The organism is Mitsuaria sp. WAJ17 (assembly GCF_014174515.1).
Taxonomy (GTDB): Bacteria; Pseudomonadota; Gammaproteobacteria; order Burkholderiales; family Burkholderiaceae_C; genus Roseateles_B.
The window spans coordinates 1-90,917 of sequence record NZ_JACJUG010000024.1; the positions used below are offsets into that span (position 1 = coordinate 1).

Annotated in this window: 77 protein-coding genes; 28 read left to right on the forward strand and 49 right to left on the reverse strand. The window is 68.9% G+C overall.

Features of this window, described 5'->3' with window-relative positions; genetic code table 11:
• The 4 genes from H5407_RS17795 to H5407_RS17810 form a co-directional block, all read right to left on the reverse strand.
• Window positions 1-386, reverse strand: a 386-nt coding sequence (locus tag H5407_RS17795; RefSeq protein WP_220800669.1) for a hypothetical protein, incomplete at its 3' end; no start/stop codon positions are given.
• Window positions 383-4,531 carry a GMC family oxidoreductase N-terminal domain-containing protein gene (locus H5407_RS17800; RefSeq protein ID WP_183105830.1) on the reverse strand — a complete coding sequence of 1,383 codons (4,149 nt, stop codon included), beginning with the start codon at window positions 4,529-4,531 and terminating at the stop codon, window positions 383-385. The genes H5407_RS17795 and H5407_RS17800, both read right to left, overlap by 4 nt.
• Window positions 4,509-6,356 (reverse strand): hybrid sensor histidine kinase/response regulator, encoded by a 1,848-nt coding sequence (locus H5407_RS17805; RefSeq protein ID WP_183105831.1) that lies wholly within the window; start codon window positions 6,354-6,356, stop codon window positions 4,509-4,511. The genes H5407_RS17800 and H5407_RS17805 overlap by 23 nt, the downstream gene beginning before the upstream one ends.
• A gap of 388 nt (window positions 6,357-6,744) precedes the next feature.
• Window positions 6,745-7,320, reverse strand: a complete 576-nt coding sequence (locus H5407_RS17810; RefSeq protein ID WP_183105832.1) for an HD domain-containing protein — start codon at window positions 7,318-7,320, stop codon at window positions 6,745-6,747.
• Window positions 7,321-7,502: 182 nt separating this feature from the next.
• On the opposite strand from H5407_RS17810, the gene H5407_RS17815 reads away from it, so the two are divergent.
• From H5407_RS17815 to H5407_RS17825, 3 genes are read left to right on the forward strand one after another with little or no spacing between them, the layout of a single operon-like run.
• Window positions 7,503-8,048, forward strand: coding sequence for a cytochrome b (locus H5407_RS17815; RefSeq protein WP_183105833.1), 546 nt, complete (start codon window positions 7,503-7,505; stop codon window positions 8,046-8,048).
• Between the two features lie 33 nt (window positions 8,049-8,081).
• Window positions 8,082-8,687: a YceI family protein gene (locus tag H5407_RS17820; RefSeq protein ID WP_183105834.1), complete on the forward strand. Its 606-nt coding sequence runs from the start codon at window positions 8,082-8,084 to the stop codon at window positions 8,685-8,687.
• Between the two features lie 42 nt (window positions 8,688-8,729).
• Window positions 8,730-9,299 carry a YceI family protein gene (locus H5407_RS17825; RefSeq protein WP_183105835.1) on the forward strand — a complete coding sequence of 190 codons (570 nt, stop codon included), beginning with the start codon at window positions 8,730-8,732 and terminating at the stop codon, window positions 9,297-9,299.
• Here H5407_RS17825 and H5407_RS17830 read toward each other — a convergent pair.
• Together H5407_RS17830 and H5407_RS17835 are read right to left on the reverse strand one after the other, a co-directional pair.
• The gene (locus tag H5407_RS17830) at window positions 9,293-9,496 is read right to left on the reverse strand and encodes a hypothetical protein (RefSeq protein ID WP_183105836.1); all 204 of its coding nucleotides are present in this window, start codon (window positions 9,494-9,496) and stop codon (window positions 9,293-9,295) included. The genes H5407_RS17825 and H5407_RS17830 overlap by 7 nt on opposite strands.
• Window positions 9,493-11,334, reverse strand: a complete 1,842-nt coding sequence (locus H5407_RS17835) for a methyl-accepting chemotaxis protein (protein WP_183105837.1) — start codon at window positions 11,332-11,334, stop codon at window positions 9,493-9,495. The genes H5407_RS17830 and H5407_RS17835 overlap by 4 nt, the downstream gene beginning before the upstream one ends.
• Before the next feature lie 282 nt (window positions 11,335-11,616).
• Here H5407_RS17835 and H5407_RS17840 point away from each other — a divergent pair, with 282 nt between their 5' ends.
• From H5407_RS17840 to H5407_RS17850, 3 genes are all read left to right on the forward strand, one after another.
• Window positions 11,617-13,149, forward strand: a complete 1,533-nt coding sequence (locus tag H5407_RS17840; protein ID WP_183105838.1) for a sensor histidine kinase — start codon at window positions 11,617-11,619, stop codon at window positions 13,147-13,149.
• Window positions 13,146-13,547, forward strand: a complete 402-nt coding sequence (locus H5407_RS17845; RefSeq protein ID WP_183105839.1) for a hypothetical protein — start codon at window positions 13,146-13,148, stop codon at window positions 13,545-13,547. Before H5407_RS17840 ends, H5407_RS17845 begins: the two co-directional genes overlap by 4 nt.
• A 74-nt stretch (window positions 13,548-13,621) precedes the next feature.
• The gene (locus H5407_RS17850) at window positions 13,622-14,467 is read left to right on the forward strand and encodes a LytTR family DNA-binding domain-containing protein (protein WP_183105840.1); all 846 of its coding nucleotides are present in this window, start codon (window positions 13,622-13,624) and stop codon (window positions 14,465-14,467) included.
• Here the strand turns inward: H5407_RS17850 and H5407_RS17855 are convergent, their stop codons facing one another.
• Complete coding sequence (locus tag H5407_RS17855) at window positions 14,468-15,157, reverse strand: lysoplasmalogenase (protein ID WP_183105841.1); 690 nt, start codon at window positions 15,155-15,157, stop codon at window positions 14,468-14,470. It abuts the gene before it with no gap.
• 263 nt (window positions 15,158-15,420) lie between these two features.
• Here H5407_RS17855 and H5407_RS17860 point away from each other — a divergent pair, with 263 nt between their 5' ends.
• Window positions 15,421-16,932: an OmpP1/FadL family transporter gene (locus H5407_RS17860; protein ID WP_183105842.1), complete on the forward strand. Its 1,512-nt coding sequence runs from the start codon at window positions 15,421-15,423 to the stop codon at window positions 16,930-16,932.
• A gap of 77 nt (window positions 16,933-17,009) precedes the next feature.
• Entirely contained in the window at window positions 17,010-19,334 is a 2,325-nt protein-coding gene (locus H5407_RS17865) for an alkaline phosphatase (RefSeq protein ID WP_183105843.1), read from the forward strand.
• Between the two features lie 104 nt (window positions 19,335-19,438).
• On the opposite strand, the gene H5407_RS17870 is transcribed toward H5407_RS17865, so the two are convergent.
• Window positions 19,439-21,418: a PEP/pyruvate-binding domain-containing protein gene (locus tag H5407_RS17870; protein WP_183105844.1), complete on the reverse strand. Its 1,980-nt coding sequence runs from the start codon at window positions 21,416-21,418 to the stop codon at window positions 19,439-19,441.
• A 554-nt stretch (window positions 21,419-21,972) separates the two neighbouring features.
• On the opposite strand from H5407_RS17870, the gene H5407_RS17875 reads away from it, so the two are divergent.
• The 3 genes from H5407_RS17875 (at window position 21,973) to H5407_RS17885 (ending at window position 24,551) form a co-directional block, all read left to right on the forward strand.
• Window positions 21,973-22,611, forward strand: a complete 639-nt coding sequence (locus H5407_RS17875; protein ID WP_183105845.1) for a hypothetical protein — start codon at window positions 21,973-21,975, stop codon at window positions 22,609-22,611.
• A gap of 359 nt (window positions 22,612-22,970) precedes the next feature.
• Entirely contained in the window at window positions 22,971-23,543 is a 573-nt protein-coding gene (locus H5407_RS17880) for a hypothetical protein (protein WP_183105846.1), read from the forward strand.
• 102 nt (window positions 23,544-23,645) lie between these two features.
• The gene (locus tag H5407_RS17885; RefSeq protein ID WP_183105847.1) at window positions 23,646-24,551 is read left to right on the forward strand and encodes a hypothetical protein; all 906 of its coding nucleotides are present in this window, start codon (window positions 23,646-23,648) and stop codon (window positions 24,549-24,551) included.
• 51 nt (window positions 24,552-24,602) lie between these two features.
• On the opposite strand, the gene H5407_RS17890 is transcribed toward H5407_RS17885, so the two are convergent.
• Window positions 24,603-26,672 (reverse strand): UvrD-helicase domain-containing protein, encoded by a 2,070-nt coding sequence (locus H5407_RS17890; RefSeq protein ID WP_183105848.1) that lies wholly within the window; start codon window positions 26,670-26,672, stop codon window positions 24,603-24,605.
• A 145-nt stretch (window positions 26,673-26,817) separates the two neighbouring features.
• Between H5407_RS17890 and H5407_RS17895 the strand changes: the two genes are divergently transcribed.
• Window positions 26,818-27,633 carry an ABC transporter substrate-binding protein gene (locus tag H5407_RS17895; RefSeq protein ID WP_183105849.1) on the forward strand — a complete coding sequence of 272 codons (816 nt, stop codon included), beginning with the start codon at window positions 26,818-26,820 and terminating at the stop codon, window positions 27,631-27,633.
• 15 nt (window positions 27,634-27,648) lie between these two features.
• Here H5407_RS17895 and H5407_RS17900 read toward each other — a convergent pair whose 3' ends face one another.
• A complete protein-coding gene (locus H5407_RS17900) occupies window positions 27,649-28,701 on the reverse strand; it encodes a hypothetical protein (protein WP_183105850.1) in 1,053 nt (350 codons plus the stop codon).
• Between the two features lie 92 nt (window positions 28,702-28,793).
• Between H5407_RS17900 and H5407_RS17905 the strand changes: the two genes are divergently transcribed.
• Together H5407_RS17905 and H5407_RS24715 are read left to right on the forward strand one after the other, a co-directional pair.
• On the forward strand, window positions 28,794-29,756 hold the full coding sequence (locus H5407_RS17905; protein ID WP_183105851.1) for an AEC family transporter: 963 nt from the start codon (window positions 28,794-28,796) through the stop codon (window positions 29,754-29,756).
• Window positions 29,753-32,275: a S9 family peptidase gene (locus H5407_RS24715; protein WP_183105852.1), complete on the forward strand. Its 2,523-nt coding sequence runs from the start codon at window positions 29,753-29,755 to the stop codon at window positions 32,273-32,275. The genes H5407_RS17905 and H5407_RS24715 overlap by 4 nt, the downstream gene beginning before the upstream one ends.
• Window positions 32,276-32,293: 18 nt before the next feature.
• Here H5407_RS24715 and H5407_RS17915 read toward each other — a convergent pair whose 3' ends face one another.
• The 15 genes from H5407_RS17915 to H5407_RS17985 form a co-directional block, all read right to left on the reverse strand.
• Complete coding sequence (locus tag H5407_RS17915; RefSeq protein WP_183105853.1) at window positions 32,294-34,414, reverse strand: primosomal protein N'; 2,121 nt, start codon at window positions 34,412-34,414, stop codon at window positions 32,294-32,296.
• A gap of 555 nt (window positions 34,415-34,969) precedes the next feature.
• The gene (hemE, locus tag H5407_RS17920; RefSeq protein ID WP_183105854.1) at window positions 34,970-36,058 is read right to left on the reverse strand and encodes a uroporphyrinogen decarboxylase; all 1,089 of its coding nucleotides are present in this window, start codon (window positions 36,056-36,058) and stop codon (window positions 34,970-34,972) included.
• Between the two features lie 84 nt (window positions 36,059-36,142).
• Entirely contained in the window at window positions 36,143-37,012 is an 870-nt protein-coding gene (locus tag H5407_RS17925) for a D-hexose-6-phosphate mutarotase (RefSeq protein ID WP_183105855.1), read from the reverse strand.
• Window positions 37,013-37,180: 168 nt separating this feature from the next.
• The gene (locus H5407_RS17930; protein WP_183105856.1) at window positions 37,181-37,597 is read right to left on the reverse strand and encodes a F0F1 ATP synthase subunit epsilon; all 417 of its coding nucleotides are present in this window, start codon (window positions 37,595-37,597) and stop codon (window positions 37,181-37,183) included.
• A gap of 167 nt (window positions 37,598-37,764) precedes the next feature.
• Entirely contained in the window at window positions 37,765-39,177 is a 1,413-nt protein-coding gene (gene atpD / locus H5407_RS17935; protein ID WP_183105857.1) for a F0F1 ATP synthase subunit beta, read from the reverse strand.
• A gap of 48 nt (window positions 39,178-39,225) precedes the next feature.
• The gene (gene atpG, locus H5407_RS17940) at window positions 39,226-40,098 is read right to left on the reverse strand and encodes a F0F1 ATP synthase subunit gamma (RefSeq protein ID WP_183105858.1); all 873 of its coding nucleotides are present in this window, start codon (window positions 40,096-40,098) and stop codon (window positions 39,226-39,228) included.
• Window positions 40,099-40,153: 55 nt separating this feature from the next.
• A complete protein-coding gene (gene atpA, locus H5407_RS17945; RefSeq protein WP_183105859.1) occupies window positions 40,154-41,707 on the reverse strand; it encodes a F0F1 ATP synthase subunit alpha in 1,554 nt (517 codons plus the stop codon).
• 85 nt (window positions 41,708-41,792) lie between these two features.
• Window positions 41,793-42,326, reverse strand: coding sequence for a F0F1 ATP synthase subunit delta (locus H5407_RS17950; RefSeq protein ID WP_183105860.1), 534 nt, complete (start codon window positions 42,324-42,326; stop codon window positions 41,793-41,795).
• A gap of 2 nt (window positions 42,327-42,328) precedes the next feature.
• Window positions 42,329-42,799: a F0F1 ATP synthase subunit B gene (locus tag H5407_RS17955; RefSeq protein ID WP_183105861.1), complete on the reverse strand. Its 471-nt coding sequence runs from the start codon at window positions 42,797-42,799 to the stop codon at window positions 42,329-42,331.
• Window positions 42,800-42,836: 37 nt separating this feature from the next.
• On the reverse strand, window positions 42,837-43,085 hold the full coding sequence (gene atpE, locus H5407_RS17960) for a F0F1 ATP synthase subunit C (protein WP_058933479.1): 249 nt from the start codon (window positions 43,083-43,085) through the stop codon (window positions 42,837-42,839).
• A 78-nt stretch (window positions 43,086-43,163) separates the two neighbouring features.
• Window positions 43,164-44,042 carry a F0F1 ATP synthase subunit A gene (gene atpB, locus H5407_RS17965; protein ID WP_183105862.1) on the reverse strand — a complete coding sequence of 293 codons (879 nt, stop codon included), beginning with the start codon at window positions 44,040-44,042 and terminating at the stop codon, window positions 43,164-43,166.
• 14 nt (window positions 44,043-44,056) lie between these two features.
• The gene (locus tag H5407_RS17970) at window positions 44,057-44,395 is read right to left on the reverse strand and encodes an ATP synthase subunit I (protein WP_255501308.1); all 339 of its coding nucleotides are present in this window, start codon (window positions 44,393-44,395) and stop codon (window positions 44,057-44,059) included.
• A 482-nt stretch (window positions 44,396-44,877) separates the two neighbouring features.
• On the reverse strand, window positions 44,878-45,780 hold the full coding sequence (locus H5407_RS17975; RefSeq protein ID WP_183105863.1) for an SMP-30/gluconolactonase/LRE family protein: 903 nt from the start codon (window positions 45,778-45,780) through the stop codon (window positions 44,878-44,880).
• A 92-nt stretch (window positions 45,781-45,872) separates the two neighbouring features.
• Window positions 45,873-46,367 carry a GNAT family N-acetyltransferase gene (locus H5407_RS17980; protein ID WP_183105864.1) on the reverse strand — a complete coding sequence of 165 codons (495 nt, stop codon included), beginning with the start codon at window positions 46,365-46,367 and terminating at the stop codon, window positions 45,873-45,875.
• A 78-nt stretch (window positions 46,368-46,445) separates the two neighbouring features.
• On the reverse strand, window positions 46,446-47,138 hold the full coding sequence (locus H5407_RS17985; RefSeq protein WP_183105865.1) for a cytochrome b/b6 domain-containing protein: 693 nt from the start codon (window positions 47,136-47,138) through the stop codon (window positions 46,446-46,448).
• Between the two features lie 186 nt (window positions 47,139-47,324).
• On the opposite strand from H5407_RS17985, the gene H5407_RS17990 reads away from it, so the two are divergent.
• Entirely contained in the window at window positions 47,325-47,807 is a 483-nt protein-coding gene (locus H5407_RS17990) for a cytochrome c (RefSeq protein ID WP_183105866.1), read from the forward strand.
• A 253-nt stretch (window positions 47,808-48,060) separates the two neighbouring features.
• On the opposite strand, the gene H5407_RS17995 is transcribed toward H5407_RS17990, so the two are convergent.
• The 6 genes from H5407_RS17995 to H5407_RS18020 are packed head-to-tail and all read right to left on the reverse strand — an operon-like array spanning window position 48,061 to window position 52,775.
• Window positions 48,061-48,783 (reverse strand): alanyl-tRNA editing protein, encoded by a 723-nt coding sequence (locus tag H5407_RS17995; RefSeq protein ID WP_183105867.1) that lies wholly within the window; start codon window positions 48,781-48,783, stop codon window positions 48,061-48,063.
• Complete coding sequence (locus tag H5407_RS18000; protein WP_183105868.1) at window positions 48,780-49,358, reverse strand: VOC family protein; 579 nt, start codon at window positions 49,356-49,358, stop codon at window positions 48,780-48,782. The genes H5407_RS17995 and H5407_RS18000 overlap by 4 nt, the downstream gene beginning before the upstream one ends.
• Before the next feature lie 42 nt (window positions 49,359-49,400).
• Complete coding sequence (locus H5407_RS18005) at window positions 49,401-50,246, reverse strand: PhzF family phenazine biosynthesis protein (protein WP_183105869.1); 846 nt, start codon at window positions 50,244-50,246, stop codon at window positions 49,401-49,403.
• 39 nt (window positions 50,247-50,285) lie between these two features.
• The gene (locus H5407_RS24720) at window positions 50,286-50,777 is read right to left on the reverse strand and encodes a GNAT family N-acetyltransferase (protein WP_220800670.1); all 492 of its coding nucleotides are present in this window, start codon (window positions 50,775-50,777) and stop codon (window positions 50,286-50,288) included.
• Window positions 50,778-50,786: 9 nt separating this feature from the next.
• Window positions 50,787-51,998 carry a PLP-dependent aminotransferase family protein gene (locus tag H5407_RS18015; RefSeq protein WP_183105870.1) on the reverse strand — a complete coding sequence of 404 codons (1,212 nt, stop codon included), beginning with the start codon at window positions 51,996-51,998 and terminating at the stop codon, window positions 50,787-50,789.
• A gap of 60 nt (window positions 51,999-52,058) precedes the next feature.
• Window positions 52,059-52,775 carry an aspartate/glutamate racemase family protein gene (locus H5407_RS18020; RefSeq protein ID WP_183105871.1) on the reverse strand — a complete coding sequence of 239 codons (717 nt, stop codon included), beginning with the start codon at window positions 52,773-52,775 and terminating at the stop codon, window positions 52,059-52,061.
• 72 nt (window positions 52,776-52,847) lie between these two features.
• Between H5407_RS18020 and H5407_RS18025 the strand changes: the two genes are divergently transcribed.
• The gene (locus H5407_RS18025) at window positions 52,848-54,287 is read left to right on the forward strand and encodes a PLP-dependent aminotransferase family protein (protein WP_183105872.1); all 1,440 of its coding nucleotides are present in this window, start codon (window positions 52,848-52,850) and stop codon (window positions 54,285-54,287) included.
• A 22-nt stretch (window positions 54,288-54,309) separates the two neighbouring features.
• Here H5407_RS18025 and H5407_RS18030 read toward each other — a convergent pair whose 3' ends face one another.
• Complete coding sequence (locus H5407_RS18030; RefSeq protein WP_183105873.1) at window positions 54,310-55,872, reverse strand: diguanylate cyclase domain-containing protein; 1,563 nt, start codon at window positions 55,870-55,872, stop codon at window positions 54,310-54,312.
• Window positions 55,873-56,100: 228 nt separating this feature from the next.
• Between H5407_RS18030 and H5407_RS18035 the strand changes: the two genes are divergently transcribed.
• Complete coding sequence (locus tag H5407_RS18035) at window positions 56,101-56,748, forward strand: response regulator (RefSeq protein ID WP_183105874.1); 648 nt, start codon at window positions 56,101-56,103, stop codon at window positions 56,746-56,748.
• 21 nt (window positions 56,749-56,769) lie between these two features.
• Here the strand turns inward: H5407_RS18035 and H5407_RS18040 are convergent, their stop codons facing one another.
• The gene (locus H5407_RS18040; RefSeq protein WP_183105875.1) at window positions 56,770-58,635 is read right to left on the reverse strand and encodes an ATP-binding cassette domain-containing protein; all 1,866 of its coding nucleotides are present in this window, start codon (window positions 58,633-58,635) and stop codon (window positions 56,770-56,772) included.
• A 46-nt stretch (window positions 58,636-58,681) separates the two neighbouring features.
• Window positions 58,682-59,542 carry an AraC family transcriptional regulator gene (locus H5407_RS18045; RefSeq protein ID WP_183105876.1) on the reverse strand — a complete coding sequence of 287 codons (861 nt, stop codon included), beginning with the start codon at window positions 59,540-59,542 and terminating at the stop codon, window positions 58,682-58,684.
• Window positions 59,543-59,653: 111 nt separating this feature from the next.
• Here H5407_RS18045 and H5407_RS18050 point away from each other — a divergent pair, with 111 nt between their 5' ends.
• Window positions 59,654-61,030, forward strand: coding sequence for a cytochrome P450 (locus H5407_RS18050; RefSeq protein ID WP_183105877.1), 1,377 nt, complete (start codon window positions 59,654-59,656; stop codon window positions 61,028-61,030).
• Window positions 61,031-61,093: 63 nt separating this feature from the next.
• Here the strand turns inward: H5407_RS18050 and H5407_RS18055 are convergent, their stop codons facing one another.
• The 3 genes from H5407_RS18055 to H5407_RS18065 form a co-directional block, all read right to left on the reverse strand.
• Window positions 61,094-62,437 carry a chitinase gene (locus tag H5407_RS18055; protein WP_183105878.1) on the reverse strand — a complete coding sequence of 448 codons (1,344 nt, stop codon included), beginning with the start codon at window positions 62,435-62,437 and terminating at the stop codon, window positions 61,094-61,096.
• Between the two features lie 241 nt (window positions 62,438-62,678).
• Window positions 62,679-63,665, reverse strand: coding sequence for a glutathione synthase (gene gshB, locus H5407_RS18060; protein WP_183105879.1), 987 nt, complete (start codon window positions 63,663-63,665; stop codon window positions 62,679-62,681).
• Between the two features lie 49 nt (window positions 63,666-63,714).
• Complete coding sequence (locus tag H5407_RS18065; protein WP_310737668.1) at window positions 63,715-64,869, reverse strand: benzoate/H(+) symporter BenE family transporter; 1,155 nt, start codon at window positions 64,867-64,869, stop codon at window positions 63,715-63,717.
• 140 nt (window positions 64,870-65,009) lie between these two features.
• Between H5407_RS18065 and H5407_RS18070 the strand changes: the two genes are divergently transcribed.
• Entirely contained in the window at window positions 65,010-67,364 is a 2,355-nt protein-coding gene (locus H5407_RS18070) for an ATP-binding protein (RefSeq protein ID WP_183105881.1), read from the forward strand.
• A 17-nt stretch (window positions 67,365-67,381) separates the two neighbouring features.
• Here H5407_RS18070 and H5407_RS18075 read toward each other — a convergent pair whose 3' ends face one another.
• Window positions 67,382-69,220, reverse strand: coding sequence for a potassium transporter Kup (locus H5407_RS18075; protein ID WP_183105905.1), 1,839 nt, complete (start codon window positions 69,218-69,220; stop codon window positions 67,382-67,384).
• Window positions 69,221-69,411: 191 nt separating this feature from the next.
• A complete protein-coding gene (gene gshA / locus H5407_RS18080) occupies window positions 69,412-70,707 on the reverse strand; it encodes a glutamate--cysteine ligase (RefSeq protein ID WP_183105882.1) in 1,296 nt (431 codons plus the stop codon).
• A 160-nt stretch (window positions 70,708-70,867) separates the two neighbouring features.
• Here gshA and H5407_RS18085 point away from each other — a divergent pair, with 160 nt between their 5' ends.
• The 3 genes from H5407_RS18085 to H5407_RS18095 all read left to right on the forward strand — a co-directional run bounded on the left by H5407_RS18085 (window position 70,868) and on the right by H5407_RS18095 (window position 73,031).
• Window positions 70,868-71,251: a response regulator transcription factor gene (locus H5407_RS18085; RefSeq protein ID WP_183105883.1), complete on the forward strand. Its 384-nt coding sequence runs from the start codon at window positions 70,868-70,870 to the stop codon at window positions 71,249-71,251.
• 99 nt (window positions 71,252-71,350) lie between these two features.
• On the forward strand, window positions 71,351-71,701 hold the full coding sequence (locus H5407_RS18090; protein WP_183105884.1) for a hypothetical protein: 351 nt from the start codon (window positions 71,351-71,353) through the stop codon (window positions 71,699-71,701).
• Window positions 71,691-73,031 carry a YCF48-related protein gene (locus tag H5407_RS18095; RefSeq protein WP_183105885.1) on the forward strand — a complete coding sequence of 447 codons (1,341 nt, stop codon included), beginning with the start codon at window positions 71,691-71,693 and terminating at the stop codon, window positions 73,029-73,031. Before H5407_RS18090 ends, H5407_RS18095 begins: the two co-directional genes overlap by 11 nt.
• A gap of 95 nt (window positions 73,032-73,126) precedes the next feature.
• Here H5407_RS18095 and H5407_RS18100 read toward each other — a convergent pair whose 3' ends face one another.
• From H5407_RS18100 to H5407_RS18110, 3 genes are read right to left on the reverse strand one after another with little or no spacing between them, the layout of a single operon-like run.
• Window positions 73,127-74,662 (reverse strand): ammonium transporter, encoded by a 1,536-nt coding sequence (locus H5407_RS18100; RefSeq protein ID WP_183105886.1) that lies wholly within the window; start codon window positions 74,660-74,662, stop codon window positions 73,127-73,129.
• A gap of 32 nt (window positions 74,663-74,694) precedes the next feature.
• Window positions 74,695-75,033, reverse strand: a complete 339-nt coding sequence (glnK, locus tag H5407_RS18105) for a P-II family nitrogen regulator (RefSeq protein ID WP_183105887.1) — start codon at window positions 75,031-75,033, stop codon at window positions 74,695-74,697.
• A 23-nt stretch (window positions 75,034-75,056) separates the two neighbouring features.
• A complete protein-coding gene (locus H5407_RS18110) occupies window positions 75,057-75,773 on the reverse strand; it encodes a TorF family putative porin (RefSeq protein WP_183105888.1) in 717 nt (238 codons plus the stop codon).
• 293 nt (window positions 75,774-76,066) lie between these two features.
• Between H5407_RS18110 and H5407_RS18115 the strand changes: the two genes are divergently transcribed.
• From H5407_RS18115 to H5407_RS18130, 4 genes are all read left to right on the forward strand, one after another.
• Window positions 76,067-77,587 (forward strand): YifB family Mg chelatase-like AAA ATPase, encoded by a 1,521-nt coding sequence (locus H5407_RS18115; RefSeq protein WP_183105889.1) that lies wholly within the window; start codon window positions 76,067-76,069, stop codon window positions 77,585-77,587.
• A 208-nt stretch (window positions 77,588-77,795) separates the two neighbouring features.
• On the forward strand, window positions 77,796-78,839 hold the full coding sequence (locus tag H5407_RS18120; protein ID WP_183105890.1) for a Gfo/Idh/MocA family protein: 1,044 nt from the start codon (window positions 77,796-77,798) through the stop codon (window positions 78,837-78,839).
• Window positions 78,840-78,959: 120 nt separating this feature from the next.
• Entirely contained in the window at window positions 78,960-79,142 is a 183-nt protein-coding gene (locus H5407_RS18125) for a hypothetical protein (RefSeq protein ID WP_183105891.1), read from the forward strand.
• Between the two features lie 9 nt (window positions 79,143-79,151).
• The gene (locus H5407_RS18130; protein WP_183105892.1) at window positions 79,152-79,991 is read left to right on the forward strand and encodes an SPFH domain-containing protein; all 840 of its coding nucleotides are present in this window, start codon (window positions 79,152-79,154) and stop codon (window positions 79,989-79,991) included.
• A 113-nt stretch (window positions 79,992-80,104) separates the two neighbouring features.
• On the opposite strand, the gene H5407_RS24725 is transcribed toward H5407_RS18130, so the two are convergent.
• Together H5407_RS24725 and metH are read right to left on the reverse strand one after the other, a co-directional pair.
• Window positions 80,105-80,713, reverse strand: a complete 609-nt coding sequence (locus tag H5407_RS24725; protein WP_183105893.1) for a glycine zipper 2TM domain-containing protein — start codon at window positions 80,711-80,713, stop codon at window positions 80,105-80,107.
• 121 nt (window positions 80,714-80,834) lie between these two features.
• On the reverse strand, window positions 80,835-83,570 hold the full coding sequence (gene metH, locus H5407_RS18140) for a methionine synthase (RefSeq protein WP_183105894.1): 2,736 nt from the start codon (window positions 83,568-83,570) through the stop codon (window positions 80,835-80,837).
• A 278-nt stretch (window positions 83,571-83,848) separates the two neighbouring features.
• On the opposite strand from metH, the gene H5407_RS18145 reads away from it, so the two are divergent.
• Window positions 83,849-85,048 (forward strand): HD-GYP domain-containing protein, encoded by a 1,200-nt coding sequence (locus tag H5407_RS18145; RefSeq protein ID WP_183105895.1) that lies wholly within the window; start codon window positions 83,849-83,851, stop codon window positions 85,046-85,048.
• 28 nt (window positions 85,049-85,076) lie between these two features.
• Here H5407_RS18145 and H5407_RS18150 read toward each other — a convergent pair whose 3' ends face one another.
• Both H5407_RS18150 and H5407_RS18155 read right to left on the reverse strand, forming a co-directional pair.
• The gene (locus H5407_RS18150; protein WP_183105896.1) at window positions 85,077-85,382 is read right to left on the reverse strand and encodes a hypothetical protein; all 306 of its coding nucleotides are present in this window, start codon (window positions 85,380-85,382) and stop codon (window positions 85,077-85,079) included.
• Window positions 85,379-86,437, reverse strand: a complete 1,059-nt coding sequence (locus H5407_RS18155) for a homocysteine S-methyltransferase family protein (RefSeq protein WP_183105897.1) — start codon at window positions 86,435-86,437, stop codon at window positions 85,379-85,381. The genes H5407_RS18150 and H5407_RS18155 overlap by 4 nt, the downstream gene beginning before the upstream one ends.
• Before the next feature lie 194 nt (window positions 86,438-86,631).
• On the opposite strand from H5407_RS18155, the gene H5407_RS18160 reads away from it, so the two are divergent.
• A complete protein-coding gene (locus H5407_RS18160) occupies window positions 86,632-87,960 on the forward strand; it encodes a hypothetical protein (RefSeq protein WP_183105898.1) in 1,329 nt (442 codons plus the stop codon).
• A 108-nt stretch (window positions 87,961-88,068) separates the two neighbouring features.
• On the opposite strand, the gene H5407_RS18165 is transcribed toward H5407_RS18160, so the two are convergent.
• From H5407_RS18165 to H5407_RS18175, 3 genes are read right to left on the reverse strand one after another with little or no spacing between them, the layout of a single operon-like run.
• Window positions 88,069-88,713: a pyridoxamine 5'-phosphate oxidase family protein gene (locus tag H5407_RS18165; protein ID WP_183105899.1), complete on the reverse strand. Its 645-nt coding sequence runs from the start codon at window positions 88,711-88,713 to the stop codon at window positions 88,069-88,071.
• On the reverse strand, window positions 88,710-89,678 hold the full coding sequence (locus H5407_RS18170) for a nucleoside hydrolase (protein ID WP_183105900.1): 969 nt from the start codon (window positions 89,676-89,678) through the stop codon (window positions 88,710-88,712). The genes H5407_RS18165 and H5407_RS18170 overlap by 4 nt, the downstream gene beginning before the upstream one ends.
• Complete coding sequence (locus tag H5407_RS18175; protein ID WP_183105901.1) at window positions 89,675-90,742, reverse strand: fumarylacetoacetate hydrolase family protein; 1,068 nt, start codon at window positions 90,740-90,742, stop codon at window positions 89,675-89,677. Before H5407_RS18175 ends, H5407_RS18170 begins: the two co-directional genes overlap by 4 nt.
• Between the last annotated feature and the right edge of the window lie 175 nt (window positions 90,743-90,917).

Sequence of the window (90,917 nt, forward strand, 5' to 3'; positions counted from 1 at the left end):
CGGGCCGCCGCGACCCACTGGGCGCGCAGGTCCGCGTACAGCAGCAGGCACAGCAGGCCGGTGCCAGGCTCGGCGGGCACCTCGTCCAGCGGCAGGCGGCAGCGCAGGGCCTCGCCGGGATGGGACTGCCCGGCCAGCTCGAAGTCGCGCAGGCGCACCTGCTCGCGCAAGGGGCGCGCGGGCTGCAGAGGTTCGTAGCCCGAGGGCGTCTCGCGCACGGGCAGCCACGCCCATTGGCGCGGCCAGCCGAGCTCCGGGCGCAATGCAGTCAGCAGGGCCAGTTCATCCCCTTCCTGACGCCGCTCGACGCGGTGCAAAGGCGGCCAGGCGCAGCGAGGCTCCACGGGCGGCAGGGCGTGTGCCCAGGGCGTCATGCCTTGGCTCATGGCATCTCCCGGCGCAGGAATTCGATGACGTGGCGGAAGACCGTGTGCTCGATGTCATGCCCGATCAGGCAGTCCTGGTGGCCGTGACCCGCGATGACGCGGAACTCGTGCCGCCCTGGCGCGCCCTGAGCGTAGAGGTCGTGCAGCAGCTCGCCGCTCTCGGGCTCGCACAGGCCGTTGAGCTCGCCATGCAGGGACAGCACGGGGAACTTCGCCAGCTGCGCGAAGGCCTTTCGCAAGTCGTCCAGATAGAGGCTGGCGCCGCGCCAGTCCGTCAGCTCCCTGCTGCGCGAGAAGTGGATGGCCTGGGCGACGGTGTCCATGTTCAGCGGTCCGAAGTGGTCGTCGATGAAATCGAAGACGGGCGGCGCCACGTTGGCGATGGCGAAGTCCCGTCCGTAGAGCAGGTCCATGCGATGGCGGGTGCGCGTCCAGGGCGTGCGGCGCAGGCTGGGAAAGGGCGGGCTCTCGAGGTCAAACTCCTCGTCCGGATAGGGCAGGCTGGCCAGCAGGCGGTCGATGAGCTCGTCCATCAGCCCCGGCCGCTCGGGACGGAAGCTGAAGTCGCTCAGGGGCAGGTAGGGCCGCAGGTGCTGCATCAGCAGGGCTCGGGCCGCATTGGTGGGCGAAAACACCATGCGTGGTGTGACCTGCGAGATCACGAGCCGGCGTATCCATCCCTCGTCCATCAAGGCACGGCGCAGCGGGAAGAAATGCTCCTCGGGCTGGCGCTGCGGCTGCAGCAGGGCCATGTGCAGCATCACCGATCCCATGCAGTGGGCCAGCACGTCCATGGGAACGGCGCCGGTGGCGCGCCGCACGGCGTCCATGGCCACGGGGATGTCGTTGAGCGCGCATTCCTCGAAGGTCCAGGGCAGGCGGGCCGTGGGCATGCCGGCGCTGGTGCGCATGTCCAGGATCCACACATCCCAGCCGGCCTCGTGCATGAGTCGGGCGGGGCCGGGCTGCACCGAATGATGAGCGAAGGTGGTGCCGCTGGCGCTGTAGCCATGGATCATCAGCAGGGGGCGACCGCCCTCGCGGCGGTAGCGGGTGAGGCGGATCATCACCGGCCCGCGCGCCTCAAGGGCATGGCGCGCCGTGCCGCGCGAGAGGCCTGCCTCCTCGCAGCGGCCCACCGCGATCTCCTGGATCTCGGGCAGGGGCAGGCCCGGAACGGCGCCCGGCAGGCGATGGATCTCGCGCGGCGGCGCGGCATCGGGCTTGCGGAAGGTCCAGGCATGCACACCCATCACCAGGCGGCTCGTGTAGGCCAGCAGGCTGCCCACGTCGCGCAGCGCGCTGCTGAGGTCCTCGGCCTGTACCAGGCGCAGCAGGGGCTGGCGCTGGCGGGCCAGCTCGTCGAGGTCCAGCTCCAGCACCGGCGGCCCGGAACCGTCCGGTGACCGGAAGGGGCCCTGCTCCAGCGTGGCGCGGGTCAGCTGCTTCCAGGGATTGGCGCGACGGCTGTAGCGGATGCGCTTGTGCAGCAGCAGGGTCTGGCCCAGCAGAGGCCGGGCCCAGTCCGGCGCATCGGGCAGCGCGGCGGGGATGCGCAGCTCGTAGCGCATCAGCCGCTCCTGCCCGCCGTGGCTGGCCAGGGCCAGGGCGTTGGCCCAGCGCTCGCGCAGCGAGGTCCAGGCGCTGATCGGGCGGGCCCGGGGCGCTGCCCCTTGCGCCAGGAGGTCCTGCAGGGCTTGCGCCGCATCGCGCCAGCCACGGTTGAGCCACCAGGCCCACAGGCCGCGCCACAGGCGTTGCCGGTAGCTGCTCGGCGCGCGATGGAAAACGCGCAGGCTCACCTGCTCCAGCGGGGCGATCCAGCGCGCCGCGGCGTCCGGGTGCTCGGCATGCTTCCAGAGCTTGTGCCCCGCATCGGGCCCCTGGGCGCTGACGGCCATGCGCTGCAAAGGCCGCTGCGGATCTCGCCGGGTGTCGAAAAGCCTCAGCCGGCAGGCCGGCGTGCCATGCAGCACGCGGTCCGGGCCCGGCTCGACCAGGCGCTGCACCGTCGTGGGTTCGAACTCGAAGCTCAGCTCCAACTGTTTGGTCTCGCCTCCCTGCGCACCGGGCACCCGCACCAGTCCCACCAGCTGCTCGCGCAACTCCAGCAGGGTGGGCTGCTCCGGTGGTGGTGGGCCGCGGCGGTCGCGGTAGAGGGGGCGGCGCAGCCAGGCGGGGTCCTGCGAGGCGGTCTCCGCACCGGGCTGCAGGCCCCAGCGCTGGCACAGCTCCGGCAGTGCTCGCAGCACCAGGGCGGAGATGCTCAGGGCCGGATTGATGCCCAGGGCACCGGGCACGATGGCGCCATCCAGCACCGCCAGGTCGGGGTGGACGCGATCGGCGGGGTTCAGCGCCTCACCGCTCACCAGCGTCGGGCGCAAGACCTGACCCCACTCGTTCACCACGCCGTCCTCGATGCGGTCGGCCATCGCGCAGCCGCCCAGGGGGTGCACCGTCAGCAACGGGCCCTTGCGGTCCTCGATGAGAAAGCCCATGGCCTCGGGCAGGATCTCCCACAGTGGATTGGCCAGCAGGCGCTGCCCCTGCGCCGCCAGGTGCTGGCGCAGCCAGCGGTGGCGGGACAGCACCTGCGGGTCGCTGCCGAGCTCCGGCCAGCGGATCTGCAGGCTGCCCGGATCTCCCTCCTCACCCTCCGCGCCGTTCTGCAGGCTCATGCGCCCCTGGGCGGCGTCCATGCCGATGAGGGCCACGGGCAGGGTGCGGGCGCTGGCGGCCCGGGTGATGGCATAGGGATCGGGGAAGTCGAAGCCCGCGCCATGCTCACTGCGGTCGGGCCGCGACAGGCCGTCCAGGGTCTCGCCCAGCGCAAAGATCTGTTCGAAGGCCCAGCGCATGGGGCCGGGAATGGCCAGGTCCTGCAGCACGCAGCCCAGCAGGGGCTCCTGGCCGGACCGGGGAAGCGGACGCTCAGGATCGGGATCGCGCAGTTGCCGCGCGTCCAGCATGGCGGTGATGGTGGGGCCGGCCTGGCGCGCGGCGGGGTCCTGCGCCTCGTCGGCCAGGGCGTTCAGCGGCGGGGTGTCGCGGATGGCGGCCAGCAGGTCGCCGTTGGCGCTGACGCCCTCGCCCAGCCGGTCCGACAGCGCCAGGCCGCGGTGCCGCGAGCGCAGCAGGATCTCGGTGGAGCCCAGGCTGCCCGCGGCCAGCACGACGCGCCGGGCGCGCAGCAGGAAGGGCTCGGCCTCCTGGCGGGCCTGGTTCTCGTCGGTTGGCAGCACCGCCACCTGCCAGCCAGCGGCTTCGCCATCGGGCGCATCCGGGCCCAGGGGCAGCACGTGCAGCACCGTGGCGCCCGTCAGCATCTGTACGCCGCGGCGGCGCGCCAGCCACAGCAGATTGGTGTCCAGCGACTCCTTGGCGCCATGGTTGCAGCCCGTGGCGCAGTCGCCGCAGGCCACACAGCGGTCCAGGGGCAGGCCGGCGGCGGACCGCGGGTCTGCACGCAGGGCCACGGTGATGGGCACCTCGCGCGCGGGCAGGCCGGGCATGGCCAGGCTGCGCAGGTAGTCCGCCCGGCGCGGCGCATGCGTGGAAAGGCCGGCGATGGTGTTGGGCTCGCCCCGTTCGCCCTGCGGCGCGGCGGCCTCTGCGCCCAGCAGCTGCGCGGCTTTCGCGTACCAGGGGTTCATGCTGGCGGGATCGCTACGCAGCCGTGCCGGCCAGCGCGGGCCGCGGAAGACGCTCTCTTCGGCCTCCAGCATCACGCCGGCATTGATCAGCGAACCGCCGCCCAGGCCGTTGGCCAGCACCACGGCAAGGTCCGGCCCCAGGCGGAAGTCGAAGAGCGCCTCGCGGTAGCCCTTCACCTGCCCGCGCCGGCCCTCGTCGGCCATCGAGAAGCGCACATGCCCCGGCAATTCGGCCATGCGGGCCGGAAAGCGGCCGGGCAGGTATTCCAGGCCGCGCTCCAGCAGCAGAATGCGCAGCGGCGCGCCCCGGGCGTCGGTGCAGCGGGACAGATGCTCCACCGCCGCGGCCGCGCCGTAGCCGCTGCCGACGACGATCACATCGGCATCGAGGGCACCGCCCCCGTCGCGGGGATGCGCCAGCAGCCAGTCACTCAGCGGGCGGGAAAGCCAGTGATGGCGGCGTCTGTCCTCATGCCGGGGTTCCTCGTACATCTTCAGCCTCCCTGGCCGACCGTGGAGCATGCGCCGCACCGGCCAGCACCCGTTGCATGGCGCTCATAAGCTGGTCGGCGCGCACGGGCTTGTGCAGGAGCTCCAGGCCGGCGGCCTGCGCGTCGCGCAGGCGCTGCGGCGCCGTGTCGCCGCTGATCAGGAGGGCCGGGAGTTCGGGGATCAGGTTGCGCAACGAGCGCACGGCGGAGAGGCCGTCATCGCTGCCGCGTAGGCGGTAATCGATCAGCAGCAGGTCCGGCGCCTGCTGCATGCACAGCAGCACGGCCTCGCGGGTGGTGCCGGCGCAGCGGGCCTGGCAGCCCAGCTCGAGCAGCAAGGTGCACATGGCCTGTCGCACGAGCTCCTCGTCGTCCACCACCAGTACCCTGAGCCCGCGCAGGGAGCAGCCGTCGCCAGTATCGTCCAGTTGGCTGTCCGGCCCCTCCTCGGCGGCCTCGATGCCCAGGGTGAAGCAAGACCCGACCCCCGGGGTGGATTCCAGCTTCAGGTGCAGATCCAGCAAATCCACCAAGCGGCTGACGATGGAGAGTCCCAGGCCCAGGCCCTTGGCGCGGTCGCGCTCCTTGTTGCCGATCTGGTAGAACTCGTCGAAGACCTTCTGCTGCTCCTGCTCGTCGATGCCGCAGCCGGTGTCCCGCACCGAGACCTGCCACAGCTCGCCGCGCCGCTCGGCCACGATGCTGATCTGGCCGGCCTGCGTGTACTTGATCGCGTTGTCGATCAGGTTGCGCACCACCCGCTCCAGCAGCATGGCGTCGGTCTCCACATAGGCGTTCATGGGGCAGATCAGGGTCAGCTCCAAACGCTTGCGGTGGGCGCTGGGCAGGAACTCCTGCTGCAGCCGACCCAGCCAGTGGCCCAGATTGAAGACCCGGGGATGCACGGGCACGACCTCGGCATCGAGCTTGGAGATGTCCAGCAGCGCATCCATCTGGCCCGAGAGCGCATCGATGGCGAGATTCATGTTGCGCACCACGCCCAGGGTGTCGTCATCCAGCTTGCGCCGCAGCAGGGCGGAGCCGAACAGGGACAGGGTGTGCATGGGCTGGCGCAGGTCGTGGCTGGCCGAGGCGAGGAAGCGCGTCTTGGCCTGCATGGCCTGCTCGGTCTGCTTCAGCGCCGCACGCAGCTGCTGGTTGCTCTTGACCTGCTGCTGCCGGATCAGCACGGAATCACAAAAAACGCGGTAGTTGTCCCGAGCCAGATTGCGCAGCATGAAACCGAACAGAAGGATCAGGCTGCCCATCACCGCGTCCTGCCAGACCGTGGCATGCGCACCGGCGCCGCCGGTCAGCCAGGCCAGGCCGTTGGCCAGGGTCACGGGCCCGGAGAAGGCCATGAACACGGGCAAGTAGCCCGCGGTGCTGGCCACGGCGCCTGCGCACAGGCCCAGCAGCAGGATGGTCTGCACCATGCGCTCGTAGTCGCTGATGCCCGCCGAAAAGACCAGCACCATCGAGAACACCAGCCCGTTGAGCAGGCTCAGCATCACGGCCCAGCGCATGCGCTGCGAGACGGGGTATTGCTCCAGCTGCGGCAGCCGCCCCAGCACATGACGCCGCAGCAGCAGGGTGCCCAGCACGGCCAGCATCCACAGCACCGGCCAGGGTGAACGCGAAGGCAACGCGGCCATCAGGGCCATGAAGAAGGCACTGAGCCCCACGGGATAAGGCATGCGCCGGCTCTGCTGGGCCAGCAGACGCAAGAGCTCCACGCTGATGAGGCCCTGTGGGTCGTCGCGCGTCTCGAGGGGCGGCGCGGCGCGCCAGCCTGTCCAGATCGCCAGGCGCTCCTTGAGGCTCATGGGGCGCACTCCCGGGCGCAGCCGCGGGCCTCGCGGTCCGGCGTTGCGCGAGCGCCCCTCGGCGGTACTGCCAGAAAGCGCAGGGACAAGGAGCAAAAGAGCATGAACGTACCTGGGCGCAAAGTGCGCTGACCAAAGTGCGCTGACTATACCGCCGGGTACGCTGCCCGAACTCGAATCGGGGCTTGCGCCCGATGAGCTCCAAATGACTATGCCGACCACCGCCACCCCAATGGGCTTTGGTGAGTCGGCATAGCACTCCTCCCCTCGATCAACACGCTGAGGTCCAGGCAGCGCTTGATCCGGTGTTGAGTATCTGGGGCGGCGGGGTGCGAACCTATCCCCCTCAAGTGGGAATCGCAGGCATCAAGTGCTCTTCAAACGGTCTTCAAGCGATTGCAAGCCGCGGCGGTGTGCGCATCTCGCGCATGAGATCGCTCAGCAGGTCCAGGTAGTAGGCCAGAGGCGGCGTGCGCTTGCCGGGCTGGCGGGCGAGGTCGTCCCAGCGGCGCAGTTGCAGGGCCTCGCGGGCATAGGGCTGGGCCAGGAAGAGCAGTCGCTCCTCCGCATTCATGCGGCCGCCCTGGTGCTCCAGACTCTGGCGCGAGGACAGGCTCAGGCCGGCCTCGTAGCCCGCCTCGGTCGAGACCAGATAGCGCTTGGCCTGCACATGCAGGCGGATGGGCTCCAGCACGCCGGGCCCGAAGCCCTGGGCCAGCAGGGGGAGGGCCGCGCTCTCGTGGGCCACGACGCGAAGCGGCGCCCGGGCCTCGGCGTCGATCAACTGGCCCAGGTCATGCAGCAGCGAGGCGGCCACCAGCTCGTGGTCGGCATGGGCCCACTCCGCCAGTTGCGCGCATTGCAAGGCATGGGCCAGCACGGGCACGGCCTGCGGGGCCTCGCTTTCGTAGGTGGCGCGGCCTCGGCGCAGAAACAGGGCCTCGATGCGATCGATCAGGTCCATGGGGCTCTCCAGAGGAAGACAGCAAGAGCCCGCCAGTCTGCGAGCCCCGCGTGACAGGCCCATGACCTCCGGCAGGGTGAGGCTTTCCTCCATTCAAATGCACTGAACCTTGACCTCAAGCAAGCTGAAGCTGGCTGCGGCAGACGGCCGCGACACTCACGCCCATTCACCGAGGAAACGCCATGAACCTGCCCACCCGGACGCCCCGCTACACCGCCACCGCCATGGCTCTGCACTGGCTGCTGGCCGTCGCCATCGTGGGCGCTTTCGGCATGGGCCTTTACATGTCGGACCTGCCGCTGTCGCCGACGCGGCTCAAACTCTTCAACTGGCACAAATGGGCAGGCATGACCATCCTGGCCCTGTCCACCCTGCGGCTGCTGTGGCGCCTCGGACATCGCCCGCCGGCAGACCTGCCCATGCCGGCCTGGCAGGCCCGCGCCGCCCATGCGGTGCACTTCCTGCTGTACCTGACCTTCTTTGCCGTGCCGCTGAGCGGCTGGGCCTACAGCTCGGCGGCTGGTTTCCCCATCGTGTGGTTCGGTGTGCTGCCGCTGCCCGACTTCGTGCCGATCGACAAGGCCCTCGCGCATCAGCTGAAGGAGCTGCACGAACTGCTGGCGTGGGGCCTGGCCCTGCTGGTGCTGGCCCACGTGGCCGCCGCCCTCAAGCACCACTTGATCGACAAGGACGGCCTGCTGCTGCGCATGATCCCGGCCCGCCGCTGAAGCCCTCGAACGCATGCCCCCTGGAGCCCCCGAATGAACACCACCGTCACCGCCACCCTGCTGCTGAGCCTGGGTCTGATCACTGCCCCCGCCCTGGCCCAGAAGGCCAATCCCGCGCCCGCTGCCGCCCCGGCCGCCACGCCCGCCCTGGTCGCCGCCCAGAGCGAGCTGAGCTTCGTCAGCAAGCAGATGGGCGTGCCGGTGGATGGCAAGTTCAAGCGATTTGAAGCTCAGCTGGTCTTCGATCCCAAGAAGGCCGAGACCGGCAGGGTGCAGTTCAGCATCGATCTCTCCAGCGTCAGCCTGGGCGACCCTATGTTTGACGCCGAGCTGGCCAAACCCGCCTGGTTCGACAGCAAGAAGCTCGGCCAGGCCGTCTTCACCAGCGGCGCCATCAAGCCCCTGGGCGACAAGCGCTTCGAGGTGACCGGCAAGCTCAGCCTCAAGGGCTTGCAGAAGGAGCTCAGCGTGCCCGTCGCCCTGGCGCAGGACAAGGGCCTGACCACGGCCACCGGCAGCTTCGTGCTCAAGCGCCTGGATTTCAAGGTCGGCGACGGCGAATGGAGCGACACCTCCATGGTCGCCAACGAAGTGACCGTCAAGCTCAAGCTCGTGTTCTCCGGCGTGGCCCCGCTCTGAGGCCCGCTCAGATTTCTCCCCCTCCCAACCCACAGGAACCCCATGAAGAAGACCCTCATTGCCTCCGCCTTGCTGGCCGCCAGCGCGTTCGCCCAGGCTGAGACCGCCAAGTACCAGATCGAGCCGACCCACACTTTCGTGACCTACGAGATCCAGCACTTCGGCACCTCGACCAACCGCGGCCGCTTCGACAAGAAGGAAGGCATGGTGGAGATCGACCGCGCCGCCAAGACCGGCAAGGTGCAGATCAGCTTCGACATCGCCTCGGTCAACACCGGCGTGGACGGCATGAACAAGCACCTGCAGAGCGATGAGTTCTTCAACAGCGCCAAGTGGCCCCAGGCCAGGTTCGTGGGCGACAAGTTCGGCTTCGACGGCGACAAGGTCACGACCGTCAGCGGCCAGCTGACGCTGAAGGACAAGACCGCCCCCGTCACTCTGACGGCCAAGCACTTCAACTGCTACCAGAACCCCATGCTCAAGCGCGAAGTCTGCGGCGGCGACTTCGAGGCCACCATCGACCGCACGCAGTGGGGCATCGACTACGGCCTGGCCTGGGGCTTCCCCAAGGAAGTCAAGCTGATCATCCAGGTCGAAGCTGTCCGTCAGTAAGCACGGGCCGCGGCCTCGCGCGCAACCAGCGCCGCGAAACCGGGCGAAAGGCACCAGCCCACGGGCCAGCGCCGGGCCGCCCCAAGCCGGCCCACCTGGCCCTGCAGGCGGCTCGAGGCCGCATGCAGGGCAGTCCCCTCGGGGGACCGCCCGGCCTCGCGCGCGTCCAGCGCCGCGAAACCGGGCGAGGGGCTCAAGTCTGGAATTGCGCAATCTGCCCCACCAGCTCGCCCGCCTGCTCGCGCAGCGCGGCGGCAGCGGCGCGAGACTGATCGACCAGCACCGCGTTCTGCTGGGTCAGCAGGTCCACACTCTGCACCGCCTGGGTCAGCTCGCCGATGTCCCGCCGCTGGTGCGAGGATTTGCCCTCGATCTGCGCGACCACGCCACAGACCTCGCGGGCGCTGGCCAGCATCTGCTGCATCATGCCGCCGGCCCCACGCGCCAGCTGGGTGCCCTGGCTCATGCGCTCGACCGAACTGCGGGTGAGCTGCTGGATCTCCGCCGCAGCCCCCGAGCAGCGCTGGGCCAGGGCCCGCACCTCGGCTGCGACGACCGAAAAGCCCCGGCCCTGCTCGCCCGCACGCGCCGCCTCCACCGCGGCATTGAGGGCCAGCAGATTGGTCTGAAAGGCAATGCCGCCGATCAGCTCGCTGATGCTGCCGATCTGGCCCGAGACCTGGTGCAGGGCCTGCATGTTGAGGATCACCTCCTGCACGGCTGCGTCGCCCCGGACGGCCACGGCACTGGCCGCGCGCGCCACCTCCGTCGCCTGCTCGGCCAAGCCGGCGGTGCCGCTGACGGCCTCGGACAGCGTTTCCATCGAGGCGCTGGTCTGCTGCAGGCTGGACGAGGCCTGCTCGGTGCGTTCGCCCAGGTCCTCGTTACCCTGCGCGATGTCGCTGGCCGCTTCCTGGATGCGGACCGCCACCTGGCCCATGCCGTGCACCATCATCTGCAGGCGCTGACGCATGGCCTCGATGCCGGCCAGCAGCCGGGCCAGCTCCAACGGCCGGTCCTGCGGCACCTGCACGGAGAGGTCGCCCTGGGCGATGCGCTGGGCCACATGCACGGCCTCGCCCAGGCCCTGCAGCACGCTGCGCAGAGTCCAGACCATCAGCGCCACTGCTGCGCCCAGCAGCAACACGGTCAGCCCCAACTGCTCCCAGCGGGCCTCGCGCCGCTGCGCCTCCTGGCGCTGCAGCGTGGCCTGCACCTGGGCCAGCAGCTGCTGGCTCAGCGAGAGCTGCTGGCCGCGCGCGGCTTCCAACTGGCTCACCAGCTGATCCAGGGGGAAGGACGGATCCGCCGCCGCCTGCTGCAGTGTGGCCAGCAGGGCCAGGCGCTGCTGGCGCAGGGCCTGGGCCAGCGCCGCGCCCTGGGGCAGGCGCAGCAGCAGGGTCTCCATGGCCTCGCCGTGCAGGGCATAGCGGGTCTGAGCCGCCGCCATCGCGGCCACGTCATCGACCAGGGCGGCCCGGCTGAGATCGCGCAGCTGGCTCAGCGCCTCGACGGCGCGCGGCGCCTCCAGTAGAGCGGCCAGGCTGCCGAAATGCACGGCCGGGTCTGGCTCCTGCCACAGACCGGACAGCAGATGGAGCCGGTCCACCTCGCGCTGCAGGGCCTGCTGCCAGCGGTCGAAGGCCTGCAGCCGCGCCTGGGGTGTGGCCGCGGCGGCGGCTAGGCCTTGCGCGCCCCATTCCTGCGCCAGGACCACGGCCGCTGGAGCCAGCTCGGCCAGGCCGGGCGCCGCGGCCAGATCGGCCTGCTGGCGCTGCAGGGCCTGGCGGAGCTTGTCGTCCGAGGCCTGGGCCACGCCGGAGTCCGGCGTGAGGGCCGCCTGCCGCTGCTGCTGGGCCAGTTCCATGACCGTCCACCAGCCTTTGCCCAGGCGCAGGGCCAGAGACTGCCGCTCGGCCCGCTCCAGCGCCTGAGCCGCCTCGCGCCCGCCCTGCACCAGGGGCAGGGCGCCCATTGCCAGGCACAGCAGGGCCGCCATCAACAACCGGGTCCTCAGGCTTTGCCAGTACTTCATTTCGTTCATCCCATCCGAAGAGAACCGCTCCCCTGGCGGTCCGTGCCGGCACGGTAGGCAGGGGCTGTGATGGCTCGATGACGGCGCTGCGGCAGGGGCCGGCTGGCGTGACCTGCGTCACGAAACAGCCGATCGCCCCCTGCGGCGCCCCGCACAGGACGGCCGCGCCCATCCGGATGGCGTGCAGATGGGGCCCTGGTCCGTGCAGCCTGTCGCCTGCGTCTGGGGCGGCCGGTGCGGCTTGCGTACAGTCCACCCCAACAGCAAAAGCAGGTCCATTCCATGAACGCCCACCCCTCCCCCACCTGGTACGAGCACTGGCAGCGGTTTGCCCGGGCCAGCGTGCGTGGATTCCACGTCTATGCCAGCTGGCTGGTGAGCATCAGCTGGCGGCGTTTCATCCTGCTGTCCATCCTGCTGATCATTGGCGCCAACATCCTCAGCAACATGCCGCCCTTCACATGGCGCATCACCGAGCAATACGAGGGCGCGCCGCCCGTCAAGAGCAGCCCGCGTAGCAAGCACACGCCCAAGCCGCCCACCCCCAAGGTCATGCAGAAGGACGAGGAGTCCCTGGAGGAGTCCGCCCGCAAGATCGCCGAGAAGCTGAGCAAGGGCGAGGACGGCGTGCACCTAGACGTGGCTATCGACAAGCACGGCATCCGCATCGAGCAGCGCCCCAAGCCGGCCGCCGGCGCCAGCGCTCCGGCCTCCGCCGACAAGGCGGTGGAAGAAGGCGTGCACATCAACCTGCCCAATCTGGTGGTGCGGGTGCCTGTGGACAAAGCGGACAAGGCCGTGAAGTCCAGCAAGCCCGCCAAGGTCGAAGTGAGCGAGGACGAGCTGCGCAGCCAGCTGGAGGAAGCGCTGAAGCAGTCCCATGAGTCGGCCCGTCAGCAGCTGGAGGAGGCCCGCGCCGCCCGCGAGGAGGCCGAGGACGCCCGCCGCAGGGTCCAGGAGGAGCTGGACAAGGCGCAGTCGGAGTTGGAGAAGATCCAGGAGGAGGCGAGCGCCGGCTGGCACTCCCGCGTGCGGGTGATCCACTGGGGCGAATTTCTGATCGACTTCTCGGTGCTCTTCGTGCTGGCATCGGCCCTGGTCAAGGCCACCTACAAGGGCCGCATCCAGGCCGAGGTCAAGGCCGCGCAGGCCACGGAGACGGCCGAGGCCGAGTCGCTCAAGCGCCAGGTCGTCGAGGCCCGCATGGCCGCCATGCAGGCCCAGGTGGAGCCGCACTTCCTCTTCAACACCTTGGCCTCCATCGACCATCTGATCGAGACCGACCCGCCCCGTGCCTCGCAGATGCAGCGCAATCTGATCGCCCTGCTGCGTGCCTCCATGCCCACCATGCGCGAGGCCAATGCCGCCGGTGTGCGGGACCTGGGCCGCGAGCTGGCGGTGATCCGCCCCTACCTGGAGATCCTCAAGGTGCGCATGGAGGACCGGCTGCAGACCGAGATCGATGTGCCCGAAGGCCTGCTCTCCGCCGAGTTCCCGCCCATGATGATCCAGAGCCTGGTCGAGAACGCCATCAAGCACGGCCTGGAGCCCAAGGCCGAGGGCGGCAGCCTCAAGGTTCGCGCCGAGGTGCTGCACGGCAAGCTGGCCATCACCGTGGCCGACACCGGCCTGGGCTTCGGCCGCGCTGCCACCGCCGGCACCGGCGTGGGCCTGGCCAATATCCGCGAACGACTCTCCCTGCTGTATGGCGGCCGCGCCAGCGTGACCATTGCCGCCAACCAGCCTTCCGGCACCGTGGTGACCATCACTGTGCCCTACCGCAGCCGCACTGACGAACAAGGAGCTTCCGCATGAGAACCCTCTTCAAGGCCTTCTTCATCCTCGCCGTGGGCGTGGTGCTGCTGAGCGTCATCGGCGGATTCAGCCTGGCGCACCATGTCTTCTCGGAGCCCGGCCTGCACATCGTCGTCAACGGCGACGAATGGACCGACCCCGACGTGGGCGACTTCATTGGCGTCATGATCGGCCTGGGCGTCACCGGGCTGGTCCTCTTCATCGTCCTGCCCCTGGTCCTGCTCTTCGCGGTCGGCTTGCCTTTGCTGATCGTGGGCGGCGTGATCGGCTTCCTGATGCTGCTCTTCTGTGGCGTGGGCGCGGTGGTGTTCTCGCCGGCTTTCCTGGTGATCCTGGTACTGTGGCTGCTGCTGAGGCGCCCCAAGGCCCGGGCGACGGCGCCGGCCCCCCGTCCCTGAACGGCTTCCCCGGGGAGGCACCCCGGGTCAACCCGTAGCCCCGCTCGCCCCGCGCCGCGCTTAGCATCCCGCCCATGAACGACACCACCCAAGACAGCGCCAACGGCCGCATCCGCGCCGTGCTGGCCGACGATGAACGCCTGATGCGGGAGCAGCTGCGCAGCCGGCTGATGGAAGTCTGGCCCGAGCTGGACATCGTGGCCGAGGCCAAGAACGGTCTTGAGGCCGTGGAGCTGTGCCGCGAGCACCGTCCGGACCTGGTTTTCCTGGACATCCGCATGCCAGGCCTGACCGGCGTGGACGCCGCCCGCCAGATCGTCCAGCTACCCGATGACGACAGCTGGCTGGTGCCCGAGATCGTCTTCATCACCGCCTACGACCAGTACGCCGTCGAGGCCTTCGAGCAGGGCGTGGCCGATTACGTGCTCAAGCCTGCCGAGCGCGAGCGCCTGGCCATCACCGTGGCGCGGGTCAAGAAGCGCCTGGCCCAGCGCGACGAGGCCGACGGCGACGACGCCCCGGCGCCGGCCGGCCAGCCCATGCAGCAGCTGCTGCACAAGCTCTCGGCCCAGCTCAACCCGGGCGGCGCGCCCAAGTACCTGCAATGGATCCAGGCCACCGTGGGCCAGACCATCCAGATGATCCCGGTCGAGGATGTGCTCTTCTTCATCTCCGACGAGAAGTACACCCGCGTGCAGACCGCCAGCATCGAGGCCCTGATCCGCAAGCCCATCAAGGAGCTGGTGGACGAGCTGGACCCGCAGCTGTTCTGGCAGATCCACCGCTCCACCCTGGTCAGTGTGAAGGCCATCGCCGGCATCAGCCGGGACTTCCGCGGCCGCCAGTTGGTGGCCGTCAAGGGCCTCAACGAGAAGCTCGAGGTGAGCCGCAGCTACACCCACCTCTTCAAGGGCATGTGATCAGGCTGGCGCCTCGTCCGGCGCCGCCGGGCGCAGGCTGGCCACGAAGCAGCACTGCGCCAGCCAGTAGGTGCTGAGGATCAGCAGCGTGGCATGGGGCAGTTGCCCCGCGAAGGCGAACTTGTTGATCGCGATCATCGCGTCCGAGAACAGGAACAGCGTGCCGCCCCAGGCCGCGCGCCGAGCCAGGGCCTCGTCAGGCCCGCCCATGCTGCTGCGCCACCAGGCCCAGGCCTGCGAGGCCATGCTGGCCAGGCAGGCCACATAGACCAGCACCGGGATCCGCAGATCGCCCGGAATGCCCGGCCACAAGCGGTGCAGCACCGCGCCTGCCACCAGGGCATAGAGCGCGAACGGCCACCAGGGCTTCCCGAAGCGCGAGCGCTGGCAGTAGCCCACGATGTAGCAGAGGTGGGCGAGCAGGAAGCTCACCAGGCCCGGCAGGAAGCCCGCCTCGGGCCACAGCAGGGCCACATCGCCCCCCAGGGAGAACAGCAGGCCCCAGCGCAGCCAGCGGGCCGCCTTGGGGCTGTCCGCTCCGCGCGGCCAGGCCCACAGCAAGATGAGGATGGTGGTGAGCGGCTTGGCCGCGAAGCCCAGTTCAGGGCTCAAGCCCAGCCCGCCCAGGGAGGCGATGGCGATGCAGGCGGACACCAGGATGAGCAGAGGCAGCAGAAAGGGAGATCGCATGGCCGGCATTCTGGCCGCGGCCCGTGCCATGCGGCGCCGGGGTTAGCCCGCAAGCGCCGCCGGGGGCAGCGGCAGCTGGCGCAGTCCCAGCACATTGTCGTACTGGAGACAAGTCTCTAATCCGCGCCGATTCGTCGGTCGCGAACGACAGCCCAGGCATTTTCCCTCGTCCCCTCGCAACAAAGCCTTCGCAGAATCGGTCTCCCATGTGATCCCGGACAGCGATCCGTCGCTCTCCCGCACGAAGACAAGAGGAGACCTCCATGCACCGCATCCCGCAGGCTGGCGCGCGCACGCACGCCGACCGCCCCCAACGCTCCGCCCCCCGCCTGCGCCTGCTGGCGCTCGCCGGCCTGGCCCTGTGCGCCAGCCAGGCCCTGGCCTCGGGCTACCGCTTCGGCACCCAGAGCGCCGCCGCCGAAGGCACGGCCAACTCCAACGGCGCGGAGGCCGCCGATGCCAGCACCATCTTCACCAACCCCGCAGGTCTGACCCGCCTGGGCAAGGGCTGGCATGTCAGTGGCGTGCTGGACTACGTGGACCCCAAGGTGAAGTTCACCGATGCCGGTTCCTACATCAGCCTGCCGGGCTCCGGCTTCCAGCCCAAGGCCACCTCGGTGGCCGGCGACGTGGTCGAGCCCACCAAGGCCACCTTCGTGCCGCACCTCTACGGCGCCTACAAGGCCTCGGACGAGCTGGCCTACGGCCTGGGCATCTTCGTGCCCTCCGGCGCCAAGCTGGACTACCGCCCCGACTGGGGCGGCCGCTACAACGTCAACTTCGTCGAGCTGAAGTCCCTGGCCTTCAACCCCAACGTGGCCTGGAAGCCTGCCAAGCAGTTCTCGGTGTCCGCCGGCCTGACGCTGGAGTACATGCACGGTGACATCAAGCGCGCCGTGCCCTATGGCAACGCCTATGCCGCCGGCCTGCTGTCCGCAGCCCAACAGGCCGCCGCCGCGGGCGCGTCCGGCATCGCCGTGCAACTGCAGCAGCAGGCCGCCCAGGTCTATGCCAACCCCATGTTCGATGGCGGCGTGCACGTCAAGGGACATGACTGGGGTCTGGGCATGAACCTGGCCCTGCTGTGGGAGCTGGACGAGCAGACCCGCGTGGGCGTGGCCTGGCGCTCGGGCATCCGGCACAAGCTCAAGGGCAGCGCCGACTGGACCCAGCCGGCCACCCTGCCCGCCAACGTGCTGGCCGCCGCCACCGGCGCGCCCTATGACGGCAAAGGCAAGCTGGACCACAACGACTCCGGCGCCAGCCTGGAGGTGAAGACGCCGGACTCCCTGTCCTTCCACATCTTTCACCAGCTCAACAAGCGCTGGGCCCTGATGGCCGACACCACCTGGCACCGCCAGTCCGCGCTGGAGGAGCTGCGCATCAAGTTCGACAGCACCACGCCGCCGTCCATCACGCCCGAGCACTGGAAGAACGTCTGGCGCGCCTCCTTCGGTGCCCAGTACCAGTTCAATGACCAGCTGACCCTGCGTGCCGGCGCCGCCCGTGACAAGTCACCCGTGCAGGGCCAGTACCGTGGCGCCGCGCTGCCGGACTCCGATCGCGACTGGCTGGCCTTCGGCCTGAACTGGAAGTTCAGCGCCCAGACCAGCATTGACCTGGCCCTGGGCCATGTGAAGCTGAAGGACGCCCCCATGTCCATCACCGACGACGCCGAAGGCGAGAAGCCCTGCAACTGCAGCAATGCCACCGTGCGCGGCAACTACCAGAGCAAGGCCACCAGCATCGGCCTGCAGCTGAACCACAGCTTCTGAACGCGCCCGACACCCGGACAAGACCTGACCCCGCGGGAGCCCTGCGGCTCCCGCCCTCATCCTGATTGGAGTCCCTCATGGACCGTCGCAATTTCCTGCGCCGCTCGGTCGTGCAGACCGGCGCCCTGATCACCGCTTCCTCCGCCCTGGGCGGCCTCGCCGGCTGCATGGGCGGCGGCGACAACGGCAGCACCGTGCTGCCCCTGCCCGAGACCTTCCCCGGCAGCAGCACCCCGCTGCCCGAGACCGCGTCCGCCAGCGGTGCCTACAAGTTCCCGCAGAGCGTGGCTTCGGGCGATCCCCGCAGCGACGGCGTGCTGCTGTGGGCCCGCGTGGTGCCGGCCGGCGCCGATGACATCACGCCCGGCAACGTTGATGCCAACTTCAAGGTCCGCCTGCGCATCACCGCCGCCGACAACAGCGCCCTGCTGGGCAGCAACACCGCCCTGGCCGGCAGCTTCGACGCCGACCTGGAGGTGCCCGTCTACGCCTTCTACGACAACACCCTGCGCCACCGCATCAGTGGCCTGAAGGCGGCGACCACCTACTTCTACCAGTTCCAAGCCGGAGACAGCCGCTCCAAGGTGGGCCGCTTCAAGACTGCCCCCGCGACCGACGCAGACATCGACAGCCTCAAGTTCGCCTTCACCACCTGCCAGGACTGGAGCGTGAACCACTGGGCCGGCATGGTCGAGCTGGCCAAGGAGCCGGTGGACTTCGTCGTGCACCTGGGCGACTACATCTACGAAGCCGTGGGGGCGGACTACCAGGCCGGTGCCGTCGAGCCCGCCCACACCGCCCTGCTGCTGCCCAACGGCGCCGACCTGCCCGGCAAGGGCAAGTACGCCAATACCCTGGCCGACTACCGCTACCTCTACAAGCGCTACCGCAGCGACCCGCGCCTGCAGGCCGTGCACGAGCGCTTCGCCTTCGTGCCCATCTGGGACGACCACGAGTTCTCCGACGACTGCTGGCAGGACCGCGAGACCTACGACAACGGCACGTTCAACGCCGCCACCTCGGTGGGAGACAACACCGCCCAGACCTCGCGCCGCCGCTCGGCCAGCCAGGCCTGGTTCGAGTTCATGCCCGCCGATGTCAGCTTCACGCTGGACCCGGGCTACGGCATCAGCAACATCCGCATCTACCGCGAGCTGAAGTTCGGCAAGCTGATGCACCTGGTGATGACGGACCAGCGCCTCTACCGCGCCGACCACCTCATCCCCGAGGCCGCCCCCAGCCCGCTGACCGGCCAGGCCATCGGCTCCATCGGCGCCCGCTACATGGTGCCGGAGACCACGCTGAACGCCGTCGAGGCCGCCAAGCTGGCCGCCGGCAAGCAGCTGCCCGACCCGCTGGGCCTGGTGAGCGTGCTGGGCGCCGCCCAGCGCCAGTGGTTCCTGCAGACCCTGACGGCCTCGACCGCGCAGTGGAAGATCTGGGGCAACGAGACCTCGCTGCTGAAGATGAGCGTGGACGGCGCCGCCCTGCCCACCGCCCCCGCGGCCTTCAAGCAGCGCTTCATCCTCAACGCCGACCAGTGGGACGGCTACAACGCCGAACGCCAGGCGCTGATGAAGCACATCGTGGACAACAAGATCGCCAATGTGGTGGCCGTCACCGGTGACATCCACGCCTTCTACGCCGGCCAGGTGATGGTCGACTACAAGGCCGCGACGCCCGTGCCCGCCATGGTGGACCTGGTCACCGCCGGCATGTCCTCCAATAGCTTCTTCAGCTACTTCCTGGGCGCCGCCAGTCTGCCGGGCTTCAGCGACCTCAAGCCGCTGGTCGCCACCAGCGAGGCCGAGGCCGAGGGCATCGCGATCAAGATGCTGTCCGCCGGCATCGCACAGGCCGCGGGCGTGACCGACCTCAGCAACACGGCCGCCATCCAGGCTGCGGTGATGGGCGCCATCCAGGCGGGCAAGCTGCCGGCCGCCGCCGTGCAGCCGACGCCGGGCCTGTCCACGGCCATCATCAACACCTTCGACGAGACCCTGACGGGCGGCATGGGCGGCGTGATCGCCGGCACCATTGCCATGCTGGCCGCGACCGGCCGCTCGGCAGCGGCGATGACGCTCTACGGCCTGATCCAGCAGAAGCTGGCCGCGGCCCTGGGCATCCCGCCTGCGTCCGTGCCCTCCGGCGAGATCGTCAAGCGCCTGAACCCCCTGGCCAATGCCACGACCGGCGCCGCCCCCGCCCTCAACAACCCCTGGATCAAGCATGCCGACACGGATGCCCAGGGCTATGCGGTGGTGAGCCTGTCCAAGACCGAGCTGGTGTGCCAGTTCAAGAAGGTCAAGCGCCTGGCCGGCGGTGCCGCACCGACGGACGCCATTGCCAGCGTCAAGACCGTGCGCGTGCCCAGCGGCAGCGCCACGCTGACGGTGAGCTGAGTCCCAGCGACCCGCTCATGCAAAGGGCTGCCTTCGGGCAGCCCTTTTTCATGGCGCCGGTGGTGCGCCGGCTCCGCTAGGCAAGACCTGACCCCGTCAGGCACTCAATAGACCTTGCGCTCCACGAAGGGCCGTGCCTGCAGCATCACCAGCCGGCCTTCTGCGTCGATGGCCCACTCGATGTCCTGCTCGACGCCGCCGAGCTCGCGGCGGATGGCCAGGGCCAGGCGCGAGAGGGCCAATACCTGCGCATCCTGCAGCACCGGGCCCGAGGCCACCGCCACCTCCTTCAGGCCGCCCGCCTCGTCCAGGCGCAGCTCGGTGCTTTCCGCCGAGCTGGACAGGCGCTCGATGGCGCCGCTGCGCTCATCGAAAAGCGCCTGCTCGGCGATGCGCTTGCCCTCCACCACCTTGATGCCGATGCCCCGCTTGGCCGAGACATAGACCACGCCGCTGCGCGTGGCGTCGAAGGGGTCGCGGGTGATCATCACGCCGGACATGCGCGAGTCCACTGCCTTCTGCACGAGGACGGCCATCTGCACCTGCTCATGGCGCAGGCCGGCCTGGCGCCTCGCCTCGAAGGCCTCGGCATTCCAGACCGAAGCCCAGACTGTCTTGACGGCACGGGCCAGCTCCGCGCGCACATTGGGCACCGTGCTGTAGAGCCCGGCACCGCTGAAGTTGGCCAGGTCCTCCGCGTTGGAGGAACTGCGCACGAAGACACCGGCCCGGCCCAGCTGCCGTTCCCATTGCTGCTCCCACTGCGCCTCCAGGCCTGCGGGCAGGGGCAGGGCCAGCAGGTCCTCGCGCAGGCGGGCCAGCGCGGCACGACGCTGGCCGGGGCTGCCCTCGAAACCGCCCTCCGACAGGGTCGCGGCCACGCGCGCCTTCACCACAGGCTGGGCCATGAAGGCCGCGAAGGCGCCGTAGGGAATGCAGAAGCCGTCCGGCACCGGCGCCGTGGCCGGCAGCCGGCCCTGCGACTGCAGCCATTGCAGCTCGCCCAGGCGCGCGGCCTTGCCGCCGCAGGCGCTCATGTCCTTGAGCCGCATCTGGGCCAGCGGCAGGGGCTGCTGGCGGCGCAGGTCGGGCGCGCTCAGCAGGCGCGCCTTGGCCTGGCGCGCCACCGGGCGCCAGCCGGCTGGTGCCTCGGCGCGGGCCTCGATCACCTGGCTGCCGCGCCGCACCTCCAGCCACACGGTCTGACCGTCCAGGCCCTGCAGCTGCTGCCAGGCGTCCCTGAGGTAGAGATTGGGAATGCCCCACCCCTTGGCCAGCAGGTTGACGTGCGAAAGCGCCGTCGAGGGCGAGGCCAGAATGACGCCGGCCACGGGCGGCAAGGCCAGCGGGGCTTCGCGCAGCACGACGATGTCGCCCGGGTCCAGGTCATCCACCTGCCCGATGTCCTCCACCAGGCGCAGGCGGCCGAAGGCGCGGCCCGGGTTGTAGGCCAGGGCACTGCGACCGGCGATGAGCTGGGCCTGCGTCACCGCCTCGATGCCGGCCTCCTGCGCGACCTGCTCGTGCTGCGCGGCATTGGCCTTGAAGCGCAGCGGCGCAAAGCTCAGCCCGCGCTCCAGCACAGCCTGCGCCGTACGCAGCAGCTCGGGCGTCTGACGGTCTCCCTCCCAGAATTCATAGACGAAGCCCTGGAGCTGCGGCTGCCAGCTGACCATGCCCAGGATGAAGCGCCGCTGCGGCTGCTGGTAGAGCCGCGTGCGCACGCCGGGCTCCCAGCTGGTCACCAGGTGGCGGGCCTTGAGGAAGTCCTCATGCAGGGCGTAGCGCCGGGTGTTGACGAAGAAGGCCTGGCCGTCGCGGGCCTGCCGGTCGATCACGAAGAGCACATGCGGCTGCGCCTCGGGCGTGCCGGGGTCAAAGACGCGGGCCATGCGGTCGAAGCTGGCGCGGTCGGGCAACTGATCGAGGAAGGGGGCGGGATCCGGCGCCTGCGCAAGCTGCACGCGGTCCTGGCGCTTGGCGACCAGGGCGGAGGGTTTGGATTCGGTCTGGGCGTGGACGCTGCCCAGCGCGGCGATGGCGGCGAGCAGGGCCAGGGCGGCGTGATGAAGACGATGTGGCATGGAGCAGGAATGTGCAGTGCTTGCGAAAAGTGCGGGCAGGCCGCCGGTCAACGCCATGTTTACGTTGGCCGCTTGCCCAGTTAAGGGAAATAGATGATGGGCGTGGGCTCGAAGCTCTTGTGCTGGTAGCACGGCGTCCACTGGCCGGCGACGAAGGATCCGAATCTCATGCGGGGTGCGCTCCTGCCGCAGGGCGGGATAGATCATGCGACGGCCCAAGGCCGACCTGCAGCCTCGTCCATGGTGGCGGCATTGTCTGCGCAAAGCGGGGGCACCCGTTTTCGTCGGCGGGTGCCGCCACGCCCCGTCAGCCCCTGGCGGGCACGCGCCTTGCCCAGGCTCGCGAGCGCAGGGAGGATATCCCGCCCCAGGAGGCAGGGGGAACTTTCAGGGAAGAATTTGCCCGCCAAGTGTAAGAGTTATTAATTGTTGAAGGCCACGGCCACTTTCAGAATTCCGCCCGCTCCATTCGAGCCCTGTATCTACGACAAACAGGGAGAACCCAATTCATCTCCACCGCTACCAACAGGGCGCGTTCAGTCGCGCTGACCGGCTTGCTTGCCTTCTTTGCCGCGGCCGCCAACGCCCAGAACACCCCCAGTCCTGCACCCGGTCGCGACTTGCAGGCGCTGTCGTGCACCAACACCATTCCCACCGCAACGCCCAAGGATCCTCGGCAGCCGCTCATCAATTGCACGGGTGACTTCTTTACGCCGCTTGACGCCGTGCTGATGAATTTCAATATCAGCAAGTTGGAGCGGGTCACCGTAACCGGCCGCTCCAACTCACAGTGGCGAACTTTGTGCATTGGCCAGGCTTGTGCAGCGTTGTTTGGTGATGAAGCTGTCGCCACCCGGATCAATGATGCCATGGGAGGGTGGGCCGAAGAGGCGATGGCCATTCTCCGAAAGCAAACGTTGAAAATGTCAGCTTGCACCAAGGGAGCAATAGTCCCCAAGGACGCCAGAACAGTAACAAGCAAAGACGACGCGGATGCGAGAACTCGCGCCGCCGGTCAGATCATTGTGGCATACATGAATGGTGGAAATATTCTTAGCGGCGGCAGAGTTGAGGTTCTAATAACCTTCTCCGACAACGGCACACAAACCTTTAAGTACAACACATGGGATCCAGCCGTACCGATTCCGAAGGACGATCTGAAAACCGGGGACGGAAAAAGCAAATGCCCATGATGCCGACACCTGAATAATCACCCGCCGCCTACATTATGAAACCGCTGCGAGCAGCCTTGATCTCCGCCACCCTGATTTGCGTCATCTGGGCATTTCTCGCGGCCTGGCGGAATCGAGCTGAAATCGACCGGATCCCAGTGGCGAGGGATCCTCATGCCGGATCAATTTCAGAATCAGGGACACGCACCACTTCAACTCCTTCTGCAGCGACTTCGCCCCCTGCCGAGAGAGCCACATCCAAGCCCCCATCCAATAACCAAGGCCACATCACTGATGACATCCAAAGAGGACTTCAGTCCTCAAATTACCGTCAGTATGTTCATCAAGTCCTAGCGACACCGACGCCGATCGGAGTCCGGGTGAGTTTCGAGTTGATTTCCCTTTGCATGATGCTCAACCAGACGATGATCGCGCAGGAGGTTTCAAGATTCAATCTTCCCGCCACCCTCAAGGCAAAGCTGAATCATCGCCAACAAGCCTGCAGTCAATCCAGCGGCATTGACTGGGATCAAATGAGAGCATTGACTGCAGCCAAAATGCGCTCCTTCGCGTCAGCCGACGAGTTTCTAATACATCAAGCTCTGAAGGGTGGAATGGACGAACTTGACACCTTCTATCGCCTTGGCGATGTGCAAGGAATGGCGGGATGGGGCCTGATGGCTGTCGATGAAAAGACCGCCTGGTTTACCGCAGGTGAACCTCTGCTCCTCATCCACGCGCAGGGAGCGACCGGGGTCGCCTGGCAGGCGGCCGTGTGCCAGCGCTTCACCTGCGATGACTTCAACGCTCGCCTGGTCCATTGCCGGGACGAGCAGTCCTGCCAGATGTCGCTCCAGGACATCCTCAAGGAGTCCTCCGGCGTCGATGACGCGACCTGGCAGCAGCTGTTGGCGGCGGCACGCCGGCGGCTGGATGCGCTGCTGCCTGGCTGAGGCCGGCGCGAGCATAGGCGAGGGGGCGGACATGGTCTTCTTGAAGTCTCAGCGAAAGCCAACGTCGAAACGACTCAGCACATCTCATTCGAATGGCCTTGAATGACGACCAAGCTCCGATTCACCCTTGCCACCGCCCTACTCATCGGCGCCACCTTGGCAATTCTGGCCAACCGGTCCTCGGTGATGAAGGAGGCTGACTCAAGCGCCCCGTCCATTGCCTCGGATGCCCCGCTGACGCCCACGTCCGCTGGGCCTGACGCCGACAGGCAGCCTACCGAATCAAGCCTGTCACTGCAGGACAAGGCCGCATCGCGGCCGGCGCCGACTGCTCCACAGACCGTGGCAGCAGTCATGCGGGATGCCTACCGGTCCTCGAACTATCGCCAGTACGTTCAGCAGGCCCTTGCCAGTCCCAGCCCGATGGCCATTCGCGTGGCCTATGACGTGGGAACGCTCTGCCGATTCATGGCCGGGACCGGCACGACCGAGCGGCTTGCCAAGCTCAAGCTGCCACCTGCCTTCGCCATGGAATTCAGGCATCGAAAGCAGGCCTGCGAACAATCGAGCGGCCCCGATTGGGATCAATTGAGAGCCTTGACGGCCACCAAGGTCAGACTCTTCAATGATGCGGACGAGTTTCTGATTCACCGTGTCCTCAAAGGCAGCCTGGATGAACTGGCCCGCTTCCATCGCCTGGGAGACGTACAGGGCATGGGGGGCTGGGGATTGATGGCCTCGGACGAGAACGTGGCAGGGTTTGCCGGCGAGGAGCCCCTCCTCGCCGCCTTTGCGCAGGGAGGCGCCAGTTCAGCCTGGCAGGCCGCCGTCTGCCAACGCTTCGGCTGCGACGACTTCGACGCCCGCATCGTCCGCTGCCGTGACGAGGCGTCCTGCCAGATGTCGCTCCAGGACATCCTCAAGGAGTCCTCCGGCGTCGACGACGCGACCTGGCAGCAGCTGTTGGCGGCGGCACGCCGGCGGCTGGATGCGCTGCTGCCTGGCTGAGCCTCGGGGTCAGGTCTTGCGGCGGCCGAGCCGGCGAGGCTCGCGCGCCGCTCAGCGCTCGTTCTGCTTCGCCGCCGCTGCGGCCGCCGCCGCCTTGGCCGCCAGCTCCTCGCGCATGCGCTTGAGCTTCTCGCGCGGGTCTTCCTTGATGCCGGACTCGTGCAGGCGCATCTCGGCAATGAAGCGGCTGGGGATGCCCATCACCATCTCGCGGGCCTTCTTGCGGCGGCGCAGGGTGCTCACGGCCAGCGTGGTGCGGGCGCGGGTGATGCCCACGTACATGAGGCGGCGCTCTTCCTCCAGACGCTGGGCGGTCATCTCCTCGTCGTCGGCCTTGAAGGGCAGCAGGCCCTCGTTGACGCCGGCCAGGAAGACGTGCGGCCACTCCAGGCCCTTGGAGGCGTGCAGGGTGGTCAGCACGACCTGGTCCTGCTCCTCGCCGCGCTCGGACAGCGAGAGGATCACGCTGATGGTCTGCGCCACCTGCAGCACTGTTTGCTTGGGTTCCTCGAAGGTCGCGCCGCCGTCCTGAGCCAGTTGGCCGCCGCAGCGCTTGGCGACCCAATCGACGAAGTCCAGGACATTGCTCCAGCGCGCAGCGGCCGCCTTCTCGTTCTCGTCGTTGTCGTAGAGGTGCTGCTCGTAGCCGATGTCCTTGAGCCACTCCAGCATCAGCGTCTTGGCGTCCTCGGCGCCCTCGGTGTGGCGGGCGCGGTACTCGAGGTCGTTGAGGTAGCGGCCGAACTCGTGCAGGGAGCCGATGGCCTTCTTGTTGAGCACGGTGGACAACGAGTCCGAGAACAGGGCCTCGTACATGCTGATCTTCCACTTGCCCGCGAACTGGCTCAGCGCGCCCAGCGTGGTGTGGCCGATGCCGCGCTTGGGCGTGGTGACGGCGCGCAGGAAGGCGGGATCGTCGTCCTGGTTGACCAGCAGGCGCAGCCAGGCGCAGAGGTCCTTGATCTCGCTCTTGTCGAAGAAGCTCTGGCCGCCGCTGACCTTGTAGGGGATCTCGGCGCGGCGCAGGGCCTGCTCGAAGATGCGGGCCTGGTGGTTGGCGCGGTAGAGGATGGCGAAGTCGGCGAACTTGACCTTGGCCCCCAGGCTGGCGCGGATGGCCTGGATGCGGGCCACGGCGCGCTCGGCCTCGTGCTCCTCGCCGTCGGCCTCGACCAGGGCGATGGGCTCGCCGTCGCCGTACTCGCTCCACAGCTTCTTCTGGAAGAGCTTGGGGTTGGTCTCGATGACGTTGTTGGCCGCACGCAGGATGGCGCCGGTGGAGCGGTAGTTCTGCTCCAGCGGGATGATCTTGAGATTGGGGTAATCGACCGGCAGGCGCTTGAGGTTCTCGATGGTGGCGCCGCGCCAGCCGTAGATGCTCTGGTCGTCGTCGCCCACGGCGGTGAACATGCCGCGCTCGCCCACAATTGCCTTGAGCAGCTCGTACTGCACAGAGTTGGTGTCCTGGTATTCGTCCACCAGCACGTAGCGCAGGGTGTCCTGCCACTTGCCGCGGGCCTCGGCGTCTTCGGTGAGCAGCTTCAGGGGCAGGCTGATGAGGTCGTCGAAGTCCACCGCCTGGTAGGCCGCCAGGCGCTCCTGATAGCGGCCCATCACGACGGCGGCCACGCGCTCCTGCTCGTCCTTGGCGGCCTTGAGCGCCATCTCGGCGTTCAGGCCCATGTTCTTCCAAAGCGAGATGGTCCACTGCCACTGCTTGGCCATGTTGGCGTCGGTGGTGCCGCCGGCGTCGCGCAGCACGCCCAGCACATCGTCGCTGTCCAGGATGGAGAACTGCTCCTTCAGGCCCACTCGCGTGCCCTCCTCGCGCAGCAGGCGCACGCCCAGGGAGTGGAAGGTGGAAATGGCCAGGTCCTTGGCCGCCCGCGCCCCCACCAGGCCCTTGGCCCGTTCGCGCATTTCCTGGGCGGCCTTGTTGGTGAAGGTGATGGCGGCGATGTTCTTCGCCTGGTAGCCGGCCTGCAGCAGGCGGGCGATCTTGGTGGTGATCACGCGCGTCTTGCCCGAGCCCGCGCCGGCCACGACCAGGCAGGGCCCGTGCAGGTGGTGCACGGCTTCAAGCTGGGCGGGATTCAGGGTGGAGGTGGGATCGGCGGACATGGCAGCAGGGGCAGATCCGGCGCCCAAGGCACCGGGCCGCGCATCATACAAGCCGCCCCTGACAGGCCTGCTGCCACCCGGGGCCAGGGCTGACAGCCGGCCCGCCCCTGCCTATCATCAAGCCACCTGAACGGGAAGGATGCTCATGAAGAGCTGCTGGCGGGGGTGGGTGGCGGGCCTATGCGTCGCCTGGACGGCGTCCGCGGCCTCGGCACAGGAGGTCCTGGCGGTGGGCACCAGCTTCCCCCGCCTGTTCATGCCGGTGCCAGGCAATCCGCCGGAAGGCCTGGCGGTGGAGCTGCTGCAGGCCGTCGCCCAGTTGCGGGGCTGGCAGCTGCGCCTGGCGCACTACCCCTGGCCGCGAGCCCAGGCCATGGTCGAGCATGGCCAGGCGCAGATCCTCGTCGGCCCCTACCGCACGCCGGAGCGCGAGCAGCGCTTCATCTTCGCGCCCTCGGCCTTCTACGAGGACCGGCTGGTGTTCTACGGCGGCCCCGCACCGCGCCCGCACTGGCAAGGGGACTATCGCGCCCTGGCCGGCCTGGAGATCGCCCAGGTGGCCGGCTGGGCCTATGGCGAAGCCTTCGAGCAGGCCCGTCCCCTGCTGCGCCTGACCACGGTGCGTGACGTGGAGACCGGCCTGCGCATGCTGCGCGCCGGCCGGGTCGCCCTGCTGGCCACCAATGAGCGCAACACCCAGCCGGTGCTGGCCAATCTGGGTCTGCTGCAGCAGCTGGGGCCGGTGGAAGGGCCGGCCATCGGCCAGCTTCGTGGGCACTTCGCGTGCTCCCGCCAGCCACCGGGACCCGCCCTTTGCGAGGCACTGGAGCAGACGCTGCAGCTGCTCAGGCGCAACGGCGACTGGCCCAGGCTCAACCAGAAATGGGGCGTGGGACTGCCCGATGTCGAGGGAGCCAGCAGCGCGCTGTGGCGCCTGCCGGCGCAGACCCATGGTCCTTGACGTCCTGTCGCGGGCTCAGCCGCGCAGGTGGCTCATCGCCCACAGGGCCAGGCCCAGCACCCCAAGGGCGCCGACCACGATGCCCGGCAGCAGCCACCGGCGCCAGGCCCGTCGCGGCGGCGCTGCCTGCCTGCGGCTGGGCTTGATGCGCGGCATGGACAGCGTGGGCGTGGGCGGCAGCGGCGAGGGCACCTCGCCGGCCAGCCAGGCGCGGATGTCGTCCGCCAGGGCCTTGGCCGTGGTGTAGCGCTCCATCATGCTGGCCGCGGTGGACTTGCTGAGCATGGCGTCCAGGGCCTGGCGCTCGCCCAGGCTCAGGCTCACCCAGGCGGCCAGCGAATGCACGGGGGCGCCCAGGTGCCCGACGATGAGGCTGTCACTGCCCGGCAGGCGGCCATTGACCAGCAGGCACATGAGCATGCCCACGGCATAGGCCTCGCTAGCCAGGTGCGGGGGCTGGCCGTCCAGCTGCTCAGGGGCCAGCAAGGGAATGGCAGCCGAGCTGTAGCCGAAGTCGCCCGGCCCCTCAGCGGCCAGCATGGGCGCCAGGCCCTGGCCCATCAGGCGCAGACGCTGCTCGGGCGAGAGCCACAGGGTGCCCGGGTCCAGCTCGCGCAGGACCTGGCCGTGCTCGTGCAGCACCTCCAGCAGATCGCAGAGGTCGCAGACCAGCTCCAGGCGCTTGCGCAAGGGCAGCTCCGCGGCTGCGGGCAGCAGGGGCTGGCCGTCCATCCAGCGCAGCACCACATAGGGCAGGCCGTCTGCGGTGAGGCCGCTGTCCTGGGGCAGGGCGATATCGACATGGTGCAGGCTCTGCAGGCCGGGCTGCTCCTCGGCGAAGCGCAGCAGCACCAGGGCGGCGTCGGCGGCCTGCTCGTAGACCAGCACCGCCACCTGCTGCTCCGCAGCCAGCGAATGCTCACCCCGGTACCAATGCCCGGAGGCGCAGACCTGGATGTCCTCGACGATGCGCCAGACGCCCAGGCGCTCGCCAACCGGCAGCACATGCAGGGGGGAATCGAGGTCGGGCGGCGCGGTGGCCGGCCCTTCGGGCAGCGGAGCGTTCATACGGATTGCAGGCGTAAATGTAAGCGCCAGCGCACAAAGAGGCCCCCCCCTTTTCAGCTGGATACAAGCCCGCATTGCGATACTCGCGCCTCATGCAAGCCGTCATCCCCGTCACGGTGCCCTTCTTCGCCCTGGTGCTCTGCGGCTACCTGGCCGCACGCCAGGGTTTGCTGGCGGAAAGCGCCATCCCGGGGCTCAACACCTTCGTGCTCTTCTTCGCCCTGCCCAGCATGCTGTTCCGCTTCGGCGCGAGCACGCCGCTGCTGGAGCTGCTGAGCCCGGCGGTGCTGGCGGTCTACCTGACCTCGGCCCTGCTGATCGTGGGCGTGACCCTGTTCCTGACGCTGGACGACGTCACCCATCTCAAGGACGCCGCCTTCGGCGCCCTGGTCGCCGCCTTCCCCAACACCGGCTTCATGGGCGTGCCCCTGCTGGTGGCGCTGATGGGGCAGGCCGCGGCGGCGCCGGTGATCTGCACCATCCTGGCCGATCTCATCGTGACCAGCTCCCTGTGCATCGCCCTGGCGCGCGCACACGACGCCGGCGGCAGCCACTGGCGCGTGGCCCTGGGGCAGGCACTCAAGGGGGCGCTGTCCAATCCCCTGCCCTGGGCGATCGCATTGGGCGCGCTGAGTTCGGTCAGCGGCTACACCCTGCCGCCGATGCTCATGACGGTGGTCCGGATGCTGGGGGACGCCGCCTCGCCCGTGGCGCTGTTCACGATAGGCGCGGTGCTCTGGCGCGCCGGCCAGCACGCCCACACGCGCACGCCGCCGGAGCGCTACCTGCCCGTGGCCCTCATCAAACTCTTCGGGCACCCGACCCTGGTGCTGCTGCTGGGCGCCACGGCCGTCCGGATGGGCCTTGACCTCAGCCCCTTTCAGCTGCATGTGCTGGTGCTGGCCGCGGCACTGCCCAGCGCCAGCAACGTCTCGCTACTGGCCGAGCGCTATGGAGCGGACAACGGCCGCATCGCCCGCATCATCATGGCCTCCACCGTGATCGCTTTCTTCAGCTTCAGCGGGCTGGCGAGCTGGCTGGTGCCGCAGCCGTGAGCATCGACACGGCGGCCCCCGTCAGCCGCATGCGCTATCGTGCGCGGCATCCGATCCCGCGCCTGCCTCAGGGCCTCGCCGTCATGCGCCTTCTCCATTCCGTCCTGCCGAGCCTGCTCCTGGCCAGCGCCCTGCTGCCCGGGGGCGTGATGGCCGTCGGCTACCAGCAGCCCTCGGCCGCCGTGCGCGAGCTGCTGGACACCGCGCCTCTGCCCCGCCTGCTGCCCTCGCCGGACCGCCAGCAACTGGCCCTGGTGGAGACGCGCCGCTTCTCGACCATCGAGGACCTGCAGCGCCCCACCCTGCACCTGGCCGGCACCCGCTTCGACGCCGGCAGCGGCGTGGCGCCGGGCCTGGCCGCCATCCAGCGACTGCGCCTGCGCGCCCTGCTGCAGCCGGACGCGCCCGAGCGGGTGGTCGAGCTGCCGGCCGGCGGTTTGTGGCACGACTTCGCCTGGGCACCGGACGGCCAGCGCTTCCTGATCGAGCGCCGCATGGAGCGCAGCAACGAGCTGTGGGTGGGCGACACCGCCAGCGGCGCCGTGCGCCCCATCCAGGGCCTGCGGCTCAACGAGGTGCTGGCCCAGGGCGAGAAGGCCTGGCTCAACCCGCGCGAACTGGTCGTGCTGAGCGTGCCCGACCACCGCGGCCCGCCGCCCCGGCTGCCGCCCCAGCCTGTCAGCGAGGAAAGCCGCGGCCTGGCCTCGCCCGAACGCACGCATCCGGACCTGCTGCACGGCCCGCAGGACGAGGCCTTGTTCGAGCACCACGCCCGCTCGGTGCTGACCTGGGTAGACCTCGCCAGCGGCGCCAGCCGTGACCTTGGCCCGCCCCAGCTCTACAGCAGCGTCAGCAGCGTGGGCGAGGGCCAGTACCTGCTCACCGAACGCATCGGCCGCCCCTTCAGCTACCGCCTGCCGTGGGATGATTTCCCGACCACCGTTGAAGTGCGCCAGCGCGACGGCAAGCTGATCCGCGAGCTGGCGCGCATGCCCCTCAAGAGCGGCGTGACCATCGACGGCGTGCTGTCAGGGCCGCGCGTGTTCTATGCCTCACCCACCAAGGACGCCGCCGTCTACTGGATCGAGGCCCTGGATGGCGGCAATCCCGCCAACCGCGTGGCCTTTCGCGACCGCGTGATGCGCCTGGACCCGCCCTTTACCGGCGAGCCCCAGGAGGTGCAGCGCATGCCGCACCGCTTCTCGCGCCTGCAGTTCCTGGACGATGGCCAGAACGCCCTGCTCACCGAGGTCGATCGCCAGCGCGCCTGGCAGCGCACCTACCTGCTGCCGCTCAAAGGCACGCAGAGCAAGCCCTTGTTCGAGTTCAGCCAGCGCGAGCGTTTCCGGCATCCCGGCAGCCCGCTGACGCGGCTATTGCCCAACGGCCACCTCGTGGTGCAGACCCTGGGCGGCGACCTGCTGCTGACCGGCCCCGGCGCCAGCCCCAAGGGCGACCGCCCCTTCCTGGACCGCTTCTCGCTGCGCGAGCTCAGCGCGCAGCGCCTGTTCCAGTCGCCCGAGGGCAGCTACGAGACGCCACTGGCCGTGATCGAGGGTGGCAAGCTGCTGTTGAGCCGCGAGAACGCCAGCGAGCCGCCCAACCTGGCCCTGCGCGAGCTGAGCTCCGGCAACAGCCTGCAGCCCCTGACACGGCTGAAGGACAACACGCCGCAGCTACGCAGGATCCGGCGCGAGTTCGTCAGCTTCAAGCGCTCGGACGGCGTGGACATGTCCTTCTGGATGTACCTGCCGCCCGACTACAAGGAGGGCGAGCGCCGCCCCACCCTGGTCTGGGCCTATCCGATGGAGTACAGCGATGCGTCCATTGCCAGCCAGGTCAGCGGCGCCAGCAACCGCTTCCTGAGCTTCAACGGCATCAGTCCCCTGGCCATGCTGCTGGACGGCTTCGTGGTGCTCTACGACGCCCACATGCCCATCGTGGGCGACCTCAAGACGGTCAATGACGGCTTCATCGAGCAGATCTCCATGAACGCCCGCGCCATCATCGACAAGGCCGAGGACCTGGGCGTGTCCGACCCGAAACGCATGGCCGTGGGCGGCCACAGCTACGGCGCCTTCATGGCCGTCAACCTGCTGGCGCACACCGACCTCTTCAGGGCCGGCATCGCACGCAGCGGGGCCTACAACCGCACGCTGACGCCCTTCGGCTTCCAGAGCGAGCGCCGCTCCATCTGGGACGCCAAGGAGGTCTACCTGAATCTCTCGCCCCTGCTCTACGCACCGCAGATCAAGGAGCCGCTGCTGCTGCTGCACGGCGAGCAGGACGGCAACGCGGGCACACCGCCGCTGCAAAGCGAGCGCCTGTACCACGCACTCTCCGGCCTGGGCGGCACGGTGCGGCTGACCTTGCTGCCGCTGGAGTCCCATGGCTACGGCGCGCGTGAGTCCGCCGGCCATGTGCAGTGGGAGATGAGCCGCTGGCTCAAGACCTGGCTGGGCGACCCGCGGGACAACGGCAGAGAGCCACGCGAAGGCAAGGCCTCGGCGCAGCGCTGAAGCGCCCGCGAGCGACGCTCAGATCGCCAGCGGATCGACGTCGATGGCCCAGCGCAACAGGCCGCGGTGCTCGCGCTTGAGGGCCTGCAGCAGGGGCAGCCAGTGCCACAGCAGGCGCTGCAGAGCCGAGCGCTGGCCGCATTCGATCAGCATCTGGAAGCGCTCCACATTGGCCACGCGGGCCACGCTCATGGGCACCGGCGGGTAGATCAGGGCCTGCTGCGCATCGGGCAGATCCTGTGCCAGCGCGGCGGCCGCATCGAGGAAGGCCTGCGCGCCCTCGGCCGTGCGCGCCTCGGCCCGCATCAGCGCCAAGTGCGAAAAGGGCGGCAGCGCGGCGGACTCGCGTTCCGCCAGCTGGCTGGCCGCGAAGAACTCGTAGTCATGCCGCTGCAGGGACTGGTAGAGCGCATGCTGGGGATGCCAGGTCTGTACCCACATCTCGCTGCGCGCGGCCACCTCGGCGTCCCGCCCCGCGCGGCCGGCGGCCTGCATCAGCAGCGCGAAGAGGCGCTCGGGCGCGCGGAAATCGCTGGAGAAGAGCGCACCGTCCGGGTTCACCGCGGCCACCAGCGTGATGCGGCGGAAGTCATGCCCCTTGGTGATCATCTGCGTGCCCACGAGGATGTCCACCTCGCCCGCGTGCACGGCGCCCAGCTGCTCCTCCAACTGCCCCTTGTGCTTGGTCGAATCGGCATCGATGCGGGCCACGCGGGCACCGGGCAGCGCCTGGGCCAGTTGCTCCTCCAGGCGCTCGGTGCCTCGGCCCAGGGGCGCGATGTCCAGGTTGCCGCAGGTCGGGCAGGCCATGGGCACGCGCTCAGCGAAGCCGCAATGGTGGCAGCGCAGGCTGCGATCGCCCTTGTGGAAGACGCGCCAGGCGCTGCAATGCGGGCAGTCGCTCTTCCAGTTGCATTCACCGCAATGCAGCACAGGCGCGTAGCCGCGGCGGTTGAGGAACACCAGGCTCTGCTCGCCGCGGGCCAGGCGCTGGCGCAGGGCGTCCAGCAGCGGCGCGGTGAGGGCCGTGGTCACGCCCTTTGTACGCGCCAGGGTGTTCATGTCGAAGATGCGCACTCGCGGCATGGCGCCACCACCGATGCGCTGCGGCATCACAAGGCGCTGGTAGCGCCCGGTGTTGGCGTGATGCCAGCTCTCCAGTGAAGGCGTGGCAGAGCCGAGGATCACGGGCACCTTCTCCAGCCTCGCGCGGTAGACCGCCAGGTCGCGTGCCGAGTAGCGCGCACCGTCCTGCTGCTTATAGCTGGGGTCGTGCTCCTCATCGACGGCGATCAGGCCCAGGCGCGGCAGCGAGGCGAAGACGGCCAGCCGCGTGCCCAGGATCAGCTCGGCCTGCCCCAGGTGGGCGGCCAGCCAGTTCTGCAGGCGCTGAGCAGGCGTCAGGCCGCTGTGCAGGGAGACGATGCGCCGCCCCGCGAAGCGCTCGGCGAACCGGGCCTCCAGCTGCGGCGTGAGGTTGATCTCTGGCACCAGCACCAGCACCTGCCGGCCCCGGGCCAGGGCCTGCTCGGCCGCGCGCAGGTAGACCTCGGTCTTGCCGCTGCCGGTCACGCCGTACAGCAGCACAGGCGCGGGCGCGGCAGCCTCGGGCGGTGCCTGCAGCATGCCATCCAGCTGGGCGAGCGCGAGCTGCTGCGCCTCGCTGAGCAGGGGCATGGCTGCCGGCGTCTCGGGAGCGGGCGGTGCGGGCAGCTTGGCCAGCTTCTTGAGCTTGGCCTGCAGCTGCTTCGCGGTGACCTCGCGCAACTGCGGCGGCAGCACGGACAGGGCCAGCTCGCCGATGGCGCGCTGGTAGTACTGCGCGGCGAACTCCACCAGGCGACGCCAGGAGGCCGACAGCGGCGGCAGGACGTCCAGCACCTCGCCCACCTCGCGCAGTTCCTCGTCAGGCAAGACCTGCCCCCGGGGGGCCAGGTCTTGCCCGGCTGGATCCCAGACCAGGCCCAGCAGCTCCCGCTTGCCCAGGGGCACCTGCAACAGCGTGCCGGGCGGCCAGGCCTGCGCGGCACGGTAGCTCAGGGGCTCGCTGAGCCCGCTGTGCTGCGGTGCGTCAACAGCCACCTGCAGGCGGTGCAGCGGCGCTGGCGCGGAGGCCACGGGCAGATCAGGGTCGCTCATGACGCCCCTCCACGGCCCTGGCAGACAGGCTGGCGCAGTCCGGGCCGCGGCCCGGGAAAGCCTGTCTCACTTGCCGCGTTTTCTGCATGTCTGCCCTCGAAATCCCCGCTAACTGCTTGATTCATCCAGGCTCCTGGGCGGAGGCCCTGCCAGCCTGTGGATAACTTTGTGCAAAAGAGGCGCGGAACAAAGCCCTTGCCGTCCCGTCACGCCTACGGGTATTCCGCGAGCGCCGGCAATGATTCGCGATGCGAACGGGTCGATATCAATAAAATCAAACACTTAGCCGGCAATCGTGGAAACCCCGAGATGCGCCGCAGCAATTGCCACAAGCTGAAACGCTCCTCCCCTTTTTGGGGATAAGTGTCTACTTACTGTGCAGACTTCACAGCCATTGGGCCGGCAATTCATGGGCATGGCACAGCGCTTTCACATGCCAAGGCCCGGTACTGAGCAGCGATGGGCAGGACCCATTGCCAGGTGATGGCGACCGGCCCCGCAAAAGGGGCGATCGGCGATCGACGGGCGCCCGCCATTCTGGCCCAGCGTATGGGCTCAAGCCTGGCGCAGGCGGCGCGAGTGCTGGTGGACCTCGTCGACCAGGTGCAGCACGTGCTCGGGCGGCGTGAACTGGCTGATGCCATGGCCGAGGTTGAAGACATGCCCGCCCCAGCCGCCATCGGCCCGCTGCGGACGGCCGAAGCAGTCCAGCACGCGCCGGGCCTGCTCGCGGATGGCCTCGGGCGGCGCGAACAGCACGTTCGGGTCGAGGTTGCCCTGCAGGGCCACGCGGTCCTGCACCTGGGCTCGAGCCTTGGCCAGATTGGCCGTCCAGTCCAGGCCGACGACATCGGCGCCGGCCTCGGCAATCTCGTCCAGCCACAGGGCCCCGCCCTTGGTGAAGAGGATGCGGGGGATGCGCTGACCGTCATGCTCGGTCTTCACCTGGGCCAGCACACGGCGCGAGTAGGCCAGGCTGAATTCCTGGAACATGCCGTCGGCCAGCACACCGCCCCAGGAGTCGAAGACCATCACGGCCTGCGCGCCGGCCTCGATCTGGGTGTTGAGGTACTGGGCCACGGCGTCCGCATTGACCTGAAGGATGCGGTGCATCAGGTCCGGTCGGCTGTACATGAGGGACTTGACCTGACGGTAGTCGTCCGAGCCGCCGCCCTCGACCATGTAGCAGGCCAGGGTCCAGGGGCTGCCCGAGAAACCGATCAGGGGCACGCGGCCGTTGAGCGCCTTGCGGATGGAGCTGACGGCATCGAAGACGTAGCGCAGCTTGTCCATGTCCGGCACGGCCAGCTCGGCCACGGCCGCTTCATCGCGCACGACCTTGGCGAACTTGGGTCCCTCGCCTTGCTGGAAGGACAGGCCCAGACCCATGGCGTCGGGCACGGTGAGGATGTCGCTGAAGAGGATGGCGGCATCCAGCGGATAGCGCTCCAGCGGCTGCAGCGTGACCTCGGTGGCGTAGTCCGTATTGGTGGCCAGGCCCATGAAGCTGCCGGCCTGGGCGCGGGTGTCGCGGTACTCGGGCAGGTAGCGGCCGGCCTGGCGCATCAGCCAGACGGGCGTGTAGTCGGTGGGCTGGCGCAGGCAGGCGCGCAGGAAGGTGTCGTTTTGCAGGGGAGCGCTCATGGGCCGCGATTATCGGCGTCTTGAGCCAGGTCATGCCGGGGCTGGATCAAGAAGACGCGCATCGCGCCCCGGGCGCCTTGAGCATCAGCCCAGGCGCAGGCTCTGCATCCCGCTCCACACCTCGCCCGGCTGCAGGGGCACGGGGCGCTCGATGGCGGCGGCTTCGACGCAGAGGAAGCGCTGATAGTCCTCGGCCGGCATGTCGGGCAGCTGCGCGCACTTGGCGGCGCCGGGGTTCCAGACCACGGTGTCCTCGAAGCCCTGCTGCAGGAGGTCCAGGGCACGGCGCTGCGGGCCGGATTCGTCGATCAGCTGCAGCGGGCTCTTCACCTGATAGTAGATGCGGTCCAGGTCCTCGCAGCCGGGGCTGCCAGGCAGAACCAGGTCGCTGCGCTGCAGCTGCTCGCCATTCTTCACCTGATCCCAGTAGTGCAGGCCGGCCAGGCCGCGCAGGCTGGTGGCGTCCAGGGCGCCGGTGCGCAGATAGGTGTGCAGGGCGGCGGTGAAGTCGAAGGGGCTGTCGCCGGTGTTCTCCACGGCCAGCTCGATGTCCAGGCTCTGACCGCTGACGCGCACCGACAGCTCGGCCGAGAAGGCGTGCGGCCACACCATGCGCGTGGCGGCGTCGTCGGTGAGCTGCAGCACGGCCAGGGCGTCATCGGCGCCCTGTTCGGCCTGCAGCAGCTGCCAGGGCTTGGTGCGGGCGAAGCCATGGCGCATCAGGGGACCGCGTGCGCTGAACTGCGGAAAGATCAGGGGCACGCCACCTCGGATGGCTTGCCCCGTGGCAAAGGCGCTCCTGGGCGAAAGGTACAGCTGCTCCTCGCCCCCGGCGGGGATCCAGGAGGTCAGGTGCGCGCCGTGCAGCAGCAGGACCGCGCGGGCGCCATCGGGCGCGACGAGTTCCAGGGCTTCGAGGCCGTGGTGGCGGGTCAGGGCGATGGGCGTGGGCATGGCGGGAACCTGTGGGGTGGCGGCTGATGCTGCCTGAATTCAAGGACCTCAGCTGAAATCGGCTGAAATCCGGAAAGGGAAAAGACAACGCCCGCCAGACTTGCGTCGGCGGGCGCCGTGGGAAGACCACCGCTCAGCGGCCCGGAGGCAGGCTGAGGGCGGCGGCCCTCACTTCTTGCGGAACTTGCGCAGGGCTGCGATCTGGGCAGCCATGGCGGCGAATTCGCCTTGCGCCTTGGCGAAGTCGATGTCGCTCTTGGCGTTCTTCATCGCTTCCTCGGCCAGCTTCTTGGCCTCGGTGGCCTTGGCTTCGTCCAGGTCCTTGCCGCGGATGGCGGTGTCGGCCAGCACGGTCACGCAGTTCGGCTGCACTTCCAGAATGCCGCCGGCCACGAACACGAACTCTTCCTGGCCGTTGTCAGCGCGCTGAATGCGCACCGCGCCCGGCTTGATGCGGGTGATCAGCGGCGTGTGCTGCGGCAGGATGCCCAGCTCACCACCTTCACCCGGCAACGCGACGAACTTGGCCTCGCCCGAGAAGATGCTCTCCTCGGCGGACACCACGTCAACATGAATGGTTGCCATGTTCAATCTTTCTAGCGTTGAAGTTGAAGTAAGTCTGCTTCCCGGTCTTCATCACGAGTAAGAAGCTGCAGGAAGCGAGCAGACGGCGCGCTGGCTAGGCGCCGCGCACAGCCGGACTACCTGTCCGGCGAGCACGGCAACGACGCCAGCGCGTCGTATGCGAAGTCTTACTGCAGCTTCTTCGCTTTTTCGAAGGCTTCGTCGATGGTGCCAACCATGTAGAACGCCTGCTCCGGCAGGTGATCGCACTCGCCAGCCACAATCATCTTGAAGCCGCGGATGGTTTCCTTCAGGGGCACGTACTTGCCGGGCGAGCCGGTGAACACTTCGGCCACGTGGAAGGGCTGCGACAGGAAACGCTGGATCTTGCGAGCGCGGGCCACGGCCAGCTTGTCTTCGGGAGACAGCTCGTCCATGCCCAGAATCGCGATGATGTCGCGCAGTTCCTTGTAGCGCTGCAGCACTTGCTGGACGGCGCGGGTGGTCGTGTAGTGCTCTTCGCCGACCACGTTCGGGTCCACCTGGCGCGAGGTGGAATCCAGCGGATCCACGGCGGGGTAGATACCCAGGGCGGCGATGTCACGCGACAGCACGACGGTGGCGTCCAAGTGGGCGAAGGTCGTGGCGGGCGACGGGTCGGTCAAGTCATCGGCAGGCACGTACACGGCCTGGATGGAGGTGATCGAACCGACCTTGGTCGAGGTGATGCGCTCTTGCAGACGGCCCATTTCCTCGGCCAGCGTCGGCTGGTAGCCCACGGCGGAGGGCATGCGGCCCAGCAGTGCGGACACTTCGGTACCGGCCAGGGTGTAGCGGTAGATGTTGTCCACGAAGAACAGCACGTCACGGCCTTCGTCACGGAAGGACTCGGCGATGGTCAGGCCGGTCAGGGCCACGCGCAGACGGTTGCCCGGGGGCTCGTTCATCTGGCCGTAAACCATGGACACCTTGGACTCGCCCAGGTTCTCCAGGTTCACGACGCCGGAATCGGCCATCTCGTGATAGAAGTCGTTGCCCTCACGGGTACGCTCGCCCACACCAGCGAACACCGACAGACCCGAGTGAGCCTTGGCGATGTTGTTGATGAGTTCCATCATGTTCACGGTCTTGCCCACGCCGGCGCCACCGAACAGACCCACCTTGCCGCCCTTGGCGAACGGGCAGATCAGGTCGATCACCTTGATGCCGGTTTCCAGCAGGTCCTGCGAGGGGCTCAGCTCGTCGTACGAGGGAGCGGCACGGTGGATCGAAGCGGTCAGCTCCGAGGACACCTCACCACGCTCGTCGATGGGGTTGCCCAGCACGTCCATGATGCGACCCAGGGTGGCCTTGCCCACCGGCACCTTGATGGTGTCGCCGGTGTTGAAGACCTCGGTGCCGCGGCGCAGGCCGTCGGACGAGCCCAGGGCGATGGTACGCACCACGCCGTCGCCCAGCTGCTGCTGAACTTCCAGCGTCAGGGCGGAACCTTCCATCTTCAAGGCGTCGTACACCTTGGGCATCTGGTCACGCGGGAATTCCACGTCCACCACGGCGCCGATGCACTGAACGATCTTGCCCACTGATTGAGTGTTAGCCATTTTTTCGTTCCTTCAATTCCAAAACTTTTGCTGCTGCGTCTGCTGCGATCAGCCCACGGCGGCGGCGCCGCTGACGATTTCGCTCAGCTCCTTGGTGATCGCGGCCTGGCGGGTCTTGTTGTAGACCAGCTTCAGCTCACCGATCAGGGTGCCTGCGTTGTCAGTGGCGGCCTTCATGGCCACCATGCGCGCCGATTGCTCGGACGCCATGTTCTCGGCGACGGCCTGGTAGACCAGGGCCTCGGTGTAGCGCACCAGCAGCTCGTCGATGACGGTGGCGGCGTCGGGCTCGTAGAGGTAGTCCCAGCTGTGCGAGGCCTTGTCCGTCTGCATGTCGTCAGCCGACAGGGGCAGCAATTGCTGCACCACCGGCTCCTGCTTCATCGTATTGATGAAGCGGGTGTAGCAGAGGTAGACGGCGGACAGCTCGCCAGCGGCGTACTTGTCCAGCAGCACCTTGACGGGGCCGATCAGCTTCTCGATGTGCGGCTGGTCGCCCAGCTGCGTGGCATGGGCCACGACCTTGGCGCCGATGCGGTTCATGAAGCCCAGGCCCTTGTTGCCGATGGCAACGACCTCGGCCTTCTGGCCCGCGGACTCGAGGTCCTTCAGCTTCGTGGTGACCGCACGCAACAGATTGGTGTTCAAGCCGCCGCACAGACCCTTGTCCGTCGTGACCACCACGAAACCGGCCGACTTCGCCTGGTCATTGCGGACCATGAAGGCGTGCTGGTACTCGGGATTGGCCTTGGACAGATTGGCAGCGATGTTGCCGATCTTGTCGCTGTAGGGACGGGCCGCACGCATCCGATCCTGCGCCTTGCGCATCTTGGATGCCGCGACCATCTCCATGGCCTTGGTGATCTTCTTGGTGTTCTCGACCGACTTGATCTTGCCGCGAATTTCCTTGCCTGCTGCCATGATTTCTCCTGTTAGGGCCGGGTGCTCACCGAGGTTTGCACCCGGTCATGGTTGCTTAGGCAAAAGACTTCTTGAACGTGGTGATCGCAGCGTTCAGCTCGGCTTCCGCGTCCTTGTCCATGGCCTTGTCGGCTTCCAGCTTGGCCAGCAGAGCGGCGTGGCTGGTCTTCAGGAACTGGTGCAGACCGTGTTCGAAGGCCAGGACCTTCTTCACTTCCAGGCTGTCCATGAAGCCCTTGTTCACCGCGTACAGCGTGGCAGCCATCAGGCTGATGCTCAGCGGCGAGTACTGGGCCTGCTTCAGCAGTTCGGTCACGCGGGCGCCGCGGTCCAGCTGCTTGCGGGTCGCTTCATCCAGGTCGGAGGCGAACTGCGCGAAGGCAGCCAGCTCACGGTACTGGGCCAGGTCGGTACGGATACCGCCGGACAGCGACTTGATCAGCTTGGTCTGGGCAGCACCACCCACGCGCGACACCGAGATACCGGCGTTGATGGCGGGGCGGATACCTGCGTTGAACAGGTTGGTTTCCAGGAAGATCTGACCGTCGGTGATCGAGATCACGTTGGTCGGAACGAAGGCGGACACGTCACCGGCCTGGGTTTCGATGATGGGGAGCGCGGTCAGCGAACCGGTCTTGCCCTTCACTTCACCCTTGGTGAACGCTTCCACGTAGTCAGCGTTCACGCGGGCGGCGCGCTCCAGCAGACGGCTATGGAGATAGAACACGTCGCCGGGGAAGGCTTCGCGGCCCGGGGGACGGCGCAGCAGCAGCGACACTTGGCGGTAGGCCACGGCCTGCTTGGACAGATCGTCATAAACGATCAGGGCGTCCTGGCCACGGTCACGGAAGTACTCGCCCATCGTGCAGCCGGAGTAGGCCGACACGTACTGCATGGCAGCGGATTCGGACGCCGAGGCAGCCACCACGATGGTGTATTCCATCGCGCCAGCCTGTTCCAGAGCGCGCACCACGTTCTTGATCGACGAAGCCTTCTGGCCGATCGCGACGTAGACGCAGGTCATGTTCTGACCCTTCTGGTTGATGATGGCGTCGATGGCCACGGCGGTCTTGCCGGTCTGGCGGTCGCCGATGATCAGCTCGCGCTGGCCACGGCCGACAGGCACCATCGAGTCGATGGACTTCAGGCCGGTCTGCACCGGTTGGTCCACGGACTTGCGGGCGATCACGCCGGGAGCGACCTTCTCGATCACGTCCGTCATCTTGGCGTTGATCGGGCCCTTGCCGTCGATGGGCTGGCCCAGGGCGTTCACCACGCGGCCGATCAGCTCGGGGCCCACGGGCACTTCCAGAATGCGGCCCGTGCACTTGACGGTGTCGCCTTCGGAGATGTGCTCGTAGCCACCCAGGATCACGGCGCCGACGGAGTCGCGCTCGAGGTTCAGGGCCAGGCCGAAGGAAGGTTGGCCGCTGGCGTCAGCCGGGAACTCCAGCATTTCGCCTTGCATCACGTCGGACAAGCCGTGGATGCGCACGATGCCGTCGGACACGGACACCACGGTGCCCTGGTTACGGACGTCCGTCGTGCTGCCCAGGCCCTCGATGCGGCTCTTGATCAGTTCGGAAATTTCAGCAGGATTCAGTTGCATTGCTTGCTCCCATCTGGTCGGGCGTCTGTTGCCAGAGCGCGGGTGACACAGGGATGAATCGGATAAGGTGTCTTCGCGCTGGTGCTTAAGCGGTGAGCGCCACTTTCATGCGGTCCAGGCGGGCCTTGACGGAGGTGTCGAGCACCTCATCGCCAACCACCACCCGGATACCGCCGATGAGAGCGGGCTCCAGCTGAACATGGGCTTCGAGCTTGCGACCGAAGCGCTTTTCCAGCGTCGCGACCACGTCCGCCAACTGGGCCGGCTCGATCGGATAGGCACTGAAGATCTGCGCATCGGCGACGCCGGCGGCTGCATTGGCAAGCGCGTGAAACTGCTCCACGACTGCCGGCAGGGCCGAGAGGCGGCCGTTGTCGATCACCGCGCGCAGAAAGTTCTGCAGCTCCGGTGCCAGGGTCTGCTTGGCGGCGGCCGTCATGATGACGAACACTTGCTCGGCGGTGACCTTGGGGTTGTCGGCAAACGAGCGCAGGTCAGCATCCTGTGCGACCAGGGCCAGCGCATCAAGCGCCTGGCCCCAGGCCTTCACATCGTGCTTCTTCGCGACCTGATAGAGCGCCTCAGCGTAGGGGCGTGCAATGGTGGCGAGCTCAGCCATGATTACAGCTCCGTCTTCAGACGGCCCAGCAACTCGGCGTGCACGCTGGCATTGACCTCGCGCTGCAGAATTTGCTCGGCGCCCTTCACGGCCAGCACGGCGACCTGCTCGCGCAGGGCCTCGCGGGCACGGGTGGCCTGCTGCTCGGCATCAGCCTTGGCAGCGGCCACGATCTTGGCGCCTTCTTCTTCAGCACGCTTCTTGGCCTCGTCCACGATGGCGGCGGCGCGCTTTTCAGCGTCAGCCAGCAGCTTGGTGGTCTCGTTGCGCGCAATGGCCCGTTGCTCATCGGCCGCCTTGTTGGCGGTGGCCAGCTCAGCCTTGGCCTTGTCGGCGGCAGCCAGACCCTCGCGGATCTTGCCTGCACGCTCGTCCAGGGCCTTGGTGATCGGCGGCCAGATGAAGCGCATCGTGACGAACACGAGCACTGCGAACGGGATCCACTGAATGAAAAGGCTTGCGTTGATATTCACGGCACGATCCTTTCAGTCGTGAAAGGTTTCGGGCGGATTAGCGCAGGACGAAGGGGTTTGCGAAGGCGAACAGCAGAGCGATAGCGACGCCGATCAGGAAGGCAGCATCGATCAGGCCGGCCAGAATGAACATCTTGGTTTGCAGTTCGTTCATCAGCTCGGGCTGGCGAGCGGAGGACTCCAGGAACTTGCCACCCATCAGCGCGATGCCGATGGAAGCGCCGATAGCGCCCAGACCAACGATGATGCCGCAAGCCAGTGCCACGAGGCCGAGGATGTTTTCCATTTTGTGCTCCTGAAGAGGTTAGAAAAGAAAGGAAAGAAACAAGTCAAACGAAAGGGGTGCCCGACTGAAGGTCTTCAATCAGTGCGCGTCATGGGCCTGGCCGATGTAGATCAGCGTCAGCATCATGAAGATGAAGGCCTGCAGCACGATCACGAGGATGTGGAACAGGGTCCAGACGGTACCGGCAATGATGTGGCCGATGGCCAGACCGATGCCCGTGCCCGTCAGCGCCCAGCCGCCACCCATCAGGGCGATCAGCATGAACACGAGTTCGCCGGCGAACATGTTCCCGAACAGACGCATGCCGTGGGACACGGTCTTGGCCAGGAACTCGATCATCTGCATGGCGAAGTTGAAGGGCCACAGCACGGGGTGCGCGCCGAAGGGTGCGGAGATCAGCTCGTGCCCCCAGCCGCCCAGGCCCTTGATCTTGATGTTGTAGAACAGGCAGAGCATGAGCACGAAGGTGGACATGCTCAGCGTGGTCGACAGGTCGGCCGTGGGCACGACGCGCATATAGGCGTGGTGCGGGTCATGGCCGGTGGAGGCGACGTAGTTGCCCCACAGCTTGGGCAGCCAGTCCACGGGCAGCATGTCCATGGCATTCATGAAGAAGATCCACACGAACACGGTCAGGGCGACGGGGCCCACGAGCTTGCGGCTCTTCTCGTTGTGGATCACGCCCTTGGCCTGGTTGTCCACCATCTCGACCAGGATCTCGACGGCAGCCTGGAAGCGGCCCGGCACGCCGGAGGTCGCCTTGCGGGCGGCACGCCACAGGAAGAAGACAGCCAGGAAGCCCAGCACGACGGAATAGATCAGCGAGTCCAGGTTGAAGACGCTGAAATCGACGATGCCATGCTGCTTCTGGTCCACCAGAGCAAAGTTCTTCTGCCAGTGCTGCAAGTGGTGAGTGATGTACTCACCTGCGGTCGGCGCGTGTCCTTCTGCTGCCATGTTCAGGGTTCCGTCTAATTTTTGTTTCGGCCCCACCGAAGCAGGACCAGCCAGTAAACCTTGAGGCACACGACCATCGTCAGCAGCAGAGCCGGCCAACGCAGGTCAGGCACCCCGTTGATCACCGCCAACAGGATGACGGCGACCAAGAGAATCTTGATCAGCTCCCAGACCATCAGGGAGAGCAATGCAGCTCCCGCCATCGTGGCCGGGCGCCGGGTCGTCCCCCATGCCATCAAGGCATTGGGACCGACCACGGCCAAGGCGCCGAACAGCGCCGACAGCCCGTGGCGAGCCGACCCAAAGAGGGTCCACAGCGCCACCATCAGCGCCGCAGCCACCGCCTGGAACAAGACCACACGCCAGGGCGACGTCGCTCGGTGCCGGGCCCGCCAGGCTGCCGCCTCTTCAGGCGTCAGGGGCTCACGGGCCTTGAAATCTTCCTCGCCGTCCTCATTCCATGGATCAGGGCGCACGCCGGTGGGCGTGCCGGGAACCTGCAGCGCGGGCTGCAGGGGTGCTGCAGCCGCTGGCGGAGCCGCTGCATGGGTCGCTTGGGCGTCATCGGCCGAGGCGGCGTCATGCGGTTCGGAGCTCACGGATCCTTGGGGGTCGATCGGCAAAACCCAAAGATTATATGTGGTTTCCCCTTACAGGCACTTAACAGACGCCCAACAGTGCATCAGGGCTTGCCCTTGACAAGGCCCGGCAAGTGTCTTTTGTCATCGGATGCCCCCGAACGACGCACAGGCGCCCAGTGCTGTGGCGGGGTGCTGCGGGGTGCTGCGGGGTGCTGCGGCACCGGAGCCCGGAGGGGCCGCCGCCCCTCCCCCTTCTACAGCACCACCGCCGGCACCGGCAGGCCGGGCACGTCCACCCGCAGCTGCAGGACGCAGCCCGCCCAGGGTTGCTCAGCCAGCTCGGGCTCGGGCCGCCCCTGGCGAGCCGTGGTGACAAAGAGGGTGCGCAGGTCCGCCCCGCCAAAGGCCGGCATGGTGGGGCAGCGCACGGGCAAGCGCAGCTCGGCGAGCACGGCGCCCTGCGGTGAGAGGCGCAGCAGCCGCTGCCCCTCGAACATCGCCACCCAGTAGGCGCCCTCGGCATCCATGGCGGCACCGTCCGGGCGTCCGCCATAGGAAGACAGCGGCTGCCCAGCCTCGCGCGGCTGGAAGCCTGCCAGCACGCGCGGCGCGCCGGGCAAGCCGGTGGTGGGGTCGTAGTCGCGGGCGTAGATCGTGTGCGCCTTAGTGTCCGAGCAGTAGAGCTGGCGGCCGTCTGGGCTGAAGGCCAGACCATTGCCTGTGCTCACGCCAGAGATCAGGGGCTGACAACTCTGAGCATCCAGGCGGTAGAAGAAGGCCTCCGGCGCCCGGGCGTCGTCGATGCCGCCTATCCACCAGCGCCCCCGCGGATCAGCCTTGCCATCGTTGAAGCGCTGGCGTGCGGGATCGTAGGGCGGGGCCAGCAGCAACTCGGAACGAGCCGTCGCAGGGTCGAAGGCATGGACACCATCACGGCGCGCCATCAGCAAGCCGCCGGTGGCCCGGACCGCGATGCAGCCCGGCTCGGCCGGCAGGGGCCAGCGGTCCAGGGTCTCGCCATCAGCCCGCAGGCGCAACAGCTCCTTGCCGGGGATGTCCACCCAGTACAGCGCCTGCTCCTGCGCATGCCACAGCGGGGATTCGCCCAGGCCGGCAGTGTGCGGGTGGGCGGGGCGGATGTCGATCGGGAGGCTCATGGCGGCGCTTCAGGCAGGGGAGGCGACCATGCTAGCGGCGTAATCGCTCGTAATCGCGGCCGGGATTGCGGCCGGGCCCCCGCCGGACGCTCTCAGTCCAGATCGACCTTGAGGTAGTGCGCGCCGGGGATGGGGTTGTAGTAGTAGGGCGGCACCGTCTCGAAGCCCAGGTTGCCATAGAGACCGCGCGCAGCTTCCATGTCGTCCAGGGTATCCAGCAGCATGGCCGAGTAGCCTGCCTGGGTGGCGCGCTCGATCAGCGTCTGTGCCACGATGCGGCCCAGCCCAAAACGGCGGAAGGCGGGTCGCACATAGAGCCGCTTCATCTCGCAGGCGTTGGCGTAGTCCACGTCAGGCAGGTTGCGGAAGGCGCCGGAGCCCGCCACCTGACCATCCACCAGGGCCAGCAGCAGCAGGCCCGAGGGCTGCGCGTATTCAACGGGCAGCTGCTGCAGCTCCTGCTCGAAGCCCTGGAAGCACAGGTCCACGTCGAGGCTCTGGGCGTATTCGCGCAGGATCTGCCGCGCTTCCTCCCACATCTGGGGGCTATCGGGGCTGATCAGTTGGATCTGGTTCGAAGCGTCCATAGGCGGGCCAGTTTACCCACGCTGCGGGCGATCGCGTTGTCCGGACGCGACTGGAGGCGGCGCACGCGGGCCCGCGCCTCAGCCGGGCGCCCCCAGAGTCACCAGCAGGTAGACCGCCGCCACGCAGGCCGTCAGCAGGGTCAGGGCGAAGAGCCGTGTGGCCGCGGAGTCGCGGCTGGCCTGGAGGTGGGCGGGAGCCAGCTTGTCGCCGCCCAGCATAGCGCCAATCAACTGGCGGCGCTTGAACCATTGATGGAAGAGCACCGCCCCCACGTGCAGGCCCAGCATGGCGTAGAGGCCCCACTGGCCCAGGTGCTGGTGGTAATCCGTCCATTCCAGGCTGGTCTCGCTGCTGACCCAGGCGGCCAGGGGGCCGGAGGTCGCCACCTCGTCATCGGAGATGAGGCCCGAACCCACCTGCACCGCCAGCCAGGCCAGCATGACCAGCACCGACAGCGCGCCCAGCGGGTTGTGGCCGACGTCGAAATGGTCGTCAGGCAAGGCCTGACCCCGCAGATAGCGCCAGGTGGCCGCCGGGCCGTAGAGCATCTGGCGCCAGCGGGACCAGTGCCCGCCGAACACGCCCCACAGCAGGCGGAACACCAGCAGGGCCATCACCGCATAGCCGAAGCGCAGGTGCCAGGCCATGGCATTGCCGCCCAGCTTGGCGCAGACCACCGCCCCGCCCACACAGAGCACCAGGCCCCAGTGGAAGAGCCGGGTGGGCAAGTCCCAGACGCGCAGGGCCTGGTGGGTGTCGAGGTCCTTCATGAGGCAACGATACCCGAGCCCCGGGGTGAACCCAAGCCGTACGGCGGGATCCGTGCCTGCCCGATGGTCCCACGCCACGGCTCACCGCCCGCAGGAGCGCCACCCCGGGGTGCTGGCCTACACTGCGCCGACCGGTCCCAGCCCCGCCGGGCAATGCACCGGGCAAACCATCACCACGGAGACCCCATGCCCTCGATTCTCGCCAAGAGCCGCTCCCCCCTTCTGGCGCTGCTGTGCCTGGCCGGTGCCCTGAGCGGCGCCCAGGCACAGGGCGCCTTCAAGCGCCCGTCCGATGCCGTCGAATACCGCCAGGCCGGTTTCGAGCTGATGGCCACGCATTTCAAGCGCCTCAACGACATGGCCCAGGGCAAAGTGCCCTATGACGCCAAGGCCGTGGAGGACAACATGGCTGTGATCGCCGTCGTGTCCAAGCTGCCCTTCACCGCCTTCGTGCCGGGTAGCGAAAAGGTCAAGGGCAGTGAAGCCCTGCCCGAGGTCTGGAGCCAGCCGGCCAAATTCCAGGAAGCGGCAGACAAGCTTCAGGCCGAGGTCGGCAAGCTGCAGGCGGCGGTCAAGTCCGGCAAGCAGGAAGACGTGAAGATCGCTGCAGGCGCCGTGGGCCAGAGCTGCAAGGCCTGCCACGACAACTTCAAGCAGAAGGGCCACTGAGCATTTCGATCCTCCTCAGGCTTCGCCTGGCTGGGCAAAGCCCAGCACGACCCGCCGGGTCTTGGTTACAGGGGCATTCTGGTGAGCCCTCACATCGGCTGCGCCGACATGAGGACTCCCCGAAGAAGTCCTCCTCAGGCTTCGCCTGGCTGGGCAAAGCCCAGCACGACCCTCCGGGTCTTGGTTACAGGGGCATTCTGGTGAGCCCTCACATCGGCTGCGCCGACATGAGGACTCCCCGAAGAAGTCCTCCTCAGGCTTCGCCTGGCTGGGCAAAGCCCAGCACGACCCGCCGGGTCTTGGCGGACTTCTTCTCGATCTTCGTGACGACCACGGCGCCGATGTCGGCGGTGTTGGCCACATGCGTCCCGCCGCAGGGCTGGAGGTCCACACCCTCGATCTCGACGAGGCGCACGCGGCCGCTGCCCCGCGGCGGCTGCACACTCATGCTGCGCACGAGGCCAGGGTTGGCATCCAGCTCGGCGTCGGTGATCCAGCGGAGCTGTACGGGCCGTGCCTCGGCCACCAAGCGGGCCAGGCCGGCCGTGAGGGCGTCCTTGTCCAGGGGCTCGCTCATGTGGAAATCCAGACGCGCATAGCCTGCGGTGATGGAGCAACCATCGACCGGCTGCGGCACCAGCGCGCACAACAGGTGCGTGGCCGTGTGGAAGCGCATGTGCGCCCGTCGCCGCTGGGCATCGATGCGCAGTTGCACCTCCTGCCCGGGCGCCAGGCCTTCCAGCGACTGCCCCGCCGCGGGCAGGTGCAGGATCTCCAGACCCTCGCCCTTGCGGGTGTCTGCTATGGCAAGCACGCGGCCGTCGGCCAGTACCATGTCGCCCGCATCGCCCGCCTGGCCACCTCCCTGGGGATAGAAGACCGTGCGGTCCACCAGCAGGCCGCGCTCGTCCGCGCGCAGCAGGTGGGCCGTGCATTCAAGCAGCCCGGCATCGTCCCGGAACAGGTCCTGCGTCATCCGATCACCTCCAGCATCGTCTCGCCCAGCGGGGTGTCCAGCCAGGCACGCGGGCCCTCGCGGGCCTCGAAGGCCTTGAGGCTGACGGGACTGTCGGGCAGGGCATCGCAGGGGTGTCTGTCCCCCCATTCGATCAGCACAGGCAGGCCTTCCCGGCGCAGGCGCCGACCGTCCTCACGCAGGGCGATCTGCCAGCTCAGCAGGCCGCGCGAGGCCGCCACCGCCTGGCCGCCGTCCACGCCCTCGCTGCGCCACTGCGCCAGCGTCGCCTCCAGGCTGGGCACACGTGCGACCCAGTGGATGAGGCCCGGCCCCTGGGCCAGGCGCTGGCGCAGTTCGGGCTGGTCCAGGTCGAACCAGCGGGCGCGCCCGGGCGGCGGCGCCTCGGGGTCGATGGCGATGATCTCCAGGTAGCAGCGCGGATGCGCCGCCGAACTGATGTTGAGCACGGCGTTGTGCGTGCCCATCAGCACATGCTTGCCGCCGGGCGCGGGGCGCACGCCCAGGACGCGCTCGCACCAGGCCACCCCATCCTCCAGCGCGGCCGCACCCACCACCAGATGATCCATGTCCATGCCGGTCTCCCTTGCTGCGTTCAGATTCGGGGAAGGCAGGTCTCAGAGACGGACCTGCCCTTCGATCAAGGGTACGACGTCGCCGCCGATCCAGCAGGTACCGCCCTCGCTGCGCACATGGATTCGCCCGTCACGGCCCAGCACGCGGCCCTGGCCGGCGGTGTAGGACGAAACCGCCAGGCCGCTGCCGATCAGCCACAGCGCCAGGCCGGCGTTGAGGCTGCCCGTCACCGGGTCCTCGGGCACCGACAGGTTCGGCACGAAGCCGCGCACCTCGAACTGCAGTTCGTGCCCCGGCGGATAGGCGCCGACCACGCCCAGGTCCAGGCCCTGCATGGCCAGGAAGTCCGGCTGCAGGGCCAGCACGGCCTCGGCCGTCTCCAGGCGCGCCGCCACCCAGGGCGGCCCGCCGTTGTCCACCCAGACCACGTCCAGCAACTGGGTGTCCGCCACGCGCAGGGCGCGGACCACCTGGGCGCGCACCTCGGCCGGCACCGGGCCGCTGCGCACCAGGGCCGGCGCCGCGAAGGCCAGGCGCTCGCCGTCCTGGCGCAGGGTGACCGCGCCAATGGCGCTTTCCTGCACGACGCGGCCCGGCGTCTTCGGCACGCCGCCGTGCTTCAGCCAGACGTGGGCTGAGCCCAGGGTCGGATGCCCCGCGAAGGGCAGCTCGCCGCCGGGTGTGAAGATGCGCACGCGGTAGTCCGCCTCGGGCATGGTGGGCGGCAGCAGGAAAGTTGTCTCACTGAGGTTGGTCCAGCAGGCAAAGGCCTGCATCTGGGTCTCGTCAAGACCGGTGCCATCCACCACCACGGCCAGCGCATTGCCCTTGAGCGGTACCGCCGTGAAGACATCGACCTGGGCAAAGGGACGCAAACGCGGGCTCATCAAGGCTCCTTCAGGCGGTGACGATGGAAAAGGAAACGTTCAGGGCGGCGACTTGGCGCCGTCGCGCAGGTACAGGCCGGGCCGGGCAATCTCCATGCCTCGCTCCGGATGGCCCAGAGGCTGGAAGCCGTGGCGGGCGTAGAGCGACTGCATGTCCCGCGTGACCAGCTGCAGCCGGCGCAGGCCCTGCAGGTCCGGATGCCGCAGCAGGGTCTGCATCATCCAGTCGGCCAGGCCCTGGCGGCGGTGCGCCTCCAGCACATAGACATCGCAGAGGTAGGCGTAGGTGGCCCGGTCCGTGACCATGCGGGCGAAACCCACCTGAACCTCAAGCCCCTCGCCTTCGGCACAGCGCAGCGCGATGCACAGGGAGTGCTCGATGGCGCGCTGCACCAGGGCCAGGGAGATGCCCTCGGACCAGTAGGCCCGGCTCAGGTAGGCATGGGCGGCCATGGCGTCGATGTCGGCCGGCGCGAAGCCCAGCCGGTAGCGGCGCTCACCAAGCTGGCGCTGCAGGCGCTCGTCCGCCACGGTGTCGCCTCAGGGCGTGGGCTGGGCGCCGGACTCCAGCGCCTCGCCCAGCACGCGGCCCAGGATGGCCACGCCTTCGGTGATCAGCTCCGGCGTCAGGGTCACGAAGGACAGGCGCAGGGCACGCGGATCGGGGTTGGCTGCATAGAAGGCCGCGCCGGGCACGTAGGCGATGTTGGCGTCCACAGCCTTGGGCAGTAGGGCCATGGCGTCCAGGCCTTCGGGTAGGCGGATCCAGAAGAACATGCCGCCCTTGGGCTTCTGCCACTCGCAGCCGGCCGGCAAGTACTTCTCCAGGGCCGCGGCCATGGCGTCGCGGTTGGCCTTGTAGCGGGCACGGATGCTGGGGATGTGCTGGTCCAGGAAGCCGTCCTTGATGACCTCGTAGACCACGCGCTGGTTGAAGCCCGGGGTGTGGAGGTCGGCAGCCTGCTTGGCCTGCAGCAGCTTGGGGTACAGGGCCTTGGGCGCGATGATGTAGCCCAGGCGGAAGCCAGGGGTCAGCACCTTGGAGAAGGAACCCAGGTAGATGGAGCCCTCAGGCCACAGCGAGCTCAGCGCGGCAGGCGGCTCCTCGTCAAACCAAAGGTCGCCGTAGGGGTTGTCTTCCACGACCGGCACGTTGGCGGCCTTGGCCGCGGCCATCACGGCCTGGCGACGCTCGGCGCTCATCACGCGGCCGGTGGGGTTCTGGTAGTTGGGCAGCAGGTAGGCGAAGCGAGTACCGGGCGCATCATGGGCCAGGCGGCCGAAGGCCTCGGGCAGCGGGCCTTCGTGATCGCTGGCCAGGCTCGTGAAGATGGGCTCGTAGGGCGTGAAGGCCTGCAGGGCACCCAGGTAGGTGGGCGTCTCGACGGCCACGGGGGCGCCGGCATCGCACAGGATCTTGCCGACCAGGTCCAGGCCCTGCTGCGAACCGCTGGTGATCAGCACCTGGTCCGCCGAACATTCCATCCCCAAGCGCGCCACGCGGGCGGCCACCCACTCGCGCAGCGGCGCGAAGCCCTCGCTGGCGGCGTACTGCAGGGATTCCTTGGCGTTGAGCGAGAGCACGCGGTCACAGGCGGTCTTGAGGGCCTCGACCGGAAAGGTGTCCGCCGAGGGCAGGCCGCCAGCCATGGACAGGATGCCCGGCTTCTCGGTGACCTTGAGGATCTCGCGGATGATGGACGGATTCATCCGTGCGGCGCGTTGGGCCAGGTTCCAGGGGGTGGTGCTCATCTTCTTGTCTCCAGCAAGTCGTCTGAAAAGCGTCGGGGGCCGGCGAAGGCCCCGGTAAAGTCACGGGGCCAGCAGCCAGTCTGCAGCCGCCTGCGCCTGCAGGCGGGTGCTGTCGATGAACGGCAGCGGGCAGTCTCGCTGGACCGCATCATCCAGCAAGAGTCCCAATTCGGTACAGCCCAGGATCAGGGCCTGGGCACCCTGCTCGGCCAGGCGGGCGGCCTGGGCCAGCAGCGCCTGACGTGAGTTGTCGCGCACATCGCCACGGCACAGCTCCTCGAAGATGATGCGGTGCACCTCCTCGGCGGCCTCGCCCTGCGGGCTCAGGAGCTCGATGCCCTGGGCGTTCATGCGTTCGGTGTAGAAGCCCGGCGCCATGGTGTAGCGCGTGCCCATGAGGGCCGCCCGGCGGATGCCCTGGCGCTTGAGCGCGGCCGCCGTCAGGTCCACCAGGTGCAGCAGGGGCAGTTCCCCGGCCGCCTCGATGGCCGGGGCCACGCGGTGCATGGTGTTGGTCGCCAGCATCAGGGCGCCGGCGCCGGCTCGGCGCAACCCGGCCGCCGCCTCGCCCAGCAGTTGCCCGGCCTCGTCCCAGTGGTCCTCGCGCTGCAGGGTGGCGATCTCGTCAAAATCCACGCTCCACAGCAGCAGGCGCGCGCTGTGCAGCCCGCCCTGCCGGGCGGCCACCTCGCGGTTGATCAGGGCGTACAGCTGCGCGCTGGACTCCCAGCTCATGCCGCCGAGCAGTCCCAGAACACGGGTTGAAGACTTCTGCATCGGCCCAGTCTACGGCCACAGCCAGTACAGAACCAATACACTTATCCAGACAGCACTAGAAACTGTACTGGCATGCACACCGACACAGCCTCCCTGCAGCGCGACGCCGGCCAGACCCTGGCCCAGCAGCTTGCCCAGCGCTTCTCGCAGCGCATCCAGCAGCGCCTGCTGCTGCCGGGCAGCCGCCTGCCCTCGGTGCGCGAGTGCGCCCGCCATCACAGCGTGAGCCCTTACACCGTGGTCGCAGCCTATGACCAGCTGCTGGCCGCCGGCCTGGTGGAGGCGCGCAAGCAGCGCGGCTTCTTCGTGCGGGACCTGCGCCCGCAGCCCGTGGCGCCCGGGCGCAGCGAGCCCGAGCGCCCGCCGGTGGGCATCCCGCAAGGCGTCCCCCTGGACGCCACCGCGCTGATCCGCGGCATGTTCCAGGCCGATGCCCGCCATGCGCCGGGTCTGGGCACGCTGCCCGGCGAGTGGCTGGACCTGCCCCTGCTGCAAAGCGCCATGCGCCGCGTGCTGGCCCAGACCGACGGCGGCGACCCCCTGGCCCTGCAGTACGGCGAACCCGGCGGCGACCTGCGCCTGCGCCAGGCCCTGGCCCGGCGCCTGGACGACCTGGGCATCAGCGCCCCGGCGGACCAGATCATCAGCACCGTCGGCGCCACCCACGCCCTGGACCTGATCACCCGCCGCCTGCTGCAGCCGGGCGACGCCGTGCTGGTGGACGACCCAGGCTGGTCCATCGAATACGCCCGGCTCTCCCAGGCCGGCATGCGCCTGCTGCCCGTGCCCCGCGGCGCCGACGGGCCGGACATGGCCGTCATGACCCAGCTCGCCCGGGAGCACCGGCCGCGCATGTACGTGACGGTCTCGGTGCTGCACAACCCCACGGGCGGCACGCTGTCGCTGGCGCGCGCCCACCAGATCCTGAAGCTGGCCGAGGCGCACGACTTCCAGATCGTCGAGGACGACACCTACGCCTCCATGGCCCCCAACCACGCGCCACGCCTCTCCGCCCTGGACGGGCTGCGGCGCACGCTTTACGTCTCGGGCTTCTCCAAGATCCTCACCCCCGCCTGGCGCGTCGGATTCGTGGCCGCGGCACCGGAGGTGGTGGCCCAGTTGACCGAGCAGAAGCTGCTGACCACGCTGACCACCAGCCCCCTGATGGACCGCGCCGTGGCCGTGTGCCTGGAGCAAGGCACGCTGCGCCGCCATGCCGAGCGCGTGATCGCCCGCCTGGACGCCGCCCGCCAGCGCGTCGTGCCCCTGGCCGAGGCCGCCGGCTGCCGCTTCGTCACACCGCCGGCCGGCCTCTTCGGCTGGCTGGAGGTGGGCATGGACACCGAGCGCCTGGCCCAGCGCATGCTGGACGAGGGCTGGCTGATCGCCCCGGGCGTGCTGTTCAGCGCCACCCGCCAGGCCGGCAGCCTCATGCGCATCAACTTCGCCACCTCGCAGGACGCCCGCTTCTGGCGCCGCTTGCAAGCGATGCGGGAGGAGCGGCAGCGCTGAGGGACTGGCGAGGATCGCGCACTCAGGCGCACTCGATGCGATCCCGGCCCGCGGCCTTGGCACGGTACAGGGCGGCGTCGGCGCGCTGGTAGAGCGTGTCGGGGCTGTCCGGCGTCGAGAACATCGCCAGGCCGATGCTGGCCGTAATGCAGCCGGACGCCGTGCCGTCAGGTTGGGCTTCGTGGGGAATGCCGGCACGCGCCAGCAGGTCACGGAACTCCGCGGCCTGGTGCAGAGCGCCCGGCGCGTCCGTATCCTGCAGCAGCAAGGCGAACTCCTCTCCGCCCAGGCGTGCAGGCAGGTCCGAGGGGCGGCGCGCCACCCGCTGCAGACAGCGCGCGACCTCCTGCAAGGCCCGATCGCCCGCGGCGTGGCCGTAGCGGTCGTTGTAGAGCTTGAAGTGGTCCACGTCGATCAGGATCAGGCACAGCGAGGCGCCGTTGCGGTGCTGCTGACGCAGGGCCAGGGCCAGACGCTGGCTGAAGCTGCGCCGGTTGGGCAGGCCGGTCAGGGCGTCGGTCAGCGAGAGCTTCTCCAGCTCGTAGACCTGGCGATCGATGACAGACAGCAGGTGGTTGACGCCGGCACCCAGCTCGTTGATCTCGTCAGCGCCCTGCAGGGTCACCGCGGCATGCCACTGCCGCTGCTCGCGGATGGCGGCCAGCTCGCGCCGCATGCGCACCACGCGCGAAATCACCTGGCGGTCCAGCAGCCAGGCGAGGGCCACGCCCAGCACCAGGGCCAGCACCGCCATGGACAGGCGGCGATCGCGGGCCTCGCGGGCGCCGCGCTGGACGATGCCACGCCCGTGCTGGACCTCCAGCGCCACTACCTGCAGGGGCTCGCCGGCCAGGGGCAGGAGCCAGTGCATCAGCAGGCGCTCGTCAAGGCGGCGCAGGCTCCAGGGGCCGGCGCCAGGCAGCTCGGCGCTGCCCATGGCCTGCACCAGGTCGCCGACCAGCGGCAAGGCCTGGGAGGCCGGCACGATGCGCACGGGCAGGCCCACCCGGCGCTGGAGCTGGCGAAGGAAGCGGCTGTCCAGGCGTTCGGCCATCACCAGCACGCCGCGCGAGCCATCGCTCATCCCCGGCTCCTCCAGCTGGCGCCGGCAAAGCAGCACGAGGTAGTCCGGCGAACCCGCCAGACCGCAGGCCGGGCTGTCGGCGGCCGGCGTACCCAGCCAGCGGCGCGTGCCGGCCGGCAACGAATCCAGCCAGCGCTCCCCATCCACCGCCGCCCAGGCCTGCAGCACCACCGCGCCCTGCTCGTCCAGCAGCAGCAGGCCGTCCAGGCCAACCTGTCCCAGGTAGGCGGGGCTGAAACTGCGCTGGATGAAGTCGGGATCGGGCCGCGTCAGGTGTCGGCGCAAGTCCGGCCACAGGCGCCACTCGCGCAGCATGAACTCGCGATGCTGGATCTCGCCATCCAGCACGGCCACCAGATGCTCGAAATCGTCGCGGGCATCCTCGAACTCCACATCCTGGTAGGCCTGGTCCAGGCCGCGCTGGATGGCCCAGACGCCCAGCAGGATGCAGCCCGCGGACAGTGCGATCACGTAGCCGATCATCTGGCGTCTGAGACCCATGCGATGGACTTCCTGCGGCTGGCCCGAACATCCCATGCTAGGGCCAAACCAGCCGCGCGGGCAGCGCCGCCGGGGCCATCGTCGCGGCGGCGTCACGCACTTTTTTCACGCTGCCGGTGCTTTGCGCGGCCGGGCTTTCCCGGGACGTCAGCGAGGCGCACGCGGGGCTCGCTAAGATCGTTTGCAAGCCCGACTGAAATCCCCGTCCAACCCCCTGGCTGCGCCGCCATGAACGCCCCCGCCCCGCTTCATTTCCTCGTCGTCGATCCGCTGGCCGGTGTCCAGAACTTCGCCCGCCAGCTGCTGGAGAGCTACGGATTCCCGGCGGACAGCATCCGCTGCTGCAGCCGGCCCGACGAAGCCCTGGCCCTGCTGCCGGGTTTCCGCCCCCAGTTCCTGATCTGCGACTGGTTTCCCAAGGAAGCACTCAGCGGCATCGCCCTGCACCGGCAGATCTGTCAGCAGGTGCCGGACTGCCGCCTTGCCCTGCTGAGCTTCGAGACCGGGCCCGAGCAACAGGCGCAGGCGCAGGCGGCTGGCGCACGCTTCCTGCTGAAGAAGCCCTTCACCGCCCAGGAGCTCAAGACCACCCTGCGCCAGGCCCTGGAGCGCCTGGCCCAGGAGCGGCCGGACCTGCACCAGCGCCTGCAACGGGTCATGGGATCGCCGCAGGTGATGCAACGGGTGTCGCCACCGATCGCCATGCCCGTCATCCCGTCCCTGCCCAAGGAGCCCCCGCTGAAGCCGGGCGACCGGGTCAGGCTGGGCGGCAGCACCGAGGTGGTGGACACCGTGGTCATCCGCCATGGCGAGCTGGTGGTGCAGCTGAAGAACAAGAGCGGCCTGATCCCCGCCGACAAGCTGCAGCGCGCCTGAGGCCGGCGCCAGGCTCCGTGCTCAGCGGGCGCCCAGGGTCTCCCAGCGCTCCAGCAGGCCCATCAGCTCGTCCTCGATGGCCGCGGCGCGGTTCGTGACCTCCTGGATGCGGCCGGCGCCCTGCGTATAGAGCTCGGTGCCGCCGATCAGGGCATTGAGTGCCGCCTGCTCGGCCTCCAGGGCCTCGATGCGGGCGGGCAGTTCGTCCAGCTCGCGCTGCTCCTTGTAGCTGAGTTTGCGCTTGGCCGCGGCGGGTGGTGCGGCGGCAGGCACCGGCGCCGGTGCGGCCTTGGGCGCCGCGGCGGCGGCGATGGCCTTGGCGCGCTGAGACTGCGTCAGCCAGTCCTGCACGCCCCCCTCGTACTCGCGCCAGACACCATCGCCCTCCGAGACCAGGGTCGAGCTGACCACGTTGTCCAGGAAGCGGCGGTCATGGCTGACCAGAAAGACGGTGCCGTCGTAGTCCTGCAGCAGCTCTTCCAGCAGCTCCAGAGTTTCGATGTCGAGGTCGTTGGTGGGCTCGTCCAGCACCAGCACATTGGCCGGGCGGGCGAAGAGCCGGGCCAGCAGCAGGCGGTTGCGCTCGCCCCCGGAGAGGCTCTTGACCGGTGAGTTGGCGCGCTGCGGGGCGAAGAGGAAGTCGCCCAGGTAGCTCATCACGTGCTTGCGCTGGTTGCCGATCTCGATCCACTCGCTGCCCGGGCTGATGGTGTCGGCCAGCGTGGCCTCCAGGTTGAGCCCGTCGCGCATCTGGTCGAAGTAGGCCACGGTGAGGCGGGTGCCCTGGCGCACGGTGCCGCTGTCCGGCGCCAGCTCGCCCAGGATCAGCTTCAGCAGCGTGGTCTTGCCAGCGCCATTGGGGCCGATGAGTCCGATCTTGTCGCCGCGCAGGATGGTGGTGCTGAAGTCGCGCACCACGGTGCGCTCGCCGAAGCGCTTGCTGACCTTGTCCAGCTCCGCAACGATCTTGCCGCTGGCGTCGCCGGTGGCGATGTCCAGGCGCACCTTGCCCTGCACGTCGCGCCGGGCGGCGTGGGCCTCGCGCATTTGCATCAGGCGCGCCACGCGGGCCACGCTGCGGGTGCGCCGGGCCTCGACGCCCTTGCGAATCCAGACTTCCTCCTGCGCCAGCACCTTGTCAAAGCGGGCATTGGCCAGGGCCTCGTTCTCCAGCTCGTACTGCTTGGCGGCCTGGAAGGCGGCAAAGTTGCCGGGATAGCCGCGCAACTGACCGCGGTCGAGTTCGACGATGCGGTTGCAGACGTTGTCCAGGAAGGCGCGGTCGTGGGTGATCAGCAGCAGGCTGCCCTTGAAGGCATTGAGCAGGCCCTCGAGCCAGGCGATGGCGTCCAGGTCCAGGTGGTTGGTGGGCTCGTCCAGCAGCAGCACATCGGGCTGGGCCACCAGGGCGCGGGCCAGGGCCACGCGCTTTTTCAGGCCGCCGGACAGCGCGCCGACCTGCCGGCTGCCGTCCAGGCCCAGGCGCTGCAGGGTCTCCTCGACCCGCTGCTCCCAGGTCCAGCCGCCCAACTGCTCCAGCCGGGTCTGCAGGGCGTCGAGGTCCTCGCCGGGCGCATGGGCCTCGAAGCGTTCACGCAGGGCGCGGGCCTCGGCCACGCCCTCGCTGACCACCTCGAAGATGCTGGCCTCGGCCCGCAACTCGGGCTCCTGAGGCACATAGACGCTGCGCAGGCCCAGCTGCAGCTGCAGCAGGCCGTCGTCGAGCTTGTCGATGCCGGCCAGGATCTTGAGCAGGGAGGACTTGCCCGTGCCGTTGCGGCCGATCAGGCCCACGCGTTCACCGGTTTCCAGCGCGAAATTGGCACCATCCAGCAGCGGCACATGGCCGTAGGCGAGATGGGCATTGGTCAGGGAGAGGACAGCCATGGGGGTGGATTGTCCCAGAGGCGGCGCCCACCTCCCGATCAAGGCATCAGACCCAGACCCGATACGCCCAGAAAGCCTCGTCGCTGTCGATGCGCCGGCGCAGCTCCTCGGGGCTGAAGCCGGTGACGCGGCGGGTCTCGCGGCACAGATGGGCCTGGTCGGCGTAGCCGGCGTCCTGGGCCAGGGCGCTCCACAGCACCTCACCGGCCTCCATCTCGCGGCGCACCCGGTGGAAGGTGGACTCGGCGCGGCTGACCCGGCGCAGGGCCTGCATGCTCTGGCCGCTCCAGCGCTTGATGCGGCGTTCGACCTGGCGCAGGCTGTCACCGTGCCCGCCAGCGACGGCCTTGAGCGCGAGGTTCTGCATCCAGTCCCGGTAGCGGCGCGGCGGCGCGGCCTGGCTCTGCGCCCAGGCCCGCCAGCGGGGCAGCAGGAAGTCCTCCAGCAGGGCCTGGCAGGCCTGTTCGTCTGGAGCGGCCAGCAGGGCATCGTTCAAGGCCTGCCAATCGGGGCCCAGGGCAGATTCAATGGGCTCGTAGCGGTCCAGCAGGCTCGCGAGATCCAGGCCGGTCAGGGCATGCAGCGCGTCCGGCAGGATGGCCACCATGAAGCAGCGCATGCCGGCGTCGGAGCGGAACTGGGCCGGCCGGCTGCGCGGTCCGCCGACCAGGCAGCGGCCGCCCAGGCGGCGCTCGCTGCCGTCGTCCAGCACTTGGCAGCCGTCGCCCTCCAGCACCCAGGTCATGCCGCAGAAGGGCGTGGCCGGGAAGTGGGAGCTGCGCTGCGCCGCGGTGAGCGGGGCGGCGGCGGTGGTGTCGCGCCAGAGCGAGGCATAGAGGCAGCCGCTGAGGGCCAGGCTGGGCGCTATCAGCCGGGCGACGGTATCGGGGTGGCGGTCGCTGTCCATGGCGGCAGTGTAGTCAGGCCGCGAAGCGCCGCCGCCCGCGGACGGACTTGCCCGGGCGGATGTCGATTTCGTTCAAGACCCGCCGCAGCCGCCCCGCCACCATGCGGGCCCATGAACACCCAGACCCTCGCACCCACAAAGACCGCCCTGCCCCCCGGCCCCGCCGGCCTGGGCTTCGACCGCCTGCGTGCTCTGAGCCGCGACTACCTCGGCCCGCTGCGCCAGTGGCATGCACAGTACGGCGACGTCGTCCGCCAGCGCTTCGTGCACCTGGTGGACTACAGCTTCCTGCACCCCGATCACATCCGGGAGGTGCTGGTGGCGTCGCACGATCAGTTGATCCGCTGGGAGCGCGGTACAGAGGTATTCGCCAGCGCCCACGGACACAGCGTGCTGGTGGCGGAAGGCGCCGACTGGCAGCGCCAGCGCCAGATGCTTCAGCCCGCCTTCGCGCCCCGGCGCGTCGAGAGCTTCGTGCCGCGCATGGTGGAGGCGGCCCGCGAGGGCCTGCAGCGCTGGCAGGGCCTGGCGGAGTTCAACTTCGAGTCGGCCATGACCCAGGTCACCATGGAGGTGATCATGCGCGCCCTCTTCTCCCGAGGGGACGAGCAACAGGGCCGCGCCATTGCCGCCGCCGTGCATGACCTGGGCGTCGAGGCCATGCAGGAGTTCTACTGGCCGGTCAGCGCCCCGCTGTGGATGCCCTGGAAGGCCCGCAAGCGACGCGCCCTGCAGCTGCTCAAGCGCTTCATCGAGGCGGAGGTCGATCATCGTCTGGCCAGGAACGAAACAGGCGAGGACCCCGGCGCCAGCACCGACCTGCTGGGCCTGATGCTGGCGGCCCAGGACGCGCAGGGGCAGGGCTTCGACGCCCATGCGCTGCGTGACGAGTGCATGACCACCTTTCTCGCGGGCCACGAGACCACCGCGGCCGCGCTCACCTGGTGGGGCTGGTGCATGGCCTCGCACCCCGAGGAGCAGCGCCGCGTCGCCGACGAGGTGCAGGCCGTGCTGGGCGAGCGCACGCCCACCGCCGCCGACCTGCCCTTGCTGCCCCGCCTGGCCCGCAGCTTCAAAGAGAGTCTGCGCCTGTATCCGCCAGCGGCCGCCCTGTTCTCGCGACGTACGACAGCCCCCGTCCAGGTGGCCGGCTACACGCTGCCGGCAGGCAGCATGGTGCGCATCACGCCCGCACTCACCCAGCGCGACCCGCGCTGGTTCCTGGAACCCGAGGCCTTCCGCCCCGATCGCTTCGACCCCACAGCCGGCCACCCCGAGATCCCGCGCGGCGCCTGGCTGCCCTTCGGCGCCGGCCCGCGCGTGTGCCTGGGCAGCCATTTCGCACTGACGGAGATGAGCGTGGTCGCCGCCCTGCTGCTGCAGCGCTACGAGCTGCAGGCCCTGCCCGGCCGGCGCGCACCGCAGCCGCGCCTGGACATCACGCTGCGCCCCGACCTCCCGCTGCACCTGGGCCTGAAGCGGCGCTGAACGCGGCAAGCCCCCCCTCGGGCGCCTTCACCATCGGGGTCAGGTCTTGCCTGCGTCCAGCGCTCAGGGCAGCGTCTTCAGCTGCGCCTTCACCGGCACCGAGAAGCTGTAGCCATCGGCCTTATCCCAGTTGACGGACCAGGTCATGGCGCCGCGGAAGCCCGGATAGGCCACTTTGGGCTTCACCGCGCCGCAGCCCTGCAGCAGGGTCAGACAGCGGAGTGCCTGGTTGATGACGCTCGGCGGCGCATAGCCCCGGCCGGCCGAGCGGGGCCCCGAAGGTACACCGAAGGCCACCTGGTCAGGGCGCAGGCCCTTGAACTCCCAGCCCGTGCCCTGGCTGACCTTGAAGCCCTCGATCAGCATCAGGCTGCCGCCCACCAGGCCGTCTACCGTGCCCTCGCTGAGCTGGCGCCCGTCGGAGTAGGTGAAGCCGCCGTTGTTGTAGTACTGCACGTGGATCATCGTCAGCTCGTCCCGAAGGCCGTCGATGATGGGCAGGTAGGCGCCCCAGATGCTGCCGTAGGCCACGTAGCCGCCCTGCACATACGGATGCTCGGGCGCCATCGAGAGGTAGAAGCCGGGCCCCACCTTGGCCTTGAGCTGCTTTACCGCCGTGATCAGGTTGTTGATGATGGGGGAGCCCAGGGAGACGCCGGCACCGCTCTCCAGGTCCAGGTCGATGCCGTCGAAGCCGTACCTCGCGATCAGCGCCGCCAGGGTGTTGACGAAGTTCGTGACCTGCGCGCTGGTGTTGAGCGTCATGCGCCCTTCCTGCCCGCCCAAGGACAGCACCACCTTCTTGCCCTTGGCGCGCTTGGCGGCGATGTCGGCAATGAAGTCGGCCTCCGAGCCCGCGCCGGGATCCAGCTGGAAGGCCACGCCGCCGTCGCCTGCGTCGCTGGCGAAGGAGATCATGATCACGTCCCAGTCATCCGAGACATCCTTCACCCGGATCGGCGCGCCCGCGCCATTGGCGAAGTTGTGCCAGTAGCCGATCAGGGCGTGCTTGGGCAGGCCGGGGGATGGCGTGGGCGTGGGCGTGGGCGTGGGCGTGGGCGTGGGCGTGGGCGTGGGCGTGGGCGTGGGGGTCGGTGTCGGTGTCGGTGTCGGTGTCGGGGTGGGGGTAGGTGTGGGCGTCGGGCTGGCCGTGCAGTCGGCCACGTAGCGCCACAGCGAGGGCGTGGACGCCGGGTTCCAATTGGCGCCCACGTAGGCGGTGTGGGTCACCAGAGCGCTGTAGTCCTTGCCCTGGTAGCTGGCCAGGGTGTTGGCGGTGTAGGTCTTGCCTTCGGCCCAGGCGGCCGAGCAGGGGGCGGCCAGCGCGGGCGAAGAGAGCTGGATGCCGGCGGCCAGCAGGGCCAGGCCGAGGGCATGGCGGGCCAGGGATGGGGCGGACAGGGTCATGCGAACCTCCAGGGGATCGGTGCAAGGCTGGACAGCAGCCCGCGGGCGGCACCGCCAGCAGCGGCGCCACGCTGGGCCGTTCGTGGACGAGCCCTCCTGCGCACCCATCTTCCCCGGCCCGCCAGAGCTGACCGTGCAAGCCCCGACGAGTGCCGTGCCCGACTCAGGGTCGAGCGTCATTGGTATTTTTTTGGTCTTGCTCTGGTATTTGACTACCCAGAACGCCCGTGCGGCATGCGGATCAACCCTGGGCCGCGCCCACCGCCTTTTCAAGGGCATCGACGAAGAGGGATGCGACGTCGAAGCCGGCCTGCGCGCCGATCTCCTGGAAGCAGGTGGGGCTGGTGACGTTGATCTCCGTGAGGCAGGGCCCGATCACGTCCAAGCCCACCAGCAACAGGCCGCGTGCGGCCAGAATGGGCGCCAGATGCTGGGCGATCTCGCGTTCCCGCTCGGTGAGCGGCATGGCCACGCCCTTGCCGCCGGCCGCCAAGTTGCCGCGCACCTCGCCGCCCTGGGGAATGCGGGCCAGGGCGAAGGGCACGACCTCGCCGCCGATCAGCAGGATGCGCTTGTCACCCTGCGAGATCTCGGGCAGGTAGCGCTGCACCATGACCGTCTGAGCGCCGTCCTTGTTGAGCGTCTCGATGATGGCGCCCAGGTTCATGCCGTCCGGCCCGACACGGAAGATGCCCATGCCGCCCATGCCGTCCAAGGGCTTGAGGATGATGTCGCGGTGCTCGGCGTGGAAAGCGCGAATGGCTGCGGCCGAGCGCGTCACCAGCGTCGGCGTGATGTGCTGCGGAAACTCCAGGATGGCCAGCTTCTCGGGATGCTCGCGCAGGGCCGAGGGCTTGTTGAAGACTCGGGCGCCCTCGCGCTCGGCCTGGCTCAGCAGCTGGGTGGTGTAGAAGAACTCGCTGTCAAAGGGCGGGTCCTTGCGCATCAGCACGGCATCGACCCCGGCGAGGGCCAGGTCTTGCCTGGCGCCCACCGCATGCCAGTCCGACGTGTCCGTGCCATAGGCGCTGGCCAGGGCCGCGGGCGAAAGCTGCAGCTGCTGCGCACCACGGGCCGTCACCAGGCCGCCGCGCTGCCAGACGAGGTCGGCGGGCTCGCAGGCCCAGAGCTCATGGCCGCGGCGGGCAGCCTCGCGCATCATCGCGAAGGTCGAGTCCTTGTAGGTCTTGAAGCTGGACAGCGGGTCGGCAACGAAAAGCAGTTTCATGGCGTAGGTCCGGATGTGAAGTCGAGGGATCTTGATGTCGGTGGCAAGTTCAAGGGCGGCGCAGGCGCTGCACCAGCAGGGCCAGTGCCCCGGCCACCACGCCCCAGAAGGCCGAGCCTATGCCCGCCAGCTTGAGGCCTGACAGCGTCACGAGAAAGGTCAGGATGGCGGCGTCGCGGTGGGCCTCGTCCTTCAGAGCCGCACTGAGGCCGCCGGCGATGGTGCCCAGCAGAGCCAGGCCGGCAATGGCCGCGACCAGCTCGCGCGGGAAGGCCGCCAGCAGGCCCACGACAGCGCCACCGGCCAGCCCCAGGGCGATGTAGAAGACGCCAGCCATCACGGCCGCGGTGTAGCGCCGCGCCGGGTCCTCGTGCGCCTCTCGGCCCATGCATATGGCCGCGGTGATGGCCGCCAGGTTCAGGGCATAGCCACCGAAGGGCGCGAGGACCAGGGAGGCCAGGCCGGTCACACCGATACTGGCCGAGATGGGCGTCTGGTAGCCTGAGGCCCGCTGCGCCGCCACGCCGGGCAGGTTCTGCGAGGCCATGGTCACGAGGAACAGCGGCAGCGCCACGCCCACCATGGCCGCCACGCTGAATCGCGGACTCACCCACTCCGGCCGGGCCCAGGCCCACTGGACGGCGTCCATGTGGAGCCGGCCCTGGAAGCCCGCCACGGCCACCCCCGTCAGCAGCACCACGGGAACGGCGTAGCGCGGCCAGAAGCGCCTGCCCAGCAGGAAGGCGGCCGCCATGCTCAGCACCAGGGCTGGAGCACTCTGTGTGGCCAGCATCGCGTCCAGGCCGAAGCGGGCCAGCACGCCAGCCAGCAGGGCCGAGGCAATGGCGATGGGGATGCGGTCCATCAGCCGTTCGAAGAGGCCGCTGAAGCCGGCGACGGCGATCAGCAGGGCGCAGACGATGAAGGCCCCCACGGCCTCGGGCATGGACACGCCCACCGCGCTGGCCAGCAGGGCGGCCCCTGGCGTGGACCAGGCCGTCAGAATGGGCTGGCGCGTCCACAGGGACAGGCCCAGGCTGGTCAGCCCCATGCCCAGGCCCAGGGCCCACATCCAGGAGGTGAGCTGTGCCGAGGTTGCCCCCAGAGCCTGTGCACCCTGGAAGACGATAACCACCGAGCTGGTGAAGCCCACCAGCACGGCCACGAAACCGGCGACGGCGCTGGGAAGGGACAGGTCTTGCATGAAGCGGCGCATGGGGGGCAGCATAGCCGTGCCGGGACCGGGCGGCAGGCGCAGGGATTTGAGCGTCGCACGGGCATTGGGTTCTGACAGGAAAGCTGAAATACTGCTGCCACCTCCATGGCCGCGATGCAGCGCCCCACATGAGCGACACCCTCACCACCCCGACGCCCCCGCCCGGCCGCACCGCCGACCTGCTGCTCGTGGGCCTGGCCCTGGGGCTCGGGCTGGCGGCCAGTGTCTGGGCCTACCAGGCCCTGGCGGAAGAGGAGCAGCTGCATGCGCTGAAGCAGGCGCAGGCCATGGCAGAGCCCGTCAGGCTGGAGGTCGAGCTGACGCTGTCGCGCGTCGTGGAGGCCAGCCGCAGCGCCGGCCTGCTGGTGAGCACCCACAGGCCCATGCGGCTGGCGGCCTTCCAGCACTTTGCCCGCGAGCTGTCGTCCTCCCTGCCGCCCCGCACCCTGATCGAATGGCAGCCCCAGGTGACGGGCCCTGCGCAACGCCGGCAGGTGGAGCGGGAGGCGCGGGCCGAAGGCCTGGTCGGCTTCGAGATCCGCGAGCCCAGGCCCGATGGCCGGGGCTGGCAGCCGGCCCCCGAGCGTGAGCACTATGTGCCCGTGCTGTACGGCTGGCCGGCGGGGCAGTCGCCCCTGGGCTACAACCTGGCGCCAGACCCGGTCCGCATGGCCTCCAAGCTGGCGGCGGCGGCGCAAAGACGCCCGGTGGCCTCCAACAGCTTCGCGGTGATCCATGACGACATCACCGGCCGCCGCTCCTGGGGCTTCGCCATCACCGCGCCCGTCTTCGATCCCACGCCGGAGGGCGGCACGCCCGCCCTGCGGGGCTACCTGGCAGCCGTCGTGGAACTGCCGCAGCTGCTGGGCCCAGCGGTGGAACGGGCGCGCCAGGGCGGCATGGCCTTGTGGGCGCTGGAGGGGCGCGACGAACAGGCCCCGGTGCGCTTCACGAGCCTGAGCTCTGCCAGCGGTTCCACCCTGCCTCCGTCTGACCGCGGACCGGCCCACGCCCTCCAGCAGCGCTTCGGCGTGGACATCGCAGGCCAGCCCTGGACCCTGCTGCTGCAGCCCCTGCCGGAGTTCCTTGACGACAGCCAGCGGACGCGCCCCCTGGCGGGCCTGCTGGCAGGCATGGCGGGCACCCTGCTGATCAGCGCCACTCTTTGGCGTGCCCTGGCGGAACGTCGCCGCACCGCGCTGGCCCACCTGCAGCTGGCCCAGGAGCGCGAGCGCCTGCAGCACGTGATCGACGGCACCCAGGCCGCCACCTGGGAGCACAACCTGTTCAGCGGCGAGACGCACGTCAACGAGCGCTGGCAGACGCTGCTGGGCTACGCCGTCGGCGAGTTCCAGCCGGGCCCGGGCTATGACTGGAAGGACGACTGCCATCCCGAGGACCTGCCCCGCGTCCGCGAGGCTCTGCGCCGCCACCTGCGAGGAGACACGCCCGCCTTCGATGTGGAATACCGCCACCGCCGCAAGCCCGGCGATTGGCGCTGGATCCACTCGCGGGGTCAGGTCATCCGCCGGGACGACCAGGGCCGCGCTCAGCTGATCGCAGGCACTATGGTCGATATCGCCGACCGCAAGGCCGCGGAGGCCCGCGTGCTGGAGCTCAACGCCACGCTGGAGGCCCGGGTGGTCGAGCGTGGCGAGGCGCTGGCCGAGGCCATGGAGTCACTGCGCGAATCGCGCGAGGCCCTGGCGCAGGCGCAGCAGCGCGCCACGCTGGACGCCCTGGTCACCGGCGTGGCCCATGAGCTTAGCTCGCCCATGAGCAACGCTCTGGTCTGCAGCGAGTCCCTGCGCACGGAGGCCCTGCAGTTCCAGGCCCGCATCGCCCAGGGCAACCTGCGCCGGACCGAGCTGGACAGCTTCCTGCAGCACAGTGCCGAGCATGCCGAGCTCATCAGCCGCAATGTGCGACGCGCGGTGGACCTGATCGGCGACGTCCGCCAGGTCGCGGCCGACCAGGTCAGCGCCCAGCGCCGCAGCTTCGACCTCAGCCAGATGGTGGGCGAGCTGATCGGCTCGCTGTCTCCCACCCTACGCCTGCAGCTCCACCAGGTCGTGCTGGACATCCCCGAGGGCATCCAGATGGACAGCTATCCCGGCCCCCTGGGCCAGGTGCTGATCAATCTGGTGAACAATGCCCTGCTCCATGCCTTCGAGGAAGGCCAGCCCGGCGAGGTGCGCATTCAGGCGGAGGTGGCGGGCGAGCTGGTGCAATGCCGTGTCAGTGACAACGGGCGCGGCATGGACCAGGCCACGCTGGAGCAGCTCTTCAAGCCCTTCTTCAGCACCCGGCTGAACGCGGGCGGCATGGGACTGGGCATGCTCATCGTCGATCGCATGGTGCACAAGGTGCTGGGCGGCCGGATGCAGGTGCACAGCCAGCCCGGCGCCGGCACCGTCTTCACGTTGAGCCTGCCCCGCGTGGCGCCGCCCCTCAAACCCGAGGAGCCGGCGCCGGGGCTTTGAGCCGGCGTGAAGCCGGATCAGATCTCGACCTTGGAACCCAGCTCCACGATGCGGTTGGTGGGCAGGTGCAGGAAGTCGGCTGCGGCCGCGGCATTGCGGTGCATGCTGGCGAAGAGTTTCTCGCGCCACAGGGCCATGCCCGAACCGATGGTGGGGATGACGATGTCTCTGGAGAGGAAGTAGCTCGTCTCCATCTCGTCCAGGTGCACACCGCGGGCCTCCAGCAGCTTCAGGGCCTCGGGCACGTCGGGCTCGTTCTTGAAGCCGAAGTGCACGATCACCTGCCAGCAGTCGTTGCCCAGGCTCTCCACCTCCACGCGCTTGTCGAAGCCGATCCAGGGCTTCTCGTGGTGCTTGACCGTCACGAAAAGGTTCTGCTCGTGCAGCACCTTGTTGTGCTTGAGGTTGTGCAGCAGCGCGTTAGGCGTGATGCCCTGCTCGGCCGAGAGGAACACTGCCGAGCCCGGCACCCGCAGCGGCGGGCTCAGGAACACGGCCTCGAGGAAGCCCTTGATGTCGATGGCATCCTCGCGGAGCTTGTCGGACAGCAGCTGGCGGCCCTGCTTCCAGGTCAGCATCAGCGTGAACATCCAGATGCCGATCATCAGCGGGAACCAGCCGCCCGCCGCGACCTTCAGCAGGTTGGAGGCCAGGAAGGTGGCGTCAATCAGGAAGAAGAAGCCGGTGGCCGCCACGCACAGGGCCAGCGGGTACTTCCAGCCGTAGCGGATCACGAAGAAGGTCATGACTGTGGTGATGGTCATGTCGATGGTGACCGCCACGCCGTACGCCCCGGCCAGCTTGCTGGACGAGCCGAACATCACCACGGCCACGACCACGAAGCCGAACAGCATCCAGTTGATGAAGGGCACGTAGATCTGGCCGATGTCGCGCACCGAGGTGTGGACGATGCGCATGCGCGGCAGGATGCCCAGTTGCACCGCCTGCTTGGTGACGGAGAAGGCCGCGGTGATCAGGGCCTGCGAAGCCACGATGGCAGCCAGCGTGGCCAGACCGAAGAGCGGCATCTCGGCCCAGGACGGCGCGATCAGGTAGAAGGGGTTCTTGATGGCGGCCGGGTCTTCCAGCAGCAGGGCGCCCTGGCCGAAGTAGTTGATCACGAGGGCCGGCATCACGATGGCATACCAGGCAATGCGGATGGGCTGCTTGCCGAAGTGGCCGAGGTCGGCGTAGAGCGCCTCGCCCCCCGTGACCACCAGCACCACCGCGCCCAGGGCCACGAAGGCCACCAAGCCGTAGTGCAGGCAGAACTCGATGGCATAGACCGGATTCACCGCCGCGAGCACCCGGGGGTTCTCCAGGATCTGGGGCAGGCCCAGCAGGGTGAGGCTGGCGAACCAGACCAGCATCACCGGCCCGAAGGCCTTGCCCACGCCGCCGGTGCCGAAGCGCTGCACCGCAAAGAGGCCGGCCAGCACGATCAGGGTGATGGGGACGATGAACTGGTGATACTGCGGGGCATAGACGTCGATGCCCTCGACGGCGCCCAGCACCGTCATGGCCGGCGTGATGACGGCATCCCCGAAGAAGATGGCCGTCCCGAACAGGCCCACGCCCATCAGCACCCGCCGCAGCGTGGGCTTCTCGCGCACGGCCTGGGTGGCCAAGGCCAGCATGGCGATCAGTCCGCCCTCGCCGTTGTTGTCGGCCCGCAGGATCAGCAGCACGTACTTGAAGGAGACCACGATCGTCATGGTCCAGAACAGCAGGGACAGCACGCCCAGGATGTTCTGCGCGTTCAACGGCACATGGCCGCCGTGGAAAACTTCCTTGAGGGCGTAAAGCGGGCTGGTGCCGATATCGCCATAGACCACCCCGAGGGCGCCCAGGGTCATGGCGGCGAGGATGCCGGGGCTGCGGTGTTGTTGTTCGTGGCTCGAGCTCACAGGCGCGACGGCCTGACGAAGGTCGGGCCGTGGAGTCAAAAGTGGCTATTGTGCGCTCGCCAGCCCTCTGGCCCCGGCCTGTCCCATGCAAGCTGGGCATGCCCCCCTGCTTTGGGGGCAGGAAATCCGGCCCTGGGACCTCAGGCGTAGACCTCGGCCTCGGGATCCGTGGCCTCCAGCTCGTAGCTGGCGGCCAGCATGCCCAGGCGGGCGATGACCCCGTACATGTAGAAGCGGTTGGGCGCGCTGGCGCCCGGGGTCTCGCCGGGGCGCGGCAGTTGGGTGGACTGGGCGAAGGCCAGGGGCACGTAGCTGGCGCCGGGGGCGTTGAGGTTCTCGTCCGCAGCGCGGTCGGCGTGCACGCGGTAGAAGCCGCCCACCACGTAGCGGTCCATCATGCAGACCACCGGCTCGGCCACGGCCTCGTTGACGCGCTCATGCGTCACCACACCCTCCTGCACGATGACCTCGTGCACGGGCTGGCCGTCCTTGATCACGCTCATCTTGTTCTTGCAGCGGCGGTTGAGCTCCTCCAGCTCCTTGGCGTCGCGCACGGTCATGATGCCCATGCCGTAGGTGCCGGCGTCGGGCTTGACGATGGCGAAGGGCTTCTCCTGGATGCCGTATTCCTTGTACTTGCGCCGCGTCTTGGTGAGGACCTGGTCGACCTGGTCCTTGAGGGCTTCCAGGCCCTGGCCCTCGGTGAAGTCCAGGCCCTGCACGCCCACCGTCAGGGGGTTGATCAGCCAGGGGTCCATGCCCAGCAGCTTGGCGAACTTCTTGGCCACCTCTTCATAGGCCTGGAAGTGGCGCGACTTGCGGCGCAGCGTCCAGCCGGCGTGCAGGGGAGGCAGCAGGTACTGCTCATGCAGACCCTCCAGAACGGCAGGGATGCCGGCGGAGAGGTCGTTGTTGAGCAAGATAGTGCAGGGGTCGAAGTCCTTCAGCCCGAGGCGGCCACGCTTGCGTACCAGGGGCTCCAGCGCCAGGCTGCCGCCGTCCGGCAGGGCCAGGGTGGTGGGCGCCGCGAGGCTTTCATCCAGGCTGCCCAGGCGAACGTTCAGGCCGGCCTGGGTGAAGATGCGCACCAGGGTCTGCAGGTGCTGCAGGTAGAAGCTGTTGCGGGTGTGGTTTTCGGGGATCAGCAACAGGTTCTTGGCCTCAGGGCAGATCTTCTCGATGGCTGCCATGGCCGCCTGCACCGACAGCGGCAACAGGTCAGGGTTGATGTTGTTGAAGCCGCCGGGGAAGAGGTTGGTGTCCACGGGCACCAGCTTGAAGCCGGCATTGCGCACGTCCACCGAGCTGTAGAAGGGCGGCGTGTGCTCCATCCACTCGAGGCGGAACCAGCGCTCGATGGCCGGCAGGGACTCCAGGATGCGCTGCTCCAGCTCCTTGATGGGGCCGTTCAGGGCGGTGACGAGATGTGGAACCATGGTGGCAAATCCTGGGCTGACGGGGCCTGAAGAGGGGGCAGTGAGATTCTAGGAGGCCGCAACTGAGGGCGTATTGCCCGAATGCAAGGCCTGCGGCGCGCCATTTTTGCGAGTGCCGGCGGTATGCTTGCCCGGTCGATGCTGAGCGGCCCTGCCCACCATGCCTGCCAAACTGCTGATCGTTGAAGACCAGGCCGACATCCGCCGCCTGATCCGTTGGGCGCTGGAGGAAGACGACTACGAGATCCGCGAGGCCGCCAACGGCTCCGTCGGCCTGGACCAGATTCTGAGCTGGCAGCCCGACATGGTCCTGCTGGACATGATGATGCCCGGTGGCATCGACGGCCTGGAGCTCTGCCGCCAGGTCCGCGCCTCGCCTGGCACGGGCAAGACCATCATCGTGATGCTCACGGCCAAGGCCGCCTCGGCTGACCAAGAGGCCGCCCGTGCGGCCGGCGCCGACTACTTCCTGCCCAAGCCCTTCAGCCCGGCCAAGCTCTCTGGGCTGCTGCACGCCTTGCTCAAGCACAGGCAGGACCGCTAGGGCGTCCTCCCCTCGCACAAGCACGGCCACAGTCTCGCGCGGGCCTTCCTAGAATGCCGCCACCGTCGCCCCGGGGCGACTTTCCATGGGCGACTTCGCATGCATCCGCCTGCACAGCGCTCTCCCGCGCGTCTCCTGGGCCAGGCGGCCCTGTTCCTGACCCCGCTGGGCTGCCTGGCCGCCAGCGAGGTGCCCGCCGACTCGGGCCTGTTCACCACCCGCATCCTGACCAATGCGTCCAGCACCAACCGCGGCAACTTCCTCTACTTCAACCAGTGGGAAACGCTGACCCTGGTCAACCAGGACAAGCGCGAGCTCGAGATCAAGGCCGAGAAAACCAGCGGCAACAACAGCAGCCAGGTCTTCGAGGCCGTGCTGCCCGCCGGCAAGTACCAGTTGGTGCAGATGCTCTCGCCGCGCCTGGCCGGCCGGGTGACGGGTGACGGGTGACCTCAAGGGTGTCATCGGCGAGTTCGAGATCAAGCCCCAGACGGTGACCAGCCTGGGCACCCTGATCTATCAGCCCACGGGCAGCCAGGGCTACACCATCCTCTGCGACGGCTTCGACGCCCCGCAGATCGAGCGCGTGCGTCTGACCTCCCCTGCCCTGCACCAGGCCATGGCCAGCCAGGCTCCCGTGCGCCCCTGCCTCAGCAACGAGGTCGCGGCCCGCAGCAACCAGGCCCAGCAGGGCCGGACCCTGGTGATGAGCAACTCCGGCATGACGGCGGTGGTGGGCACGCTCACCGTGGGCCTGATCCAGACACTGATCCAGAAGAACTCGGCCACCGAGGCCATCCAGGCCTGGAAGGACGAGCAGGACCCGCAGAAGCGCCTGGCCATGGCGCGCAGCAGCACCTACGCCTTCAACGCGGCGCGCATGCTGGAGAGCGGCGACGTGCTGGCTGGCAGCAATCTGGGGCAGGTCCTGGCCCGCGATTCCGAAGGCCGCTGGGAACGCCTGGACACCGGCGCCACCCGCGAGATCACCGCCATCATGGCCAACGACCGCCAGCGCTTCATGGTGGGCGGCGAGGAAGACCTGCTGATGCAGACCAGCGACGCCGGCAAGACCTGGCAGGCGCTCAGCGCCCCCACCCACGGCCTCATCGTCAACCTGGCGCGCCAGGGCCAGCGCGTCTATCTGCTGGCCATCGAGGGGCTGGACGCGGTGCTGTACGCCACGGACGACCTCAAGGCCGGCCCCTGGCAGGAACTGCGCCGTGAGGCCGGCAGCCGCTCGGACAAGCCCGAAGCCATGGGCTGGATCCGCACGGCCTCGATGGCGGCCAGCGGCTGGATCGTGGGCGAGCGCTATGTGATGGTCACGGCCAATGGCTTCGTGAACAGCATGAACCTGAAGGACGGCAGCTGGACCCGCGTCAAGACCCCCTTCGAAGAACCCCGCCAGGCCACGGCCCTGCGCGATGGCACGCTCTTCGCCTGCAGCCGCAACAAGGTCTACCTCAGCCGCGACCAGGGCGCCACCTGGACCAAGGACGAGCAAGGCTGCATGAAGATGATCACCGTCGCCTACGGGGCCAGGGGCCAGGCTTACAACGTCTGCGGCCAGGGCGCCTTTGTGTTCTCCACGGCCCTCATGCAGCGCGGCGGCGAGGGCGAACGCTGGACCACCCTCAGCGACGAGACCCCCACCCCGGCCTCCGCCCTCTTTGCCAGCGAGTACAACGACACCCTGCTGTTCATGAACCCCGAAGGCCTGATCTACGGCCGCTCGGCGGGCGCCAAGGAGTGGACCCTGGAGCGCAAGCCGCTCTGATCAACCGACTGCGCCCATGAAGAAAGCCGCCCTCGGGCGGCTTTTCTCTTGCGGCCCGCCGGCCCGGAGGCCGGCAGGCGAGGCTCAGGCGGCGATCACTTGTGATAGGCCGTCTCGCCGTGCGAGCTGATGTCCAGGCCCTCGCGCTCTTCCTCTTCGGACACGCGCAGGCCGATGGTCAGGTCCACGATCTTGTAGGCGATCACGGACACCACGGCCGACCAGACGACGGTCACGCCCACGGCCTTGGCCTGGGTCCAGACCTGGCCGGCGATGCTGTAGGCGTCCGGCGTGATCATGGAGGCCGTGACCCAGTCGCCTACGGCGCTGGGGCCGCCCAGGGCCGGCGAGTTGAACACGCCGGTCAGCAGAGCGCCGATGATGCCGCCCACGCCGTGCACGCCGAAGACGTCCAGCGAGTCGTCCGCGCCCAGCAGCTTCTTCAGGCCGGAAACGCCCCACAGGCAGGCGAAGCCGGCGACCACGCCGATCACCAGGGCGCCACCGACGCCCACATTGCCCGCAGCCGGGGTGATGGCCACCAGGCCGGCGACGGCACCGGAGGCCGCGCCCAGCATCGAGGCCTTGCCCTTGTGCAGGGCTTCACCCACGCTCCAGGCCAGCACGGCGGCGGCCGTTGCAACGAAGGTATTGATGAAGGCCAGGGCCGCAAAGCCGTTGGCTTCCAGCGCGGAGCCGGCGTTGAAGCCGAACCAGCCCACCCACAGCAGCGAGGCACCGACCATGGTCAGCGTCAGGCTGTGCGGGGTGAAGGCCTCGCGGCCGTAGCCGATGCGCTTGCCCACCATGAAGGCGCCCACCAGGCCGGCGACGGCGGCGTTGATGTGCACCACGGTGCCGCCGGCGAAGTCCAGCGCGCCCCACTGCCAGATCAGGCCGGCGGTGCTGTTGACCTTGTCGACGACGGCGGCGCTGGTGTAGGCGTCCGGGCCGGCCCAGAACCAGACCATGTGCGCGATGGGCAGGTAGCTGAAGGTGAACCAGATCGTCATGAAGGCCAGCACGGCCGAGAACTTGATGCGCTCGGCGAAGGCGCCCACGATCAGGCAGGCCGTGATGCCGGCGAAGGTGGCCTGGAAGGCAGCGAACACGATCTCCGGGATCACCACGCCCTTGCTGAAGGTGGCGGCGTTGGAGAAGGTGCCGGCGACGTTGTCCCAGATGCCCTTCATGAAGAGCCGGTCCGTGCCGCCGATGAAGGCATTGCCCTCGGTGAAGGCGAAGCTGTAGCCGTACAGCACCCACAGCACCACGATCAGCGAGAAGGTGACCATCACCTGCATCAGCACCGACAGCATGTTCTTGCTGCGGACCAGGCCGCCGTAGAACAGGGCAAGACCTGGCACCGTCATCATGATGACCAGCAGGGTGGACAGCATCATCCACGTCGTGTCGCCCTTGTTGGGCGTGGGGGCCGGCGCCGAAGCGGCTTCGGCGGGGGCCGGAGCGGCAGCGGCCGCGGGCGCTGCGGAGGCCGCCGCATCAGGGGCGGCGGCCACGGCCACGGCCACGGAGGCAGCGGCGGCGGGTGCCGAGGCGGCATCCTGGGCCCAGGCGCCGGGCGCGAAGACCGCCGCGGCGAGGGCCAGGGAGGCAAGCAGTTTCTTCATGGGATCACTCCAACGATGTCTTGTGGCGGTGCTCAGAGAGCATCCTTGCCGGTTTCGCCCGTGCGGATGCGCACGACCTGGTCCAGCGGCGAGACGAAGATCTTCCCGTCGCCGATCTTGCCGGTACGGGCCGAGCTCTCGATGGCCTCGATGACCTGGTCCACGACCGCGTCATCCACGGCCGCCTCGACCTTGACCTTGGGCAGGAAGTCGACGACATATTCGGCGCCGCGGTAGAGCTCGGTGTGGCCCTTCTGGCGGCCGAAGCCCTTGACCTCGGTGACGGTGAGGCCCTGCACGCCGATGGCGCTGAGCGCCTCGCGGACCTCGTCCAGCTTGAAGGGCTTGATGACGGCGGTGATCAGTTTCATGGTGTGCTTCCTTGCGCTCGGATTCAGAAGACCTTCTTGACCGCCAGCACCAGGGCGGTCTTGGCCAGGTTCTTGTCGCCAGGGCCCACGTAGGCATCGGTGCTGGCGCGGACCAGGGCGCCGCTCCAGGTGAAGCCGGCGTAGTCCTTGGTCAGGGTCAGGGCGTAGTCGGTGTAGGACGCACTGCCCAGGTTCTTCACACGCTGGTGGCCCACGTGCGGCGTCAGGGTGAAGCCATCGCCCAGGTCCATGGCGGCGCTGAGGTCCAGGTAGCCCGAGCCCTTGGAATCGGCGAAGCCGAAGAGGTTGCTGGTGCTGTGCGAGTACTTGGCAGTGAACACGCCATAGGTGAGCGCGCCGTAGACCTCCAGCGTGTTGGCGCTGGGGCTGAGCTTGTTACTGGGATAGACGTACTGCAGCAGGCCCACGTCCAGGGTCAGGCCCTTGGCAACCTCGGTCTTGTAGCCGCCGTAGACGTCGATTTCGACACTGGCGTCGCCGCCGCCGTCCTTGACCCACTTGATGGTGGAGGCCCAGGTGCCCAGGTAGAAACCGTTGCCGAAGTCGTAGTCGGCGCCACCTTGCAGGGCGGGCTTCAGGCGGGTCTGCGAGATGCCGCGGTAGCGGTAGTCGGTGGTCAGGCTGGCATTGAAGCTCAGCGGGCTGGCCGGCTGGTCAGCCCAGGCCGGCATGGCGGTGGCGGTGACGGAGAGGGCCAGCAGCGCAAACAGGGACTTCATCGCGGGGACTCCTGCAAAGTGGATGGTGGAATGACTTTCGACAGTCCCTCTTGCAGCTTCCGTGCCAGGCCCGCCCACCAGGGCTTGCAGGGCCCCAGGCCCGCCTCTGGGGCGCGGCGCTCCCGATTTCGTGCCTCAAGCGCGTCGTGCCCGGCGCCGGATGCACCGAAATATTCGGGATGCTTCCCTAATTGCACCAGTTTGGTGTGACGCACCATCGTGCACCTTATGGACTGCACCGGCGTGGCGAGCGCGGGTGCCGGCCCAGAATCCGGCGCCAGGAGATCCCCCCAATGACCCTGGCCCTGATCCACAGCCGCGCCCTGGACGGCCTGCGCGCCGAAGCGGTGACCGTCGAAGTCCATCTGGCCAACGGCCTGCCCAGCTTCACCCTGGTCGGCCTGGCCGACACGGAAGTGAAGGAAGCCCGCGAGCGCGTGCGGGCCGCCCTGCTCAGCAGCGGGCTGGAATTTCCCGCCAACAAGCGCATCACGGTGAACCTGGCCCCGGCCGACCTGCCCAAGGAGGGCGCGCGCTTCGACCTCCCCATCGCCCTGGGTCTGCTGGCCGCCAGCGGGCAGATCGAGGCCGGGCCGCTGGTGGGGCTGGAATGCGCTGGCGAGCTGTCCCTGGCCGGCGAGCTGCGGCCCGTGCGCGGCGCCCTGGCCATGGCCCTGGCGCTGCGTCAGCAGGCCTCGCCCCGTCAGCTGTTGCTGCCGCCGGCCAGCGCGGCCGAGGCGGCCCTGGTGGGCGGGGTGGACGTGCGCCAGGCCGGCCACCTGCTGGACGTGGTGCGGGCCCTGCTGCCGCAGTCGCAGGAACCCCTGCCCCGGGCCTGCGGGCCCGCCAGGGCCTGTATCACCGAGGAGCCTGGCCCCGACCTGCGGGACATCAAGGGCCAGGCCGTGCCCAAGCGGGCGCTGGAGATCGCCGCGGCCGGCGCCCACAGTCTGCTGCTGGTCGGGCCGCCGGGCTCGGGCAAGTCCATGCTGGCCCAGCGTCTGCCCGGCCTCCTGCCCGCCCTCGACGAAGACGCCGCCCTGGAAAGCGCCGCGACCCTGAGCCTGGCCGGCCAGTTCCGCCCCGCCGCCTGGGGCCGGCGGCCGCTGCGGGCGCCGCATCACAGTGCCTCGGCGGTGGCCCTGGTGGGAGGCGGCTCGCCCCCGCGCCCCGGAGAGATCTCGCTGGCCCACCAGGGGGTGCTCTTCCTGGACGAACTCCCCGAGTTCCAGCGCAGCGCCCTGGAGGCCCTGCGCGAACCGCTCGAGACCGGCCGCATCCTGATTGCCCGGGCCGCGCGCCAGGCGGAGTTCCCCGCCCGCTTCCATCTGGTGGCGGCCATGAACCCCTGCGCCTGTGGCTTTCACGGCCAGACCGGCGCGCGGCAGTGCCGCTGCACGCTGGATCAGGTCGCCCGCTACCAAGGCAGGCTCAGCGGCCCCTTGCTGGACCGCATCGACATGATGGTGGAGGTGCCGGGGCTGCCGCCCGAGCTGCTGGCCGTCGCCCCGGACGGCGACGACACCGCCACCGTGGCCCAACGGGTACAGCAGGCCCGGGAGCGTCAGCGCGCCCGCCAGGACTGCGTCAACGCCCAGCTGAGCCCACCCCAGCTGGACCGCCATGCCCGCGCCGATCCGGCCGCCCAGGCCCTGCTGGAGCGCAGCATCGCGGCCCTGGGATGGTCCGCACGAGCCCAGCACCGCCTGCTGCGGGTGGCGCGCAGTATCGCCGATCTGGCTGCCGAGGATCGCATCCAGAAGGCGCATGTGGCCGAGGCGGTACAGCTCAGGCGGGCGCTCGTGAAGCCATGAACCCGCTCCCGCAGAAGGCGCGTCGATCGCCCCCGGCCGCCCAGCCCGCCGCATGAAACCCTCTCGAAACCAGCTTGCAGCAAGCCGGGGCCACAATGCCCACGCTCACTGACTCGACGCCAGCTCATTCGACGCGGCCCGGCTCCGGGCGGCGCCCGCCCTTCGCCCCTGCCTCACCCGCCCGCCAGCCCGGCCCACGCCCCTGCTCATGGAGACTTTCAACTGGGCCCTCATCGGCCCCGGCAAGATCGCCCGACGCTTTGCCCACGCCCTCAGCGGCCTGCCCGGCAGCCGGCTGGCGGTCGTCCATGGTCGCGATGGGGCTCGCGCGGCGGCCTTTGCCGAGTCCTGCCAGACGCAATGGCCCGACCCGGCCGGCGCGCCCCGCGTCAGCACGGACCTCTCCGCCCTGTTGGCCGACCCGGCCATCGATGCGATCTACATCGCCACCCCGCATGCCCAGCACGGCGCACCACTGCGCCAGGCCCTGCTAGCCGACAAGCCGGTGCTGTGCGAGAAGCCCCTGGTGCCGAACCAGGCCGAGGGCGAGGCCCTGGTGGGGCTGGCACGCGAGCGCGGCGTCTTCCTGATGGAGGCGGTCTGGACGCGCTTCCTCCCCGCCTACGAGGTGCTGGGCGGCTGGCTGCGCGAGCAGGCCATCGGGCCTCTGCGCGCCATCGAGTCCACCTTCTGCTTCCCTGCGCCCCTTGACCCGCAGAGCCGCCTTTTCGACCCGGCCCTGGCCGGCGGCGCACTGCTGGACATCGGCATCTACAACCTCACCGCCACGCGCTGGGTGCTGGAGCAGGCCCTGGGCCATGTCCCCGAACTCCAGCGCCTGGACGTGCAAGGCCTGCTGGCGCCCATGGGTGTGGACCTGCGGGTGCAGGGCCTGCTGGGCTTCGAGAACGGCCTCATGGCGCAGTTCCTCTGCGGCCTGGACGCCAGCGCGCCCAATGCGCTGACCATCCTGGGCGAGCGGGGCTCGATCAGCCTGCCGCGCAATTTCTGGGAGAGCCAGCAGTTGGTCCTGCGACCCCATGGCCAGGCGCAGCAGCTCGTTGACGCGCCCTGGCGCATCAACGGCTTCGAGGGCGAGATCGAGGAGGCGCAGGCCTGCATCCGGGCCGGCCTTGTCGAGAGCCCGCGCATGAGGCATGCCGAGTCCCTGGCCATCCTCGGCTGGATGGACCGCATCCGTGCCCGGCTGGGCGTGCGCTACCCCTTCGAGCGGGACGCGCCCCAGCACTGAGTCCCGAGCATGGGCTGTGGCGGAGGCCCGACAGCCCCGGCGGCCCTCGGCCCCATGAAGTCCGGCCGCGTCACAGGCTTGTGGAATGATGCGCGCAGAAAGACCGCGAGGGACATCGCCATGAGCCTGCTGCGTGCGTGGCTGGTACTGCTGATGCTGTGGCTGGCCTGCCTGGGCCTGCTGATCTGGCTGCGATCGCTGAGCCGACGCCAGGCCATCGCCTGGCTGCAGTGGCTGCGCTGGGCGGCCGTCGGCGCGGTGCTGGCGGGCGTCCTGGCCGCCGCGATGATTCATTTCTTCTGAGAGGGACCCATGAGCGCACACAAGACCCACGAGACCCGCAAGACCCCCGTCCGCCCCGCCACCCTGGCCCTGCTGCTGGCCGCCATGGCCCTGGGCGCCTGCACCCGCATCGAGACCGGCGAGGTCGGCCTGCGCGTGGGCATCGACAAGCAGATCAGCGGCGCCGAGCTGATGCCCGGCAGCTTCAACCAGACCCTGTTCGGCGACGTGCTGACCTTCCCGGTGCGCGACATCGCCGTCGTGCTGGACAACAAAAACCCCCTGACCGCCGACAACAGCACGCTGAAGGACTTCGACCTGACCCTGGTCTACTCCATCAACCCCAGCAGCGTGTCCGACCTCTGGGGCACCAAGAGCCGCAGCTTCCACGCCTACAACAAGGAGGAACGCGACTGGATCCTCATGCACAGCTACATGACCACGGTGGCCAACAACGCCGCCTACAAGGCCGTGCGCGAGTACAAGGCGCTCTCGGTGGCGGACAACCGCCAAAAGATCGAGCAGGAGATCAAGCGCATCGTCACCGAGACCCTGGCCTCGGAGAAGCTGGACCAGGCGCTGACCGTGAGTCTGGTGCAGGTGCGCAATGTGATGCCTGCGGACGACATCATCGCCTCGGCCAATGCCGTGGTCACCGCGCAGAACGCGCTGCGGGCCAAGGAGATCGAGGTGGAGACGGCCAAGAAGGAGGCCGAGCGCATCGCGGCGCTCAATGCCAACAGCAAGGCCATCGAGTACATGAATGCCCAGGCCCAGCTGAAGATCGCCGAAGGCATCGCAGCGGGCAAGGTGAACACCATCGTCGTGCCCTATGACTTCAAGGGCATCGTGAACGCCAACAGCCGCTGAGGCGGACGCTGGCTCAGGGCATGAGCCAGCCAGGCGCCGATGCCGATGCCGGCGCAGGCAGCAAGACAAAGGCGGCCCGCAGGCCGCCTTTGCCGTTCATGCAAGGAAAGGGATCAACGCTCGCGGCGCTCGATGCGGCCGTCCCGCACCACCACGACGTCGCCGGCGCGCAGGCCGGGATCCTGGCCCTGCTCCAGGCGCTGCGTGCTGCCGTCGGCGTGGTTCAGGCGCACGATCCACACGCGGTGCGACTTCTGGCGCTTCTCGATTTCGTTGCCGGCATAACCGCCCGCCACCGCACCGCCGATGGTGGCGATCTTCTTGCCGGTCCCGCCGCCCACCTGGTTGCCCAGCAGGCCGCCCAGCACGGCGCCGCCCACGGCCCCGATGCCGCTGGCCTTGCCCTGACGGGTTTCCTCGTGCACCTCGACCACGCGCGCGCATTCGGCACACAGCGCGGGGCTGGCCGAGGCAGAGGGGCTCGCCTGCCGGCCAGGCTCGCCGCCCTTGGCCGCGGCGTTGCCGCCACGGGTGTCGGCCGCAGCCTGCTTCGGAGGCACCTTCGCGCTGGCCCCGGCATCGGCCTCGACCACGGGGGCGGCCAGCGGCGTGGGGGCCGCCGCGGGAGACGAGGCCCGGCCTACGGCGAAGGCGCCGGCCAGGAGGACGCCGGCACCCAGCACGCCGGCAATGATTTGACTGGAGGAGAAAGGTATTTTCATGAGGGCTCCGCAAGCCGCGCCGTAGAAAGGACGGGCTGCCATCCAAGAATGCCACGCGAGCCGATTCGGCCGACAAGCGAACCGGTCACAGTTGTAAGAGAGCGTTCAGCGCGGGGGCCGCTCAGCCCAGCAGCGGCGCCAGCGCGCGCTGCGCGGCGGCCACGTCCAGGGCGCATCGCTCGGCCCAGTCCTTGAGCTGGTCCTCGCCGATGCGGCCGACGTTGAAGTAGCTGGCCTCCGGGTGGGCGAAGTAGAAGCCGCTGACACTGGCGGCCGGCGTCATGGCCATGGACTCGGTGAGGCCCATGCCGATGGCCTCGGGTTCCAGCACGCGGAACAGGTCGCGCTTGACCAGGTGGTCCGGGCATGCCGGGTAGCCGGGGGCCGGGCGGATGCCGCTGTACCGCTCGGCGATCAGCGCCTCGTTGTCCAGTTGCTCGCCCGCCGCATAGCCCCAGAACTCCTTGCGCACGCGCTGGTGCAGGCGCTCGGCCAGGGCCTCGGCCAGGCGGTCGGCCAGGGCCTTGAGCATGATGGCGGAGTAGTCGTCGTGGTCGGCCAGGAACTGCGCTTCCTTCTTGTCGCAGCCGATACCGGCGGTCACGGCGAACAGGCCGATGTAGTCCGGCGCCGCGCCCTTGGGGGCCACGAAGTCGGCCAGGCAGCGGTTGGGGCGCATCACACCGTCGACCACCGGCCGCTCCGACTGCATGCGCAGGCCGCGCCAAGTCATCAGGACCTCGCTGCGGGACTCGTCGCGGTAGATCTCGATGTCGTCGTCGTTGACCTGCGCTGCAGGGTAGAGGCCGAAGACGGCATTGGCGGTGAGCCAGCGGCCGTCGATGAGGCGCTGCAGCATGCGCTTGCCGTCGCTGAACACGCGCTGGGCCTCGCTGCCCACGACCTCGTCCTTGAGGATGGCCGGGAAGGCGCCGGCCAGGTCCCAGGTCTGGAAGAAGGGGCCCCAGTCGATGCAGCCGGCCAGCTCGCTGAGATCCACATTGCGCAGCTCGCGGCGACCCAGGAACTTCGGGACGGGCGGCGTGTAGGCCTCATAGTCCAGGCGCTGCTTGTTGGCGCGGGCCTGGGCCAGGCTCACCAGGGGCGTCTGCTTCTTGCTGGCGTGCAGATCGCGGACCTTGTCGTAGTCGGCCTTCAGCTCGTCGATGAAGCGGGTGGCGCGCTCGTCGGACAGCAGGTCCGAGCACACACCCACCGAGCGCGAGGCGTCCGGCACGTAGACCACCGGGCCCTCGTAGTGCGGCGAGATCTTCACCGCCGTGTGCACGCGGCTGCAGGTGGCGCCGCCGATCAGCAGGGGGATCTTCTTCATGCGGAAGTAGTCGTCGCGCTGCATCTCGGCGGCGACGTGCTGCATCTCCTCCAGGCTGGGCGTGATCAGGCCCGAGAGGCCGATGATGTCCGCACCCTCGACCTTGGCGCGGGCAAGGATGTCCTGGCAGGGGACCATCACGCCCATGTTCACCACCTCGAAGTTGTTGCACTGCAGGACCACGGTGACGATGTTCTTGCCGATGTCGTGCACATCGCCCTTCACGGTGGCGATGACGATCTTGCCCTTGGGCTTCACATCACCGCCCGCGGCGGCCAACTGGCGCTTCTCCTCCTCGATATAGGGCACCAGATGGGCCACAGCCTGCTTCATCACCCGGGCGCTCTTGACCACCTGGGGCAGGAACATCTTGCCCTGGCCGAAGAGGTCGCCCACGATGTTCATGCCGGCCATCAGCGGGCCTTCGATCACGTGCAGGGGCCGGCCGCCGCCGGCGCGGATGGTCTGCCAGCACTCCTCGGTGTCCTCGGTGATGAAATCGGTGATGCCGTGCACCAAGGCATGCGAGAGCCGCTCGTTGACGCTGCCGGCGCGCCATGCCAGGCGGGCGCTGTCGTCCTTGGCGGCGCCCTTGGCACTCTCGGCGACCTCAATGAGGCGCTCGCCGGCATCGGGGCGGCGGTTCAGCACCACGTCCTCGACCCGCTCGCGCAGCACCGGTTCCAGCTCATCGTAGACGCCCACCATGCCGGCGTTGACGATGCCCATGTCCATGCCCGCCTGGATGGCGTGGTAGAGGAACACGGTGTGGATGGCCTCGCGCACCGGGTCGTTGCCGCGGAAACTGAAGGAAACGTTGGACACCCCGCCCGAAACCTTGGCGCCGGGCAGGTTCTGCTTGATCCAGCGCGTGGCCTCGATGAAGTCCACGGCGTAGTTGTCGTGCTCCTCGATGCCGGTGGCGATGGCGAAGATATTGGGGTCGAAGATGATGTCCTCGGGCGCGAACCCCACCTCCTCGACCAGGATGCGGTAGGCGCGCTGGCAGATCTCGGTCTTGCGCTGGAAGGTATCGGCCTGGCCCTTTTCATCGAAGGCCATCACCACGGCGGCGGCGCCGTAGCGGCGCACCAGGGTGGCCTGGCGCTTGAATTCGGCCTCGCCTTCCTTCAGCGAGATGGAGTTGACGATGCCCTTGCCCTGAATGCACTTGAGGCCGGCCTCGATCACCTCCCACTTGGAGGAGTCGATCATGATGGGCACCCGCGCGATCTCGGGCTCGGAGGCGATGAGGTTGAGGAAGCGCACCATGGCGGCCTTGCTGTCCAGCATGGCCTCGTCCATGTTGATGTCGATAATCTGGGCGCCGTTCTCGACCTGCTGGCGTGCAACCGACAGCGCGTCCTCGTAGCGGCCTTCCAGGATCATGCGGGCGAAGGCCTTGGAGCCGGTGACGTTGGTGCGCTCGCCCACGTTGACGAAGAGCGTGCCCTGGCCTATCTCCACGGGCTCCAGGCCCGAGAGCTTCATGGGCTGGACGACGGTGCTGGCGGTGGTGGACATGAGGACCTCGGCGATGCGGAAGCTGCAGGCTATGCTGCAGGGGGCCGGGCGCAGGACTCACCTCGGCCACCAGGGATTGGGGACTCGGTGAGCGTCGTTGGCAGGACGCCGGGGCAAGCGGACGCCGGGTTCGAGCCTGGCGCTGACCGGCGCGGGGCCGGTCGGGGCGTCGCAACGCTCCTCGAACGTGGCGGATTTTACGCACTCGCAGGGTTTACGCGCGCCTTTCCCGTCCTGGCTCAAGCCCATACTGCGCCGCGCCGAAATAATTCCTGATCGTGGAACTCGTCCCCCTTCCCCCTCACAGCCTGCGCATCGGCCAGGTGTTGACCTTCTCGGTGCGCGACGCCGAGGGCAAGCTGCTGTTCGCCGCCGGCCAGACCCTGCAGAACACCCCCCAGGTCCAGGCCCTGATCCAGCGCGGCGCCTGGGTTCTGGCCCATGAAACCAAGGAATACCAGAAGGCCCTGGTCCACAAGATGGACACCCTCATGATGCAGGGCGCCTCCCTGGCCAATATCGTGAAGGTGGAGGCCGATTTCCGCGCCGAGCGCAGCCCGCGCGCCGTCGCCGAACTCAGCGAACCGGCCTTCTGGACCGACCTGCACCTGCACGCCCACAGCCTGCTCAAGGATCCCCGCGAAGACTTCCTTGGTCGATTGGAAACGCTGCGCGAGGAAGCCCTGCAGCGCTTCCGGCAGCGGCCGGACGCCGTCCTGACCCTGCTGGTCCATGACGCGAGCCAGGACGTCCAGCGCTACAGCGCCCGGCATGCCGTGCTGTGCCTGCTGGTCGCGGACCTGGTGGCGCGCCAGTTGGGCTGGGCCCCCGAAGGCACGCGGGCCCTGCACAACGCGGCACTGACCATGAACCTCAGCACCACGCTGCTGCAGGACCGCCTCGCCGCGCAGGAAGACAAGCTCAGTGAACGCCAGCGCCTGGAGCTGCATGACCATGGTGACCGCAGCGCCCAGCTGCTGCGCCAGTTGGGCGTGCGGGACGAGCTCTGGCTTGGCGCAGTGCGTCTGCACCATGAGGCCGGCCCCGGGGCCCTGGCCGGGCGCGTGGCCGTGGCCCAGTTGGCCCGCGTGCTGCGCCGCATCGACATCTTCGGTGCCCGCCTGAGCCCGCGCCGCACCCGCAAGGCCTTGTCAGGCGCTGCCGCCGTGCGCGCCATCTACCTGGACGAGCTGCAGCAGCCCGACGAGGCGGGCGCCGCGGTGATCAAGGCCGTGGGGCTCTACCCGCCGGGAAGCCTGGTGCGCCTGGCCAATGGCGAGCAAGGCATTGTGGTGCGGCGGGGCCACAGCGCCACCGAGCCCCTGGTCGCTGCCCTGATGGGCAAGAGCGGCTCGCCCCTGAGCGGCCCCGTGCCGCGGGACACGCGCCTGCAGACGCAGGCCGTCGCCGCCAGCCTGGCGCCGCATGAGCTCAAGCTCGTGATCAACATGGAAAAGTTGCTCAAGACCGCGGGCTGATCCCCGCCGGGCGGCCGCCGCACGACCCTCAGTACAGGCGCATCGGATCCTTGGCGTCTCGATGGGCCTCGGCCAGTTCCACCTTGAGCTGGGTCTGCTCCTGCACCAGCACCTGCATGCGCGCCCAAGCCAGGGCGCGTTCGCGCAGGGCCGCCGGGCTGTCGCTGAAAGCTGCTGGCTGCTGCAGCCGGGGCCGCAAAGCGGCCAGTTCGAGCTCCAGCACGGCGAGGCGCTCTTTCAAGGGCTGCACGCTGTCCTCCACCGGCAAAAACCCTGCAGCCTGGACCGCAGCACCCAGCGCCGCCAGCAGGCAGCCCAGCAACCGTCGCTTCATGCGGCCATCAGCCCGCTGAAGAGCTTGTGCCCGCAGGCCCGCGGCTGGTAGGCCGAGACCTTGGATGCGATGGCCGCGATGTGCTCCGGCGTGGTTCCGCAACAGCCGCCGGCGATGTTGAGGAAGCCGGCCTGGGCGAACTCGGCCATGAGGCGGCCGGTGACGTCCGGCGTCTCGTCGAAGCCCGTGTCGCTCATCGGGTTGGGCAGGCCGGCATTGGGATAGCAGCTGATCGCGGTCTCGGGCGCGGCCTTGGCCAGCTCCTCGATGTAGGGCCGCATCAGCGTGGCGCCCAGGGCGCAGTTGAGGCCGATGGCCAGGGGCTTGGCATGGCGCACCGAGTGCCAGAAGGCCGTCACGGTCTGGCCGGAGAGGATGCGGCCCGAGGCGTCGGTCACGGTGCCGGAGATGATCACCGGCAGGCGCTCGCCCGTGGCGTCCATCAGCTCGTCCAGCGCGAAGAGCGCGGCCTTGGCATTGAGCGTGTCGAAGATGGTCTCGACCAGGAAGAGGTCCACCCCGCCCTCCAGCAGACCCCGGGCCTGCTCGTAGTAGGCGGCGCGCAGGGTGTCGAAGTCGATATTGCGGGCGCCGGGGTCGTTGACGTCCGGGCTGATGGAGGCGGTGCGCGGCGTCGGGCCGAGGGCACCGGCGGCGAAACGGGGCTTGTCGGGCGTGCTGAACTTGTCGCAGGCGGCTCGGGCCAGGCGGGCGGCTGCCACGTTCATCTCGTGGGCGAAGTCCTGCAGGCCGTAGTCCTCCTGAGCCACCGAGGTGGTGCCGAAGGTGTTGGTCTCGATGATGTCCGAGCCGGCGGCGAGGTACTTCTCGTGGATCTCGCTGATGACGTCCGGCCGGGTCAGCACCAGCAGGTCGTTGTTGCCCTTGAGGTCCTTGGGGTGATCGGCGAAACGCGGGCCGCGGAAATCGGCCTCGGTGAGCTTGTAGCGCTGGATCATGGTGCCCATCGCCCCGTCCAGGATCACGATGCGTTGCTTCAGCAGGGCCGGCAGGGCGCTGCCACGGGTGTAGCGGGGGGCGGTGAGGGCGTTCATGGCCGTGATTGTAGGAAGACCGGCGCACCCTGACGATGTTCACGGGCTTGCTGACGGCCCGACGCCCCCGGCGTGCGGGAAGGCGCGGGTCGAACGACATGTCAAAATGCCGCCGCCGAAAAAACGGCATACGTCTTCAGAACTTCAGAACAACTGAGCTTGAAGGCCTCGCCGCGAGGCCGGGAGGAATCACGATGGCAAAGATTAAGTCCGCCTACCGTCAGGTGGGCGCCCTGTCCCTGGGCGTCGTTGCGGCGCTGCTGACCGCTTGTGGCGGCGGTGGCGGCAGCACTGGCGACAATGGCGGCTCGACGACCGGCCCGGTCGTCTCGAGCCAGGCCGGGCCTGTCTCGGTGACGCTGCCCACCTATGGCGGCTACGAATACTGGATGGCCTACCAGGACGGCGACGGCCCCTGGAAGGCGGCGACGCGCAGCGCTGACGGCTTCAGCTTCCAGGTCGAGGACAAAGCTGGCAAGTACGCCGTGATGCTGGTCCAGGAAGCCAACTCGCCGCGCACAGCGGACCTCCCCCCCTCGGTGCTGGCCTATCACCTGACGCGAGCGGAAAGCGCCAACATCGACCTGCGTCCGCTGCCGGACAGCCGGACGGACTACATGACCGTGCAGTTCACCCAGCAGGGCGCACCGGCCTCGGGCACATGCGCGGTGGCGCTGGGTTCCCGGGCCAGCACGTCAGGCGGCTGTGACACCCTTGCCTCGAGGCGGCTCAGCGTGCCCATGGCCCGGATGGACGCCTTCGCGGTGCACCTGAATGACAGCGGTGCGGCCGATGCGCTGGTGATCCAGCGCGACCTCGACATGCGATCCATCACGGCGCTGAACTTCGACTTCACGAAGGCCGTCGCACTGCCCGCCCCCAGCCAGACCAGCGCACTGACAGGCTATGTGCCCATCGCCGGAGAGACGCTGAGCCGCATGGCCTCCCTGGTTTCCCGGAGCGGGCAAATCCGGCTGGCGCTTGGCAGCCAGACCACCTTGGCCTACCCGCTGGTGCCGGCCGGCGCGCTGCGCAGCGACGACACCTATGTCGTGTCGGCGACCGCCCGCATGGTCCAGGGCACGGTCACGGCCCGCCGCTCCGCCAGTTACCAGTCCGCCGTCGGCGCGGCGCAGCCCCTGACGCTGCCGCCCTACGCAGGCCCCCTGGCGTTGGGCGGCTCCGCTGCGCGCCCGACCATGACCTGGACGCCCGTGACGGGTAGCACGCTGACGGACATCTTCGCCTTGGATCTGAGCGGCCTAGGCCCCACCATCGACTTCACTTTCTCAGCCGGCTGGATTGGCGGCGCCCGGACGGTCACCTACACCGTGCCAGACCTGACGGGGCTGGGCTGGAAGCCCAGCTGGAACCTGAACCGGCAGACGCGAATGACGGTCTACTACACCGAGAGCTTCACCAGCCGGCCCACGCCGGCCTACTTCGCCGGCCTGCCCTCCGAAAAGGTCGAGGACCAGACCAGCTGGTTCACGCAGATGAGTTCGGAGGTCTCGATCCCCTGAGCCACCGGCCCGACTCGACGCGGTCCAGCCGCACCGCGCCAGGCACGGTGCGGCCCACGCAGACGGCTGGCGCCGCACGCACCAGACCGCCGTCATGGCACCGGGTCGTCAGTAGAGCGTCCTCGCCTGCCGTGCCTGCAGTTCGGCGTCATAGGCCGCGCCATCGAAGCTGGCCTCCAGCGCCTGAAGGATCTCGCCCGGCGAGGGCAGCTCGCTGCGGGCGCGCTGCACCGCTGGGTCCCACAGCCGCGAGCGCTTGATGGCCCGGGCGCACTGGAAGAACACCAGGTTCACGGTGATCACCAGCACCGTGGCGGGCCGCTTGCCATCCACCTCGAAGCGCTCGAGCAGCGCGGGTGAGGCGCTGATGCGGGCCTCGCCATTGACGCGCAGCACCTCGGGCACGCCGGGGATGAGGAACTGCAGCGCCACCTGCGGGTCGTGCAGGATGTTGCGCAGGCTGTCGATGCGGTTATTGCCGCGGCGGTCGGGCAGCAGCAGGGTCCGGCTGTCGGCCACCTGCACGAAGCCTGGCGCATCGCCGCGGGGCGAGGTGTCCAGGCCCTGCGGCCCTCGTGTGGCCAGCACCACGAAGGGCGAGGCCTCGATGTAGCGCTGGTAGAGCGGGTGGATCTCCCGGCACTCCTTGAAGAGCGCGGCCGGCGCAGGCGCGCTGTCGTACAGGGCCCGAAGGCTCATGGCATCCCGCACGTCGTGCGATTCATCGTGCCAGGGGGCGCTGGCATGCGTCATGGCGTCTCCAGGCTGCGGGCGAGGTGTCCCAGGCGTTCAGTGATGAGGTCGAAGAGGCCCTGGGCGTCCACCTCGCCCAGCACCAGGGCGTTGCGCGGGCGCTCGGTCACGCCCCACCAGTCGATCACGCTCATGCCCAGGGTCAGCGGGCTCTGGGTCTCGATCTCGACATTGCAGGTGCGGCCGCGGAAGAGCTCGGGCTTGATCAGCCAGGCGATCACGCAGGGGTCGTGCAGGGGGCCTCCCTGCTGGCCGTACTTCTGTTCGTCGAAGCGCTCCGCAAAGGCCAGCCAGCCCGCCACGGCCGGGCCGATGCGCCCGCCCAGGGCGCGGATGGCCGCGATGCGCGCCGGGCTGGTCAAGGCCTGGTGGGTGCAGTCCAGCGGCACCATGGTGATGGGCACGCCGCTGGCGAAGACCAGGGCCGCGGCATGCGGATCTACATAACAGTTGAATTCGGCGGCTGGCGTGATGTTGCCCCCCTCGAAGCAGCCCCCGCCCATCAACACGATACGGCCGATGCGCAGCGCCAGCGCGGGCTCCTTCTGCAGGGCCAGGGCGATATTGGTCAGGGGTCCCAGGGGGCACAGCGTGACGCTACCAGCGGGGCGCTCCATCACGCTGCGGATGATGAGGTCCACGCTGTGCTCGGCCTGCAGCGGCATGGTGGGCGCAGGCAGCTCATGGCCGTCCAGCCCGGTCTTGCCGTGCACGTGCTCGGCCGTGACGAGGGGGCGCAGCAGGGGGCGGTCCGCGCCGGCATGCACGGGCAGGTCCGGACGGCCCGCCAGTTCGCAGACCATGCGGGCATTGCGGCTGGTCAGGGCCAGGGGCACGTTGCCGGCCACGGTGCTGATGGCCAGCACCTCCAGCTCGGGGCTGGCCAGGGCCAGCAGGATGGCGATGGCGTCGTCCTGCCCCGGGTCGGTATCGATCACGATGGCCTGACGGCCCCGGCTGCTCATTCCATGACCTCCTCGCCCGGCTCGACGGCCGGCGCCTCGCCCTCGGGCAACTCTGGCACCGGCTCGACCTGCGCGGCCGCTGCCGCATCCTGGGGATCGGGGTCCGTGAGGTTCAGGACGTCCAGGTCGATGGCACCGAAAACACTCTGGCCGTCGGCGCTCTTGAGGTCCACGCGCAGGCTGTCGCCCCATTTCATGAAGCCGGTCTGCACGCCGGCCTTCTCCTCGGCTTCGAGGCTTCGGCGGTGGCTGAGGCTGGCACAGCCCTGACGCGGCCGGGCCGGGCCCAGAGGGCCGCTGGCCACCAGCACGCTGCCGCGCAGGGGCTTGAGGCGGGCGGCCTGGGCGATGAGATCGCCAAAGCCGAATCGCAGCCCGGCGCCGAGATCGATGGGGCCGAACTTGCGACCGTTCAGCAGGGACTGCAGGCTGCCCTTGAGACGGCCCTCGCGCCAGGCCTCGCCCAGCTCGTCCGGCGTCACCAGCACGGGCGCCAGCGTGCAGGCCAGTTGGCTCAGGTGCTGAGCTTGGCCTGCCTCACGCTCGCGTTGCTCCAGCTGATGCAGGCTCCAGTCGCAGGACAGGCCCAGCAGACGCACCGCCTCCAGGGCCTGTTCGGGCGCTGCGCCCTGGGCGAGGTCCGCACAGACGGCGAGCAGGCCGGGCTGGAAATCCAGGCCCAGGGCTTCGTTGGGCAGCCGCACCGGCTCGGTCGGCCCCTGCAGGGACTCTGCCGGGCCGCGCGCCAGCACCGGCTCCGAGCCCGCCTCGCCGCCCGTCAGGAGGGCCTGCAGTTCCGCATAGGCATTGCCCTGCAGCAGGGCGCGCGGCCGCGGCAGGGGCGCCATGCAGCGTGCCGGCTCGAAGGCGAAGGCATGGCGAGCCTTGCCATGGTTCAAGGTGAGGAAGAGGTCTTCCAACTGTGGCGCGAGAAAATTCCAGTCGTCCAGCACCTGCTGCAGACGCGAGGCGATGCCGTTGGCGTAGTGCGCCTGGCTCAGGTCCCGGGAGACGACCACCAGCTGGCCATCGCGGGATCCATCTCGGTAGGTGGCTAGTTTCATCGTGGGTGACACTCCTGCATGCACCGCATTGTCCAATGAGCCGAGCCTCCCCTGCGCCCCGCCCCGCCCACCGCCTGGCCCACCGGCCCGGACGGGGCCTGGCCGCGGCCGTGGGCCTGGCCCTGCTGGCCCATGCCTGGCTGCTGACGAGCTGGCCGACCCAGGAGGCGCCGGC

Excerpts from the sequence above, each read along its gene's own strand:
- H5407_RS17800 (WP_183105830.1), bottom strand. The coding sequence starts at position 4,531 with ATGTACGAGGAACCCCGGCATGAGGACAGACGCCGCCATCACTGGCTT.
- H5407_RS17805 (WP_183105831.1), bottom strand. The coding sequence starts at position 6,356 with ATGAGCCTCAAGGAGCGCCTGGCGATCTGGACAGGCTGGCGCGCCGCG.
- H5407_RS17810 (WP_183105832.1), bottom strand. The coding sequence starts at position 7,320 with ATGGACCTGATCGATCGCATCGAGGCCCTGTTTCTGCGCCGAGGCCGC.
- H5407_RS17815 (WP_183105833.1), top strand. The coding sequence starts at position 7,503 with ATGAACCTGCCCACCCGGACGCCCCGCTACACCGCCACCGCCATGGCT.
- H5407_RS17820 (WP_183105834.1), top strand. The coding sequence starts at position 8,082 with ATGAACACCACCGTCACCGCCACCCTGCTGCTGAGCCTGGGTCTGATC.
- H5407_RS17825 (WP_183105835.1), top strand. The coding sequence starts at position 8,730 with ATGAAGAAGACCCTCATTGCCTCCGCCTTGCTGGCCGCCAGCGCGTTC.
- H5407_RS17835 (WP_183105837.1), bottom strand. The coding sequence starts at position 11,334 with ATGAAGTACTGGCAAAGCCTGAGGACCCGGTTGTTGATGGCGGCCCTG.
- H5407_RS17840 (WP_183105838.1), top strand. The coding sequence starts at position 11,617 with ATGAACGCCCACCCCTCCCCCACCTGGTACGAGCACTGGCAGCGGTTT.
- H5407_RS17845 (WP_183105839.1), top strand. The coding sequence starts at position 13,146 with ATGAGAACCCTCTTCAAGGCCTTCTTCATCCTCGCCGTGGGCGTGGTG.
- H5407_RS17850 (WP_183105840.1), top strand. The coding sequence starts at position 13,622 with ATGAACGACACCACCCAAGACAGCGCCAACGGCCGCATCCGCGCCGTG.
- H5407_RS17855 (WP_183105841.1), bottom strand. The coding sequence starts at position 15,157 with ATGCGATCTCCCTTTCTGCTGCCTCTGCTCATCCTGGTGTCCGCCTGC.
- H5407_RS17860 (WP_183105842.1), top strand. The coding sequence starts at position 15,421 with ATGCACCGCATCCCGCAGGCTGGCGCGCGCACGCACGCCGACCGCCCC.
- H5407_RS17865 (WP_183105843.1), top strand. The coding sequence starts at position 17,010 with ATGGACCGTCGCAATTTCCTGCGCCGCTCGGTCGTGCAGACCGGCGCC.
- H5407_RS17870 (WP_183105844.1), bottom strand. The coding sequence starts at position 21,418 with ATGCCACATCGTCTTCATCACGCCGCCCTGGCCCTGCTCGCCGCCATC.
- H5407_RS17885 (WP_183105847.1), top strand. The coding sequence starts at position 23,646 with ATGACGACCAAGCTCCGATTCACCCTTGCCACCGCCCTACTCATCGGC.
- H5407_RS17890 (WP_183105848.1), bottom strand. The coding sequence starts at position 26,672 with ATGTCCGCCGATCCCACCTCCACCCTGAATCCCGCCCAGCTTGAAGCC.
- H5407_RS17895 (WP_183105849.1), top strand. The coding sequence starts at position 26,818 with ATGAAGAGCTGCTGGCGGGGGTGGGTGGCGGGCCTATGCGTCGCCTGG.
- H5407_RS17900 (WP_183105850.1), bottom strand. The coding sequence starts at position 28,701 with ATGAACGCTCCGCTGCCCGAAGGGCCGGCCACCGCGCCGCCCGACCTC.
- H5407_RS17905 (WP_183105851.1), top strand. The coding sequence starts at position 28,794 with ATGCAAGCCGTCATCCCCGTCACGGTGCCCTTCTTCGCCCTGGTGCTC.
- H5407_RS17915 (WP_183105853.1), bottom strand. The coding sequence starts at position 34,414 with ATGAGCGACCCTGATCTGCCCGTGGCCTCCGCGCCAGCGCCGCTGCAC.
- hemE (WP_183105854.1), bottom strand. The coding sequence starts at position 36,058 with ATGAGCGCTCCCCTGCAAAACGACACCTTCCTGCGCGCCTGCCTGCGC.
- H5407_RS17925 (WP_183105855.1), bottom strand. The coding sequence starts at position 37,012 with ATGCCCACGCCCATCGCCCTGACCCGCCACCACGGCCTCGAAGCCCTG.
- H5407_RS17930 (WP_183105856.1), bottom strand. The coding sequence starts at position 37,597 with ATGGCAACCATTCATGTTGACGTGGTGTCCGCCGAGGAGAGCATCTTC.
- atpD (WP_183105857.1), bottom strand. The coding sequence starts at position 39,177 with ATGGCTAACACTCAATCAGTGGGCAAGATCGTTCAGTGCATCGGCGCC.
- atpG (WP_183105858.1), bottom strand. The coding sequence starts at position 40,098 with ATGGCAGCAGGCAAGGAAATTCGCGGCAAGATCAAGTCGGTCGAGAAC.
- atpA (WP_183105859.1), bottom strand. The coding sequence starts at position 41,707 with ATGCAACTGAATCCTGCTGAAATTTCCGAACTGATCAAGAGCCGCATC.
- H5407_RS17950 (WP_183105860.1), bottom strand. The coding sequence starts at position 42,326 with ATGGCTGAGCTCGCCACCATTGCACGCCCCTACGCTGAGGCGCTCTAT.
- atpE (WP_058933479.1), bottom strand. The coding sequence starts at position 43,085 with ATGGAAAACATCCTCGGCCTCGTGGCACTGGCTTGCGGCATCATCGTT.
- atpB (WP_183105862.1), bottom strand. The coding sequence starts at position 44,042 with ATGGCAGCAGAAGGACACGCGCCGACCGCAGGTGAGTACATCACTCAC.
- H5407_RS17975 (WP_183105863.1), bottom strand. The coding sequence starts at position 45,780 with ATGAGCCTCCCGATCGACATCCGCCCCGCCCACCCGCACACTGCCGGC.
- H5407_RS17980 (WP_183105864.1), bottom strand. The coding sequence starts at position 46,367 with ATGGACGCTTCGAACCAGATCCAACTGATCAGCCCCGATAGCCCCCAG.
- H5407_RS17985 (WP_183105865.1), bottom strand. The coding sequence starts at position 47,138 with ATGAAGGACCTCGACACCCACCAGGCCCTGCGCGTCTGGGACTTGCCC.
- H5407_RS17990 (WP_183105866.1), top strand. The coding sequence starts at position 47,325 with ATGCCCTCGATTCTCGCCAAGAGCCGCTCCCCCCTTCTGGCGCTGCTG.
- H5407_RS17995 (WP_183105867.1), bottom strand. The coding sequence starts at position 48,783 with ATGACGCAGGACCTGTTCCGGGACGATGCCGGGCTGCTTGAATGCACG.
- H5407_RS18000 (WP_183105868.1), bottom strand. The coding sequence starts at position 49,358 with ATGGACATGGATCATCTGGTGGTGGGTGCGGCCGCGCTGGAGGATGGG.
- H5407_RS18005 (WP_183105869.1), bottom strand. The coding sequence starts at position 50,246 with ATGAGCCCGCGTTTGCGTCCCTTTGCCCAGGTCGATGTCTTCACGGCG.
- H5407_RS18015 (WP_183105870.1), bottom strand. The coding sequence starts at position 51,998 with ATGAGCACCACCCCCTGGAACCTGGCCCAACGCGCCGCACGGATGAAT.
- H5407_RS18020 (WP_183105871.1), bottom strand. The coding sequence starts at position 52,775 with ATGCAGAAGTCTTCAACCCGTGTTCTGGGACTGCTCGGCGGCATGAGC.
- H5407_RS18025 (WP_183105872.1), top strand. The coding sequence starts at position 52,848 with ATGCACACCGACACAGCCTCCCTGCAGCGCGACGCCGGCCAGACCCTG.
- H5407_RS18030 (WP_183105873.1), bottom strand. The coding sequence starts at position 55,872 with ATGGGTCTCAGACGCCAGATGATCGGCTACGTGATCGCACTGTCCGCG.
- H5407_RS18035 (WP_183105874.1), top strand. The coding sequence starts at position 56,101 with ATGAACGCCCCCGCCCCGCTTCATTTCCTCGTCGTCGATCCGCTGGCC.
- H5407_RS18040 (WP_183105875.1), bottom strand. The coding sequence starts at position 58,635 with ATGGCTGTCCTCTCCCTGACCAATGCCCATCTCGCCTACGGCCATGTG.
- H5407_RS18045 (WP_183105876.1), bottom strand. The coding sequence starts at position 59,542 with ATGGACAGCGACCGCCACCCCGATACCGTCGCCCGGCTGATAGCGCCC.
- H5407_RS18050 (WP_183105877.1), top strand. The coding sequence starts at position 59,654 with ATGAACACCCAGACCCTCGCACCCACAAAGACCGCCCTGCCCCCCGGC.
- H5407_RS18055 (WP_183105878.1), bottom strand. The coding sequence starts at position 62,437 with ATGACCCTGTCCGCCCCATCCCTGGCCCGCCATGCCCTCGGCCTGGCC.
- gshB (WP_183105879.1), bottom strand. The coding sequence starts at position 63,665 with ATGAAACTGCTTTTCGTTGCCGACCCGCTGTCCAGCTTCAAGACCTAC.
- H5407_RS18065 (WP_310737668.1), bottom strand. The coding sequence starts at position 64,869 with ATGCAAGACCTGTCCCTTCCCAGCGCCGTCGCCGGTTTCGTGGCCGTG.
- H5407_RS18070 (WP_183105881.1), top strand. The coding sequence starts at position 65,010 with ATGAGCGACACCCTCACCACCCCGACGCCCCCGCCCGGCCGCACCGCC.
- H5407_RS18075 (WP_183105905.1), bottom strand. The coding sequence starts at position 69,220 with ATGACCCTGGGCGCCCTCGGGGTGGTCTATGGCGATATCGGCACCAGC.
- gshA (WP_183105882.1), bottom strand. The coding sequence starts at position 70,707 with ATGGTTCCACATCTCGTCACCGCCCTGAACGGCCCCATCAAGGAGCTG.
- H5407_RS18085 (WP_183105883.1), top strand. The coding sequence starts at position 70,868 with ATGCCTGCCAAACTGCTGATCGTTGAAGACCAGGCCGACATCCGCCGC.
- H5407_RS18090 (WP_183105884.1), top strand. The coding sequence starts at position 71,351 with ATGCATCCGCCTGCACAGCGCTCTCCCGCGCGTCTCCTGGGCCAGGCG.
- H5407_RS18100 (WP_183105886.1), bottom strand. The coding sequence starts at position 74,662 with ATGAAGAAACTGCTTGCCTCCCTGGCCCTCGCCGCGGCGGTCTTCGCG.
- glnK (WP_183105887.1), bottom strand. The coding sequence starts at position 75,033 with ATGAAACTGATCACCGCCGTCATCAAGCCCTTCAAGCTGGACGAGGTC.
- H5407_RS18110 (WP_183105888.1), bottom strand. The coding sequence starts at position 75,773 with ATGAAGTCCCTGTTTGCGCTGCTGGCCCTCTCCGTCACCGCCACCGCC.
- H5407_RS18115 (WP_183105889.1), top strand. The coding sequence starts at position 76,067 with ATGACCCTGGCCCTGATCCACAGCCGCGCCCTGGACGGCCTGCGCGCC.
- H5407_RS18120 (WP_183105890.1), top strand. The coding sequence starts at position 77,796 with ATGGAGACTTTCAACTGGGCCCTCATCGGCCCCGGCAAGATCGCCCGA.
- H5407_RS18125 (WP_183105891.1), top strand. The coding sequence starts at position 78,960 with ATGAGCCTGCTGCGTGCGTGGCTGGTACTGCTGATGCTGTGGCTGGCC.
- H5407_RS18130 (WP_183105892.1), top strand. The coding sequence starts at position 79,152 with ATGAGCGCACACAAGACCCACGAGACCCGCAAGACCCCCGTCCGCCCC.
- H5407_RS24725 (WP_183105893.1), bottom strand. The coding sequence starts at position 80,713 with ATGAAAATACCTTTCTCCTCCAGTCAAATCATTGCCGGCGTGCTGGGT.
- metH (WP_183105894.1), bottom strand. The coding sequence starts at position 83,570 with ATGTCCACCACCGCCAGCACCGTCGTCCAGCCCATGAAGCTCTCGGGC.
- H5407_RS18150 (WP_183105896.1), bottom strand. The coding sequence starts at position 85,382 with ATGAAGCGACGGTTGCTGGGCTGCCTGCTGGCGGCGCTGGGTGCTGCG.
- H5407_RS18155 (WP_183105897.1), bottom strand. The coding sequence starts at position 86,437 with ATGAACGCCCTCACCGCCCCCCGCTACACCCGTGGCAGCGCCCTGCCG.
- H5407_RS18160 (WP_183105898.1), top strand. The coding sequence starts at position 86,632 with ATGGCAAAGATTAAGTCCGCCTACCGTCAGGTGGGCGCCCTGTCCCTG.
- H5407_RS18165 (WP_183105899.1), bottom strand. The coding sequence starts at position 88,713 with ATGACGCATGCCAGCGCCCCCTGGCACGATGAATCGCACGACGTGCGG.
- H5407_RS18170 (WP_183105900.1), bottom strand. The coding sequence starts at position 89,678 with ATGAGCAGCCGGGGCCGTCAGGCCATCGTGATCGATACCGACCCGGGG.
- H5407_RS18175 (WP_183105901.1), bottom strand. The coding sequence starts at position 90,742 with ATGAAACTAGCCACCTACCGAGATGGATCCCGCGATGGCCAGCTGGTG.